Source organism: Pseudomonas sp. FDAARGOS_761, from assembly GCF_013343155.1.
GTDB classification, from domain to species: Bacteria; Pseudomonadota; Gammaproteobacteria; order Pseudomonadales; family Pseudomonadaceae; genus Pseudomonas; species Pseudomonas aeruginosa.
In genome coordinates this window covers 1380929-1492870 of the sequence record NZ_CP054572.1, presented here as the reverse complement: position 1 = coordinate 1492870, position 111942 = coordinate 1380929, and the positions used below count along the sequence as shown (strand labels likewise).

101 protein-coding genes, 3 pseudogenes and 1 riboswitch (2 of these 105 only partly in view) are annotated in these 111942 nt (G+C 68.9%); of the genes and pseudogenes, 54 read left to right on the top strand and 50 right to left on the bottom strand.

Annotated elements, in window-relative coordinates:
* A protein-coding gene (locus tag FOC67_RS07120; RefSeq protein WP_003086834.1) for a hypothetical protein crosses the window boundary here: on the bottom strand, positions 1–59 show its 5' portion. Its footprint begins 415 nt before the window's first position; 59 of the gene's 474 nt are visible here — the first part of the coding sequence; its start codon is at positions 57–59; the stop codon falls past the left edge of the window.
* A gap of 148 nt (positions 60–207) precedes the next feature.
* Here FOC67_RS07120 and FOC67_RS07115 point away from each other — a divergent pair, with 148 nt between their 5' ends.
* On the top strand, positions 208–2259 hold the full coding sequence (locus FOC67_RS07115; RefSeq protein WP_009314867.1) for a S9 family peptidase: 2052 nt from the start codon (positions 208–210) through the stop codon (positions 2257–2259).
* A gap of 75 nt (positions 2260–2334) precedes the next feature.
* On the top strand, positions 2335–2874 hold the full coding sequence (gene lepB / locus FOC67_RS07110; protein ID WP_003133458.1) for a signal peptidase I: 540 nt from the start codon (positions 2335–2337) through the stop codon (positions 2872–2874).
* A 6-nt stretch (positions 2875–2880) separates the two neighbouring features.
* On the opposite strand, the gene hxuC is transcribed toward lepB, so the two are convergent.
* The 5 genes from hxuC to FOC67_RS07085 form a co-directional block, all read right to left on the bottom strand.
* Positions 2881–5436 (bottom strand): heme receptor HxuC, encoded by a 2556-nt coding sequence (gene hxuC / locus FOC67_RS07105; protein ID WP_003112363.1) that lies wholly within the window; start codon positions 5434–5436, stop codon positions 2881–2883.
* 128 nt (positions 5437–5564) lie between these two features.
* Entirely contained in the window at positions 5565–6548 is a 984-nt protein-coding gene (locus tag FOC67_RS07100) for a FecR family protein (protein WP_009314868.1), read from the bottom strand.
* The gene (locus FOC67_RS07095; RefSeq protein WP_003082669.1) at positions 6545–7072 is read right to left on the bottom strand and encodes an RNA polymerase sigma factor; all 528 of its coding nucleotides are present in this window, start codon (positions 7070–7072) and stop codon (positions 6545–6547) included. The genes FOC67_RS07100 and FOC67_RS07095 overlap by 4 nt, the downstream gene beginning before the upstream one ends.
* A gap of 149 nt (positions 7073–7221) precedes the next feature.
* Positions 7222–7671 (bottom strand): YcgN family cysteine cluster protein, encoded by a 450-nt coding sequence (locus FOC67_RS07090; protein WP_003082662.1) that lies wholly within the window; start codon positions 7669–7671, stop codon positions 7222–7224.
* A 76-nt stretch (positions 7672–7747) separates the two neighbouring features.
* Entirely contained in the window at positions 7748–8023 is a 276-nt protein-coding gene (locus tag FOC67_RS07085; RefSeq protein WP_003082658.1) for a metal/formaldehyde-sensitive transcriptional repressor, read from the bottom strand.
* Between the two features lie 67 nt (positions 8024–8090).
* Here FOC67_RS07085 and aitP point away from each other — a divergent pair, with 67 nt between their 5' ends.
* Positions 8091–9047 carry a CDF family iron/cobalt efflux transporter AitP gene (gene aitP / locus FOC67_RS07080; RefSeq protein ID WP_009314869.1) on the top strand — a complete coding sequence of 319 codons (957 nt, stop codon included), beginning with the start codon at positions 8091–8093 and terminating at the stop codon, positions 9045–9047.
* A gap of 11 nt (positions 9048–9058) precedes the next feature.
* Here the strand turns inward: aitP and FOC67_RS07075 are convergent, their stop codons facing one another.
* The 3 genes from FOC67_RS07075 to rnd all read right to left on the bottom strand — a co-directional run bounded on the left by FOC67_RS07075 (position 9059) and on the right by rnd (position 11660).
* On the bottom strand, positions 9059–9991 hold the full coding sequence (locus FOC67_RS07075; protein ID WP_003086815.1) for a D-2-hydroxyacid dehydrogenase: 933 nt from the start codon (positions 9989–9991) through the stop codon (positions 9059–9061).
* A 254-nt stretch (positions 9992–10245) separates the two neighbouring features.
* On the bottom strand, positions 10246–10539 hold the full coding sequence (locus FOC67_RS07070; RefSeq protein ID WP_003082651.1) for a YcgL domain-containing protein: 294 nt from the start codon (positions 10537–10539) through the stop codon (positions 10246–10248).
* Positions 10536–11660 (bottom strand): ribonuclease D, encoded by a 1125-nt coding sequence (gene rnd, locus FOC67_RS07065; RefSeq protein ID WP_003086813.1) that lies wholly within the window; start codon positions 11658–11660, stop codon positions 10536–10538. Before rnd ends, FOC67_RS07070 begins: the two co-directional genes overlap by 4 nt.
* 140 nt (positions 11661–11800) lie before the next feature.
* On the opposite strand from rnd, the gene FOC67_RS07060 reads away from it, so the two are divergent.
* The gene (locus tag FOC67_RS07060) at positions 11801–12862 is read left to right on the top strand and encodes an SMP-30/gluconolactonase/LRE family protein (protein WP_003082649.1); all 1062 of its coding nucleotides are present in this window, start codon (positions 11801–11803) and stop codon (positions 12860–12862) included.
* 300 nt (positions 12863–13162) lie between these two features.
* Entirely contained in the window at positions 13163–14017 is an 855-nt protein-coding gene (locus FOC67_RS07055) for a sulfurtransferase (RefSeq protein ID WP_003109274.1), read from the top strand.
* Positions 14018–14038: 21 nt separating this feature from the next.
* Here FOC67_RS07055 and FOC67_RS07050 read toward each other — a convergent pair whose 3' ends face one another.
* Positions 14039–14878, bottom strand: a complete 840-nt coding sequence (locus tag FOC67_RS07050; protein WP_003116035.1) for an alpha/beta fold hydrolase — start codon at positions 14876–14878, stop codon at positions 14039–14041.
* A gap of 111 nt (positions 14879–14989) precedes the next feature.
* Between FOC67_RS07050 and FOC67_RS07045 the strand changes: the two genes are divergently transcribed.
* The 3 genes from FOC67_RS07045 to FOC67_RS07035 all read left to right on the top strand — a co-directional run bounded on the left by FOC67_RS07045 (position 14990) and on the right by FOC67_RS07035 (position 17764).
* A complete protein-coding gene (locus tag FOC67_RS07045) occupies positions 14990–15583 on the top strand; it encodes a TetR family transcriptional regulator (RefSeq protein WP_009314870.1) in 594 nt (197 codons plus the stop codon).
* A 221-nt stretch (positions 15584–15804) separates the two neighbouring features.
* Positions 15805–16284, top strand: coding sequence for a hypothetical protein (locus FOC67_RS07040; protein ID WP_009314871.1), 480 nt, complete (start codon positions 15805–15807; stop codon positions 16282–16284).
* A 205-nt stretch (positions 16285–16489) separates the two neighbouring features.
* On the top strand, positions 16490–17764 hold the full coding sequence (locus tag FOC67_RS07035; protein WP_003133490.1) for an outer membrane protein transport protein: 1275 nt from the start codon (positions 16490–16492) through the stop codon (positions 17762–17764).
* A gap of 54 nt (positions 17765–17818) precedes the next feature.
* Here FOC67_RS07035 and FOC67_RS07030 read toward each other — a convergent pair whose 3' ends face one another.
* From FOC67_RS07030 to FOC67_RS07020, 3 genes are all read right to left on the bottom strand, one after another.
* Entirely contained in the window at positions 17819–18373 is a 555-nt protein-coding gene (locus tag FOC67_RS07030) for a glutathione peroxidase (protein WP_003086801.1), read from the bottom strand.
* A gap of 164 nt (positions 18374–18537) precedes the next feature.
* Complete coding sequence (locus FOC67_RS07025) at positions 18538–19737, bottom strand: MFS transporter (RefSeq protein ID WP_174707714.1); 1200 nt, start codon at positions 19735–19737, stop codon at positions 18538–18540.
* A gap of 73 nt (positions 19738–19810) precedes the next feature.
* On the bottom strand, positions 19811–20260 hold the full coding sequence (locus FOC67_RS07020) for a MarR family winged helix-turn-helix transcriptional regulator (RefSeq protein WP_079993416.1): 450 nt from the start codon (positions 20258–20260) through the stop codon (positions 19811–19813).
* A gap of 130 nt (positions 20261–20390) precedes the next feature.
* Between FOC67_RS07020 and FOC67_RS07015 the strand changes: the two genes are divergently transcribed.
* Positions 20391–22211 carry an acyl-CoA dehydrogenase C-terminal domain-containing protein gene (locus FOC67_RS07015; RefSeq protein ID WP_009314874.1) on the top strand — a complete coding sequence of 607 codons (1821 nt, stop codon included), beginning with the start codon at positions 20391–20393 and terminating at the stop codon, positions 22209–22211.
* A gap of 30 nt (positions 22212–22241) precedes the next feature.
* Here FOC67_RS07015 and FOC67_RS07010 read toward each other — a convergent pair whose 3' ends face one another.
* Positions 22242–22802: a TetR/AcrR family transcriptional regulator gene (locus FOC67_RS07010; protein ID WP_009314875.1), complete on the bottom strand. Its 561-nt coding sequence runs from the start codon at positions 22800–22802 to the stop codon at positions 22242–22244.
* Between the two features lie 118 nt (positions 22803–22920).
* On the opposite strand from FOC67_RS07010, the gene FOC67_RS07005 reads away from it, so the two are divergent.
* A complete protein-coding gene (locus tag FOC67_RS07005) occupies positions 22921–24426 on the top strand; it encodes an MFS transporter (protein ID WP_174707713.1) in 1506 nt (501 codons plus the stop codon).
* Here FOC67_RS07005 and FOC67_RS07000 read toward each other — a convergent pair.
* From FOC67_RS07000 to FOC67_RS06945, 12 genes are all read right to left on the bottom strand, one after another.
* The gene (locus FOC67_RS07000; protein WP_004348782.1) at positions 24389–25126 is read right to left on the bottom strand and encodes an adenosylcobinamide-GDP ribazoletransferase; all 738 of its coding nucleotides are present in this window, start codon (positions 25124–25126) and stop codon (positions 24389–24391) included. The two genes, FOC67_RS07005 and FOC67_RS07000, sit on opposite strands and share 38 nt — an antisense overlap.
* Positions 25127–25128: 2 nt before the next feature.
* Positions 25129–25713, bottom strand: coding sequence for an alpha-ribazole phosphatase family protein (cobC, locus tag FOC67_RS06995; protein ID WP_009314878.1), 585 nt, complete (start codon positions 25711–25713; stop codon positions 25129–25131).
* On the bottom strand, positions 25710–26765 hold the full coding sequence (gene cobT, locus FOC67_RS06990) for a nicotinate-nucleotide--dimethylbenzimidazole phosphoribosyltransferase (protein WP_009314879.1): 1056 nt from the start codon (positions 26763–26765) through the stop codon (positions 25710–25712). Before cobT ends, cobC begins: the two co-directional genes overlap by 4 nt.
* Complete coding sequence (cobU, locus tag FOC67_RS06985; RefSeq protein WP_003162533.1) at positions 26762–27283, bottom strand: bifunctional adenosylcobinamide kinase/adenosylcobinamide-phosphate guanylyltransferase; 522 nt, start codon at positions 27281–27283, stop codon at positions 26762–26764. The genes cobT and cobU overlap by 4 nt, the downstream gene beginning before the upstream one ends.
* The gene (locus FOC67_RS06980; RefSeq protein ID WP_033941070.1) at positions 27276–28748 is read right to left on the bottom strand and encodes a cobyric acid synthase; all 1473 of its coding nucleotides are present in this window, start codon (positions 28746–28748) and stop codon (positions 27276–27278) included. Before FOC67_RS06980 ends, cobU begins: the two co-directional genes overlap by 8 nt.
* Complete coding sequence (gene cobD / locus FOC67_RS06975; protein WP_003158252.1) at positions 28741–29736, bottom strand: threonine-phosphate decarboxylase CobD; 996 nt, start codon at positions 29734–29736, stop codon at positions 28741–28743. Before cobD ends, FOC67_RS06980 begins: the two co-directional genes overlap by 8 nt.
* Positions 29729–30667: an adenosylcobinamide-phosphate synthase CbiB gene (gene cbiB / locus FOC67_RS06970; protein WP_003111871.1), complete on the bottom strand. Its 939-nt coding sequence runs from the start codon at positions 30665–30667 to the stop codon at positions 29729–29731. Before cbiB ends, cobD begins: the two co-directional genes overlap by 8 nt.
* On the bottom strand, positions 30664–31320 hold the full coding sequence (gene bluB, locus FOC67_RS06965) for a 5,6-dimethylbenzimidazole synthase (RefSeq protein ID WP_003086774.1): 657 nt from the start codon (positions 31318–31320) through the stop codon (positions 30664–30666). The genes cbiB and bluB overlap by 4 nt, the downstream gene beginning before the upstream one ends.
* Position 31321: 1 nt before the next feature.
* Positions 31322–32629 (bottom strand): cobyrinate a,c-diamide synthase, encoded by a 1308-nt coding sequence (locus tag FOC67_RS06960; RefSeq protein WP_003086772.1) that lies wholly within the window; start codon positions 32627–32629, stop codon positions 31322–31324.
* A 31-nt stretch (positions 32630–32660) separates the two neighbouring features.
* On the bottom strand, positions 32661–33272 hold the full coding sequence (gene cobO / locus FOC67_RS06955; protein WP_003086769.1) for a cob(I)yrinic acid a,c-diamide adenosyltransferase: 612 nt from the start codon (positions 33270–33272) through the stop codon (positions 32661–32663).
* A 63-nt stretch (positions 33273–33335) separates the two neighbouring features.
* A complete protein-coding gene (gene btuB / locus FOC67_RS06950) occupies positions 33336–35186 on the bottom strand; it encodes a TonB-dependent vitamin B12 receptor (protein ID WP_003111869.1) in 1851 nt (616 codons plus the stop codon).
* 95 nt (positions 35187–35281) lie between these two features.
* Positions 35282–35490, bottom strand: a riboswitch (cobalamin riboswitch).
* 47 nt (positions 35491–35537) lie between these two features.
* Positions 35538–37577 (bottom strand): FUSC family protein, encoded by a 2040-nt coding sequence (locus FOC67_RS06945; protein WP_134293586.1) that lies wholly within the window; start codon positions 37575–37577, stop codon positions 35538–35540.
* 244 nt (positions 37578–37821) lie between these two features.
* Between FOC67_RS06945 and FOC67_RS06940 the strand changes: the two genes are divergently transcribed.
* From FOC67_RS06940 to FOC67_RS06920, 5 genes are all read left to right on the top strand, one after another.
* The gene (locus tag FOC67_RS06940) at positions 37822–38490 is read left to right on the top strand and encodes a GntR family transcriptional regulator (RefSeq protein ID WP_003086767.1); all 669 of its coding nucleotides are present in this window, start codon (positions 37822–37824) and stop codon (positions 38488–38490) included.
* 116 nt (positions 38491–38606) lie between these two features.
* A complete protein-coding gene (locus tag FOC67_RS06935; protein WP_003117444.1) occupies positions 38607–39551 on the top strand; it encodes a 4-hydroxyproline epimerase in 945 nt (314 codons plus the stop codon).
* Positions 39548–40663, top strand: a complete 1116-nt coding sequence (gene lhpB / locus FOC67_RS06930; protein WP_009314884.1) for a D-hydroxyproline dehydrogenase subunit beta LhpB — start codon at positions 39548–39550, stop codon at positions 40661–40663. Before FOC67_RS06935 ends, lhpB begins: the two co-directional genes overlap by 4 nt.
* A complete protein-coding gene (locus FOC67_RS06925) occupies positions 40660–40896 on the top strand; it encodes a (2Fe-2S)-binding protein (RefSeq protein ID WP_023095917.1) in 237 nt (78 codons plus the stop codon). Before lhpB ends, FOC67_RS06925 begins: the two co-directional genes overlap by 4 nt.
* A complete protein-coding gene (locus FOC67_RS06920; RefSeq protein WP_033954469.1) occupies positions 40893–42146 on the top strand; it encodes an FAD/NAD(P)-binding oxidoreductase in 1254 nt (417 codons plus the stop codon). Before FOC67_RS06925 ends, FOC67_RS06920 begins: the two co-directional genes overlap by 4 nt.
* Here FOC67_RS06920 and FOC67_RS06915 read toward each other — a convergent pair.
* Positions 42143–43045: a DMT family transporter gene (locus FOC67_RS06915; RefSeq protein WP_009314887.1), complete on the bottom strand. Its 903-nt coding sequence runs from the start codon at positions 43043–43045 to the stop codon at positions 42143–42145. The genes FOC67_RS06920 and FOC67_RS06915 overlap by 4 nt on opposite strands.
* 99 nt (positions 43046–43144) lie before the next feature.
* Between FOC67_RS06915 and FOC67_RS06910 the strand changes: the two genes are divergently transcribed.
* A complete protein-coding gene (locus FOC67_RS06910; RefSeq protein WP_003082572.1) occupies positions 43145–44011 on the top strand; it encodes a LysR family transcriptional regulator in 867 nt (288 codons plus the stop codon).
* A 296-nt stretch (positions 44012–44307) separates the two neighbouring features.
* Here the strand turns inward: FOC67_RS06910 and FOC67_RS06900 are convergent, their stop codons facing one another.
* On the bottom strand, positions 44308–45252 hold the full coding sequence (locus tag FOC67_RS06900) for a helix-turn-helix transcriptional regulator (protein ID WP_073665459.1): 945 nt from the start codon (positions 45250–45252) through the stop codon (positions 44308–44310).
* 38 nt (positions 45253–45290) lie between these two features.
* On the opposite strand from FOC67_RS06900, the gene FOC67_RS06895 reads away from it, so the two are divergent.
* The 10 genes from FOC67_RS06895 to FOC67_RS06850 all read left to right on the top strand — a co-directional run bounded on the left by FOC67_RS06895 (position 45291) and on the right by FOC67_RS06850 (position 56292).
* Positions 45291–46733, top strand: a complete 1443-nt coding sequence (locus FOC67_RS06895; RefSeq protein ID WP_009314889.1) for an MFS transporter — start codon at positions 45291–45293, stop codon at positions 46731–46733.
* A 41-nt stretch (positions 46734–46774) separates the two neighbouring features.
* Entirely contained in the window at positions 46775–47572 is a 798-nt protein-coding gene (locus tag FOC67_RS06890; RefSeq protein WP_003110834.1) for an AraC family transcriptional regulator, read from the top strand.
* A gap of 257 nt (positions 47573–47829) precedes the next feature.
* A complete protein-coding gene (locus FOC67_RS06885) occupies positions 47830–48651 on the top strand; it encodes a transporter substrate-binding domain-containing protein (protein ID WP_003082561.1) in 822 nt (273 codons plus the stop codon).
* 58 nt (positions 48652–48709) lie between these two features.
* On the top strand, positions 48710–50452 hold the full coding sequence (locus tag FOC67_RS06880) for an aconitase family protein (protein ID WP_009314890.1): 1743 nt from the start codon (positions 48710–48712) through the stop codon (positions 50450–50452).
* Positions 50452–51117 (top strand): amino acid ABC transporter permease, encoded by a 666-nt coding sequence (locus tag FOC67_RS06875; RefSeq protein ID WP_003082559.1) that lies wholly within the window; start codon positions 50452–50454, stop codon positions 51115–51117. Before FOC67_RS06880 ends, FOC67_RS06875 begins: the two co-directional genes overlap by 1 nt.
* A gap of 10 nt (positions 51118–51127) precedes the next feature.
* Positions 51128–51772, top strand: coding sequence for an amino acid ABC transporter permease (locus tag FOC67_RS06870; RefSeq protein WP_009314891.1), 645 nt, complete (start codon positions 51128–51130; stop codon positions 51770–51772).
* Positions 51769–52491 carry an amino acid ABC transporter ATP-binding protein gene (locus FOC67_RS06865; RefSeq protein WP_009314892.1) on the top strand — a complete coding sequence of 241 codons (723 nt, stop codon included), beginning with the start codon at positions 51769–51771 and terminating at the stop codon, positions 52489–52491. The genes FOC67_RS06870 and FOC67_RS06865 overlap by 4 nt, the downstream gene beginning before the upstream one ends.
* Before the next feature lie 25 nt (positions 52492–52516).
* Entirely contained in the window at positions 52517–53551 is a 1035-nt protein-coding gene (locus FOC67_RS06860; protein ID WP_003082552.1) for a proline racemase family protein, read from the top strand.
* 150 nt (positions 53552–53701) lie between these two features.
* Positions 53702–54619 carry a dihydrodipicolinate synthase family protein gene (locus FOC67_RS06855; protein ID WP_003105052.1) on the top strand — a complete coding sequence of 306 codons (918 nt, stop codon included), beginning with the start codon at positions 53702–53704 and terminating at the stop codon, positions 54617–54619.
* 92 nt (positions 54620–54711) lie between these two features.
* Positions 54712–56292 (top strand): aldehyde dehydrogenase (NADP(+)), encoded by a 1581-nt coding sequence (locus FOC67_RS06850; protein WP_009314893.1) that lies wholly within the window; start codon positions 54712–54714, stop codon positions 56290–56292.
* 103 nt (positions 56293–56395) lie between these two features.
* On the opposite strand, the gene lhpD is transcribed toward FOC67_RS06850, so the two are convergent.
* Positions 56396–57400, bottom strand: coding sequence for a bifunctional delta(1)-pyrroline-2-carboxylate/delta(1)-piperideine-2-carboxylate reductase (gene lhpD, locus FOC67_RS06845; RefSeq protein WP_003082545.1), 1005 nt, complete (start codon positions 57398–57400; stop codon positions 56396–56398).
* Between the two features lie 239 nt (positions 57401–57639).
* Between lhpD and FOC67_RS06840 the strand changes: the two genes are divergently transcribed.
* Entirely contained in the window at positions 57640–59265 is a 1626-nt protein-coding gene (locus tag FOC67_RS06840; RefSeq protein WP_009314894.1) for a methyl-accepting chemotaxis protein, read from the top strand.
* A gap of 12 nt (positions 59266–59277) precedes the next feature.
* Here FOC67_RS06840 and aprI read toward each other — a convergent pair whose 3' ends face one another.
* The 6 genes from aprI to aprX form a co-directional block, all read right to left on the bottom strand.
* Positions 59278–59673 (bottom strand): alkaline proteinase inhibitor AprI, encoded by a 396-nt coding sequence (aprI, locus tag FOC67_RS06835; protein WP_003082543.1) that lies wholly within the window; start codon positions 59671–59673, stop codon positions 59278–59280.
* Between the two features lie 246 nt (positions 59674–59919).
* A complete protein-coding gene (gene aprA / locus FOC67_RS06830) occupies positions 59920–61359 on the bottom strand; it encodes a serralysin family metalloprotease AprA (RefSeq protein WP_003086731.1) in 1440 nt (479 codons plus the stop codon).
* A 359-nt stretch (positions 61360–61718) separates the two neighbouring features.
* On the bottom strand, positions 61719–63164 hold the full coding sequence (gene aprF, locus FOC67_RS06825) for an alkaline protease secretion protein AprF (RefSeq protein ID WP_065278275.1): 1446 nt from the start codon (positions 63162–63164) through the stop codon (positions 61719–61721).
* Between the two features lie 3 nt (positions 63165–63167).
* Positions 63168–64466, bottom strand: coding sequence for an alkaline protease secretion protein AprE (gene aprE, locus FOC67_RS06820; protein WP_003082540.1), 1299 nt, complete (start codon positions 64464–64466; stop codon positions 63168–63170).
* A complete protein-coding gene (aprD, locus tag FOC67_RS06815) occupies positions 64463–66244 on the bottom strand; it encodes an alkaline protease secretion ATP-binding protein AprD (RefSeq protein ID WP_034036094.1) in 1782 nt (593 codons plus the stop codon). Before aprD ends, aprE begins: the two co-directional genes overlap by 4 nt.
* A gap of 86 nt (positions 66245–66330) precedes the next feature.
* Positions 66331–67575, bottom strand: a complete 1245-nt coding sequence (aprX, locus tag FOC67_RS06810) for a type I secretion system-dependent protein AprX (RefSeq protein ID WP_003082538.1) — start codon at positions 67573–67575, stop codon at positions 66331–66333.
* A gap of 1042 nt (positions 67576–68617) precedes the next feature.
* Between aprX and FOC67_RS06805 the strand changes: the two genes are divergently transcribed.
* Both FOC67_RS06805 and FOC67_RS06800 read left to right on the top strand, forming a co-directional pair.
* Positions 68618–68932 (top strand): LasR-specific antiactivator QslA, encoded by a 315-nt coding sequence (locus tag FOC67_RS06805; protein ID WP_003086723.1) that lies wholly within the window; start codon positions 68618–68620, stop codon positions 68930–68932.
* 235 nt (positions 68933–69167) lie between these two features.
* A complete protein-coding gene (locus FOC67_RS06800) occupies positions 69168–71744 on the top strand; it encodes a PAS domain-containing protein (protein ID WP_009315518.1) in 2577 nt (858 codons plus the stop codon).
* A 22-nt stretch (positions 71745–71766) separates the two neighbouring features.
* On the opposite strand, the gene FOC67_RS06795 is transcribed toward FOC67_RS06800, so the two are convergent.
* Positions 71767–73539, bottom strand: a complete 1773-nt coding sequence (locus tag FOC67_RS06795; protein WP_003111686.1) for a S8/S53 family peptidase — start codon at positions 73537–73539, stop codon at positions 71767–71769.
* A 79-nt stretch (positions 73540–73618) separates the two neighbouring features.
* Positions 73619–74179 (bottom strand): TetR/AcrR family transcriptional regulator, encoded by a 561-nt coding sequence (locus tag FOC67_RS06790; protein ID WP_003086720.1) that lies wholly within the window; start codon positions 74177–74179, stop codon positions 73619–73621.
* A gap of 164 nt (positions 74180–74343) precedes the next feature.
* Here FOC67_RS06790 and FOC67_RS06785 point away from each other — a divergent pair, with 164 nt between their 5' ends.
* From FOC67_RS06785 to FOC67_RS06765, 5 genes are all read left to right on the top strand, one after another.
* Positions 74344–75141 carry a crotonase/enoyl-CoA hydratase family protein gene (locus FOC67_RS06785; RefSeq protein ID WP_003086719.1) on the top strand — a complete coding sequence of 266 codons (798 nt, stop codon included), beginning with the start codon at positions 74344–74346 and terminating at the stop codon, positions 75139–75141.
* A 56-nt stretch (positions 75142–75197) separates the two neighbouring features.
* A complete protein-coding gene (locus tag FOC67_RS06780) occupies positions 75198–76082 on the top strand; it encodes an alpha/beta fold hydrolase (protein WP_003086717.1) in 885 nt (294 codons plus the stop codon).
* Between the two features lie 382 nt (positions 76083–76464).
* On the top strand, positions 76465–77913 hold the full coding sequence (locus FOC67_RS06775) for an efflux transporter outer membrane subunit (RefSeq protein ID WP_034027533.1): 1449 nt from the start codon (positions 76465–76467) through the stop codon (positions 77911–77913).
* Positions 77910–79061 carry an HlyD family secretion protein gene (locus tag FOC67_RS06770; protein ID WP_009315512.1) on the top strand — a complete coding sequence of 384 codons (1152 nt, stop codon included), beginning with the start codon at positions 77910–77912 and terminating at the stop codon, positions 79059–79061. Before FOC67_RS06775 ends, FOC67_RS06770 begins: the two co-directional genes overlap by 4 nt.
* Complete coding sequence (locus tag FOC67_RS06765) at positions 79051–80562, top strand: MDR family MFS transporter (RefSeq protein ID WP_003082523.1); 1512 nt, start codon at positions 79051–79053, stop codon at positions 80560–80562. The genes FOC67_RS06770 and FOC67_RS06765 overlap by 11 nt, the downstream gene beginning before the upstream one ends.
* Positions 80563–80564: 2 nt before the next feature.
* Here the strand turns inward: FOC67_RS06765 and FOC67_RS06760 are convergent, their stop codons facing one another.
* The gene (locus FOC67_RS06760) at positions 80565–81347 is read right to left on the bottom strand and encodes a helix-turn-helix transcriptional regulator (protein WP_003086711.1); all 783 of its coding nucleotides are present in this window, start codon (positions 81345–81347) and stop codon (positions 80565–80567) included.
* Between the two features lie 191 nt (positions 81348–81538).
* On the opposite strand from FOC67_RS06760, the gene FOC67_RS06755 reads away from it, so the two are divergent.
* Entirely contained in the window at positions 81539–82042 is a 504-nt protein-coding gene (locus FOC67_RS06755) for a thioredoxin family protein (RefSeq protein ID WP_003086710.1), read from the top strand.
* Between the two features lie 21 nt (positions 82043–82063).
* Here FOC67_RS06755 and FOC67_RS06750 read toward each other — a convergent pair whose 3' ends face one another.
* Genes FOC67_RS06750 through FOC67_RS06735 form a run of 4 tightly spaced genes read right to left on the bottom strand, consistent with a single transcriptional unit; the run spans position 82064 to position 85493 of the window.
* Positions 82064–82339 (bottom strand): DUF2790 domain-containing protein, encoded by a 276-nt coding sequence (locus FOC67_RS06750; protein ID WP_009315508.1) that lies wholly within the window; start codon positions 82337–82339, stop codon positions 82064–82066.
* Positions 82336–84375, bottom strand: coding sequence for an FUSC family protein (locus FOC67_RS06745; RefSeq protein ID WP_174707712.1), 2040 nt, complete (start codon positions 84373–84375; stop codon positions 82336–82338). The genes FOC67_RS06750 and FOC67_RS06745 overlap by 4 nt, the downstream gene beginning before the upstream one ends.
* Positions 84375–85283 carry an HlyD family secretion protein gene (locus FOC67_RS06740; RefSeq protein WP_003112442.1) on the bottom strand — a complete coding sequence of 303 codons (909 nt, stop codon included), beginning with the start codon at positions 85281–85283 and terminating at the stop codon, positions 84375–84377. The genes FOC67_RS06745 and FOC67_RS06740 overlap by 1 nt, the downstream gene beginning before the upstream one ends.
* Positions 85284–85295: 12 nt before the next feature.
* Positions 85296–85493: a DUF1656 domain-containing protein gene (locus FOC67_RS06735; RefSeq protein WP_003082517.1), complete on the bottom strand. Its 198-nt coding sequence runs from the start codon at positions 85491–85493 to the stop codon at positions 85296–85298.
* 133 nt (positions 85494–85626) lie between these two features.
* Here FOC67_RS06735 and FOC67_RS06730 point away from each other — a divergent pair, with 133 nt between their 5' ends.
* The gene (locus FOC67_RS06730) at positions 85627–86433 is read left to right on the top strand and encodes a helix-turn-helix domain-containing protein (RefSeq protein ID WP_003082516.1); all 807 of its coding nucleotides are present in this window, start codon (positions 85627–85629) and stop codon (positions 86431–86433) included.
* Positions 86434–86542: 109 nt separating this feature from the next.
* Positions 86543–86893 (top strand): hypothetical protein, encoded by a 351-nt coding sequence (locus tag FOC67_RS06725; RefSeq protein WP_003086702.1) that lies wholly within the window; start codon positions 86543–86545, stop codon positions 86891–86893.
* A 76-nt stretch (positions 86894–86969) separates the two neighbouring features.
* Here FOC67_RS06725 and FOC67_RS06720 read toward each other — a convergent pair whose 3' ends face one another.
* Both FOC67_RS06720 and FOC67_RS06715 read right to left on the bottom strand, forming a co-directional pair.
* The gene (locus FOC67_RS06720; RefSeq protein ID WP_079858797.1) at positions 86970–87818 is read right to left on the bottom strand and encodes an aminoglycoside phosphotransferase family protein; all 849 of its coding nucleotides are present in this window, start codon (positions 87816–87818) and stop codon (positions 86970–86972) included.
* 38 nt (positions 87819–87856) lie between these two features.
* Entirely contained in the window at positions 87857–88465 is a 609-nt protein-coding gene (locus FOC67_RS06715; protein ID WP_003123120.1) for a TetR/AcrR family transcriptional regulator, read from the bottom strand.
* Between the two features lie 105 nt (positions 88466–88570).
* On the opposite strand from FOC67_RS06715, the gene FOC67_RS06710 reads away from it, so the two are divergent.
* Positions 88571–89176 carry an NAD(P)H-dependent oxidoreductase gene (locus FOC67_RS06710; protein WP_009315505.1) on the top strand — a complete coding sequence of 202 codons (606 nt, stop codon included), beginning with the start codon at positions 88571–88573 and terminating at the stop codon, positions 89174–89176.
* A gap of 16 nt (positions 89177–89192) precedes the next feature.
* On the opposite strand, the gene FOC67_RS06705 is transcribed toward FOC67_RS06710, so the two are convergent.
* From FOC67_RS06705 to FOC67_RS06690, 4 genes and pseudogenes are all read right to left on the bottom strand, one after another.
* Positions 89193–90314 (bottom strand): agmatine/peptidylarginine deiminase, encoded by a 1122-nt coding sequence (locus tag FOC67_RS06705; RefSeq protein ID WP_009315504.1) that lies wholly within the window; start codon positions 90312–90314, stop codon positions 89193–89195.
* The gene (locus tag FOC67_RS06700) at positions 90311–91423 is read right to left on the bottom strand and encodes an extracellular solute-binding protein (protein WP_031686060.1); all 1113 of its coding nucleotides are present in this window, start codon (positions 91421–91423) and stop codon (positions 90311–90313) included. The genes FOC67_RS06705 and FOC67_RS06700 overlap by 4 nt, the downstream gene beginning before the upstream one ends.
* Positions 91420–92330 (bottom strand): annotated as a pseudogene (gene aguB, locus FOC67_RS06695) (N-carbamoylputrescine amidase). The gene FOC67_RS06700 and the pseudogene aguB overlap by 4 nt, the downstream one beginning before the upstream one ends.
* 3 nt (positions 92331–92333) lie before the next feature.
* Positions 92334–93374: an agmatine deiminase family protein gene (locus FOC67_RS06690; protein ID WP_009315500.1), complete on the bottom strand. Its 1041-nt coding sequence runs from the start codon at positions 93372–93374 to the stop codon at positions 92334–92336.
* A gap of 131 nt (positions 93375–93505) precedes the next feature.
* Here FOC67_RS06690 and FOC67_RS06685 point away from each other — a divergent pair, with 131 nt between their 5' ends.
* Positions 93506–94393, top strand: a complete 888-nt coding sequence (locus FOC67_RS06685; protein WP_003133659.1) for a LysR substrate-binding domain-containing protein — start codon at positions 93506–93508, stop codon at positions 94391–94393.
* A gap of 3 nt (positions 94394–94396) precedes the next feature.
* On the opposite strand, the pseudogene FOC67_RS29700 reads toward FOC67_RS06685, so the two are convergent.
* Positions 94397–94545, bottom strand: a pseudogene (locus tag FOC67_RS29700) (hypothetical protein); the annotation flags it as partial.
* On the opposite strand from FOC67_RS29700, the pseudogene FOC67_RS06680 reads away from it, so the two are divergent.
* From FOC67_RS06680 to FOC67_RS06610, 15 genes and pseudogenes are all read left to right on the top strand, one after another.
* Positions 94528–94713: pseudogene (locus tag FOC67_RS06680) on the top strand (LysR family transcriptional regulator); the annotation flags it as partial. The pseudogenes FOC67_RS29700 and FOC67_RS06680 overlap by 18 nt on opposite strands.
* Before the next feature lie 86 nt (positions 94714–94799).
* On the top strand, positions 94800–95957 hold the full coding sequence (locus tag FOC67_RS06675; protein WP_003082509.1) for a murein transglycosylase A: 1158 nt from the start codon (positions 94800–94802) through the stop codon (positions 95955–95957).
* Between the two features lie 718 nt (positions 95958–96675).
* Positions 96676–98496, top strand: coding sequence for a non-ribosomal peptide synthetase (locus FOC67_RS06670; RefSeq protein WP_171941933.1), 1821 nt, complete (start codon positions 96676–96678; stop codon positions 98494–98496).
* Complete coding sequence (locus tag FOC67_RS06665) at positions 98493–99755, top strand: hypothetical protein (RefSeq protein ID WP_009315498.1); 1263 nt, start codon at positions 98493–98495, stop codon at positions 99753–99755. Before FOC67_RS06670 ends, FOC67_RS06665 begins: the two co-directional genes overlap by 4 nt.
* The gene (locus FOC67_RS06660) at positions 99749–100363 is read left to right on the top strand and encodes an alpha/beta fold hydrolase (RefSeq protein WP_003109228.1); all 615 of its coding nucleotides are present in this window, start codon (positions 99749–99751) and stop codon (positions 100361–100363) included. The genes FOC67_RS06665 and FOC67_RS06660 overlap by 7 nt, the downstream gene beginning before the upstream one ends.
* On the top strand, positions 100360–101238 hold the full coding sequence (locus FOC67_RS06655; protein WP_003116358.1) for a phytanoyl-CoA dioxygenase family protein: 879 nt from the start codon (positions 100360–100362) through the stop codon (positions 101236–101238). The genes FOC67_RS06660 and FOC67_RS06655 overlap by 4 nt, the downstream gene beginning before the upstream one ends.
* Complete coding sequence (locus FOC67_RS06650) at positions 101235–102602, top strand: 2-isopropylmalate synthase (RefSeq protein ID WP_009315497.1); 1368 nt, start codon at positions 101235–101237, stop codon at positions 102600–102602. Before FOC67_RS06655 ends, FOC67_RS06650 begins: the two co-directional genes overlap by 4 nt.
* Positions 102599–103345, top strand: coding sequence for a trans-aconitate 2-methyltransferase (locus FOC67_RS06645; protein WP_003112447.1), 747 nt, complete (start codon positions 102599–102601; stop codon positions 103343–103345). The genes FOC67_RS06650 and FOC67_RS06645 overlap by 4 nt, the downstream gene beginning before the upstream one ends.
* 9 nt (positions 103346–103354) lie before the next feature.
* Positions 103355–104833 (top strand): class I adenylate-forming enzyme family protein, encoded by a 1479-nt coding sequence (locus tag FOC67_RS06640; RefSeq protein WP_009315496.1) that lies wholly within the window; start codon positions 103355–103357, stop codon positions 104831–104833.
* The gene (locus FOC67_RS06635; protein ID WP_009315495.1) at positions 104833–106431 is read left to right on the top strand and encodes an asparagine synthetase B; all 1599 of its coding nucleotides are present in this window, start codon (positions 104833–104835) and stop codon (positions 106429–106431) included. Before FOC67_RS06640 ends, FOC67_RS06635 begins: the two co-directional genes overlap by 1 nt.
* The gene (locus tag FOC67_RS06630) at positions 106428–107387 is read left to right on the top strand and encodes a clavaminate synthase family protein (RefSeq protein ID WP_003082503.1); all 960 of its coding nucleotides are present in this window, start codon (positions 106428–106430) and stop codon (positions 107385–107387) included. The genes FOC67_RS06635 and FOC67_RS06630 overlap by 4 nt, the downstream gene beginning before the upstream one ends.
* Entirely contained in the window at positions 107384–108613 is a 1230-nt protein-coding gene (locus FOC67_RS06625; RefSeq protein WP_003082502.1) for an MFS transporter, read from the top strand. The genes FOC67_RS06630 and FOC67_RS06625 overlap by 4 nt, the downstream gene beginning before the upstream one ends.
* Positions 108610–109245, top strand: a complete 636-nt coding sequence (locus tag FOC67_RS06620) for an alpha/beta fold hydrolase (protein WP_009315494.1) — start codon at positions 108610–108612, stop codon at positions 109243–109245. The genes FOC67_RS06625 and FOC67_RS06620 overlap by 4 nt, the downstream gene beginning before the upstream one ends.
* Before the next feature lie 117 nt (positions 109246–109362).
* Complete coding sequence (locus FOC67_RS06615) at positions 109363–110061, top strand: pirin family protein (protein ID WP_003086661.1); 699 nt, start codon at positions 109363–109365, stop codon at positions 110059–110061.
* Positions 110062–110240: 179 nt separating this feature from the next.
* Complete coding sequence (locus tag FOC67_RS06610) at positions 110241–111176, top strand: DedA family protein/thiosulfate sulfurtransferase GlpE (RefSeq protein WP_009315493.1); 936 nt, start codon at positions 110241–110243, stop codon at positions 111174–111176.
* Positions 111177–111192: 16 nt separating this feature from the next.
* Here FOC67_RS06610 and FOC67_RS06605 read toward each other — a convergent pair whose 3' ends face one another.
* Positions 111193–111942, bottom strand: the final stretch of a protein-coding gene (locus FOC67_RS06605; protein WP_003086655.1) for an NAD(P)/FAD-dependent oxidoreductase. 750 nt of this gene lie beyond the right edge of the window; 750 of the gene's 1500 nt are visible here — the last part of the coding sequence; the start codon falls outside the window, past its right edge; it ends in the stop codon at positions 111193–111195.

The window sequence follows — 111942 nt, the reverse complement described above, 5'->3', positions numbered from 1 at the left end:
AGGCCGAGTCCGGCGATGGCGTAGGCGCCCCAGGCGATCAGATAGTCTTGTTCATTCATGCGGCGTGCGTGGCGATAGCGGTGATGGGGGGCTTATGATAGCCGCTTTTGCATGCCGACGCGCCTACCCACCGATGACGGGCGCCGCGCCGCCAGTTTTATTCAGATTTCCCGGCCTCGCGCATGGCCGGACCGACGAGGATTCCCGATGCCCCATCCGCAGCCCCCCATCGCCCGCCGCGACGCCGGACGCGACCCCTACGCCTGGCTGGAGGAGCGCGACGCCCCGGAGGTGCTCGACTACCTGAAGGCCGAGAACGCCTACCTGGATAGCGAACTGGCCGACCAGGCCGGGTTGCGCGAGACCCTGTTCGAGGAGATCAGGGGACGCATCCGCGAGACCGACCTGTCGTTGCCCAGTCCCTGGGGTCCGTGGCTGTACTACCAGCGCACCACCGCCGGCGATGAATACCCGCGCCACTACCGCTGCCCACGTCCGGCGGACGGCAGCCTGGCGGTCGACGAAGGCGCCGAGCAACTGTTGCTCGATCCCAACCAGTTGGCCGACGGCGGCTTCCTCTCCCTCGGCGCCTTCAGCATCAGCCCCGACCAGAGCCTGCTGGCCTACAGCCTGGACACCAGCGGCGACGAGATCTACCGCCTGTTCGTCAAGGACCTCGCCAGCGGCTCGGTGCAGGCCCTGCCCTTCGACGACTGCGACGGCAGCCTGACCTGGGCCAACGACAACCGCACACTGTTCTTCGGCGAACTGGACGACACCCACCGCCCGCACAAGCTCTATCGCCACCGCCTGGGCGAGGCCGGCGCCGAGCTGGTGTTCGAGGAAGGCGACGGGCGCTTCTTCCTGCACTGCTACCGCTCCAGCTCGGAACGCCAGTTGATCCTCCTGCTCAACAGCAAGACCACCAGCGAGGCCTGGGTGCTCGACGCCGACCAGCCGCAGGGAACGTTCCGTTGCCTGGCGCCGCGCGAGGAAGGCCACGAGTACTACCCCGACCACGGTCGCCTCGACGGCCGGGGCCTGTGGTTGATCCGCAGCAACCAGGCGGGGATCAACTTCGCCCTCTACCAGGCCGAGGAGTCGCGGCCGACTCGCGAGCACTGGCAACTGCGCGTGGCCCACGACCCGCAGCGGACCCTGGAAGATGTCAGCCTGAACGCCGAGGCGGTGATCCTCGGCCTGCGCGACGGCGGCCTGCCGGTGATCGAGGTGCAACCGCAGGGCCTGCCGGCCTACCGCGTGCAGTTGCCGGACGCCGCCTACAGCCTCTACGTGCAGGACAGCCTGGAATTCGACAGCCCCTGCGTGCGACTGCGCTACGAGGCCCTGAACCGTCCGGCGCAGGTCCGCCAGCTGAACCTCGCCGATGGCACGCAGACCGTCCTCAAGCAGACCCCGGTGGAAGGCCCCTTCGACGCCGACGTCTACGCCAGTCGGCGCATCTGGGCCAGCAGCGGCGACGGCACGCAGGTGCCGGTCAGCCTGGTGGCGCGCAAGGAAGTCCTCGACGGCATCGCCGCCGGGCGCCCCGCGCCGCTCTATCTCTATGGCTACGGCGCCTACGGGCATAGCCTCGATCCCTGGTTCTCCCACGCCCGCCTGAGCCTGCTCGAACGCGGCTTCGTCTTCGCCATCGCCCATGTCCGTGGCGGCGGCGAACTGGGCGAAGCCTGGTACCGGGCCGGCAAGCTGGAACACAAGCAGAACAGCTTCGACGACTTCATCGCCTGCGCCGAGCACCTGCTCGCCGAGGGCTACTGCCGTCCCGAGGGACTCGCCATCAGCGGCGGCAGCGCCGGCGGGCTGTTGATCGGCGCGGTGCTCAACCAGCGCCCGCAACTGTTCGGCGCGGCGATCGCCGAGGTGCCGTTCGTCGACGTGCTGAACAGCATGCTCAATCCGGACCTGCCGCTGACCGTCACCGAATACGATGAGTGGGGCAACCCGCAGGAGCCCGAGGTGCATGCGCGGATCGCCGCCTACGCGCCCTACGAGAACGTCAGGGCCCAGGACTACCCGCACCTGCTGGTGGTCGCCGGCTACAACGACAGCCGCGTGCAGTACTGGGAAGCCGCCAAGTGGGTGGCGAAACTGCGGGCGACCAGGACCGACGCCAACCTGCTGCTGCTCAAGACCGACCTCGGCGCCGGCCACGGCGGCATGAGCGGCCGCTACCAGGGGCTGAAGGACGTGGCGCTGGAATACGCCTTCCTGCTCAAGGTCCTCGGCCTGGTATGACGACCGCGGGGCCGGCGACGCCGGCCTTCCGCCACGAAAAAGGGAACCTTCGTGAAACGACGCTTCTGGCCCGCCATGGGCCTGCTCGCCGCGATCATGCTGGCCGTCTACCTGGCGAATCCGTTCGGCACCGCCAGTCTCGACCCGCGCGCGCGGCTCCTCGGCGTGGCGCTGTACAAGATCCCTTCGCGCTCGATGGAACCGACCTTGCAACAGGGCGACTTCATCCTCGCCAACGCCGCGCGCTACGCCTTCGCCGACCCGCAGGTCGGCGACCTGGTGGTGTTCCGCTTCCCGCCGCAGCGCAGCATCGCCTATGTGAAGCGCATCGCCGGGATACCCGGCGATCGCGTGCGGATCGATGGCGGCCGGCTCTACGTCAATGACCACCAGGTGACCGAGCCCTACCTGGCGCAGCAGGCGCTGCGCCAGCCGGACTCCCTGCGCATGGCCGAGCGGACCGTCCCCGCCGGCCACTACTTCATGCTCGGCGACAACCGCGACAACTCCAACGACAGCCGCTACTGGGGCTACGTACCGCGCGCCGACCTGGTCGGCCGGGTGTTCGTCGTCTGGTATGCCGAGGACACCCGGCGCATCGGTTCGGTGCGCTGACGCCCCTCAGAAGAACTGGGTGACGCTGATCTTGGCGTTGCGTCCCTGGCTGTAGACCAGGTCGCCGCCCAGCGGCTGGCGATAGGAGCGGTTGAACAGGTTGTCCACGGTGAAGTCGATGCGGGTGTCCTTCAGGCCCAGCTTGGCCGGGACCCACTCGGCGAACAGCCGATGGGTGTCGTAGCTGTCGTTGGCCGCGTGATCCCAGTAGATATCGCCGGAACCGGTACCCATCCCGCCGCTGTAGCGATCGCTGGGCAGGCGGTCGGTCTTGCGCACGAACTCGCCCTGCCAGCCGAGCTTGGCGTCCCATTCCGGAACCTTCAGGCCGAGCATGGCCACCCACTTCGGCGGCGGGATGTCGCGCGCCCACACGTTCGGTCCCCAGGGATTGCTGTAGGCACCATCGTGCTTGCCGGTCATCCACGAGTAGGACAGGCTGCCGAACAGCCGCTGGCTGTCGTAGAAGCTCTCGATCTCGAAGCCCTTGATGGTCAGGCCCGGCAGGTTGCGGTAGTTGCTCAGCGGCAGCATGTCGCCGCAGCTACCGCCGATACTGCCGTTGTCGATCGACTGCTGGCGGCAGCCGACGCTGCGGGTGCGGAATATCTCGTCCTTGATGCGGTTCTGGAACAACGTGGTGCGGATCTGCAGGCTGTCGCCGGCGACCAGCAGGTCCGGCAGGTTGATCACGCTGCCGCCACGGATCGCATGGATGCGCTCGGCGTCCAGGTCGCGGCTGCTGCCGCCGATGGTCGAACTGTTCTGCACTTCGTACTGTTCGTCGATCACCGGCGCTCGCCAGGTCTCGGTGTAGTCGGCGAAGAACGCCAGGTTCGGCGTCGCGGTCCAGAACACCGACAGCCGCGGCGACCAGCCGGAGTAGGTCTGGGCGCGATAGTCATGGCCGAGCTTGGGATTGTCGTAGATCGGCGCCAGGTTGGCCTGGCCGTCGTTGCGCACGCTGTCGAAGCGCATCGATGGAGTGACGGTCAGGCTGCCGTAGGTGATCGCGTCCTGGATGTAGAAGCTCTGCGTGTCCTGCTTGCCGGCCGGCATGAATGCCGGTTGCAGCCAGCCGTAGTTGTAGCGCGGGGTCTCATAGGTCTTGCCCGGCATGTGCATGAGGATGTCGCGCTTGTGCTTGTGCAGCGCCGCGCCCAGGGTCAGCTCGTGCTGTAGCGCTCCGGTATCGAAACGGCTGGTGTTGCGCAGTTCCAGGACCTTGTCCTGGTACTCGGTACGCATCCGCTTGCCGCCGGTGGCGAGCTGGTAGAAGGCGGTGTCCTCGCGACGGTCGAGCTGCTCGGTGCGGGCGTCGGAATAGCTCAGTTGCAGGTCGATCCAGGGATTGTCCAGCGGATGGTAGTTGTACTTGCCGGTCCAAGTGGTGTCGGTGGTATCGCGGTGGGCCAGCAGGCGGGTCAGGCCCAGCTCGTAGCCGTAGCGGTCGATGGTCCACTGGCTCGGCGGGGTCGGGTAGCTGCTGGCGGAGAACGGCGTCCAGCGCGAGCTTTTCGAGCGCAGGTAGGTGAAACCCAGGTCGTGCTCCTCGGTGGGGTGCAGGTTGAGCTTGAACAGGCCGGTCTTCTCGTCCTGGGCGCTGTTGGGCAGGCGCTTGGGGTTGATCGGATAGTCGGTGGGCGACAGCGGCAGGTTGTCGGCCAGCTTCATGTCGCGGCCGTCGCGGCCGTTGAGGTAGAGCAGGGCATCGACGCGGCGGTCTTCGCTGCGGCCGAACACGGCGCCGGAGTAGATCTTCTGCTGGTCGTTGGAGTGATAGCCGTACTTGAGCATGGCGCCGACGTCGCGGCCTTCGCGCAGCAGGTCCGGGGCGTCCTTGGTCTCCATGTGCACGGTGCCGCCGAAGCCGCCATTGCCGGTGAACACCGAGTGCGGCCCCTTCTCCACCTCGATGCGCTTGATCATTTCCGGTTCGATGAACACGGTGCCCTGCTGGTAGCGCTCGAAGCCGCTCTTCTGCGCGCCGTCCAGGGTATAGGGCACGTCCTCGGCGTCGCCCAGGCCCCAGATGTTGGTGGTCTGTCCGCCCGGCTTGGGCGAGCCGCCCATGGTCACTCCGGGCAGGGTCTGCAGCAGGCTGGGGATGTTGTCCGCCTGCTGGCGTTCGATATCCCGCCGGGTCAGGGTCGAACGGCCGACGTTGCTGGCGTCCACTTCGCGACCGTTGCCGACGATGGTCTGCGCGTCCAGTTGCAGCGCGTTGTCGCTGTAGGCGTCGACCTGGCGCCGGCGCACCACGTAGCCGCCGCCCGCCTCCACCAGCTCCAGCTCGGAACCGACCAGCAACCGCTCCAGCGCCTCGCGCACCCCGTAGCTGCCGCTCAGCGCCGGAGCGCGCAGGCCCCGCAGGAGCGACTCGTCGAACAGCACCTGGACCTGCGCCTGCTGCGCCAGGCGCGACAGCGAGGCGGCCAGCGGCTGCGCCGGCAGGTCGAAGCGTCGTTCGGCAGCGCTGGCGCCGGCGGCCCACAACGCGGCGCCGAGCACGGCGGCGGAACACAGCGGGCGCCAGGCGGCGCGGGTGAAAGGCAAGGTCATGCTGGAACTCTCCCCAAGTGACTGCTGGATGTCGCCGGCAGCGGCGACGGACAGCAGAGAAGACGCAGCAGGGAGAAAAACCCACATATGCGAATGAAAAATATTTTCATTAATGCTGCCGACGCGCCTCAGCGCGCCAGGATCAGCACCTCACCGCCAGCCTGCGGCTGTACCCGCACCGGCAATAGCGCCGGCAGAGCGAGGAGAAAATCGTCGGGGCGGGCGATCCGCACCGTACCGGAGACCCGCTTGCCGGCAAGCCGGGGATCTCCCAGGCGGATCGGCGCGGCACGATAGCGCGACAGTTCCTCCACCAGTTCGCCCAGCGGCTTGTCGCGGAACACCAGTTGCCCATCGCGCCAACTGGCGACCTGCTCCGGCGCCACATGGCCGAGTTCCAGGCGCTGGTCGGCGAGGTCCAGGCGCGCGCTGTCGCCAGCCAGCAGCACATGTTCGGCATCCTTCTCCAGGGACGGCTGCAACGCCACGCGCCCCTGTTTCACCGCCACGGCGAGGGCCTGCGCGTTGCGCCGGACGCTGAACTGGGTACCGAGTACGGTGACCCGGCTGTCGCCGCTGCCGACCCGGAACGGCCGGGCCGGATCGTGGCTGACCACGAAGAACACCTCGCCTTTCTTCAACAGCACGTCGCGGGTGCGCTCGGCGTAACGCACCTGCACCTGGGTATCGACGTCGAGGAACAGCTTCGAGCCGTCCGCCAGGACCACCTCGCGCTGCTCGCCAGGCGCCGTGCCGTAGGCGAGGTTCGGCCCGAGCGACTGGTCGCGCCAGAACAGGGTGGCGACGAGCAGCGCGCAGAACACGAAGAACGCCGCCGCCAGCGCCCGGGGCAGGCGCCAGGCCGGCACCGGTTCGGGAATATCGTCCAGCGCCGGGCGCGGCAGGCCGTCGAATTCGCGCCAGAGCCGCTCCATGCCCTCGAGCGCTTCGCGATGGCGCGGATCGGCGCATAGCCACTCCTCCAGCTCGGCCCGGCAGGCAGCGCTGAAATGCCCGGAACGACGCCGGCTGAACCAGTAGGCGGCGCGGTGATCGATGTCCTCTTCGGTTTCGTCGGCGAACAGCGGTTCCAGTCGTTCCAGCGGCTTCATCCTTCGCCTCCCTGGCCAAGCCGCCGCTTGCAGTGCAGCAAGGCGCTGGCGATGTGCTTTTCCACCATGCTCAGGGAGATTCCCATGCGCTCGGCCACTTCGACCTGGGACAGGCCGTCGAACTTGTGCAGGACGAACGCTTCGCGCCGCCGCGGCGGCAGCTCGGCCAGCGCGGCCGCCAGGTGGCTGAGGCGCTGCTGCTGTTCGAAACGCTCGCCCGGCCCGGCCGCCTCGCCTTCCAGCGCGGCGGGTTCGTCGTTCGCCGCCGGCCGGTCGAGATCCTGGCCGCGGCTCTGCTGCCGGCGCCAATGGTCGCGCAACAGGTTGCGGGCGATCTGAAAAAGAAATGCGCGCGGCTGCTCGACCGATTGCCGGCCCGGCCATTTCAGCCACTGGGCGAAAGTATCCTGGGCGAGGTCGGCGGCGTCCGCCGAACTGCCCAGGTGCTTGCGCAGGAAGCGCAGCAACTCGCCATGGAACGCCTGATAGGCATGCGAGACAGAACCACGGAAGCGCTCATCCATCCGTGCATCCTCCGGCGGCGCCCCCCGCGCCGTTGACCCGCTGCAACACCTCGCCTCCCCGCTTCCGTCGGATACGGAAGTCCCTTCGCAAATATGCGAATGATAATACATATCATTTCACAAGGTAAGGAAGTGCGACGGACGCGAGCTCAGCCGGCGCGGAAGATCAGGTAGTCCTCCCAGTCGTCCTCGGCCACCTGGGTCTCGCTGAGCATGCGCCCGGACTGGGAAATGCGTTCCTTGTGGACCCGCTCCGGGTCGCCGCAGACCAGGTGGTGCCAGAGCGGCAGGTCCTTGCCTTCGGCAACCAGGCGATAGCCGCAGGTCGGCGGCAACCACTGGAACTCGTCGGCCTGCGCCGGGGTGAGCTGGATGCAGTCGGGGACGAAACGGATGCGCTCGGCGTAGTTGGTGCAGCGGCAGCTTTGCAGGTCGAGCAGCTTGCAGGCGATACGCGTGTAGTAGACGCTGCCGTCGTCCTCGTCCTCGAGCTTCTGCAGGCAGCACAAGCCGCAACCGTCGCACAGCGACTCCCACTCGTCCTGGTCGAGTTGGGCGAGGGTCTTGCGTTTCCAGAAGGGTTCGACTTTGGCGGCCATGGCATCGGGGGCTGGTGAAAAGGCGCGATAGTCTAGTCCCCCGCCCCTTCCAGGCCAAGCACCGGCCGGCACATGGCTACTTCAGGTAGGAGCGCAGCGCGGTCACCACCAGCTCCAGGTCTTCGCGACGCTGCTCCGCGCTCGCCTGCTCGGCGCCGAGGTGTTCGCGGATGTGCCCCTCCAGCACTTCGTTCATCAGGCCGTTCACCGCACCGCGGATCGCCGCGATCTGCTGCAGCACCGCCGCGCATTCGCTGCCCTCTTCCAGCGCCTGCTCCAGCGCCCGGGTCTGCCCGGCGATGCGGCGCACCCGCGCCAGGAGCTTCTTCTTCCCATGGATGGTATGGGCCACCGCTCTCTCCTCCAGGTAATATACTGGGGTATAGTATATTTTCGACGTCTCGACAGGACAGTAGCAAATGCCCGGCACCCCGACTACCCAGCCCCTGCGCCATTCCCATCGGTTCGACCAGGGCAACCCGCTGGCCGAGCGCAACACGCGCTGGGCGGTATTGCTCACCGCCTGCATGATGGTCGCGGAAATCGCCGGCGGCTGGCTGTTCAACTCCATGGCCCTGCTCGCCGACGGCTGGCACATGAGCTCCCATGCCCTGGCCCTGGGTCTTGCGGTACTCGCCTACGGCGCCGCGCGGCGCTATGCCAACGACCCGCGCTTCAGCTTCGGTACCTGGAAGATCGAGGTGCTCGGCAGCTACACCAGCGCCCTGCTGCTTCTGCTGGTAGCCGGGCTGATGCTCTACCAATCGGTCGAACGCCTGCTCGACCCCAGCCCGATCCACTACCAGCAGGCGATGCTGGTCGCCGCGCTCGGCCTGCTGGTCAATCTCGCCTGCGCCTGGCTGCTGCGCGACGGCCATGCCCACCACGGGCACGACCACTCGCACCATCACCACGACCACGACCATCATGCCCACCGGCACGATCTGAATCTGCGCGCCGCCTACCTGCACGTGCTGGCGGATGCCGCCACCTCGCTGCTGGCGATCGTCGCGCTGGCCGGCGGCCTGCTGTGGAACGCGGCCTGGCTGGACCCGCTGATGGGTATCGTCGGCGCGGTACTGGTCAGTGTCTGGGCATGCGGCCTGATCCGGCAGAGCAGTCGGGTATTGCTGGATGCGCAGATGGACGCGCCGGTGGCTGCGGAAATCCGCGCAGCGATCGCCAGCAGCCCGCTGCCGGCGGAACTGCTCGACCTGCACCTGTGGCAGGTCGGCCAGGGCAAGTACGCCTGCCTACTGAGTCTGCTGACCACCGAGGAAGGCAGCGCCGACTATTTCAAGCGCCGCCTGGCCGAGCATGAGGAACTGGTGCACATCACCGTCGAGGTGAATCCGCTGCTCCCGCTCGCTGCCTGAGGGAACGCGGCTCAGTAGCCGCGAGCGAAGTCCACCTCGCCACGCATGGCGGTGCCCGCCCAGAAGCGCGCGAGGTTGTCGCGGAACAGTTCGACCATCGCCCCCGGCAGGGTCGGCGCGGCGGTGTGGCCGGTCAGCAAGAGGCGCGGGGTATGCCAGAACAGGTGGTTGGCCGGCAGCGGCTCTTCGCGGCAGACGTCGATCACCGCGCCGGCCAACTGGTTGTTCTCCAGCGCCGCCACCAGGTCGGCGTCCACCACCGCGACGCCACGCCCGGCGTTGATGAACAGCGCCGTGGATTTGAGCCGGGCGAACAGCGCACGGTCGTAGATGTCGTGGGTATCGGGGGTGTCGGGCAGCAGGTTGATCAGGTAGTCGGCCGTCTCCACCAGGCGGCCGAGGTCGTCGAGCGAGCCCATGCGGTTGAACGGCACCAGCGAACGCGGATTCTTCGCCACCCCGGTCAGGTCCATGCCGAAGCCGGACAGGGTATGCGCCACCGCCTGGCCGATCTCCCCGGTACCCACGATCACCGCCTGCCGGCCACGCAACCCGCCAGGCGTGCGGCTATCCCATTGCGAACCGACCTGGCTGGCCAGGCGACCGAGGAACTGGCGCTCGTGGGCGAGCATGTAGGTCAGCAGGTATTCGCTCATCACCTGGCCGAAGATGCCTACCGCGCGTGTCAGGCTGTAGTCCTTCGGCAGGTCGGCGGCCAGCAGCGGCGTGATGCCCGCCCAGGTCGACTGCACCCAGACCGGATGCACGCCCTGGCGCAGCATCTGCGCCACCAGGTCGGGCTGGCCGAGCCAGATCGAGCACTCGCTGGCGGCGTCGATGAGTTGCAGGGGGTCGTCCCCCGCCACCACCTTCAGGCTGGGGTCGGCCGCCATCAGCAGCGCGGCATAGAGAGCGTGGTCACGTTCGAGAATCAGCAAGCGCATGGGTCACACTGCCAAGCCGGACAAGGGCTGGCGATCAGGCCGGAGAATATTGTTCTTTCATGCATCACGGCTCCTGGAGGGAAGCCCTCGAGAGCAGCAGGATTGGCGCTGGTAGACCACGGTCGCTGCCAGGGGTTCCGCTATCGTGCGACATCTTGCGGACATCATGCACCGAAGGCGCAGCCTTGCACAGAGCGGGTTTCACGTCGTTAAAGTGGCGCCGGGAAGCCGGCGCCAGCGGGGTACGGCTCGCGTCAGAGCGGGTCGTTCATGCGCAGCAACTCTTCCGGGAGATGCTCGATGTACTCTTCTTCGCCCGGCGGCATCTGCAGGTGGAAGCCCTGCTTCTCGATGTTCTCCAGGACCTTGGCGACATCCTCACGGGCCAGTTGGCGCTCGGGGGTGAGCAGCAGGTCGAAGACATGTTGCGGCGCGCCGAACGGCACCAGCAGGGCCTCGGGCACGCGGCTCAACGCCTCGCGCTTGTCGACGTAGAGGTACATCTCGTTCTTGCGCGGGCTCTTGTAGACGGAACAGATTCGTTTCATGCGCTCTCCAGGGCGTCCAGCAGGGCCTGGCCCATGCGTTCGCGGCGCCAGCCGCGGAGGGAATCGGGCAGTTCGTAGGGACCGTCGGGATAGCCGCTCTTGAGCAGTGCCTCGAGGATCTTCTTGCGCAGCATCAGCTCGGGCGCCATGCCCAGGGTCTCCGCTTCGCGCTGGCCGATGGCGCGCAGGCTCTTGAGCAGCGGGGTGACCTCCGGCGGCAGCGGCTCGGGCAGCGCCTCGGGCCATTCGCTCTGCGGCAGGCGCGCAGCCTGGGCGATCAGTTCGATGAGGAAGTCGCCGTCCTGGCGTACGGTGCGCGGATGCATGTCCTCGATCGCCGCCAGGTCGGTCTTGTTCTTCGGCAGCAGGCGCGCCAGCGGCCACAGGGTGCGTTCGCGCAGCACGTGGTTGCGCGGCCGGTTGCGCAGGCGTGCCTGCTCCTCGCGCCAGGCGCAGAGTTCGCGGAGCACCGCCAGTTGCTGCGGACGCAGCCGCCACCCCAGCTTGACCTCGCGGTAGGCCTCGCGCGGATCGCTCTCGCGGCAGAGGTTGGCGACCAGTTCGGCGCCGTCCTCCAGCAGCCAGGCGCGTTTCTCCTCGCTCAGCCGCGCATCCAGGGCCAGGTAGACCTGGGCGAGGTGCTGGACGTCGTCGGCGGCGTAGCGCATCTGCATCTCGGTGAGCGGCCGTTGCAACCAGTCGGAACGGGTCTCGTCCTTGGGCAGGTCGATGTCCAGCACCTCCTTCACCAGCTTCGAATAGCCCATCGAATGGGCCATGCCGAGATAGGCGGCGGCCAACTGCGTATCGAACAGCGGCACCGGCAGGCTGCCGGTGAGGCGCAGGAACACCTCGAGGTCTTCGCTACAGGCGTGCAGCACCTTCACCACCCGCTCGTCTTCGAGCAGTTCGGCGAAGGGACTCCAGTCCTGGATCAGCAGCGGATCGATCAGCCACTCCTGCCGGCCATCGCCCACCTGCACCAGACCGGCCGCGGGATAGAAGGTATCGACGCGCATGAACTCGGTATCGAGCGCGAGGTACGGCTGTGTGCGCCATTCCCGGCATTGCTGCGCCAGGCTGGCATCATCGCGGATCCACTGGATTTCGGGCGCGGTCACGAACATCTCCTTGGTCAAGTGCGGCGCATTATATAGAGCCTCGCGCCCTGCGAGCATTCCGCTCGGCACCGCGCTTGCCGATGAACGTAGCGAATGTCCATACTCCGCCCCTTGTCCGACAATCCGAACAAGGGAACTGCATGAAGAAGCTCAGCGGAATAATCGTCCTCCTGCTGGCTGGCGCGGCTCTTTACCTGGCCCTGAAGACCAGCCCGATCGACCCGCTCGCCTGGGATGCCCCGGCCGCTCCGCAGATGACCGGGGTCCTCGAACCCAACGACACCCTGATGAAGGCCGAGCTGCTTGGCCAGGGCCAACTGCACGGCCCCGAGGACACCGCCGTGGACAGCCAGGGCCGCGTCTATGCCGGTCTCGCCGACGGCCGCGTGGTACGCCTGGACGCCAGCGGCAAGGTCGAGACCTTCGTCGACACCGGCGGCCGCCCGCTGGGCATGGACTTCGATGCCGCCGGCAACCTGATCCTCGCCGACGCCTGGAAAGGCCTGCTTCGCATCGATCCGCAGGGCAAGGTGGAAACCCTCGCCACCGAGGCCGACGGCGTCCCCTTCGCCTTCACCGACGACCTCGACATCGCCAGCGACGGCCGCATCTACTTCAGCGACGCTTCCAGCAAGTTCCACCAGCCCGACTACATCCTCGACCTGCTCGAGGCCCGACCGCACGGCCGCCTGCTGCGCTACGACCCGTCCACCGGCAAGACCGAGGTGCTGCTCAAGGACCTGTACTTCGCCAATGGCGTGGCACTCTCGGCAAACGAGGACTTCGTACTGGTCAACGAGACCTACCGCTATCGCATCACCCGCTACTGGCTGAAAGGCGAGAAGGCTGGCCAGCACGAGGTGTTCATCGACAACCTGCCGGGCTTGCCGGACAACCTCCAGGGCGACCGCAAGGGTACCTTCTGGGTGGCCCTGCCGACCCCGCGCAAGGCCGACGCCGACTTCCTCCACCGACATCCCTGGCTGAAGGCGCAGCTGGCCAAGCTGCCGCGCATGTTCCTGCCGAAGCCCACTGCCTACGGGCTGGTCATCGCCATCGACGAACAGGGCAGGATCGTCCGCAGCCTGCACGACACCAGCGGCCACCACCTGCGCATGATCACCTCGGCGAAGCCGGTGGGCGACCAGCTCTACTTCGGCAGCCTGGAAAACGACCGGATCGGCCGCCTGGCGATCCCCTGAGAGAAACGAGACGAAAAAAAGCCCGGCGCAAGCGCCGGGCCAAGCCAATCGGACAAGCGTTCCGAGGGATAGAACACAGGAGCGGATACCTCGGAACGTGCCGATTCTGCATGTCTGGACAAATACCTCGCTGCCGGGCGAGGCTGATGACCGAGTAAGAATCTTCCCCGCCTGGAGCCGGCCCTTTCCTTTCGCCATTTCTCCGCCTCGCCGCGCGACGCCGGGATGACGCGACGCGGTCCAAGGGGCATGATCCACCCATCCGCCACCGGCTTTGCTTCCCGACCCAAGGAGTCCGCGATGTCGTCCGCCCAACTGCTGACCGCGCAACAACTGGCCGCCCGCCTCAGCGAACCCGACCTGCTGGTCCTCGACTGCCGTTTCGCCCTCGAAGACCCGTCCTACGGTGCCCGCGTCTATCAGGAGAACCACATTCCCGGCGCGCATTTCGCCGACCTCGAACGGGATCTTTCCGCTCCCGTGCGCAAGGGCGTGACCGGTCGCCATCCGCTGCCGGATCCCGCCGAGCTAGCGCTCAAGCTACAAGCCTGGGGCCTGCGCCAGGATAGCCAGGTGGTGCTCTACGACGACGGCCCCGGCGCATTCGCCGCCCGCGCCTGGTGGCTGTTGCATTGGCTGGGCAAGCGCGATGGGGTCTACCTCCTCGATGGCGGCCTGGCGGCCTGGAAGGCTGCGGGGCTGGCACTGACCAATGGCGAAAGCAGTCTTCGACCCGGCGATTTCCAGGGCCAGCCCGATGCCTCGCTGTTGATCGACGCCGCCACCCTCCAGGCCCAACTGGGCCAACCCGGACTGGCGCTGCTCGATGCTCGCGCGCAGCCGCGCTTCCGTGGCGAAGTCGAGCCCATAGATCCGGTCGCCGGACACATTCCCGGTGCCCAGTGCGCCGCCTTCACCGACAACCTTGGCAGCGACGGCCGCTTCCTTCCGCCGGAACAATTGCACCAGCGGTTCTCCGCCCTGTTGCGCGGTCGCCCGGTGGACGAGCTGGTCGCCTACTGCGGCTCCGGCGTCACCGCCTGCCACAACCTGTTCGCCCTGAGCCTCGCCGGCTTCCCGCTTCCGCGCCTCTACGCCGGCTCGTGGAGTGAGTGGATCACCGACCCGCGCCGCCCGGTCGCCACCGGCGACTGACGCCATACGCTCGGACGCGGCTTACGCCGCGTCGGGCAGCTTCCTGAAGTAGTCGAGCAACTCCTTCTGCAACGCCTCGTTGCGGAACAGCCCGAAATGCCCGACCGCCCCCTCGGCCCGTCCCTTGCGACGCAACTCCAGGTGCGCCGCGGCATAGACCTGGTGAAGCTTTTCCGCCGCAGCCCACGGCACGTAGTCGTCGTCCTCGAACAGGAAGCTGGCGACGGGGATGTCCAGCGCCTCGTAACCCTGCCGCTGCAATCCGAAGCGCGGTGCCAGGAGGTAGTCCGGCTGCCGCACCCAGCGCGCCCAGTCGCGCATGAAATGACTCGGCATATCCAGGCTGCCGAGGCCGAAGAAACGACTGGGAAAGCGTCGGAGCAGTCCGGTCAGTAGCGGCACCGCCACGCAGAACAGGCCGAACATCTGCCAGCGTTGCCTGCCTCGCCAGCGCCTCCAGTACGGAAACGAACCGGCGACGAACGCGGCGCCGCTCAATCCGCTGGCCTGACCAGCCAGACCGAGCAACTGCGCGCCGATGCTGTGGCCGACGAAATAGCGCGGTAGCTCCGGCGCGCGCGCTCGGCACCAGGCCAGCGCCGCATCGATGTCCTCGCGTCCCCAGTCGGCCAGGCGATAGCTAGCCACGGCAGGGTCGTCGCCTTCGCTGCCGCGGTAGCTGAACAACAGCACCTCGTAGCCGGAAGCCGCGGCCAGGACGGCGAAGCGCTGGTAGAAGGCGCGCCTGACGCCGAGCGCGCAGGCCACCACGATGCTCCCCTGCGCATCGCCGACGGCCGGGAAGTGGTCGCCGGCCAGGCGCACACCGTCACGGCAGGCGATCTCCACTGCGGTACTCATTCGCGCTCTCCTTTTCCGTGCGGGTTCGAGCAGCCGGGACGGACGCAATGCTCGACGGATCGCCAGGCGTGCTAGCATGAACATACCGACGGTATGTAAGAAGGCAACAGTATGAATGTCAAGAGCAGGCAGCAGGAAAATGCCGAGGCGACCCGCGAGGCACTGCTGGAAAGCGCCCTCTCCGCCTTCATCGAACATGGCTATGGCGGCGTCTCCATCGACGCCATCGCGCGCGAGGCGCGCGTGACCAAGGGCGCGTTCTACCACCACTTCGACAGCAAGCAGGAACTGCTCGCCGAATGCTACGAACGCCAGGTACGGACGATCGCCGAGGACCTGGACAGGGTGCCGGCGCAGGTCGACAAGTGGGCGGAGGCCGCCGCGCTGGCCGAGGCCTTCATCGACAGCGTGATGGCGCGCGGCAAGCGGCAACTGTCGCTGCAGGAGGTGATCACGGTCGTCGGCTGGGAGCGATGGAAACGCATCGACTCGCGCCATACGCTGCGCTACGTCGGGCGCCTGGTGGACGAACTGGCGGCCAGTGGCGAACTCAAGGACTACCGCCGGGAAACCCTGGTCGGCCAGCTCTACGGCTTCCTTACCCAGGCCGCGATGAGTCTTCGCGATGCACGCAACAAGCGGCAAGCGGCCAATGAAGTGAAAGCCATCATCCGCGACTTCCTCTACAGCCTGCGCAGGGGCTGAGAATGCCGCCCAGCACAAGCGAAGCAAGGACGCGCCGGTTTAATTTCCAGCGGGCATATCAGCCGTTCTCTAAAGCTGGAAACAATTTAAAAACAGTCCTTTACAGCTGACTTGTTTCACTACACTTCAAATCAAGCGGCTAAGTCCGCTATCGGCGGGGCCATCGGAATAGAAGCTGCCAAACTGCCCGGCCCCGCCGATCCACCTTGCGCGAGGCCGTCATGGGTATTTCCGCCAACGATCTTTGCCAGCACGTGATACGCCCGACCCTGGACTACCTGTCCTGCCACAGCCCCGCCGCCGAAGCGCTGCTGCTGGGCGCGGCGGCCTGCCAGTCGGCGCTGGGGAGCGCCCTCGACGACCGCCGTGGCCACGGCCTGTACCGGATCGCCAGCGAACGCCACCAGCAGCTCTGGGACCAGTACCTGGCGCTGGACCCGGAGCGCGCCAGCCGGGTCCGCGGCCTGGCCAGCCAGCATGCCTTCCTCGCCGCGCCGCACCTGGAACTGACGGTGAACCTGCGCTACAGCACGGCCATCGCCTGGTCGCTGGTGGAAGCCGCGCGACTGCCGCTGCCCGACCAGCACGACCACCTCGCCCAGGCTCGCGTGTGGCGCCAGGTATTCCAGCCGCACGGTCGCCTGCGCGAGTTCATCGACGCCTGGCAACGCTGCATCGGCAGCCTCAGCCAGGTCGCCTGACGGCGAATGGAAAAATCCCGCGTCCGAAACAGACCAACCGGTCAGAAAATTTTTTACATACAGACACGAACGGTTGCGCTACCTTCGCTTCACTGGCACCGGAGCCAACCGCTCTGTTCCGCACCCTGCGGAACTTCGGAACACTGGCGCCGGTCTGGGAATCTTGGTAGTTTGCGCGCCGTTATACACAGGAGTTGCTCCAACAATGAAAACAATATGGTTTAAAACCTCTCTCGCACTGACCATTAGCGCTGTCTCCACCTACACCCTCGCCAACGGCATCGCCATCAACGAACAGAGCGCCAGCGGCGCCGGCACCGCGTACGCCGGCCGCGCCTCGTCCGCGCTCGATGCCAGCACCATCTACGGCAACCCGGCCGGCCTGTCCAAGCTGAAACGCACCGAAGTCAGCGGCGGTCTGGCCATCGTCAAGGCCAAGGACGACATCAGCCAGGCCCACAGCACCGCCCAGGGCAGCAACAAGGGCGACTCGGTACCGCTGGCCGCCGTACCGTTCGGCTACTTCTCCACGCCGATCAACGAAGATTTCACTTTCGGCCTGGGCATCTACGTGCCCTACGGCATCATCAACGATTACGAAAACGGCTTCATGGGCAGCTCCCACGGCTCCTATAGCAAGGTGCAGGTGATCACCGTGCAGCCGACCATCGCCTGGAAGATCAACGACAAGGTTTCCGTCGGCTTCGGTCCGACCTTCAACCGCATCGACGGCCAGTTGAAGAACACCCTGGCCACCAATGGCCTGCTCGGCAGCAACGGCGATACCAAGATCAACATCAAGGGCGACGACACCGCCATCGGCTACAACGTCGGCGTGATGGTCGACCTGACCGACGACACCACCTGGGGCCTGACCTACCACTCCAAGGTCAAGTACCACCTGGGCGGCAACACCGAAGTGAAGAACGCTCCGGGTGCCCTGGGCCTGAACGGCAAGTACGACGCCAAGCTGGACATCACCCTGCCGGAATCGGTGGATACCTCCATCACCCACAAGTTCGACGACAAGTGGACGGGCTACCTGGGCGCCGTCTGGACCCGCTGGAGCCGCCTGGAGAAGATCGAAGTGCGCAACAGCGGCGTACCGGCGCTCGGCCAGGCCCTGGGCTTCAACACCATCGGCGAAGACCTGAACTGGCGCGACACCTGGTCCTTCTCGGTAGGTACCTCCTACCAGGCCACCCCGGAGTGGGTGCTGCGCACCGGCTTTGCCTACGAGCCCTCGCCGACCACCAACGAGGACCGCAACGTGCGCATCCCGGTGGGCGACCGCAAGGTCTTCACCGTCGGTGCCGGCTGGTCGCCGAACCAGGACCTGACCGTCGACGTGGCCTACGCCTACCTGTGGGAAACCACTGCCGGCGTCAACCAGGAAGGCAGCGCCCTGCAGCCGGCCTACAGCGCCAAGTACGACAACAGCGCGCATGGCCTGACCGCCCAGGTCACCTATCGCTTCTGATCGCACGCGCCAACGAAGAAGCCGGGCATTGCCCGGCTTTTTCATGCCTGCTCCTCAGGGCTGGCTGGCGATGGCTTTCTCGATGGCGGCCTGGAGCTGCGGATCGTCCGGGGTGGTCTTGCTGGAGAACTGCGCGACCACCCTGCCCTGGCGATCCACCACGTACTTGTAGAAATTCCAGCGCGGCGCCTGGCCGCTCTGCTCGGCCAACTGGCGGAACAGCGGGATCGCCTCGTCGCCGCGCACGTGCTGCGGCTGGGTCATGGCGAAGGTCACGCCGTAGTTGCCATAGCAGATCTTCGCGGTCTCGGCGGTATCCGCGGCTTCCTGCTTGAAGTCGTCGGAGGGTACCCCGAGCACTTCCAGGCCCTGCCCCTTGTAGCGCTGGTAGAGCGCCTCGAGCCCCTTGAACTGCGGGGTGAAGCCACAGTGGCTGGCAGTGTTGACCACCACCAGCGGCTTGCCGGCGTAACGCTGGCAAAGATCGATGCTTTCCTTGGAACGCAGCTTGGTCAACTGGCCCTGCAACAGTTCCGGGCAATCGGCGGCCCAGCCGCTCAGCGGCAGCCCGGCGAGCGCCAGGGCGGACAACAGCACGCGAGGTTTCATGGAATGGCTCCTTGGCGACGAATGTCCCAGCTTACCCTTCCCCGCGCCTATCGCCACCTATCAGCATGCGCCCATGCCCAGTTCCAGCAGCGCCAGTCCGCCACGCTGCCAGCCCCACCAGGCGAGTCCCAGCAGCGCCCCGGCGGCGAGCAGCCAGGCCAGCTTCACGCCGCGCCTCCGGCCACCTGCAGGCGCGCCACCGGACGCTCGCGCACCGGCCAGTTGAGCAGCGCCGCGAGCAGGCTTAGCAGGATCGACAACTGCCAGACCAGGTCGTAGCTGCCGGTGCGGTCGTAGACCACCCCGCCCAACCAGCCGCCGAGGAAGGCGCCCAACTGGTGGAAGAGGAACACGATGCCGCCGAGCATCGACAGGTTGCGCACGCCGAACAGGGTCGCCACGGTGCCGTTGGTCAGGGGCACCGTGGACAGCCACAGCAGCCCCATGGCCACGCCGAAGGCGTAGGCGCTGTAGACGCTCAGCGGCAGCCAGAGAAACAGCACGATCACTACCCCGCGCACCAGGTACAGCGCGGTCAGCAGGCGCGGCTTCGACCAGCGCCCGCCGAGCCAGCCGGCGATGTAGGTGCCGAACACGTTGAACAGCCCGACCAGCGCCAGCACCGTGGTGCCGACCTGCGCCGGCAGGTGCTGGTCGACCAGGTAGGCCGGCAGGTGTACGCCGATGAACACCACCTGGAAGCCGCAGACGAAGAAGCCCAGCGCCAGCAGCCAGAACCCGGAATGCGCGCAGGCCTCGCGCAGCGCTTCGCCGAGGCTCTGTTCGTGGCCCTGCGGCGGCAACGGGCGATCCTTCATCAGCCCGGCCAGCGGCACGATCAGCGCCACCAGCAGGCCCAGGGCGAGCAGGGCCGAGGACCAGCCCAGCCAGCCGATCAGGCCGAGGGTACCGGGCAGCATGGCGAACTGGCCGAAGGAGCCGGCCGCGCTGGAGATACCCATCGCCATGCTGCGCTGCTCCGCCGGCACTGCGCGGCCGACGGCGCCGAGGATCACCGAGAACGAGGTGCCGGAAAGGCCCAGGCCGATCAGCAGGCCGGCGCTCAGCGACAGCCCACTGGCCGACTGCGAGAGTCCCATCAGGACCAGGCCGAGGGCGTACAGCAGGCCCCCCACCAGCACCGCCCGCGCCGCGCCGTAGCGGTCGGCGAGCGCCCCGGTGAACGGCTGGGCCAGGCCCCAGACCAGGTTCTGCAAGGCGATGGCGAAGGCGAAGACTTCGCGGCCCCAGCCGAAGTCGGCGCTCATCGGCGCGAGGAACAGGCCGAAGCCATGTCGCACGCCGAGGGACAGGGCGAGGATCATGGCTCCGGACAGCAGGATCCAGAAGGCGGCACGCGGCATGGGTCGCTCCATCTACGGGTATATACCCGCTTTGTCGTGAACGAAGCGCCTCGGCGAGAGGCTTCGTCGGTTGTCAGTCCAGTCGCTCCAGCTCCACCAGCAACGCCGCCAAGGCGCCGCTGCGCTCCTCGCCAAGGCGCCCGGCGAGACGCCGCTGCGCGTCTTCCCAGGCCGGCGTTCCGCGTTCCAGGGCATCCAGCCCGGCAGGCGTCAGCTCGACCAGGCGGTTGCGCTGGTCCTCGCCGCCGGTCAGGCGCAGCAGGCCGTCGCCTTCCAGCACCCGCAGGTTGCGACCGAGGGTGCTGCGGTCGAGTCCCATGGCTTCGGCGAGTTCGGAAATGCTCGGCCGGTCCAGGCGCTGCAGGTGCCGCAGCAGGGAAAACTGCGCCACCTTGAGGCCGGTATCGGCCAGCGCCTCGTCGTAGAAGCGGGAAACGCTGCGGGCGGCGCGACGCAGTTTGGTACAGAGGCATTGGGTCGGTAGCATGGATGCGTGTATATACCCGTACCTCTCGTCGGTCAAGCGGATTGTCCGAACTGCCAACGCCGTCTGTTGCCCCTGCCAAGGCCGGACGCCGGGCGCTGGCCTATAACTCGCGCTGTCAGCGGCGACCGGGAGCACCCGGCGCCCTCCATCCATCGCCGAGGTAGCCATGCCCGTTTACAAAGCCCCGCTGCGCGACACGCGCTTCCTGCTCAACGAAGTCTTCGATTTCCCCGAGCATTACCGCAACCTGGTCAACGGAGCCGAAGCCACGCCGGACATGGTCGATGCGATCCTCGGCGAATGCGCGAAGCTCTGCGAGGAAGTGATCGCCCCGCTCTACCACAGCGGCGACGAGGAAGGCTGCCACCTGGAGAACGGCGAAGTACGGACGCCGAAGGGCTACAAGGAAGCCTACGAGGCCTACGTCGCCGGCGGCTGGCAGGGCCTCTCGCACCCGGTGGAGTACGGTGGCCAGGGCCTGCCGATGAGCCTCGGCGCGCTCAAGCAGGAGATGATGGGCACCGCCAACTGGCCGTTCTCCATGTATCCCGGCCTCTCCCTCGGCGCGATGAACACCCTGATGCAGCACGGCACCGAGGCACAGAAGCAGACCTACCTGGTTCCGCTCACCGAGGGCCGCTGGGGCGGCACCATGTGCCTCACCGAGCCGCAGTGCGGCACCGATCTCGGCCAGGTGAAGACCCGCGCCGAGGCCAACCCCGACGGTAGCTACGCCATCAGCGGGACGAAGATATTCATCTCTTCCGGCGAACACGACCTCACCGAGAACATCGTCCACATCGTCCTCGCCCGCCTGCCGGACGCACCGAAGGGCACCCGCGGCATTTCCCTGTTCATCGTGCCCAAGTTCCTTCCCGGCGAAGGCGGCGCGCTCGGCCCGCGCAACGGCGTGAGTTGCGGCGCGCTGGAGAAGAAGATGGGGATCAAGGCCTCGGCCACCTGCGTGATGAACTTCGACGGCGCCACCGGCTTCCTCATCGGACCGCCGAACAAGGGCCTGGAATGCATGTTCACCTTCATGAACAGCGCCCGCATCGGCACCGCCATCCAGGGCGTGGCCACCGCCGAGCTGGCCTACCAGGGCGCCCTCGCCTACGCCCGCGAACGCCGCTCCATGCGCGCGCTCTCCGGGACCAAGGAACCCGACCAGGTCGCCGACAGCCTGATGCACCACGGTGACGTGCGGCGCATGCTGCTGACCCAGAAAGCCATCGCCGAAGGCGGCCGGGCGCTGGTCTACCTGGCCACCCAGTACGCCGACCGGATGATCCAGGGCATCCTCAGCAACGACGACGCCGAATACGAACGCTGGGACGACAAGCTCGGCTTCCTCACGCCGATCCTCAAGGGCTGCCTGACCGAACTCGGCCTGGAAAGCGCCAACCTCGGCATGCAGGTGTTCGGCGGCCACGGCTATATCCGCGAACACGGCATGGAGCAGATCGTCCGCGATGCGCGGATCGCCACCCTCTACGAAGGCACCACCGGCATCCAGGCCCTCGACCTGCTCGGCCGCAAGGTCCTGCTGATGACCCAGGGCAAGGCCGTGCGCGACTTCACCAGGGGCGTGGCCCGGTTCGCCGTCGACCTGCTGAAGAACGAGCCGCGCATGCGCGGCCGCGCCCTGGTGCTGCTCAAGCTCTGCGCCCAATGGAACCTGCTGACCCTGCGCATCGCCCTCACCGCGCGCAAGCAACGCGATCTGGTGAGCACCGCCAGCCACGACTACCTGATGTTCTCCGGCTACGCCACGCTGGCCTATTCCTGGGCCCTCCAGGAAGCCGCTGCGCGCCGGCGGCTGCGCCAGGGCGGCAGCGAGTCGGCGGACTTCTACAAGGCCAAGATCGCCACCAGCGAGTTCTACTTCGCCCGCCTGCTTCCGCGCGCCAAGGGCCACGCGGCGGCGATGGCGAAGCCGACCGGTTCGATCATGGACCTGAAGAGCGAGCACTTCGCCTTCGACTGAGGCGACCACCCGCAGCGCGCCAGCGGAGCCTCAGTCTCCGCTGGCGCCAGCCGCCGTCAGCAACAACGCACGGACGTCGTCGAGCATCGAGTCCCACTCGTCCTGGCCAATGTCCATCAGGCGGAAGTAGCGCAACATGAAGGCGCCCTCCACCGCCAGGAACGCCAGGCGCGCACGGCGCCCCTCGGGTGCGGACAGGTCCAGGCCTTCCAACCGGCTGCGATACCACTGGTTGCTGCCCTCCAGGTGCTCGGGCGTCTGGATCAGCGCCGCCATCAGCGCCGCCGCCTTGCTGCTGGACAACTCGTCCGAACGCTGGGTCGCCTCGGCATGCGCGCGAACCCGCGTCAGCGGCGTCGGCTGCTTCCCCGCCACCGCTTCGAACAGGCTGTCGTAGGCCTTGCCCCAGCGCTCGAAGATCGCGTCGATCAGCGCGTCCTTGGTACCGAAGCAGTACTGCACGCCGCCCTTGGTGATGCCCATTTCCTTCGCCACCGCATCGATGGTCAGGCCGGCCGCGCCCTCGCGGGCGATCACCGCCTCGGCGGCATCGAGCAACTGGTTGCGGTCGATCGTTCGTCGGCGTCCCATGGCTACCTCTTGAGTTTAAATCCATACGTATGTATTTATATTTTCACGCGTCCGCCCGTGGCGCGCAATTCCCGTTATCCACGGCGAGCGAAGAACCGTTCGCCACAGAGGTTATCCCATGTTCCGGCAGAACCGCTGGCTGGTCCTGGCCATCGTCTCCAGCGCCCTGTTCCTCATCATCATCGACATGACCGTGCTCTACACGGCCCTGCCGCGCCTGACCCACGACCTCGGTGCGACGGCCGCGGAGAAGCTCTGGATCGTCAACGCCTATCCGCTGGTGGTCGCCGGCCTGCTGCCCGGCGCCGGCTTGCTCAGCGACCGCCTTGGCCACAAGCGGCTGTTCCTCGCCGGCCTGCCGCTGTTCGGCCTGGCCTCGCTGTGCGCCGCCTTCGCCCCCAGCGCCGCGGCGCTGATCGCCGCCCGCGCCGGGTTGGCGGTGGGCGCGGCGCTGATGATGCCGGCGACCCTGTCGATCGTCCGCCATGTCTTCCAGGACGAACGCGAACGCGCTCTGGCCATCGGCATCTGGGCCTCCGTCGCCTCTGCCGGCGCGGCGCTGGGGCCGGTGGTCGGTGGCGTGCTGCTGGAGTTCTTCTGGTGGGGCTCGGTGTTCCTCATCAACGTCCCGGTGGTGGCCATCGCCCTGTTGCTGGCGCTGCCGGCCATCCCCGCCTGCGGCGGCCAGTCACGGCGACCATGGGACGCCCTCGGCTCGCTGCAGGTGATGTTCGGCCTGGTCGGGGTGGTCTATGCGATCAAGGAACTCAGCGCGCGCGCCCCGGACTTCCGACTGGCCGTCCTCGCCGCGCTCGGCGGCATGCTCTGCCTGTACCTGTTCGTCCGCCGCCAGCGCCGCGCCCGCGAGCCGATGATCGACTTCGCGCTGTTCCGCAACCGGCGCTTCGCCCGCGGCGTCGCGGTGGCCCTGGTGGCGACCATGGCGCTGGTCGGCATGGAGCTGGTGTTCAGCCAGCACCTGCAACTGGTGCAGGGCCTGACGCCGCTGAAGGCCGGCCTGTTCGTCCTGCCGATCCCGCTGGCCTCGCTGGTGGTCGGGCCGCTGGCCGGCTGGCTGGTGCCGCGCTGGGGCGAGAACCGGGTGATGTGCGCCTCCCTGCTGCTCGGCAGCGCCGGATTGCTCGGCCTGGCCCTGTCCTACCAGGCCACCACCGGAGCGCAACTGGCCAGCCTGGTGCTGCTCGGCGTCGGCTTCGGCGGCGCGATGACCGCCGCCTCCACCGCGGTGATGCTCAACGTGGACGAACAGAGTTCCGGAATGGCGGCCGCCATCGAGGACGTATCCTACGAACTGGGCGGGGTGATCGGCGTGACCCTGCTCGGCAGCCTGATGAGTTTCGTCTACGGGATGTCGCTGAGGCTGCCCTCGGTCGAGCTTCCGGCGCGGGTCCGCGACAGCCTCGACGACGCCCTGTTGGTCGCCGAGGGCCTGGCGCCGGAGGTCGCGTCGCGACTCGTCGAGCTTGCCCGGCAGGCTTTCGACCAGGCCTTCGTCGCCGTGCTACTGGCCGCCGCCGCGCTGCTCTTCCTCAGCGCCATGGCGGTCCTGCGCCAGCCGCGTCCGGCTACAGAGCCAGGGCTACCAGCACCGCGCACTCGGTAAGTTCGACCAGCGCGCCGGCGGTGTCCCCGGTGGTGCCGCCGAGGCGCGCGAGGAAACGGCTGCGCAGCCAGGCGAAGAGCATCAGCGTCACCAGCAACGCCAGCAGGCCGGCCAGGCCGAACGCCAGGGCCAGGCCGAAACTCACCCCCAGCACCCACGGCAGGCTGCGCGCCGGCAGGTGCTCGGCGATGGCCTGGCCGAGGCCGCCGGGGCGCGCGTAGGGCGTGGTCAGGAACAGCAGCGGCAGGCTGCTGCGCGCCAGCCACGGGGCCAGCGGCAACAGCCCGGCCTCGCCCTGGCCGAGCAGCGCCGCCAGGGCGGAGAACTTCAACAACAGGATCAGTACCAGGACCACCACCGCCACCGGGCCGCTGCGCGGGTCCTTCATGATCGCCAAGGTCCGCTCGCGGTCGCCCAACCCGCCGACCCAGGCGTCCGCCATGTCGGCCAGGCCGTCCAGGTGCAGCGCGCCGCTCAGCGCTACCCACAGGCTCAGCAGCAAGGCTGCCTGCAACAGCGGCGGCGTACCGTCGAGCGACCGCGCCGCGGCGTACAGCACGACGCCGATCAGCACGCCGACCAGTGGATAGCAGAGCACCGCGCGGCCGAACTGTTCCGGCGTCGGCATCGCCGACAGGCGCACCGGCAGGCGGGTGAGGAACTGCAAGGCGACCAGCAGTGAGCGCAAGGCTTCGCGCATGGCTATTCCCCTTCCCGGCATTCGTGCCAGCGATCGTCGCCCTCTCCGGCGCGCAGGCCGAACAGTGCGCCATGACCGACGTCCACCTGCAGCAAGCGCTCGCGCGGCAAGCCACGGGCGCGAGCGAGCAACAGGCGCATGACGCCGCCATGGGTCACCAGCAGCACACGACGGCCGGCGTGACGCTGGCGCAGGCGTCGCTGGGCGGCCAGCACCCGCGCCTCGAACTCGGACAGCGGCTCGCCGCCCGGCGGGGTAAAGGCGTAGGGATCGGCCCAGAAGCGGCCGAGCGCCTCGCTGTGGCCGTCCATCAGGGCGGCCGCCGAGCGCCCCTCCCAAGCGCCGAAATGCAGTTCGCGCAGATCGTTTTCCAGTTCCAGCTCGATCCCCTGGCGCTGCGCCAGTTCCTCGGCGAAGGCGCGGCAACGTTGCAATGGCGAGCTGACCAGCAGGTCCCAGCGTCCGCCTTCCACCGCCGTGCGCATCTGCGCCCAGCCACGCGCGGTCAAGGCGTCGTCGAGGCTGCCGCGGAAACCGCCGCCGGACTCGGTTTCGCCATGCCGCAGGAGGTCCAGGCGCAGGCTCATGCCGGGCGGTCCGAGACCGCCGCTTCGGCGAAGGTCGCCATCCCCGCGTGCAGTGCGCAGGCCTGGCGCAGCAGCGGCACCGCCAGCGCCGCGCCGCTGCCCTCGCCCAGGCGCAGGCCGAGGTCGAGCAGCGGTTGCGCCGCCAGGGCTTCGAGCACATGCCGATGGCCCGGCTCGGCACCACTGTGGGCGAACAGCAGCCAGTCGCGGCAGGCCGGGTTCAGGCGCACCGCGCAGAGCGCCGCGACGCTGCAGATGTAGCCGTCGACCAGGGCGACCATGCCTTTCTGCGCGCAGGCCAGGTAGGCGCCGGCCAGCGCGGCGATCTCCAGCCCACCGAGACGGCGGAGGGTTTCGAAGGGGTCGGCGCGATGGGCGCCGTGCAGGGCCAGGGCGCGCTCGATCACCGCGGTCTTGTGCGCCACGCCGCTGGCGTCCAGCCCGGTTCCCGGCCCGACCAGCGCGCTCGCCGGCGCATCCAGCAGCGCGCAGGCCATGGCCGCCGCCGCGGTGGTATTGCCGATGCCCATCTCGCCGCCGATGAACAGCTGGCTGCCGGCCTGCTCGGCGCGGCGCACGCTTTCGCGCCCGGCCTCGAGCGCCAGCAGGCACTGTTCGGCGCCCATCGCCGGGGCCTCGACGAAGTTCGCGGTGCCCGCCGCCAGGCGCAGGTGGCGCACGCCGGGCAAGGCTTCCAGGGGGACGGCGGTGCCCAGGTCGACCACCTCCAGGCCGGCGCCGAGTTCGCGCGCCAGCACGCTGATCGCCGCGCCGCCGCGGACGAAGTTGCGCAGCATCTCGCCGGTGACCGCCTGCGGATAGGCCGAGACGCCCTCGGCGACCACCCCGTGGTCGCCGGCGAAGACCGTCACCCAGAGCCTCTCCAGGCTCGGTCGTTCGCGCCCCTGCAACGCCGCCAGGTCGATCGCCACCTGCTCCAGGCGGCCCAGCGAGCCGCGCGGCTTGGTCAACAGGTCCTGGCGTTCGGCCGCGCGCCGGCGCATCTGCGGATCCGCCTCGCGGCAGGTGTCGCGCCACCATTGCAGACTCATAGCGGTTCTCCTTTCAACGGCATGGGCAGGCCGGCGACGGTGAAGGTCACCCGCTCGCAGCGTTCGGCGATGGCCTGGTGCAGCCAGCCGGCCTCGTCGACGTAGCGCCGGCTGAGTTCGCCCAGCGGCACCACGCCGAGCCCGGTTTCGTTGCTGACCAGGATGATCCGTCCCGGCAGCGCGCCGAGACATTCCAGCAGCGCCTCGCGCTCGCCGTCGAGACGCTGGGGATCGTCGCAGAGCAGCAGGTTGGTCAGCCACAGGGTCAGGCAGTCGACCAACAGACAGCGCCCGGCCTCGGCCTCGCTGCGCAGCGTCGCCGCCAGCGCCAGGGGCTCTTCCAGGGTTCGCCAGTGGGCCGGGCGGCGCGCGCGGTGCTCGGCGATGCGCCGGCCCATTTCGCCGTCGCCGGCCTGGGCGGTGGCGATGTAGCTCACCGCCAGCCCGCTCTCGGCGGCCAGGCGCTCGGCCAGGCGGCTCTTGCCGGAACGGGCGCCGCCAAGGATCAGGTCACGCATGGGGTTCTCCGCAGAGGGCGAGCAATCGCCCGGTATCCAGGTGGCGCTCGACCAGGTCGGCGAGCCGCTCGATGTCGCGTTCGCGCAAGGCCTGGTAGTCCACCGCCTGGACCTCGCGCAGGCCGGCCCAGCGCAGCAACGCCGAACAGGCCGCGGTGGATTCGAACAGGCCATGCAGGTAGGTGCCCATGACGTTCCCGTCGACGCTGCGGGCACCATCCGCGCGGCCATCGTCGAGCACCACCGCCGGCCGCGCCAGGGCTTCGCCACGGGTGACTCCGGCATGGATCTCGTAGCCCGACAGCGGCGCGTCCTCCAGGCTCAGGCGGCCCTGTACGTTGCGCAATTGCTTGTCCGCCTCCAGGGTCGTTTCCAACGCCAGCAGGCCGAGGCCAGCGCTGCTGCCGGCCGCGCCTTCCAGGCCGAGCGGATCGTGCAGGCGCTCGCCGAGCATCTGCAGGCCGCCGCAGATCCCCAGCAGGCGACCGCCGTAGCGCAGGTGACGGAGGATCGCCTCGTCCCAGCCACGCTCGCGCAGCGCCGCGAGGTCGGCGCGCACGCTCTTCGAGCCGGGCAGGACGATCAGGTCCGCCGACGGCAGCGCCTGGCCGGGGCCGACGAAGCTCAACTCGACCTGGGGGTGCAGGCGCAGCGGATCGAAATCGGTGTGGTTGCTGATCCTCGGCAGCACCGGCACCACCACCTTCAGGCGCGGCCCGACCTTGGCCGCCTGGCGCGTGTCGATGGCGTCCTCCGCCTCCAGGTGCAGGTCGCTGACATAGGGCAGCACGCCGAGCACCGGCTTGCCGGTGCGCGCCTCCAGCCAGTCGAGGCCGGGTTGCAGCAGGGCGATGTCGCCGCGGAAGCGATTGATGACGAAGCCCTTGACCCGCTCCCGCTCCGAGTCGGAGAGCAGTTCCAGGGTGCCGACCAGGTGGGCGAAGACCCCGCCGCGGTCGATATCGGCGACCAGGATCACCGGGCAATCCACCGCTTCGGCGAAGCCCATGTTGGCGATGTCGTTGGCGCGCAGGTTGATCTCCGCCGGCGAGCCGGCGCCCTCCACCATCACCACCCGGTAGGCGGCGGCGAGCCGCCCATGGGAAGCCAGCACCGCTTCCATCGCCACGCGCTTGTAGTCGTGGTAGGCGGCGGCGTCCATGCTGGTCACCGCGCGGCCATGGATGATCACCTGGGCGCCGATGTCGGTGTTCGGCTTGAGCAGCACCGGGTTCATGTCGGTGTGCGGCGCCAGCCGACAGGCCTGGGCCTGGACCGCCTGGGCGCGGCCGATCTCGCCGCCGTCGGCGGTGACCGCGCTGTTCAGCGCCATGTTCTGCGGCTTGAACGGCACCACCGCGACGCCGCGCCGGGCCAGCCAGCGGCACAGCGCGGTCACCAGGGTGCTCTTGCCGGCGTCCGAGGTGGTGCCCTGGACCATCAGGGTCCGCCCGCGATCACGCATGAGCAGGCTCCTTGAAGCCGAGCAGCGCGGCATCGAGCCGGGCCCAGGCGGCCTCGTCGGCGGGCAGGCCGAGGCGCAGGCTGGCCGGCTGCTCGAACTGGCGGGTGAGGATGCCGCGCCGTGCCAGGTAGTCGTGCAACGCCGCGCAGCGTGGATCGACCAGGCGCTGGAACAGCGCGCTGCCGCCCGCCGGCGGCCAGCCGTGGCGGCGCAGCAGTTCCTCCAGGCGCTGGCTGGCGGCCAGCAGGCGCTCGCGCTGCTGGCGCTGTTGCTGGCGGTCGCGCAAGGCGCTCTGGGCCACATGGCGCACCGGGCCATTGACCGTCCACGGACCGAGCTGCTCGGCTAGCGCCTGCAACAGCGGCCGTTCGCCGAGGGCGAAGCCGAGCCGCGCACCGGCCAGGCCGAAGAACTTGCCGAACGAGCGCAGCACGATCAATCCGGGCCGGTTGCTACAGGCCGCCAGGCTCGACTGCGGGGTACAGTCCATGAACGCCTCGTCGACCAGCAGCCAGCCGCCGCGACGTTGCAGGCGGGCATGCCAGGCCAGCAGCTCGGCGGGCTCGAAGACCCGCCCGGTGGGGTTGTTCGGGTTGACCACCAGCAGCACGTCGAGGCTGTCGAGATAGGGCTCGACCTCGGCCTCGCCGATCTCCCGCACCAGGTGCCCGGCCTGGCGCCAGGCGTGGGCGTGCTCGGCATAGCACGGCGACAGGACGCCGACCCGCCCGCCCCGCCGCAACCTTGGCAGGGCCTGGATCGCCGCCTGGCTGCCGGCCAGCGGCAATACCCGTTCGGCGCCGTAGTAGAGGCAGGCGGCGGCTTCCAGGCCGTCGTCGCTCTCCGGCAGGCGGGTCCAGGCCTGCTCGGGGATCGCCGGCAGCGGAAACGGCCAGGGCGCGATGCCGGTGGACAGGTCCAGCCAGTCCGCCAGCGGAATGTCGTAGCGGCGCGCCGCCTCGCGCAACCGCCCTCCGTGTTCAAGCATGCAGCCACCCCATGGCCCAGAGTCCGGCCAGCACCAGCAGCCAGAGCAGCACGCCCTGGCGTACCAGCGCCAGGGCCCGATAGATGTCGCGGCCCTGCGGCTGCGGGCCGCTGCCGAGGAGCGGCCGCTGGTGCAGCTCGCCGTGGTAGATCGCCGCGCCGCCCAGGGAAACCCCCAGCGCACCGGCGCCGGCGGCCATCACCGGGCCGGCGTTGGGGCTGTCCCATTGCGGCGCCTGCTCGCGCCAGCAGCGCAGGGCCTGGCGGGTGCCGCCGAGCAGCGCGTAGGTCAGCGCCACCAGCCGCGCCGGCAGGTAGTTGAGGATGTCGTCGATCTTCGCCGCGGCCCAGCCGAAGCGCTCGAAGCGCGCGTTGCGGTAGCCCCACATCGCGTCCAGGGTATTGCTCAGGCGATACAGCACCACCCCCGGCGCGCCGGCCACGGCGAACCAGAACAGCGCGGCGTAAACCGCGTCGCTGCCGTTCTCCAGTACCGATTCGGTGGCCGCGCGGGCGACCCCGGCCTGGTCCAGTTCGCGGGTATCGCGGCTGACCAGGTAGCCGACACGTCGCCGCGCCTCGTCCAGGTCGCCGGCGCGCAAGGCCAGCGCCACCGGTTCGGCGTGCTCGCCGAGGCTGCGCAGGCCGAGCGCGGCGTACAGCGCCAGGGCCTGGACCAGCCAGCCGAGGTAGGGAAGTTCAGCGAGCGCCCAGGCCAGCAGGGTCAGCGGCAGTACCGCGAGGACCCAGGCGGTCACCCCGTGGCTGCGCCAGCCGACCCCGGGATCGCCCTCGCCGGCCAGGCGCGAGCGGTTGAAACGGCGCTCCAGGCGGTCGGCCAGGCGGCCGAAGGCGACCAGCGGGTGCCAGCCCTGCGGCTCGCCGAAGCGCGCATCCAGCGCCACGCCGAGGATACCCAGCAGTGCGCTCATGCTCGCTCGCCCCAACGGTTCTGGTAGACCAGCTCGGCCAGCGGACGCGGTTCGCTCCAACCCTCCAGCGCCAGCATCGGCGCCGGGTAGAACTCCGCCACCGGGCCCAGGCAGAGCACCGCCACCGCCTCGCTGCCGGGCGGCAGGCCGAGCAACTCGCCCAGCGCGGCCGGATCGAACAACGATACCCAGCCCATCCCCAGGCCCTCGGCGCGACTGGCCAGCCAGAGGTTCTGGATCGCGCAGGCGAGCGACGCCAGGTCCATCTGCGGCAGGGTCCGGCGACCGAACACATGGCGCTCGCGGTCGTCCATCAGGGCGGCGACCAGCAGTTCGGCGCAATCCAGCACGCCCTCTACCTTGAGCCGCATGAACTCGTCGGAGCGCTCGCCGAGGGCTTCGGCGGTGCGTCCGCGTTCGTCCTCGACCAGCCCGTGGATGGCCCGGCGTAACGCCGGCTCGGTGATACGGATGAAGCGCCAGGGTTGCATCAGGCCGACGCTGGGCGCCTGGTGCGCGGCCTCCAGCAGCCGCGCGAGCAGCTCCGGCGCCACGCTGCCGCCGCTGAAGTGGCGCATGTCGCGGCGCTCGGCGATGGCCCGGTAGACGGCGGCGCGTTCCGTGGCGCTGAAGGCGTGGGAAGAATCGGACATGTCAGTCGGCGTCTCGCGCGGGCGCCAGCAACGCGGCGGCGGCCTGCGGGTTGGAAGGCAGGTAGAAATGGATATAGGAAGCCGTCAGCCGGCCAAGACGGAACACCGCCTCCGCCGTGTTCCGGCCGTTCGGGCAGACACCACGGGCCAGAGGCTCGACGGCGCAGTCGAGGGTCGAGTGATGGAAGGTATGCCCGCGCAGCCGCCCTTCCGGCAGCTCGACCTCCTGCAAGGCCAGGGCGGTCAAGCGCTTCTGCAGGCGCGCCCGGCCCGGCAGCAGGCCGAGCAGTTCGCCGCGCTCGCCGTCGGCGTCTTCCAGGCAGTCGAGCAGGTAGAGCATGCCGCCGCACTCGGCCAGCAGCGGCTTGCCGGCGGCATGGTGGGCTCGGATCGCCTCGGCCATGGCGCGATTGCCCTGCAGGCGCCCCAGGTGCAGTTCGGGATAGCCGCCCGGCAGGTACAGGCTGTCCACGGCGGGCAACGCCTGGTCCTGCAGCGGCGAGAAGAACGCCAGTTCGGCGCCGAGTTCGCGCAGCAGGTCGAGATTGGCCTGGTAGAGGAAGGCGAACGAGGCATCGCGAGCCACGCCGATGCGCACGCCTTCCAGGCTGCGTTGCAGCGGCGCCGGAGCGGGCACCTCGAAGGTCACCGGCTCCGGCAGGTCGGTCTCGGCGCTGGCCCGCAAGGCGTCGGCGGCGGCGTCCAGGCGCACATCGAGATCGGCCAGTTCCTCGGCCTGGACCAGGCCCAGGTGGCGGCTCGGCAGTTCGAACTCGGCCGAGCGCGGCAGGCCGCCGAACCAGCGCATGCCAGGCGGCAGGCAATCGCGCAGGATGTCGCTGTGGCGTTGGCTGCCGACGCGGTTGCCGAGCACTCCGGAAAACGGCAGGTCCGGCTGGAAATGCGCCAGGCCGTAGGCCAGGGCGCCGAAGGTCTGGGCCATCGCCGCGCCGTTGATCACCCCCAGCACCGGCACGCCGAAACGCCGCGCCAGGTCTGCCGCCGAGGGGTTGCCATCGAACAGGCCCATCACCCCTTCGATGAGGATCAGGTCGGCCTCGCCGGCGGCCCGCGCCAGCAGGCGTCGCGCTTCGGCCTCGCCGACCATCCACAGGTCGAGCTGGTAGACCGGCGCGCCGGAGGCGCGGGCGAGAATCATCGGGTCGAGGAAGTCCGGCCCGCACTTGAACACCCGCACCCGTCGCCCCTGGCGCGCATGCAGGCGGGCCAGGGCGGCGGTGACGGTGGTCTTGCCCTGGCCGGAGGCCGGGGCGGCGATCAGCAGGGCCGGACAGCGTGCCTGGGTCATGGGCGAAGCGTCTCCGCGCATGGCGCCGGCATCAGAACTCCACTCCTTTCTGCGCCTTGATCCCGGCCTTGAACGCGTGCTTGACCAGGCTCATCTCGGTCACCGTGTCGGCGGCCTCGATCATCCCCGGCTGCGCGCCGCGACCGGTCACCACCACATGCTGCATGGCCGGGCGCGCCTGGATGTCGGCGAGGACCCTGTCCAGTTCCAGGTAGCCGTGCTTGAGGGCGATGTTCAGTTCGTCCAGCACCACCAGGCCAACGTCCGGGTCGGCCAGCAATTGCGCGGCGACCTTCCAGGCCGCCTCGGCCTTGGCGATGTCGCGCTGGCGGTCCTGGGTCTCCCAGGTGAAGCCCTCGCCCATCACGTGATAGCTGACTTCCTCGGGGAAGCGCCGGAAGAAGGCTTCCTCGCCGGTGCTGGCGGCGCCCTTGATGAACTGCACGACACCGACCTTCATGCCATGGCCCAGGGCCCGCGCGACCATGCCGAAGGCCGAGCTGCTCTTGCCCTTGCCGTTGCCGCTATGCACCAGGAGCACGCCGCGTTCGTCGCGGGCCTGGGCGATCTTCTCGTCGACCACGGCCTTCTTGCGCTCCATCCGCTCGCGGTGGCGCTGGTCCTTCTCGGGGGATTCGTTCATCGTCGATCACTCCTTGCGGCGACGCGGCCGCGCCGTCGCCTCGTTCATTCGAAATACCCGGCCTCACAGGGCCTGGTAGCGCACGCTGAGGTAGACCGCCTGGCCAGGCTGGTTGTAGCCATACGCGGTTTCGTAGTCGGCACCGAACAGGTTGGCGATCCGGCCCTGCAGGCGCCATTCGTCGTTCAGCCGGTACTCGCTGCGCAGGTCGAGGGTGGCGTAGCCGCCCAGGCGCACCTTGTTGGCCGGGTCATCATAGCGTCGGCCTTCGGCGTGCACGCTGGCGCCCAGCGAAAGACGCTCGAAGCGCCGGTCCAGTTCCAGGTTGAACATCCGCCGCGCCCGGCGCGGCAGCTCGTTGCCGTCGTTGACGCCGCCGGAACGGTTTTGCGGGTCGAGGAAGGTTGCGTTGGCGTTCCAGTCCCAGCCCAGCCACTGGCTGCCGAGGACCAGTTCGACGCCACGGATGCGCGCTTCGTCGATGTTGTTCGGCTGCCCCCAGGGGCGCCCCGGCGCCGGACGCGGATCGTTGCCGATCAGGTCGTCGACGTTGGTACGGAAGGCATTCACCGCCCAGTGCCCCCAGCCATGCGTACCGCTCAGCCCGACTTCCAGGCTGCGCGAAGTCTCGGCGTCCAGGTCGGGATTGCCGTAGTCGGGGTAGTAGAGTTCGTTGAAGGTCGGCGCCTTGAACGCCGTGCCGTAGCTGACGGTGAAGCGCAGCGCGTCGCTCAGCGCGTAGCCCCAGGCGGCGCTGCCGGTATCGTGCACGCCGAACTGCTGGTTGTCGTCGCGGCGCAGGCTCAGTTGCCAATCCTGGCGACCGTACCGGCCGAGGTACTGGGCGAACCAGCCTTTGTTCAGCCGCGAGTCGACGCTGAAGGCTTCGCTGCTGCTGATCTCGTCCTTCTGCCAGTCGTAGCCGAGGGTCAGCACATGGCCTTCGGCCAGGGTCAGGTCGTTCTGCCAGGACAGGCTGTCGCGACGGGTATCGAAGCGCGAGTAGAAACGGCCATCCTGATAGGCATCGGCCTTGTCCTCGCTGCGCCCGGCCTGGAGGGTCACCAGCCAGGGATCGAACGGAGTGAAGCGGGCACGGCCGCCGACCAGGTTCTGCTCGCCGTCGGCGTTGGCATTGAAACCGGAGTTGCCGAAGACCTGGTCATAGTCATTGTGCGACTTGGCCCTGAGCAGGGTGCCGTCGAGTTCCAGGCCATTGTCGAAGCGATAGCCGCCGCGCAGGTTGCCGGACAGGTTGCGGTAGCCGTCTCGGTCTGGCTCATAGCCCGCAGTACCGGCGCGCTTGGTGTTGATCCCCGCCGTATCGAAACTGCTCACCCCGAGGCTGTACCAGCCGTTGCCAGCGCCGCCGCTGACCCCGGCGCTGCCCTCCAGGGTCTGATGGGTGCCGTAACCGGCGGAGAAGAACGGCTTGGCGCCCTGGCCGTCGCCGCGCCGGGTGAAGATCTGGATCACCCCGCCGATGGCCTCCGAGCCGTACAGGCTGGAACGCGGCCCGCGGACCACCTCGATGCGCTCGATCAGCTCCACCGGCAAGTCCTGGAACGCGGTGAGGCCGGCGCTGGCCGAGCCGACCTTGATGCCGTCGATCAGCACCAGCACATGGTCGGACTCGGTGCCGCGCAGGAACAGCGTGGTGTTCTTGCCGAAACCGCCGTTGTTCGCCAGCGACACGCCGGGTACCTGGCGCAACAGCTCCGGCACGCTGCGCGCCTGGCTGCGCTCGATATCCTCGCGGTCGATGACGCTCACCGCCGCCAGGCTCTGGGAAGCGGTCTGGGCGGTACGGGTGGCGGTCACCACCTGGTCGGCAAGGCTGACCGGTTCGGCCAGGCTCAGGGAAGACGCGCCGCACAGCGCCACGGCTGCCGGGGTCAGGAAAACTCTGTTCATGCTCTGCGCTGCTCCGTCGCTCTCACCCGCGCGACCTGGGTTGAGGCAGACGGAGGACGAAGCGACGGCAGGAGACGTCCGACAGCGCCCTCCGCGATGCCGTGGGTGCGTCAGGCCGGTCTCCGGGCTCGCGAGCGAAGCGCTGGACGCTTCCAGCCGCGCCTTCCCATGCCGGAGCACAGTGGTCATCGAGCGGCTGTCTGATTCGCCTACCGTTGCGGGGGCAGCGCTGGCCTGGTTCCGACGGAACGCACCAGCTTCCCTGTTTCACCCCTTGCGGGGCACCTGTCGCAAGGCGCGCAGCTTAGTGGTTCGGGGCTTGCGCGGTCAATGTGGCCGGCCACCGCAGAACTAGCGCCCGGCTCCGGGGAGCGGGTCCGCGCGCAGCGCCGTCCCGGCCGGAGCATGGCTGCGGCACCACTGCCGCCAGGTGGCCTGCAACTGCACCAGCGCGGCGCCGGCCAGCTCGCCGCGTTCGCTGCCGGCCAGCGGGCTGGCGGCCAGGGCCTTGAGCAGGCGCGCGGTCGGCGGGTCGAGGGCGTGTTCACGCTCGGCCCGCGGGCCATCGCCCAGCAGCGCCAGGCGCAGGCGCCGCAGGTAGCGGTCGCGGGCCTGCGCCAGGGACGCCGGGACCTCCTCCAGGCACTGCCGCAGGTAGAGCAGCTCGTCGCCGAAGTCGAGTCCCATCAGGCCGTCCGACCAGGGCTGGCGGCGCCCCTCCGGTAAACGGTCGTAGCGCTGCGCCAGGCGGATCAGGCGATCCGCGGTGCGCCCGCCGAACCAGGCCTCGGCCTGCGCCGGCGAGCGCAGGGTGAGCCGCGCCAGGTCGCCGAGGGTGGCCTGCAGCATGCGCCGGTAATGGCGTTCGCCCGGCCGCAGGCTGACCAGGTTGAACACCAGCACGGCGAAGGCCACCCCAAGCACCGTCGACAGGGCGTTGTTGAGGAAGTGCGCGAGGTCGTAGCTCATGCTGTTGCTCGGCGCGACGTTCTTCACGAAGAAGATGCAGAACGGCGAGGCGATCCCGGCCAGGCTCGCCCGGTTCACGCACAGCGCGGCGAAGAACAGCGGTACGCCCAGGCCCAGGCAGAGCAGCGGGAAGCCGTCCACGCCGGGCAGGTAGAACAGTGCGACGAAGCCGGCCAGCGGGATCGACAGGAGGATCCCGCGAAGGAAGTTCAGGCCGGCCTGGGCCGGGTTGTCGCGGCTGGCGAAGAGACTCAGCACCACGCCGGTGATCGACACCGCGCCCAACCCACTCGGCCAGGCGCTGGCCAGCCAGAACGCGGCCACGCAGAGGAACGCCAGGGCGCTGCGCAGGCCGAACAGCACGCCGCGCTCGATGTCCCGGTGCCAGGCGACGGCGCCCGGCGCCTGGCGGGTGGGCGCGCCATAGACCAGCGCCTCGACGCTGCGCCCGGCCGCCCTCGCCTCGCCGAGCAGGCGTTCGAGGCAGACCAGGCACAGGTGCAACTGTCCGTGCGCCGCGTCCAGCGCCAGGCGCAAGCGCTGCCGGCAGGCCTCGAACTCGGCCTGGCGGCCCTCGCGCAACAGTGCCTCGAGTTCTTCCAGCCAGGGCTGCAAGGCGTGCGCGCTGGCCGGATCGAGCAGCCTCCGCTCGCGAGCCACCTTGCGCGCCGCGCGCAGCAGGCCGAGCAGGTCGAGGCCTAGCACGCGCAAGGCCTGGGAGCGGGCGCGGCCGAGCGCACCCTCGAACCAGGCGTGGTCGCGCTGGGCGTCCGCCGCGGCGATCCGCCCCAGCGCCGCGAGCAGCTCGCCGCGTTCGTCGGCGCCGCGCAGCTCCGCCGCGGCCGCCTGCAAGCCGGCCTCCCAGGCCGCCTTGCCCTGGTTCGCCAACTGGCGTTCCAGGCGCCGCGGCCAGAGCAGTACATTCACCAGCGCCGCGCAGAGGATGCCCAGGCCGATCTCCGAGCAGCGGGCCACCGCCTGGTCGAACACCGTCGCCGGATCGGCGCTGGCCGGCAGGGCGACGATCGCCGCGGTGTAGCCGGCCAGGACGAAACCGTAGGACGCATGGTTGTGCAGCAGCGACGCGCCGGCGGTGCAGAACGCCAGCCAGAGCGCCATCAGCAGGAGGAAGGGCAGCGATGCCTGGCCATAGAGCGCGACCATGCCGATGGACACCAGCGCACCGGCGCAGGTGCCGATCAGGCGGAACATGCCCTTGGCCAGGACCATGCCGCTATAGGGCTGGCTGACCACGAACACCGTCATCAATGCCCATTGCGGCTGCTCCAGCTCCAGGCTGAAGGCCAGGTACAGGGCCAACCCGCCGGCCAGCAGGGCCTTCACCGCGAACTGCAGTTCGTGCAGGCGCGGGCACAGCAGCACCTGCACCAGGTCGGAGGAAAAGAAGGAAGGCTTGGCCATCGCGGACGCCCCGAAATACATGAGCGAGCGAATTATTAGCAAGCTAATTTTCTATTGTCCAGCCTCTCCCCGAACTTTCCGGAAGAGCGTTTCGCCCTGCGAAACATGCGCCACGGAGGCCCACTGAAGCCGACCAACACGCCTGCGCAGAAGGCGCCAACCGGCAGCGGCAGCCGCCGAACGTTCGTATACAATATCCCGCACGTTCCCAACGCCACGCAGGTTGCCCCGCTTGCCTCTCTCCATGCTCAACGCCCCTAACCTGGGCATCGCCCCTTCGGCCTCCGAGATCATCGCCAAGCACCTGCGCGAAGCGATCATCGCCGGGCATTTCGCCGAGGACGAACCGATCCGCCAGGACGACATCGCGCAACTCTTCAATGTCAGCAAGATTCCCGTCCGCGAGGCCCTCAAGCGCCTGGAAGCGGAAGGCCTGGTGCTGTTCCAGCGCAACAAGGGCGCGGTGGTGACGCGTATTTCCGAACCGGAACTGGCGCAGATGTTCGAAGTGCGGGTGCTGCTCGAGGCGCAGGCGATCCGCCTGGCGGTGCCGAACATGGACGAGACCACCTTCGCCCGCGCCGAGGCGATCTGCGCCGACTTCGTCGGCGAAGACAACGTCGGACGCTGGGCCGAACTCAACTGGCAACTGCACGCCTGTCTCTACGAACCGGCACAGCGGCCGTTCCTGGTCAACCTGATCCGCTCCATCCACGACAAGCTGGAACGTTACCTGCGCATGCAGATGAGCCTGTCCGAAGGCAAGCAGCGCGCCGACCAGGAACACCGCGAGATCGTCGCCGCCTGTCGCGCCGGCGATGCTGAACGGGCCGCGGCACTGATCGAGGCACATATCGTCGGGGTCTGCCGGACCCTCTACGAACACCTGCCGAACCGCCCGGCCAGCACCTGAGCCGGGCCATCCCGGCTATGCCGCTTTCGTCACTCGCCTGAGCGAAAACCCTCAAGCGCCCCGCCCCGCCGAAACGCCACCCTGTGGCGCATACCCCGGCACAGGCGAGGGCCACCATGCAACGCATCCGCATCATCGATTCGCATACCGGCGGCGAGCCCACCCGCCTGGTCATCGGCGGCTTTCCCGATCTCGGCCACGGCGACATGGCCGAGCGCCGGCGCCTGCTCGGCGAGCGCCACGACGCCTGGCGCGCCGCCTGCATCCTCGAGCCGCGCGGCAGCGACGTACTGGTCGGCGCCCTGCTCTGCGCACCGGTCGATCCCGAAGCCTGTGCCGGAGTGATCTTCTTCAACAACAGTGGCTACCTCGGCATGTGCGGCCACGGCACCATCGGCCTGGTCGCCTCGCTGGCACACCTCGGGCGGATCGGTCCCGGCGTGCACCGCATCGAGACGCCGGTCGGCGAGGTCGAGGCGACCCTCCACGAGGACGGCTCGGTCAGCGTGCGCAACGTGCCGGCCTACCGCTACCGTCGCCAGGTCAGCGTCGAAGTGCCCGGCATCGGCCGGGTCAGCGGCGACATCGCCTGGGGCGGCAACTGGTTCTTCCTGGTCGCCGGACACGGCCAGCGCCTCGCCGGCGACAACCTCGACGCCCTCACCGCCTACACCGTCGCCGTCCAGCAGGCGCTGGACGACCAGGACATCCGCGGCGAGGACGGCGGCGCCATCGATCACATCGAACTGTTCGCCGACGACCCCCACGCCGACAGCCGCAACTTCGTGCTCTGCCCCGGCAAGGCCTACGACCGCTCGCCCTGCGGCACCGGCACCAGTGCCAAGCTGGCCTGCCTGGCCGCCGACGGCAAGCTGCTGCCCGGCCAGCCCTGGCGCCAGGCGAGCGTGATCGGCAGCCAGTTCGAGGGGCGTTACGAATGGCTCGACGGCCAGCCCGGCGGGCGTATCGTGCCGACCATCCGCGGCCGCGCCCACGTCAGCGCGGAAGCCACCCTGCTGCTGGCGGACGACGATCCGTTCGCCTGGGGCATCCGCCGGTGAACGCCGAGGTCATCGTGGTCGGCGCCGGCATCGTCGGCAGCGCCTGCGCCCATGAACTGGCGCGTCGCGGCCTCGACGTACTGGTGCTGGACAGCCGCCGCGGCGGTGCCACCGCGGTGGGCATGGGGCACCTGGTGGCGATGGACGACAACCCGGCCGAACTGGCCCTCAGCGACTACTCGATCCAGGCCTGGCGCACCTGGGCGGCGGATCTGCCGGAAGACTGCGCGTACCGCAATTGCGGTACCCTCTGGCTGGCCGCCGACGCCGCCGAACTCGCCGAAGCCGAGCGCAAGCGCCAGGCCCTGCTGGCCGCCGGCGTCGCCTGCGAGATGCTCGACGCCGCGCGCCTGCGTGACCTGGAACCGGTCTTGCGGCCAGGCCTCGCCGGCGCCCTGAAGGTGCCGGGCGACGGCATCCTCTACGCGCCCAACGCGGCGCGCTGGCTGCTCGAACGAGCCGGCCCGCGCCTGCGTCGATTGCACGCCGAAGTCAGCGAAGTGGACGGCAGCCGCCTGCGCCTGGCCGACGGCCGCTGGCTGAGCGCCGAGGCGCTGGTGCTGGCCAACGGCATCCATGCCGGCGAGCTGTGCGCGGAGCTGCCGATCCGCCCGAAGAAAGGCCACCTGCTGATCACCGACCGCTATCCCGGCACCCTCCGCCATCAACTGGTGGAACTCGGCTATGTCAGCAGCGCCCACGCCAGCAGCGGTACCTCGGTAGCCTTCAACGCCCAGCCGCGCCCCACCGGGCAGGTCTTCCTCGGCTCCTCGCGGCAGTTCGACACGCTCGACCCGCAGGTGGAAGGCCCGGTGCTGGCGCGCATGCTGCGGCGTGCCCTGGACTACCTGCCGGGGCTCGCCGGCCTCAATGCGATCCGTGCCTGGACCGGCTTCCGCGCCGCCACTCCGGACGGCCTGCCGCTGCTCGGCGAGCACCCGGCGCAGCCGGGCCTGTGGCTGGCGGTCGGCCACGAGGGCCTGGGTGTGACCACCGCGCCGGGCAGCGCGCGCCTGCTCGCCGCCCAGTTGTTCGGCGAAACGCCGCCGCTGGATCCCACGCCTTATCTGCCGCGACGCTTCCTCTTCAGCTCCGGGAGTGCCCGGCCATGATCGAACTGTTCATCGACCGGCGTCCGCTGCGGGTCGCCGTCGGTACCAGCGTGGCGGCCGCCCTCGCCCTCGGCGGCGACGGCTGCTCCCGCAGCGCGGTCGGCGGCGGGCGGCGCGCGCCGTTCTGCGGCATGGGCGCGTGCCAGGAATGCCGGGTATTGATCGACGGTCGGCGACGCCTGGCCTGCCAGACCGTCTGCCAAGCCGGCATGCGCGTGGAGACCCAGGCATGAGCGCCGACTACGACCTGCTGATCGTCGGCGCCGGCCCCGCCGGCCTGGCCGCAGCGCTGGCCGCCGCGCCGAGCGGCGCGCGCATCGCCCTGGTCGACGACAACCCGGCCGCCGGCGGACAGATCTGGCGCGACGGCCCGCATGCCAACCTGCCGCCGCGTGCCCATCAGATGCGTCAACGCCTGGCCGGGCACGCCAATGTCGAGCACTTCCCGGCGACCCGGGTGGTCGCCTGCGGTCCCGGCAGGCGCCTGTTGCTGGAAGACCCGCAACGTGGCTGGCAGGTCGGCTACCGACGCCTGGTCCTCTGCACCGGCGCCCGCGAACTGCTGCTGCCGTTTCCCGGCTGGACCCTCCCCGGCGTCACCGGCGCCGGCGGCCTGCAGGCGTTGGCCAAGGGCGGCCTGCCACTGGCCGGCCAGCGCCTGGTGGTGGCTGGCTCCGGCCCGCTGCTGCTGGCCAGCGCCGCCAGCGCCAGCCAGTGCGGGGCGCGCCTGCTGCGCGTCGCCGAACAGGCGCCGGCGAGAACCCTGGCCGCCTTCGCCGTACGCCTCCCGCGCTGGCCCGGTAAGCTGTGGCAGGCCGCCGGCCTGTTCGCCCGTAGCTACCGCGCCGACAGCTACGTGCTCGCCGCCCTCGGCGAGGAGCGCCTGGAAGCCGTGCGCCTGCGCGAAGGCGGTCGGGTCCGCGAGATCGCCTGCGAACGCCTGGCCTGCGGCTTCGGCCTGGTGCCCAACGTGCAACTCGGCCAGGCCCTCGGCTATCGCCTCGACGGCCAGGCGCTCGCCGTCGACGAATGGCAGGCCGGCAGCCTGCCCGACCACTACGCCGCCGGCGAATGCACCGGCTTCGGCGGCAGCGAACTGGCCCTGGTGGAAGGCGCCATCGCCGGCCATGCCGCCGTCGACGAGCGCGACGCGGCTCGCCGCCTGTGGCCACGACGGCGACGCTGGCAGGGCTTCGCCGACACCCTGGCGCGACACTTCGCCCTGCGTGCCGAACTGCGTGAACTGGCGGAGGCGGATACCCTGGTCTGCCGTTGCGAAGACGTCCCCTTGGCCGCGCTGGCCGGGCATGCCGGCTGGACCGAGGCCAAGCTGCACAGCCGTTGCGGCATGGGCGCCTGCCAGGGGCGGATATGCGGCAGCGCCGCGCAATTCCTGTTCGGCTGGACGCCTCCGGCGCCGCGTCCGCCGTTCAGCCCGGCGCGCCTGGAGACCCTGGCCCGCTGGCAGGGCGACGCCGGCTAGCGACGCTCGGCGCGATACAGCCAGCCGAGGCCGGCCAGCGACAGCAGCAGACCACCCAGCAGCATGGGTGTCAGCGGCTCGGCGAACATCCAGTGCGCCCATAGCAGGGTCAGCGCCGGGCTCAGGTACAGCGCCGCGCTGCCGCCCTGTGCGGAAAGATGGCGCAGGCCCAGCCAGTACAGGCCGTAGCCGCCGAAGGTGGGCAGCAGCACCAGCCAGGCGAGCCCGAACAGGAATCCGCCGGACAGCGGCGGCCGCAGGCTACCCTCCGCCACCGCCAGGCCGGCGAACGCCGGCAGCGCGGCGCCGATCTGCACGAACAGCACCACGGCCAGCGATCCCGGCGCGTCGTCCCAGCGCTTCTGCAACAGGGTGGCCAGGGCCAGCGCCAGCATGCCCAGCAGCGGCAGGCCGTAGGCCCAGCCCGGCGCCCACCCCAGCGCCAGCGCCGCATGCCCGGCCCAGAGCACCCCGGCGACGCCCAGGGCGATCCCCGGCCACTGCCCCGGCCGCGTTCGCTGCCCCGGCAGGACCAGCGCCAGCAAGGCCACCAGCAGCGGCAACAGGTCGGCCATCAGCGCCGCCACGCCCGGCGAGACGCCGAGTTCGATGGCCTTGGCGATCGGCGCGATGTAGCCCGCGTAGGCCAACGCCCCGATCAGCGCCTGGCGCCGCCACTGGCGCGCCGACAACCGGCGCAGCCCGGCCCAGGCGAAGGGCAGCAGCAGCGCCAGGCAGACGGCGAAGCGCCAGAAGCTGGTGAGGAACACCGGCGCCTGTTCCATGGCATAGCGGTAGCCGACGAAGCCGGAACTCCAGGCCAGTACCATGCCCAGTTGCACGGCCAGCAGGCGGGTCGCCCCGGGCATCGCTCGCGGGGTGCAGGTGGTCGCGCGCATCGCTCGCCTCCGTCGGTCAGGTTCGAGTCGAGGCTAGGCGGCCTCCGCCGCTACTATCAAACGAAACTATCTGCACCAGTCATGCAGGAAATCGGAACCATGAGCGCCAACCTGGATATCGAGCTGCTGCGTACCTTCCATGCCATCCTGCGCTTCGGCCGCTTTCTCGCCGCGGCCAGCCACCTCAACCGCAGCCCCTCGGCGGTGAGCACCCACGTCCGGCGCCTGGAGGAACTGGCCGGCGGCCGGCTGTTCGAGCGCGACAACCAGTCGGTGCGGCTGACCCCGCTGGGGCAGCGGTTCCAGCGCCAGACCGCCGAGCTGCTGGAGACCCACGACCGCGTGCTCGCCGGGTTGCGCAGACGGGAAGAGCCGCTGCGGGTGCGCTTCGGCATTTCCGAGGAATACGCCGGCAAGCTGCTCGGCCGCCTCCTGCCACGCCTCGGCGCGGAACTGCCGGCGCTGGAGCTGGAGGTGCTCACCGACGCCAGCGGCAGGCTGGCCGGACGCCTGCGGCGCGGCCAGCTGGACCTCGCCCTGCTGGTGCAAGCGCAAGACGAAACCCCGTACGACGGGCACTCCCGCGAGATCGGCGGCACCCAGCCGGTGTGGGTCGCCGGCCACGGCCTGCGGATCGATCCGCAACGCCCGCTGCCGCTGGCCCTGCACGGCCAGGGTTGTCCCTATCGGCAGGCGCTGCTGGAAGCCCTCGGCGCGACGGGCCGGCGCTGGCGCACGGTGGTCAGCAGTCCCGGCGCGGCGGCGCTGGAAGCGGCCATCGAAGGCGGCCTGGCGATCGGCGTGATCGACCGTGCGCGGGTCGGCCCGACGATGCGCGTGCTGGGGCCGGCGGAGGGCTTCGCCGAACTGCCCGCCCACCGCATTCGCCTGGCCTTCGCCCCGGGAGAGCGGCCGCCGGCGCTGGAGCGCCTCGGCGAACTGATCGCCGAGGAGTTCCGGCTCTGAGCCGCTACAGCGCCGGGCGCTAGACCCGCAGGCGGTGGCCGTCTGTCAGTTTCCGGCAGCAGTCGCTCACTGCGCGGCGATGCTTTCCCGTTCACGCCACTCGCGCAGCAACGCCTGGCGCCGGCGCCGCCCTCGATGTGCGCGCCCTGCTGTCGCAGGGTGGCGATATCGCGGTAGAGCGTGCGCAGGCTGATCCCCAGTTCGCCGGCAAGCACATGCCCGGCCACCGGGTAACGATGCCGGCGCAGAATCTGCAGCAGGTCGAGCAGGCGCTGGCTACGGGACAGGGCGCCGACTCACAGTTGCTCCAGGCAGTCGCGAGCGTGGTCGTCGAGGGGGACGAAGACCAGCAGGCGATCGCCGTTCTTCGGCGCCGACCACCAGTTGGTCTGCTGCAGTTCGAATTCGCCGCAGCGCGCATGACGGAAGCGCTTGAGCTGGTTTTCGATACCCATCACCTCATTGCGCCGCCAGATCTCGCGGAACTCCGCCGAAACCTCCAGGCAGCGCTGCAACTGCCGCTCCCACAGCGGATCGCCCATGCGCTCGACCATTGCCGCGCGGAAGAAGCCGACCATCCGCGGCAACGCCTCCTCGCGGTTGGCCATGCAGTAGCGCCAGCGCTCGTGGGTCAGCGCCAGGTAGATGCAGTTGCGGTCTTCCTCGGGGATCTCCGCCAGGTCGATGCCCACCAGCCGGCAATAGGCGCGGTTGTAGCCGCGGATGTCGAAACGGGCGTTCTGCACCATGGCCGGCAACGGGTCGAGGGCATCGAGGATGGCCTGGGTGGCGGCCGAGGGCTTCTCGCAGACCGCCCGCCGCGCCGAGGTCGGCGCGGCCAGCCCGGCGAGGTTGAACAGGTGGTGGGTTTCCGTCTCGTTGCACAGCAGGGCCCGGGCGATGGCTCCGATCACCTGCTCCGAGGCGCGTACCGCGCGGCCCTGCTCCAGCCAGGTGTACCAGGTCACGCCGACCCCGGCGAGCTGCGCCACCTCCTCGCGACGCAGGCCCGGCGTGCGTCGGCGGCCGAGGCGGGAAATGCCGACCCGCTGCGGCTCGATGCTTTCCCGCCGGCGGCGCAGGAAGGCCCCCAGCTGTTCGGCGCGGGACGGCTGCGCGGGGCTTTCCGCAGAGTGGCTGGCAGGGGCGTCGAGGGGCATGGCGAAGTCCTCCGGAGGGCAGACGGGTAGCGCCAATACCAGGATAAGCAAGAACTGGTACCGGGTTAGCCAGAAGCGCATGCTGCCAGCCCACTCCCTTCCGCACAAGGACTCCGCCCATGCCCAGCGCCGTCTCGTCGTCGCGGCTCGGCCTCGCCGGGCTCTGCATCCTGCTGGCGGGGCAACTGTTGCCGATGATCGATTTCTCCATCGTCAACGTCGCCCTCGACGCCCTCGCCCATTCCCTCGGCGCCAGCGAAACCGAACTGGAACTGATCGTCGCCGTCTACGGCGTGGCCTTCGCCGTGTGCCTGGCGATGGGCGGCCGGCTTGGCGACAACTACGGCCGTCGCCGCCTGTTCGATCTCGGCGTCGCCCTGTTCGCCGTCGCCTCGTTGCTTTGCGGGCTGGCCGGTTCGGTCTGGCTGCTGTTGGTGGCGCGCGCCCTACAGGGCGTCGGCGCGGCGCTGGTCGTGCCGCAGATCCTCGCCACCCTGCATGTCAGCCTCAGCGGCCACGCGCATTCCCGCGCGCTGGCCGCCTACGGCGCCATCGGCGGCCTGGCCTTCGTCGTCGGCCAGGTGCTCGGCGGCTTCCTGGTCTCCGCCGACATCGGCGGCCTCGGCTGGCGCAGCGTGTTCCTGATCAACCTGCCGATCTGCCTCGGCATTCTCCTTTGCAGCCGCCGCTGGGTACCGGAGACCCGCGCCGAGCATGCCGCCCGCGTCGACGCGCCGGGCACCCTGCTGCTCGCCGCGCTGATCCTCTGCCTGCTGCTGCCGTTGGCTCTCGGCCCATCGCTGCACTGGTCCTGGCCCTGCGCCCTGCTGCTGGCGGCGGCGGTGCCGCTGCTGGCCTGGCTGTGGCGCACCGAGCTGCGCCAGGAACGCCGCCAGGCCTGGCCGTTGCTGCCGCCGTCGCTGCTGCGCCTGCCGAGCATCCGCTTCGGCCTGTTGCTGGCGATCCTGTTCTTCGCCTGCTGGAGCGGCTTCATGTTCGCCCTTGCCCTGGCCCTGCAGGCCGGCGCCGGTCTCTCGCCGGTGCAGGCCGGCAATGCCTTCATCGCCCTCGGCGCTTCCTACTTCGTCTCGGCGCTGCTCACCGCCCGGGTGGCGGCGCGGATCGGCCCGGTACGCCTGCTGCTGCTCGGCTGCGTCATCCAGATGTGCGGCCTGCTCGGCCTGATGCTGACCCTGCAACGGGTCTGGCCGCAGCCGGGCATCCTCAACCTGGCGCCGGCGACCCTGGTGATCGGCTTCGGCCAGGCGTTCATCGTCAGCAGCTTCTTCCGCATCGGCCTCTCGGAGGTGCCGACCGCCCAGGCCGGCGCCGGCAGCGCCATGCTCGCCACCGTCCAGCAGGCCTCCCTCGGCCTCGGCTCGGCGCTGCTCGGCGCGGTGTTCGCGCACAGGCTGGAGCGCCATGGCGACTACCTGGAAGCGACGCAGACGACCCTGGCCGTCGAGTTCGTCCTGATGACGCTGCTGCTCGGCGCCACCTGCCTCTTCTACCTGCGCCGCGTGCGCACGGTGCCATTGCGCTGCGACTCGCCGGGCAACTGAGGCGCGCGGCCGGGCCCTGTTCCCGGCCGCCGGCGCCCCGTATGCTGGCGCGGTCCCCCAGCCAGGCCTTCGCCCCGATGCACGACCTGCTCGCCGCCCCGCCCCCCGCCGACCTCGCCAGCCTGCTGGCCAGCCTGCGCCAGGTCGAGGCGCTGCTCGACGCCATGCCCGGCGTGGTGTTCTTCGTCAAGGACGAGCGCGCCCGCTACGTCCTGGTCAACCGCACCCTGGCACGCCGCTGCGGCGTGAAGGACAAGGCCGAACTGCTCGGCCGCAGCGCCGACGAGGTCTTCCCTTCCAGCCTAGGTCCGCTCTATGCCGAGCAGGATCGGCGCGTGCTGCGCGGCGGCGCGACGCTGGAGAACCAGTTGGAGCTGCACCTCTATCCCGGTCGCCAGCCGGGCTGGTGCCTGACCCACAAGCAGGCGCTGCGCGATGCCGACGGGGCGATCATCGGCATGGCCGGCATCTCCCACGACCTGCCGGCGGCGCAGTCGGCGCACCCGGCCTACGGCCGGCTGGCGGCGGTGGACGCGCATATCCGCGAGCACTACGACCAGCCGCTCAGCCTCGCCGATCTCACCGCCATCGCCGGGCTCTCGGTGGCGCAACTGGAGCGTCACTGCAAGCGCATCTTCCAGCTCACCCCACGGCAGATGATCCACAAGGCGCGGCTCGGCGCCGCCTCGCAACTGCTCGCCGGCGACGCGCCGATCACCGAGATCGCCCTGCGCTGCGGCTACACCGACCACAGCGCCTTCAGCCGCCAGTTCAAGGCGCTCACCGGACTCTCGCCGAGCCAATACCGCGAGACCCATCGCCAGCCCCGAAAAGCGTAACGCCTCGCCCCGCCAGGGGGCGGCGGTAGCAATCCTGCTCCCTTTTGTAACACCGCCGGCCGCGTCCGAGCGGGGCGCAGTCCGGCGCGGCATGGCACAGCGACGCGCCAGCCAAAGCGGTCGCGCTCCAGCGAAAGATTTTTTATCGGCGTCGGACGAGGTTCTGGCACAGCCATTGCTCGCTTAAAATATCGTATACGAAATCACAAATACGAGATGTGCCGCCCTTCCGCTCAACCGCATCGCCAGAGGCCCCCATGAATACCAAGAAGACCCTTGCCCTAGCCCTCACCGCTGCCCTGGGCTGTTCCCTCGCCGGTCTCGCCCAGGCCGACAAGCTCGACGACATCATCGAGTCCGGCAAGCTGCGCTGCGCCGTCACCCTGGACTTTCCGCCGATGGGCTCGCGCGATGCGCAGAACAACCCGGTGGGCTTCGACGTCGATTACTGCAACGACCTGGCGAAGGCCCTGGACGTCAAGGCGGAGATCGTCGAGACGCCCTTTCCCGACCGCATCCCGGCACTGGTATCGGGTCGCGCCGACGTGATCGTCGCGTCCACCTCGGACACCCTGGAGCGGGCCAAGACCATCGGCATGAGCATCCCCTACTTCGCCTTCGTCAAGGTGGTACTGACCCGCGAGGACACCGGCATCGCCAGCTACGAGGACCTCAAGGGCCGCCCGGTCGGCGGCACCGCCGGCACCTTCGAGGCGCTGGCCCTGGAGAAGGACAGCAAGGCCTGGGGCGACGCCAAGGGCAGCTTCCGCGCCTACCAGTCCGAGGCCGACACCGCCCTGGCGATCAGCCAGGGGCATATCGACGCCACGGTCGTCTCTTCCACCGTCGCCGCCTCGTGGATCAAGTCGGGCAAGTACAAGGGCCTGAAGATCGCCGGTGACGCGCCCTATGACATCGACTACGTGGCCCTCGGCGCCAAGCGCAACGAATACGGCCTGCTCAACTACCTGAACCTGTTCATCAACCAGCAGGTGCGCACCGGCCGCTACGCCGAGCTGGCGCAGAAATGGGTCGGCGGCACGGCGCCGGAGCTGACCACCAGCGCGGTCTACCGCTGAAGCCGAGGGCGCGGTCCGCCGCCGGGCCGCGCCGTTTCCCCCCGTCCTGGATGCGCCGATGAAGCACGCACACCTCATCGTTCCCCGTACCCTGGTCGCCGGCAGCGCGTCCGGCGAACTGCTGTACGCACCGACCGGCCTGAGCTTCTGGGGCGGCGTCGACCCGCGCAGCGCGGAAGTGATCGACCGTCACCACCCGCTCAGCGGCCGCCATCTGCACGGCAGGCTGCTGGCGATTCCCGGTGGGCGCGGCTCCTGCACCGGCAGCAGCGTACTGCTGGAACTGATCCTCGGCGGACGTGCGCCGGCGGCGATCCTCCTGCGCGAACCGGACGAAATCCTCGCCCTCGGCGCGATCGTCGCCGAGGAACTGTTCGGCCGCTCGCTACCCATCGCCTGTCTCGGCGAGCGCTTCGACGAACTCGCCGCCTATCCCTGGGCGCGCCTGGCCGACGGTCGCCTGGAACTCCACCGCGATGCCCCGCCGCCGCTGGAGGCCCGGCCCGCCGAAGCGCTGGCGACCGATGCCGGCCCGCGACTGGACGCCTTCGACCAGGCCCTGCTCGCCGGCGAACACGGCGAAGCCGCGCGCCTGGCGATGCGCATCGTCCTGCGCATGGCGGCGTTGCAGGGCGCGCAACGGCTGGTCGAGATCCAGCGCGCGCACATCGACGCTTGCATCTACACCGGCCCGGCCGGCCTGCGCTTCGCCGAGACCCTGCGCGACCTCGGTGCCCGGGTGCGGGTACCGACCACCCTCAACGCCATCTCCGTGGACCAGCGCCGCTGGCGCGAACAGGGCGTACCCGCCGCCCTCGGCGAGCCAGCCGCGGCCCTGGCCCAGGCCTATCTCGACATGGGCGCGCAGCCCAGCTTCACCTGCGCGCCCTACCTGCTCGACGACAGCGCGCGTGCCGGCGAACAGATCGTCTGGGCCGAGTCCAACGCGGTGCTCTTCGCCAACAGCGTGCTCGGCGCACGCACCAACAAGTACGCCGACTTCATGGATATCTGCTGCGCCCTCACCGGTCGCGCGCCGCTGGCCGGCTGCCACCTCGACGAGCAGCGCCAGGCGCGGGTACTGATCGAAGTGGAAGACCTCGGCAGCGTCGACGATGCCTTCTACCCTACCCTCGGCTACCTCTGCGGCCTGCTCTGCGACGGACAGATCCCGGCGATCGACGGCCTGCGGCAGCGGCAGCCGGACCGCGACGCGCTCAAGGCCTTCGGCGCGGCGCTGGGCACCAGTTCCTCGGTGCCGATGTTCCACGTCATCGGCGTCACCCCGGAAGCCCCTGACCTGGCCAGCGCCTTCGGCGGCCGCGCGCCGCGGCGGACCCTGCGGGTCGGTCGCGAGCGCCTGCGCGACGCCTGGCGCGAGCTGGACAGCGCCGACGAGACGCGGATCGACCTGGTGGCGCTGGGCAACCCGCACTTCTCCGCCAGCGAATTCGCCCAGCTCGCCGCGCTCTGCCACGGCCGCCGCAGACACCCGGAGGTAGCGCTGGTGATCACCAGCAGCCGGCAGGTCGTCGCCCAGGCCGAAGCGGCCGGGCACCTGGCGACGCTGCGGGCGTTCGGCGCGCGGCTGGTCACCGACACCTGCTGGTGCATGCTCGACGAACCGCTGGTGCCGCCGGGCGCGCGCACCCTGATGACCAACTCCGCCAAGTATGCCCACTACGCCCCCGGACTGGTCGGCCGCCAGGTGCGCTTCGCCGGCCTCGCCGGCTGCGTCGAGGCCGCCGTCGGCGGACGGGCCCCCGCCGGGCTGCCCGCCTGGCTGAGCGAGGACTGCTGATGTTCGACTACACCTTCCACTGGCGCTCGGCGTTCAACGCCCTGCCGGAGATGCTCGCCGGCAGCCTGGTGACGCTCCAGGTCACCGCGCTGTCGATGCTCTTCGGCATCCTCATCGCCCTGCTCCTGGCCTTCGCCCGGCTCGGCGGCAACCGCCCGCTGCGCGCCGCCGCCGGGGCCTGGATCTCCATCGCGCGGAATACCCCGGCGCTGTTCCAGATCTACATCCTCTACTTCGGCCTGGGCTCCTTCGGCCTGCACGTCAGTTCCTGGTTCGCCCTGCTCGCCGGGGTCACCTTCAACAACGCCGGCTACCTCGCCGAGACCTTCCGCGGCGGCCTCCAGGCGGTGCCCGAGACCCAGTTGCGGGCGGCCCGCTCGCTGGGCATGAGCGCGCCGCAGGCCTATCGCCTGGTGGTGATCCCGCAGCTGCTGCGGGTGGTGTTCTACCCGCTGACCAACCAGTTGGTCTGGGCCATGCTGATGACCTCCCTCGGCGTGGTGGTGGGCCTGACCGACGACCTCACCGGCGTCACCCAGGCGCTCAACGTCAAGACCTTCCGCACCTTCGAATACTTCGCCCTGGCCGCCGTCCTCTACTTCGCCATGGCCAAGTTGCTGGTGCTGGCCGCCCGCCTGCTGGGCTGGCGCCTGTTCCGTTACTGAGGGGAATGCCGTGTTCACCACCAGCCTCACCGCCAACGACCTGCTGTTCCTCCTGCAAGGCGCCTGGACCACCCTCGCCATCACCGCCATGGCGATGCTGATCGGCACCCTGCTGGGCGTCGTCTTCGGCCTGCTCCGCGCCCTGCTGCCACGCGCCAGCCTGCCGCTGGCGGCGCTGCTCGACGTATTCCGCAGCGTGCCGCTGCTGATCCAGTTCGTCCTGCTCAATTCCTTCAAGAGCATCCTCGGCCTCGACTGGAGCGCCTTCGCCGTGGCCTGCCTGGTGCTCGGCGTGTACGCCGCCGCCTACTGCACCGAGGTGGTCCGCGGCGGCGTCCTCTCGGTACCGCCGAGCGTGCGCCGGGCCGCGCGTTCGCTGGGCCTGAGCTATCGCCAGGACCTGTTCCACATCGTCCTGCCGACGGCCGCCCGGGTGGCCTTCCCCGGTTGGGTCAACCTGACCCTGTCGGTGATGAAGGACACCTCGCTGGTGCTCTGGATCGGCATCGTCGAACTGCTGCGCGCCTCGCAGACCATCGTCACGCGCATCCAGGAACCGCTCTTCGTGCTCTGCATCGCGGGGCTCGTCTATTACCTCATGAGCTGGGTGGTCGCGCGACTCGGCGCCCGGCTGGAACGGAGATGGCAGCAATGATCGAGATCAGCGGCGTGCACAAGGCCTACGGCCAGTTCGAGGTGGTCAAGGGCGTCGACCTGAGGGTGGACAAGGGCGAGGTGCTGTCGATCATCGGCGGCTCCGGTTCCGGCAAGTCGACCCTGCTGATGTGCATCAACGGCCTGGAGCCGATCCAGCGCGGCAGCATCCGCGTCGACGGCATCGACGTGCATGCCCGCGGCACCGACCTCAACCGCCTGCGGCGGAAGATCGGCATCGTCTTCCAGCAGTGGAACGCCTTCCCCCACCTGACCGTGCTGGAAAACGTCATGCTCGCGCCGCGCAAGGTGCTCGGCAAGAGCCGCGCCGAAGCCGAGGCGATGGCGCTGAAGCAACTTACCCACGTCGGTCTCGGCGACAAGCTCAAGGTCTTCCCCCAGCGCCTTTCCGGCGGCCAGCAACAGCGCATGGCGATCGCCCGGGCGCTGGCGATGTCGCCGGACTACATGCTGTTCGACGAAGCCACCTCGGCGCTCGACCCGCAGTTGGTCGGCGAGGTGCTGGACACCATGCGCCTGCTCGCCGAAGAAGGCATGACCATGGTCCTGGTCACCCACGAGATCCGCTTCGCCCGCGACGTGTCCGACCGGGTGGCGTTCTTCCGCAATGGCCTGGTCCACGAGATCGGCACCCCCGACCAGGTGATCGGCGACCCGCAGCGGCCGGAGACGGTGGAATTCCTCCGCTCGGTGCTCTGAGCCCGCCCCCGCACAGGAGATAGCCATGCGTTCGCAGCGGATCGTCCACATCGTCAGTTGCCATGCCGAAGGCGAGGTCGGCGACGTGATCGTCGGCGGCGTCGCCGCGCCGCCCGGCGCCACCCTCTGGGAACAGTCGCGCTGGATCGCCAGAGACCAGGACCTGCGCAACTTCGTCCTCAACGAACCGCGCGGCGGAGTGTTCCGCCACGCCAATCTGCTGGTGCCGGCCAAGGACCCGCGCGCGCAGATGGGCTGGATCATCATGGAGCCGGCCGACACCCCGCCGATGTCCGGTTCCAATTCGCTGTGCGTGGCCACCGTGCTGCTCGACAGCGGCATCCTGCCGATGCGCGAACCGCTGACCCGGCTGCTGCTGGAAGCGCCGGGCGGGCTGATCGAGGCCCGCGCGGAATGCCGCGACGGCAAGGCCGAGCGGGTGGAAATCCGCAACGTGCCGTCGTTCGCCGACCGCCTCGACGCCTGGATCGAAGTCGAGGGCCTCGGCTCGCTACAGGTCGACACCGCCTACGGCGGCGACAGCTTCGTCATCGCCGACGCCCGGCGCCTGGGCTTCGCCCTGCGCGCCGACGAGGCCGCCGAGCTGGTCGCCACCGGCTTGAAGATCACCCACGCGGCCAACGAACAACTGGGCTTCCGCCACCCGACCAACCCGGACTGGGACCATCTGTCCTTCTGCCAGCTGGCCGCGCCGCCGGAGCGCCGCGACGGTGTCCTCGGCGCGAGCAACGCGGTGGTCATCCGCCCCGGCAAGATCGACCGCTCGCCCTGCGGCACCGGCTGCTCGGCGCGGATGGCGGTGCTCCAGGCGAAAGGCCAGCTGCGGGTCGGCGAACGCTTCGTCGGGCGCTCCATCATCGGTTCGGAATTCCACTGCCACATCGAGTCGCTGACCGAACTCGGCGGCCGTCCGGCGATCCTCCCGTGCCTGTCCGGGCGGGCCTGGATCACCGGCATCCACCAGTACCTGCTCGACCCGGACGATCCCTGGCCGCAAGGCTATCGGCTGTCCGACACCTGGCCCGGCGGCCACTGCTGACCACCCCGCCCGACCGCAGACAGCGGCCGGGCGGAAACCGATCCGGCGCGTACCGGATCGCCCACGACGGCGAACGCTGCCGTCGCCCTGTGACTCGGACCGCAGCGGTCCGACTGAATTCGTATACGAAATACGAAAAAAGGAGAAACCATGAGCAAGCACGTCAACTGGAGCGGCGTATTCCCCGCGGTCACCACCCAATTCAACGCCGATTTCTCGGTGAACCTGGAGGAAACCCACACGGTCATTTCCAACCTGGTGCGCGACGGCGTGTCCGGGCTGGTGGTATGCGGCAGCGTCGGCGAGAACACCTCGCTGACCATCGAGGAGAAGATGGCCGTCACCGAGGTCGCCAAGGATGCCTCCGGCGGCCGCGTGCCGGTGATCTGCGGGATCGCCGAGTTCACCAGCGCCGGCGCGGCGAAGGTGGCCAAGGCGGTGGAGCGGGTCGGCGTCGACGGCATCATGGTGATGCCGGCACTGGTCTATTCCTCCAAGCCGCACGAGACCGCCGAGCATTTCCGCAGCGTGGCCAGCGGCACCGACCTGCCGGTGATGGTCTACAACAACCCGCCGATCTACCGGAACGACGTCACCCCGGACATCCTGGTTTCCCTGGCCGACTGCGAGAACATCGTCTGCTTCAAGGACAGCTCCGGCGACACCCGCCGCTTCATCGACGTACGCAACCAGGTGGGCGAGCGCTTCATCCTCTTCGCCGGCCTCGACGACGTGGTCCTGGAAAGCGTGGCGGTGGGCGCCCAGGGCTGGATCTCGGGAATGTCCAACGTGTTCCCGAAGGAAGGCGAGACCATCTTCCGCCTGGCCAGGGCCGGGCGCTTCGCCGAGGCGATGCCGATCTACGAGTGGCTGATGCCGATCCTCCATCTCGACGCCCGTCCCGACCTGGTGCAGTGCATCAAGCTCTGCGAGCAACTCGCCGGTCGCGGCAGCGCCCTCACCCGTCCACCGCGCCTGGCCCTGCGCGGCGCCGATCGCGAGCACGTCGAGCGGATCATGGCCAAGGCCCTGGCCAGCCGGCCGGCGCTGCCGGACGTCGGCTTGTAGCCGGCGCCGCGCCCTCGCCGCCTCGCTCCCCAGGGAGCGGCCGGCGAGAGCCAGCGGCAGAGCATTCCGTCCACCGTCCCCAGGGAGGCCCCATGCCCAGTATCCTCGGTCACAACTACGTCGGCGGCGCTCGCAGCGCCGCCGGCAACCTCATCCTGCGCAGCCTCGACGCCGACAGCGGCGAAGCGCTGCCCTACGCCTTCGTCCAGGCCACCGAGGCGGAGGTCGACGCCGCCGCCCGCGCCGCCGAACGCGCCTATCCACACTACCGGCAACTGTCCGCCACGCGCCGCGCCGGATTCCTCGAGGCGATCGCCTCGCGCCTCGACGCCCTGGGCGACGACTTCGTCGCCCTGGTCCGTCGCGAGACCGCGCTGCCCGCCGTACGCATCCAGGGCGAACGGACACGTACCGCCAACCAGTTGCGGCTGTTCGCCGAAGTCCTGCGGCGTGGCGACTTCCACGGCGCGCGCATCGATCGAGGACAACCCGGGCGTACCCCGCCGCGCCCCGACCTGCGCCAGTGGCGAATCGGTCTCGGCCCGGTGGCGGTGTTCGGTGCCAGCAACTTCCCGCTGGCCTTTTCCACCGCCGGCGGCGACAGCGCCGCCGCCCTGGCCGCCGGCTGCCCGGTGGTGGTCAAGGCCCACGGCGGACACATGGCCACCGCCGAATGCGTGGCCGACGCGATCCTCCAGGCGGCGGCCGACAGCGGCATGCCGGACGGGGTATTCAACATGGTCTACGGCAGCGGCGTCGGCGAGGCGCTGGTGCGCCATCCGGCCATCCGCGCGGTCGGCTTCACCGGTTCGCTCAAGGGCGGGCGCGCACTTTGCGACCTGGCAGCGGCGCGGCCGCAGCCGATCCCGGTGTTCGCCGAGATGAGCAGCATCAATCCGCTGGTGGTGCTCCCCGAAGCCCTGCGCCGGCGCGGCCGCCAGGTGGCGGAGGAGCTGGCCGCCTCGGTGACGCTCGGCTGCGGCCAGTTCTGCACCAAGCCGGGCCTGGTGCTTGGCCTGCGCTCCCCCGGCTTCGACGCCTTCGTCGCGGCCCTGGGCGAGGCACTGGCCGCCAGGCCGGCACAGAGCATGCTCAACGCCGGCACCTTGCGCAGCTATGTCGAAGGACTGCAACGCCTGGAGCGCCATCCCGGCATCCGGCGCCTGGCCGGCGCGCCACAGGAAGGACGGCAGGCCCATCCGCAGTTGTTCAAGGCCGACGTGGGCCTGTTGCTGGAAGGCGACGAACTGCTCCAGGAAGAGGTGTTCGGCCCGGCCACCGTGGTCGTCGAGGCGGCCGACGAGGAACAGCTTGCCCGCGCGCTGGACAACCTGCACGGCCAGTTGACGGCGACCCTGATCGGCGAAGCGGACGATCTCGCGGCGTTCGCCGGGCTGGTCCCGCAGCTCGAACGCAAGGCCGGGCGCCTGCTATTCAACGGCTATCCGACCGGCGTCGAGGTGTGCGACGCCATGGTCCACGGCGGCCCCTACCCGGCCACCTCCGACGCTCGCGGCACCTCGGTGGGAACTCTGGCCATCGAACGCTTCCTGCGCCCGCTGTGCTACCAGGACTACCCCGACAGCCTGCTCCCGGACGCCCTGAAGAACGCCAACCCGCTGGGCCTGCTGCGCCTGGTCGATGGCCGGAGCACGCGCGAGGCCCTGGATTGAGCACGCCTGGAAGCCTGGATGGCGGATAACGCCGTTGGCGCTATCCGCCCTACGCAGTCGTCCTCGTTGCGCCACGCTGTCCGGTCGGCCCCTCGCCTTGCGCTCACTCCAGCAACGCCAGTAGCTCCCGGTGCAACGCCTCGGGAATCGTCACGCCGTCCCTGGCGCTGCGTTCGCGCGCTTCGAAGCGTCGCTGCGAGGGCAAGCGCGCGCCCTGTTCGACGATGCCTTCGAACAGCGTCTCGGCGCGCGCCAGGTGCTCCTCCGCCGAGGCGCCGAGCATGCGCCGCGGATCGATGGCGATCAGCAGTTCGCCACCGTAGGGAGAAGAACGGCTGCCCTCGTCGTAGGCCAGCGACTCGGCACTGGTCAGGTCGCCGATCAGCGGACCGGCGAGCAGTTCGACCATCGCCGCCAGGGCCGAGCCCTTGTGCCCGCCGAAAGTAAGCATGGCGCCTCGCAACGCGGCGCTGGCATCGGTGGTCGGCTCGCCCTGCTCGTCCACCCCCCAGCCCAGCGGGATCGGCTTGCCGGCGCGTTCGTGCAACTGGATCTCGCCACGCGCCACGGCGCTGGTGGCGAAGTCGAAGACGAACGGCGGGCCGTCCGGACGCGGCCAGCCAAAGGCGATCGGGTTGGTGCCGAAGATCGGCTTGCGTCCGCCCGCCGGCGCCACCCAGGCATGACTCGGCGTGGTCGCCAGGGCCACCAGGCCCGCCTCGGTGAGTGCCTCGACCTCAACCCATAGCGCGGAGAAATGCACACAGCGGTTCACCGCCATCGCCGCGATACCCTGGCTGCGGGCCTTCTCCAGCAGATGCGGCAGCCCCAGCCGGAATGCGCACTGGGAGAACCCGCCATGGGCGTCGACCCGCAGCAGGCCGGGAGCGATGTCGTGCAGTTCCGGCTCGGCGTCGGCGGATACCTTGCCGGCCTTCAGGGTGGCGATGCAGCCGAGCAACCGCCAGATACCGTGGGACGCGCATTCGTCACGCTCCCCCGCCACCAGGGTATCGGCCACCGCCTGTACATGGGCTTCGCTGAAAGCGTGCCGGCGCAGGATGCGCACGGCCAGCTCGCGGACCTCGTCCAGCGTCATTCGGATCACGGGCTTCTCCTTGTTCGACCAATCCCTAGGGTGGCCTGCCGCGACAGCCTTCTCTTGACCTCAATCGACCCGGAGCATGCCGAAAACGGCACAACCGGCTCGAGCACATCGAAAACTTACAGAAAATTCCTAGCAATCATGTAGGGCAATTCCAAATAGCCCCGCAGCCCCTCAAGAAACCCCTCCGCGCCCCGCTACAGGGCCAAGCACCTTCCCACAGCCCGGTCGGAGACCACCCCATGCTTCTTCGTCGTATCGCCATCACCCCACGCGCCGTCATCGGCTTCGCCATCCTCGCCTCGCTGCTGGTGGCGCTCGGCCTCTTCGCGCACAACCGCATGGGTTCGCTGAACCGCGCCGCCAAGGATATCGGCGAGGTCTGGCTGCCCAGCGTCGAAGCCTCGGCCCAGCTCAGCGGCCTGATGAGCGAACTGCGCCTCGGCGAGATGAACCACGTGCTGCTGCACGACGCCACGCGCATGCGCCAGCAGGAACAACGGATGGACGAGGTCATCGCTACCCTCGCCAGGGTGGAAAGGGAATACCGCCCCTTGCTGGTCCTGGACGAGGAGCGCGCGTTGCTCGACCAGTTCGTCCAGCGCCAGCAGGAATACCTCGAAGGACACGCCGCCCTGCTCGCGCTGTCCCGTGACAACCGTACCGACGAAGCCAGCGTGCTGATGGGCGGGGCCCAGTTGCAGCGCTACGAGCAGGTGCAGCGGACCCTGAAGCAACTCATCGCCCTCGACCGCGAGGCCGCCCGCGCCTCCACCGCCGAAGCCGCCGATGTCTACTCCCGGGCCTCCACCGCGATCCTCGCGGTGCTGCTGGTGGCCCTGGCGGCCAGCGTGACGATCGCCTGGCTGCTGACCCGCAGCATCGTCGTGCCGATCCGCCAGGCGGTGTCCTGCGCCGACCGCATCGCGGCCCGCGACCTGACTGGCGAGATCGCCAGCGACGGCGACGACGAGCCGGCGCAACTGATGAAGGCCATGCGCAGCATGCAGGCCAGCCTGCACGACACCATCGAGCAGATCGGCGATTCCGCCGCGCTGCTGGCCGCCGCTGCCGAGCAACTGAACGCGGTGACCGAGGAAGGCAACCGGTCGCTGGCCCGGCAGAACGATGAGATCGAGATGGCCGCCACCGCGGTCAACGAAATGAGCGCGGCGGTCGAGGAGGTCGCGCGCAACGCCAGCTCCACCGCCGAGGCCTCCAGTCTCTCGGAACGGGCCGCCGGCAACGGCCGCGCACGGGTCGGACAGACCGTCCGCTCGATCCGCCAGTTGAACACCGAGATCGGCCAGACTGCGCGCCTGGTGGAGGGCCTGGCCAGCCAGGCGCAGGACATCGGCAAGGTGCTCGACGTGATCCGCGCCATCGCCGAGCAGACCAACCTCCTCGCCCTCAATGCCGCCATCGAGGCCGCCCGCGCCGGCGAGCAGGGCCGCGGATTCGCGGTGGTCGCCGACGAAGTGCGCGCCCTCGCCCACCGCACCCAGCAATCGACCCATGAGATCGAAGGCATGATCGCCAGCGTCCGCGAGGGCACCGACACCGCGGTGTCCGCGATGCGCGAGAACGACCAGCGCGCCCGGCAGATGCTCGACGAGGCCGAGGCCGCCGACCACGCTCTGGGCGAGATCGCCGAGCACGCCACGCGGATCAACGAGCGCACCCTGGTGATCGCCAGCGCTGCCGAGGAGCAGGCCCACGTCGCCCGCGAGGTCGATCGCAACCTGGTGAACATCCGCGACGTTGCCGTGCAGACCACCCAGGGCGCCGAGCAGACCCGCGGCGCCAGCCACGAGCTGTCGCGCCTGGCCAACGACCTCAAGGGCATGATCGGTCGCTTCGTGGTCTGACCCGCAGGCGAGCTAGGGCGTCGCGCGGCGCAGCACCAACTGCCCGCCGTCGCCCTTCTGCACCCGGTAGTCGCCCTCGCCCTGGCGACCGAGGAGCATCAGGGTCAGGCCGCCGCGTTCGAGCAGCGCGATCCCGGCCGGGGTAGGCCTCCAGGCGCGCGGCTCGCTGGGCAGCCAGCGCGTGAGGCAGGCGGTATCGCCGCCCAGGTCGTAGCCACTGGCTTCCGCCACTTCGCTGTCGCGCAGCTCCAGATGGCAGATCGCGGGCGCCTCGTCCTGCTGCAGGGTCCATTGCCCGGCGAGATCGGAAGCGCTGAGAAGAATCAGACTGCTGGCCATACTGATACCTGTGCTGAAAAAACCGCAGAGCAAGCAAACCATCCTGGAGAGCTTCGCGCTTGCCGACATCGAGAGATCTCCTTCAAGCCTGGAACATCGGATAACACGGCGAACGCCGCCCGCCATCCTCGCTTCGAACGCCAGCGCGCGCCAGGCGCCGCGGGCCTCCGTTCGTCCGCCGGGTCGCCGGCCCACGGGCGCACCACAGTTCACAACTTCGCTCCTGTGGAAGACACCTATCAATTCGAACAGTGCCCGGCCGGCCGAAGGGCCGCGGTTCGTACCGCCGCACCGAACCGCGCCCGTGTCAGCGCGTCAGACGACGATGTCGGCCTGGGTCGCCTGGCCGATCAGATTGATCGCGAAATCGGCATGGGCATCCCCGCTGAAGTCGATCGCCAGGCTGCCGGCCTTGCTCGCCGCGTCGTAGGACAGGATCGCCTGGCCGGCCTGGCCGGCGAAGGCGTCGACGTATTGCAGCACCAGCCCGCCGTTGACGAAGGCGTCCAGCCCGGACAGGTCGATCTTGTCCTGGCCGCTGACGAAGTCGCGCAGGGTATCCGGCGCCGCCGCGGAGGACTCGGCGATATCGCCGTAGACGAAGGTGTCGGCTCCCGCGCCACCCCACAGCTGGTCCGCGCCGAGGCCGCCGTAGAGGATGTCGTTGCCGGCGCCGCCCTTGAGCACGTTGGCCACGTCGTTGCCGATCAACAGGTCGCTACCCGAGCCGCCGATGGCGTTTTCCACGGTGACCCCGGCAGCGATCGACACATTGCCCTTCAACCCGCCGACATCGGACAGCGCCTTCTCGTTGAGGTTGATCTTCTGGTTCTGGCTGAAGCCGGAGAAGTCCAGGGTGTCGTTGCCGCCGGCGTCCCACACCGAGAACACCAGCTTGGAACTGGACGAGGTGGCGCTGTAGAAGTCGCGCTCGGTGTTGGAGTTGAAGCCGTACACCGTGTCGCCGGTGCGAGTGGTCAGGTTGGCCCCGTAGAGCTTCTGGATCGCCGCGATGTCGTCCAGCAGCGGTGCCGAGGAATAGGCGCCCTTGAAGTCCTGGCCGGTGTTCTGCTCTTCCCAGTAGCTCATCACCGAATAGGCGCGGGTGTCCTCGGCGTAGGTAGCGTCGGCGTAGGTGGGATCGCCCTCGCCGGCGTTGTAGTCGCCGGGGTGGCTCAGGCCCAGGGTATGGCCGATCTCGTGGGTCAGGGTCTGGCGTCCGTAGTTGCCGTTGGCCGGATTGACGTTGGCGCTGTAGCTGCTGTTGATCAGGTACCAGGATTGCCCCTTGAGCGCATCCGGTACATCCGGCAGGAAGGCGAACGCCGCACCGCCGACACTACTGCTGAAGTTGCCGAAGGTCAGGTCGCCCTGATCGCCCTGGCCGGCGTCGACGAAGTGGATATTGGTGACGTCTGCCCAGGATTGCAGCGACAACTTGGCCTGGGCCTGCTGCTGCGCGGAGAAGGCGCTGAACTTGCCCAGCGAGTAGATATCGCTGACATACTTCCACGGCGTATTGAAGAAGTCGTTCGGCTTGGTCAGGAACGAATAGGACAGGGTCAGCACCGAGTCGCCCGGTGCTTTCTGCCAAGACGCCTGTTCGCGGAGGATCTGCTCCGCCGCCTGGTCGACGGTATAGGACGGATGGCCATTGACCAATTCGTCCCCGCCCCGCGCATAGGCATGCAGGAAGTTGTCTACCTGGGTATACGCATCGCTACGACCTTTCAATGCAAGAGAATTGCTGGACATTGTCATATCCCTTTAAGTTGTAAAGGAAATAACTCGGATACAATTATCGGATGGATAATTGCAGTTATCGGCCAGATCAGGCCGAAGTCCAAACTGACACAGCTTATTTTCCAATGTCCACAGGTTTCACGAAAAAAATTAAGCTGCACTTAAAGCATATGCACGAACGAATTCCGCATATATGAAATCATGCAGGAAAGATAAAACCACCGAAGACACTGGAATATTATAAAAACCGTTTCATATAAATAGAGCCTTATTGGAAAAACAATTCCGTGCGTATTGTTCGACCTCTGTCGACCCGCCCGGGACATCGACTTCACGCCAGGCGAACAATTGCCCGCACGTCCTTCGCGGTCTCAATTGAGCGCGCTCCGGTTTTCCTCCGTATCGGTCTTCGACAGGGTGTGCAGCGGCGCCGGGCAATCCGTCGTCGCGCAGTCGCGGCGGCGCGCCGGCGTCTCGCCGGAAACGAAGTTCGCCGCCACCAGTTCCAGGTCGGCTTCGTCCAGCACCCCGGCGTAGAAACGCAGGCGTGCCCAGGCCGTGAGGTAGTCGTACTTGGCCTTGGACAGCTCGTTCATCGCGCTGTACAGCGCCTGCTCGGCGTTCAGCAGGTCGAGGTTGACCCGCACCCCGGCGGCGATGCTCTTGCGCGTGGCCATCACCAGCGTCCGCGCCGACTCCACGGTCATCTCGTAGGCGCGGATCTTCGCCGCGCTGCTGCTGCTCTGGTTGTACATCTTGCGCACCTGGTTGAGGGTCTCGCGGACCTTGTCGTCCAGGTCGTAATGGCTCTTCTCCATGCGATGCGTGGCCTGGCGCGTCGCCGCCAGGGTCTCGCCGCCGGAGAACAGCGGAACGCTCAACTGGATGCCGACGCTGTCGGTCTCGTAGCGCTGGTTGTAGGTGTTCTCCGAACCGGACTTGGACTTGCCGGTGCTGGCGTACAGGCCCAGGCGCGGCAGGAAGTCGGCGCGGTTCTGCTCGACCTCGTAGCGGGCCACGTCCACCGCGTGGCGCAGCGAGGCCAGCTCGGGATTCTCGGCCAGCGCCAGGTCGCGCCAGGCGGTGTAGCTGGCGGGGCTCAGCGGGCGCACCTGGAAGCGTTCGCCGAGCGGCGCCAGGTCGGCGATCTCCAGCGGCGCCCCGACCAGTCGCTCCAGCTCGCGCAGGGCGGCATCCTGGCTGTCCCGCGCCTCGATTTCCTGGGCCTGGGCCAGGTTGAAGCGGGCCTGGGTCTCCAGGGTGTCGGTGCGGGTGCCGTTGCCGCGCTCGAACTGGCGCTGGTTGAGCTGGAACTGCTCGCGGTAGGAGCGTTTCTGCGCCCGCGCCAGTTCGATCTGGTCCTGGGCCAGCAGCGCGCCGGTATAGGCTTCCAGGACCCGGACCAGCAGTTCCTGGCTCTGGCTGCGGAAGCGCTCGTCGGACAGCAGCGCCTGGGCCACGCCCTTGCGGTAGCGGCTGAAGGCCTCGTAGTCGAACAACGGCTGTTGCAGGCTGAGGGTGGAGACGTAGCTGTCGTAGTCGCGGTCTTCCTTGAAATCGCCGCGGGTGGTGGCCTGGGTCACATCGGACCAACTGCGCCCACGGTTGTAGCTGTACACCAGGCGCGGCAGCAGCGCCGCGCGGCCGAGCGCACGGTATTGCCTGCCGGCCTCGTGCTCCTGGATCGCGGCCTGGAACTGCGGGTCGTTCTCCAGGGCCAGGTGATAGCCGTCCAGCAGGCCGAGGGCGAAGGCATCCTCGCGCAGCAGCAACAGGAAGGCGCCGAACAGCCAGGTCATCAGGCGGCGCGTGGTCATCGGTCAGTTCTCCGCCAGCGCCACGTGGGCGCGGTCGAACAGGGGCTTGAACAGGTAGTTGAGCAGCGAGCGCTCGCCGGTGCGGACGAACACCTGCACCGCCATTCCCGGGCGGATCTGCAGGCCCTTCAGCTTGCCCATCGCGGCCGCGTCGACCTGGGCGCGCAGCGCGTAGTAGGGCTGCTTGTTCTGCTCGTCGAGCAGGCGGTCGGCGCTGACCATGGTCACCTCGCCGGTGACCCGCGGGGTCTTGCTCTGGTTGAAGGCGGTGAACAGCATCTCCACCGGCAACCCGCTGTGGATCCGGTCGACCAGGTTCACCGCGAGCTGGCCCTCCACTTCCAGGCTGTCGCTGTTGGGCACGATGTACATCAGCAATTCGCCGGGGCCGATCACCCCGCCATCGGTGAACACCTTCAAGCCGGCCACGTAGCCGCTGACCGGCGCGCGGATCTCGGCGTGCCGCAGTTCGTAGCGCGCCGAGGACAGCTCCTCCCAGAGTGTCCGCGCATTGACCTGGGTTTCCGCCAGTTGCCCGTTGACTTCCTTGCGGTACTCCTCCTCGCGTTGGGCGATGCGCATCTGCGCCTCGGCGATGCTCTGGCGGATCTGCCCGAAGCGACCGCTGCTCTCCGATAGCCGGGCGTTCACCTCGGCCAGTTGGCGCTCCTGTTCGAGCAACTGGTTGCGCGGCATGTAGCCTTCCTCGGCGAGGTCGCGCGCACCGCTCAACTGGCTGTTCAACAGGCGTTGTTGCAGGCGCTGGTTGCCCTCGGTCTGGCGCAACCCTTCGAGCTGGGCGCGCAGCCCCTCGATGTTCGCCCGCAATGCGGAGAGTTCGTTGGCCAGCGCGGTCTGGCGGCTGTGCAGCAACTGCCGTTGCAACTCCAGGCGCTCGCCGAGGGTCGGCAGCGGGGCCTGCTCGGCCAGCCCCGCGGGCATCTCCAGGGTCCGCCGGCCGTCGTATTCGGCCTGCAGGCGCGCCTGGTTGAGCCGCGCGTTGGCGTACCGGTTGAGCAGCGAATCGACGTTGGCCCGGGCCTGGGTCGGTTCCATGCGGATCAGCGGCTCGCCCGCCTCCACATGCTGGCCGTCGCGCACCAGGATGTGCTTGACCACCCCGCCCAGCGGATGCTGCACCGACTTGCGCTGGCCGGAGATGATCACCGTGGCCGGCACCGCCACGCCCTGGTCGAGCGGCGCGAAGGCGGCCCAGAGCAGCGCGCCGCCGAAGCCGAACAGGACCAGCAGCCAGCCCAGTCGCGCATAGGCGTTCTCGTCGCGTTTCACCGTGCGGGTCATTCCACACCTCCCTGGCGCGGCGCGGCCACCACCTGCGGCGCGCCGTAGCCGGCCACCCGGTAGTCCGCGCGCTGCCGCGACGCCGACGCGGCGCGCTGGTTGTTCAAGGCGGCGAGCACCTGGTCACGCTCGCCGTACAGGTGCAACTGGCCGGCGTTCAGCGCCAGCAGGCGGTCGGCGCAACCCAGCACGCCGGCCCGGTGGGTGATCAGCAGCACCGTGCAGCCACGCGCCTTGAGCGCCTGGATCGCCGCCAGCAGCGCCTGCTCGCCGCTGTCGTCGAGGTTCGAGTTGGGTTCGTCGAGCACCACCAGGGTCGGCGCGCCGTACAGCGCCCGGGCCAGGGCGATGCGCTGGCGCTGGCCGCCGGAAAGCCCGGCGCCGCCGACGCCGAGCACGGTGTCGTAGCCCTGCGGCAGGCGCAGGACCAGTTCATGGACCCCGGCCAGGCGCGCCGCCTCCACCACCTTGTCGGCCTGCACCTCGCCGAAGCGGGCAATGTTTTCCGCCACCGTGCCGGCGAACAGTTCGATGTCCTGCGGCAGGTAGCCGATGCGCGGGCCGAGGGTCTCGCGCTCGTACTGGCGGATCTCGGCGCCGTCCAGGCGCACGCTGCCGTGCAGGGTCGGCCAGATGCCCAGCACTACCCGCGCCAGGCTCGACTTGCCGGAGCCGGACGGACCGATCACGCCGACCACCGAGCCGGCCGGGATCGCCAGAGTCAGGCCACGCAGGGTGCGCGCCTCGCTGCCGGGCGGCGCCGCGTCCAGCGATTCCAGCAGCAGGTGGCCACGCGGCTCGGGCAATTCCATGCGCCGCTCGCGGGCGGGGAATTCGTCGAGCAGGCCGCTCAGCCGGCGATAGGCATCGCGCGCCGCGCCCCACTGCTTCCACACGCCGATCAGTTGGTCGATGGGCCCCAGCGCACGGCCCATCAGGATCGAGCCGGCGATCATCATCCCCGGGGTGATGCGTCCCTCCACCGCCAGCCAGGCGCCGAGGCCGAGCACCAGGGATTGCAGGGCGATGCGCAGGTACTTGCTCAGCGCGTTGATCCGCGCCGCGCGCTCGCTGGCCAGGCTCTGCTGATCGAGGAACGCCTGGTGCAGCCGTTCCCAGCGCCCGCGCATGCTACCGAGCATGCCCATCGCCTCGATCACCTCGGCGTTGCGCAGGTTGTTGCTGGCCAGTTGGCCGGACTTGATCGACAACTCGCCGGCCTTGGCCAGCGGCGCACGGGTGGCGCGTTCGTTGAACCAGGCGAGGGCCATCAGGGCCAGCGCGCCGACCAGCGAGAGCAGGCCGAGCCAGGGGTCGAAGAGGAAGATCACCAGCAGGTAGACCGGGAACCAGGGTGCGTCGAAGAAGGCGAACAGCGCCTGGCCGGTGAGGAACTGGCGCAGGGTGGTCAGGTCGTGCAGCGCCTGGCTGGCCTCCTGGCCGCCGGCGCGCAGGTTGCGTTCGAAGGCGGCGGCGTAGATCCGCCCGTGCAACTGGCCGTCGAAGCGTTCGCTGACCCGCACCAGGACGAAGCTGCGCAGCGCCTCCAGCGCGCCCATGAAGACGAACACGCCGAGCGCCATCAGGGTCAGCATCAACAGGGTGACTTCGTTGGCCGAGGACAGCACGCGGTCGTACACCTGCAGCATGTACAGCGAGGGCACCAGCATCAGCAGGTTGATCACCCCAGAGAACGCCGCCACGCTGCGCAACGCGCCGCGGCTGGCCGCCAGGGCCTGTTTGATTTCGTTGGTAACGCTGGAACCGAGCCTTGCCATCGAGCGCGCTCACTTCTGCCACGACTGCCGCTGGAATCCCGAATGAGCCCGGATGGCACCTCCCTGTGCCGGGCGTTCCCTCGCCGTCAGGCGGCCAGGGCCTGATGCTCCGGCGCCGGGTCGGCGCCGATCAGCTGGATTGTCGGCGGCGCCGCTTCGCCGCCGTGGCCGAGCAGCGCCGCGAGCACCTTGCCGGCACCGTCCAGGGCGCTGTGCGCGGTATCCCCGGCGATACCGGCGACGATCGACAGGTCATTGTCGAGGTCATGCACCAGCTCGATCTGGCCCTTCGGCCCGACCCCGGCGACATCGACACCGGCAATCGTTTGCGCATACAGCTTGCTGTCGAAGTGCAGGTCCAGCGTCGGCAGCGAGACACCGATGTCCTTGACCACCGGCACGTAGCCGAGGATGCCGCCGACGATGGGCAGGTCCTTGAGGGTCACCTCGTTCCAGCTCAGCAGCTTGACCTCGTTGTAGCTACCCAGCTCCAGGGTGCCGCCGAGATTGGCCACGCCGAGGTTGTAGCTGGGTCCGGCGATACCGTAGAACTTGGCGCTGAAGCCTTCCTTGTCGACCGAGCCGACCACTCCCAGGCCGCCGAGGTTGAGCGGCGCCAGCACCGGCACCAGCGGCGCGGTGATCGGATTCAGCGCCAGGGCTGCGGTGACCAGCGGAGTCAGCGGCGTCTCGCCGCCGAAGGTCAGGCCTTGCTCGGTGAAGGAGACGTTGATCGGCAGCGGGCCGAGGATGCCGCGGCTATCGGGAATCACGCCCTGGTCGTGATTGCCGCCGAGCAGCGAGCCGATCACATTGACCCCGAGCAGGCCGTCGCTATTGCCGAGGCTTAGCGAGCCACCCTGGTAGGCGGCGTGGTAGAGATCGTTGGCGGCCTTCAGGCTGTCGCTGCCGAATTCCCAGGCATGGCCGACGGTGGCACCGACGCCCTGCCCCAGGTCACCGACCAGCTTCAGGTAATCCTCCGGCTCGACGCGCCCGTGCAACAAGTCGTCGGCGATCGCCAGCGAGTTGCCGGCCAGCCCGCCCAGCGTGCCGACCGCGGAGCCTACGGTGTCGAGGGCGTCGCCGGCGATCTCGCCGAGCGTGCCGGCCACCGCGCCGACCGTACCCTCCAGCGCCTGCTCCACGCTGGCAACGGCGTCATGCACCGATGTCAGCGCTTCGTGCACCTGCTGCTCCACAGCGTCGACGGTGGAGCCCACCAATGTCCTGGCCACGTCCGCCACCGCCGTGACGGCGGTGGCGGCCACCTGCGTCGCGCGCTCGTAGACCTGGCCGAACAGGTTCGCGGCTGCATTGAATAATCCCATCTTCTGTTCCTCGATTGAGTTGTCTCGGTTATCGCGTTTCCGGCGCAGGTCGCTGTTTACCGACCGAACCGGTCACGCGGTTAAGCGCAGTCAGTGAGTTCCGCGAGAAAACGGAACGCGGGTACCTGAAAGTTCATCAGGCCTGGCGACAACTTGTTTTTATTGGAAGACAGGAGCCCCCCGAGGGCGAAACCCATTTAATCCCGAGCAGCCCGCAACAGAGCGCTCTCCACCGCTTCGCCTGTTAAGTAGGACTAACATGGGAAAGGCAAATTTGTACCACCACTTAAATCAGTTCAATACTTTGGTTGGGCATACCGACCTGTCAGTTCTGCCAGGTGGATTTCCAAGCCCCTGATTCCTAAACGGATTATTGACGCTTTTAATTAATATCGAATGACGGACGGTCGCCCCGGCACGAACTCTGACGAAAATCAGAAATGAAGAAAGGGTTATATCCTTATGCACCAAAGTGCCGAGCCGCCCTCGCGGCGTGCCCAACTAGCGTGCAACTTCGGCAGCGCCCTCTTCGAAGAAGCGAATGACACTTTTGCGTGGCTCATAAGGAATACTCTTATTGCGTGAAGCGCATCACAAAATATTGAATCGAACAGTCCAGGCGGATTGTTTTCTCCTGGTAAACGATGATTAACGGCGCGCTCCCAACGCCGGGTTATTTCCATGAATCGCTTCAGCCAACGCCTTGCCTGCCGATAGCCTCTGCCGTCACCCGTTCCCGCCCTTGCTCCCCGCCTTGCCTGCCCCTATCCTGCGCCCGTCACGGCCAAATCCGTGACCGGGTTTGACAGCCCGAAGAGACGGCGCGATGCGCCGAGCGGTGCATGCGAAAGCAGCGAATGCTTTTGCAGGCATCGGCTCGACCGCAGTTTTCCAACTGCGGGCCTTCATGGCGGATCGCGTGGGGAGACCCTCGTGGTCTGCCGGTTCCGTTTCCCGGTCTGTCAACCCTGCGCGATCCTGCCTCCATCGATTGACAGCGAAGGCGGCAGGTCATGTGACTCTCAGAAACGGAGCACCCAGCATGACGAAGGATGAAAAGGAAAAGACCCACGTCGACGCAATCATCGAACGCTACAAGGACCTGATGGTCGAGATTCCCCCCGCCGACCGGCAACCCGGTCTCTCCCTGCTCTGGCCGGTTCCCGCCCAGCCCGCCATCGACAAGGGCGTCCGCCAGGCCGAGAACTGGCTTGCCGACCAGATCGAAGGCCAGCTCTGGACCGCCTTCGCCTTCGGCCGCGACAGCCTGCCCACACCGATGCAGAAGACCGCCTTCGAAGTGGCCTTCCTGACGCGCCTGCAGCAGCGCCTGGTAGCCGCTCGACGTTCCGGTTGACCCGGCCATGGCGAATGACGCCGGTGGCGTCGTTCGCCCCTACGCCAAGTCTCCATCGCGGTCTCGGGCACCGCGTACGAAATCATCGCCAGACTCCGCCTGGCAACGCGCCGAGCGTCTGGAGCGCCCCGGTGCGCCATCCCGCCCAGCCGGATTGAACGCAAGCGCACCCACCGCCCTCCTATATTCCATACGACCCACCACCTCAACCGGAACCGAGCAAGACTCCGCAGACATGGCACAGCCTTTCACCATCGAACCGGACCCGAACCCCCTCGACCATCCACCGGCCTTCCTGGCCAACGGAGGAACGGTCGGGAAACTGTTGCTCAGCCTCGACGCGGCCAGTTCGCCCCTCGGCCCGCCGGACGCCTGGTCGGCGAGCCTGAAGACGACGATGGCCACGCTGCTGCCGGCCAAGGCGCAGATCGTGCTGTTCTGGGGCGCGGAATTCGTCGCCCTGTACAACGATGCCTACGCGCCGAGCATCGGCGACAAGCATCCGCGCGCCCTCGGTCGGCCGGCGATAGAGAACTGGCGGGAGCTGTGGGATGACCTCGAACCGCTGCTGCGCGGTGTGTACGAGACCGGCGAGACCTTCGCGGCAAAGGATCGGCCCTTCTACATCGAACGCCACGGGCGCGGCGAGACGGTCTATTTCGACGTGTCCTATTCGGCGGTGCGGGAAACCGACGGTTCCGTCGGCGGCGTGCTGTGCATCGTCACCGAGACCACCGAGCGGGTGCGTTTCGAACGCCGCCAGGCGTTCCTCCTGGAACTGGGCCAGACCCTGCCGTCCCTGGCCGATCCCCTGGAAATCGAAGCCACCGCCCTGCGCCGGCTCGGCGAGGAGCTGGGCGCGTCGCGGATATTCTTCGGCGAGGACAACGGCGACGGCATGACCTTCCAGGTCCATCGCGACTATCTCCACGACGGCCGCTCGGCGGTCGGTCGGCATCGCTACCTGGCGTTCGGCGCCACCCTGTCCGGCGAACTGCATGCCGGACGCAGCGTGGCGCGGGAAGACCTCGCCGGGGAGCGCGGCATGAGTCTCGACGAGGCGGCGAGCCGCGCGCGCCTGGGGCTGGGCGCCACGCTGCATGTCCCGGTGCTGCGCCACGGCCGGCTGGAGGCGCTGCTGGCGATCCACTTCGCCCATCCGCAGGCGCTCGGCGAAGATCCGCGCCGCCTGGCGGAGGAAGCCGCCAAGCTGGCCTGGACCTCGCTCACCCATGCCCGCGCGGAGCTGGCGCTGCGCACCAGTTCCGCGCAACTGGCGGCGATGTTCGACCAGGCCAGCGCGGGCATCGCGGTATGCGACCGGAACTGGCGCTTCACCCGGGTCAACGATCGCTACTGCGAGATCGCCGGCCGTTCGCGCGAGACCCTGCTCGGCCTGCGCATGCAGGACATCCTCGACCCCGCCGACTTCGCCCTCCCTGCGGCGCCAGGCGGAGCGACCGGCGCGGCGTTCGAGATGAGCGGCCGCTACGTTCGCCCCGACGGCGATACGGTGTGGGTGCAGAACCAGGTCACGCCGCTGGTGGACGAGCAGCATGCCGCCAGCGGCCTGCTCTGCGTGTGCATGGACATCAGCGCGCGGGTACGCGCCGAGAACGAGCTGCGCGAACTCAACGAAAGCCTGGAAGAACGTGTCGCGACCATGCTCGCCCAGCGCGAAAGCGCCCTGGCGCAGCTTCACGAGGCGCGCAAGATGGAGATGGTCGGCCAGTTGACCGGCGGCATCGCCCATGACTTCAACAACCTGCTGACGCCGATCATGGCCTCGCTGGAACTGATCCGCCGGCGGCTCGACGACGCCCGCTCCACCGACCTCATCGACGGCGCGCTACAGTCCGCCGAACGGGCGCGGAACCTCGTCGGTCGCCTGCTCACCTTCGCCCGCCGGCAAACCCTCAAGCCGCAGGCGGTGGCCCTGCGCGAGCTGGTCGAAGGCATGCACGACCTGATCGAGCGCTCGCTCGGCCCGACCATCGAGGTCCGCATCGAGATCCCGGAACGCCTGCCTGCGGTGGTGGTGGATCCGCACCAGTTCGAACTGGCCATCCTCAACCTCGCGGTGAACGCCCGCGACGCCATGGGCGAAGGCGGCCGCCTGGAAATAGGCGCGCGGACCGACCTGGTGATCGACGGCGCGGTGGACGGTCTCGGCGCCGGCCGCTACGTGTGCCTGGAAGTCGCCGACAACGGCGGAGGCATGCCCGCCGAGGTGCTGGCCCGCTGCATGGAGCCGTTCTTTTCCACCAAGGGCGTGGGCAAGGGCACCGGCCTCGGCCTGTCGATGGTCCAGGGCCTGGTCGCCCAGTCCGGCGGCGGCCTGGGGATCCACTCGGAGATCGGCAAGGGGACCCGGGTGAGCATCTGGCTGCCGATCACCGCGGAGCAGACGCAATCCACCGCAGAAAGCTGCCCGGACGCACCGGAAGCGTTGCGGCCGACCCACGTGCTGCTGGTCGACGACGACAGGATGGTGCGCTACACCACCGCGCTGCTGCTCGGCGATCTCGGCTACCAGGTCAGCGAGGCGGCGTCGGCGGAGGAAGCCCTGGGCGAGGTCGAGCGCGGCCTGGCGCCCGACCTGCTGGTCACCGACCATCTCATGGCCGACAAGACCGGCGTGCAGCTTGCCGAGGAACTGCGCCAGCGCTTCCCGCAATTGCCGGTGCTGGTCATCACCGGCTACGCCAACCTCACGCCCGAGCAACTCAACGGCTTCGAGGTGTTGACCAAGCCGTTCCGCCACAACGAACTCGCCGAACGCCTCGCCCGGCTGCTGGAAGCCTCGCCGTGAGGCCCAGGGCCGGCGGAACGCCTCAGCGCACGCGCTCGCGGCTCTTCACCGCCAGGTCCAGGGCTTTCTGCATGTCCAGCCGCGCCGAGCGGCCGACGTCACGGTGGTCCAGGCGGTAGCCGCGCTCCGAGGGCAGGATCGGTGCGGTGAGGTCCTCGGCATCGGCCGGCTCGAAATCGTAGTCGCCGCCGATGGTCATGGCGCTGCGCCGGAGCAGCATGCGGATCTCCTCGGGTCGCAGCCGCGGGTTGAGGGAAAGCATGGCGGCGACCGTGCCGGCGACCATCGGCGTGGCATAGGAGGTGCCGCAGTGCACCTCGCCCCACGCGTCCCGCTCCAGGGTCGAGGCATGGGTACAGGCGGCGGCGGTGACATCCACCCGCATGTCGACGTTCGAGGTGCTGCGCTTGACCGCGTAGGCCGGGTCGTCCACCGCCAGGCCTTGGCGCTCGCTGCGCTGGTGGCCGCCCACCACCAGCAACTGCTCGGTGACGAAGGAGGACGGCAGGCGGTATTCGTCGGTACCGGAGTAGGACGAGCCGTTACCGGCGGAGTTGACCACCAGCACGTCCGGATGCTCCTTGCGCAGCCAGAGGAAGAACTCCTCGAGCAACTCCTCGTAGCCGCTCATGGCGATCCCCGAGCGCACCAGCGAATCCACCTCGTCGCCGTCGACGTCGCGAGCGCCGACGCGGTGGATGCCCCAGCTCCAGTTGAGCACCCGCACGCCATCCTCCACCAGGTTCACCGAAGCGGCGACGTTGGCCGTGATGCCAGCGTCGGAATTGCGCTCGACGATCACTTCGAAACCCTGGCTGGCGCGGTCCAGCCCACGCAGGAAGCCACTGTTGCCGCCCTGGTCCCAGCGCGCGGCGAGGATGCCGGCGACCGTCGAACCGTGGTTGTCGGGACGTTCGGCATCGCGCGCGTAGAGGCAGGTACGCGGCGCGGGCGCCTTGCAGGGGCCGAGGTAGTCGGCGAAGTCGGGGGCGTCGAAGTCGACGTCGCGCTCGATCACCCCGATGCGCACCGGGCGGGTCTCCAGCGGGGCCTGGCGGGCGCGGACCCGACGCTGGTAATAGTTCACCGCGTCCATGAAACGATTGGCCGCCCACTCGTCGGAGTCGCTGTCCGGCTTGTCCACGGGCCGGCGCGCCGCCTCGGTTTCCTCGCCCTTCTCCGGCGCGGACTCCTCCACCACCACGGCGTCCACGCTGGTCTCGCTGCCGATGCGGAGGACCAGCGCGTCGCGCTGGACGAGGTCGCGCGCCGGCAGGCGCAACTGGTAGAGGTTCAACGGCGGGATCGCGCCGACCACCCGCGCGCCATATTTATCGGCCAGGCGTTCGGCCTCCCGGCGACCGTCGTGGTTCTCCTCGATCAACAGGCTGACCAGGTCGACGTAGGTGGTCAGGCCATCCATGTTCTTCGCCACCTCGTCGGGACCGGCGGCGAGCACATGGCTGCCGTTCAGGGTCAGCCATACCGGATTGCTGCTGCGCCCGCCCTGCTCCAGCCAAAGCGGACCGCTGGCGTGGCCACGGCGGTCCAGGCGGAGCCGCAGGCCGTCGCCCTCGCGCCGCAGGGCGGTGGCCGGCAGTTCGCGGCCGTCCAGCAACAGGCGCGGCAGGCCGGCACCCAGGCCGCGCACGCGCAGGCACCACTCCTGCCGCTCGCTGGCCAGGAGATCGCCGCAGCGCTCCAGGCGCTCCAGGCGCAGGGGTGTTTCGGCGGCGACCAAAGGACTGCCCAGGGACGCGAAAAGGATGGCGAAAACGGCACGGCGCAGCGGCATGGACTCAGCTTCCGGAACGGGGACCTGTTGTTCCGACCGCCTGGCGAAACGCTTCGTTCAGGTTGAAGGCGGGCGCAGGCTAGCCCGCCAGTTGCTCCAGCGCTCGCCGGGTGACGCCATCGATATAGCCCGGCTCGCCATAGATGCGCGCCAGCAGGATGGCGCCTTCGAAATCGGCCACCAGTTGCCGGCCGCGCTCCAGCGCCTGCGCCTCGTCGAAGGCCGGGCGGTAGAGCTGGGCGAAGGCTTGCGCCCAGTCGTCGAGGAAACTGCGGATCGGCGCCATCAGCTCGCTGCGACCATAGCTGGCGTCGACCGCGACCACGCCCATCAGGCAGCCGATGCTGTCGTCCTGGAACAACCGGGCGGCCTTGCGGCCGAGTTTTTCCAGGCGCTCGCGGGGCGTCAGCAGCGGGTCGTAGGCGATGCTGAAGAGCGTCTCGGCGAGCCGCTGGTGGGTCCATTCGAGAACGTCGCGGAGCAAGGCTTCCTTGTTCGGGTAGTGGTGGTAGAACGAGGCCTTGGTCAAGCCGCAGGCGCTGGACAGCATTTCCATGGTGGTGCCGTGGTAGCCGTAGCGACGGAAGGTGCCGGCGCAGCGCTGGAGAAGCTCGTCGCGGGAGATTTTCAACGGACGCACGGAAGGTTCCTGCTCTCGATCAAAGGCGTTGATTCTATGCCATAAGCCTTGGCGCCTCAATTTGACGGTTACCGAATGTTTGTTTAGTTTTTACAAACCGAATGTTCGGTAGGTAACTAGAAGAAGTTTCCGCTCCACCAACCCAAGCACAGGAGAGAGGCATCATGAGCGAAGCCAACAGCGGCCCGGGCCGCGTCACCCGAGAGCAGCGCGGTCATCTGTTTCTCATCGGCCTGGACCGCGCGGGCAAGCGCAACGCCTTCGACAGCGCAATGCTGGCGGACCTGGCGCTGGCCATGGGTGAATACGAGCGCAGCGAGGAATCCCGCTGTGCCGTGCTCTTCGCCCATGGCGAGCACTTCACCGCCGGGCTCGACCTGATGGAACTGGCACCGAAGCTCGCCGCCAGCGGTTTCCGCTATCCGGACGGCGGCGTCGATCCCTGGGGCGTGGTCCAGCCGCGTCGGAGCAAGCCGCTGGTAGTCGCGGTGCAAGGCACCTGCTGGACCGCCGGGATAGAGCTAATGCTCAATGCCGACATCGCGGTGGCCGCGCGCGGCACGCGCTTCGCCCATCTGGAGGTGCTACGCGGCATCCCGCCGCTGGGCGGATCCACCGTGCGCTTCCCGCGTGCGGCGGGCTGGACCGACGCCATGCGCTACATCCTCACCGGCGATGAGTTCGATGCCGACGAAGCCCTGCGCATGCGCCTGCTCACCGAGGTTGTGGAACCCGGCGAGGAACTGGCACGGGCCCTCGAATACGCCGAGCGGATCGCCCGGGCCGCGCCGCTGGCGGTGCGCGCCGCGCTGCAATCGGCGTTCCAGGGGCGCGACGAGGGGGACGATGCGGCGCTGTCGCGGGTCAACGAGTCGCTGGCCGCGTTGATCGGCAGCGAGGACGTCCGCGAGGGCGTGCTGGCGATGGTGCAAAAGCGCGCGCCGGCGTTCAAAGGCCGCTAGCTCCCCTGCGGGTCGACCCCCGGTCGCTCCGCTCCATCTCTCCTGCGGAAACCGACATGACTTCGTTGACTCAACATTCCGCAGCGCCGGTGCGGATGGAACGCCTGGCCCTGCCCGCGACCGACGGCTATCCGCTGTCCGCCTACCGCTACCACGCGCCGGGCCACGCCCATGGCAACCTGCTGGTGGCCGGCGCGACGGGCGTCGCCCAGCGCTTCTACCGGCGTTTCGCCGAACACGCCGCGCGCCAGGGCTTCGACGTACTCACTCTGGACTATCGCGGCATCGGCGAATCCGCGCCGGCAAGCCTAAAGGGCTTCGCCATGTCCTACCTGGACTGGGCCTACCGGGACCTCGCCGCCGCCGTCGAGCTGCTCGGCCGGGAGGAGCGGCCGCTGTACTGGATCGGCCACTCCTTCGGCGGCCACGCCATCGGCCTGCTGCCCGACCATGGGCGGCTCGCCGCCTGCTACAGCTTCGGCAGCGGCGCCGGCTGGAGCGGCTGGATGTCGCGCCGCGAAGCGCTCAAGGTGCGCCTGCTGTGGACCCTGGTGCTGCCGCCGCTGGTGGCCTGGAAAGGCTACATGGCCTGGAGCCTGCTGGGCATGGGCGACGACCTGCCGCTGGGGGTCTACCGCGACTGGAAGCGCTGGTGCCGCCATCCCCGCTACTATTTCGACGACCCGGCGATGCGCCACCTCCACCAGCGCTACGCCGCAGTGCGCACGCCCTGTCTGTTCGCCACCGCCCTGGACGATCCCTGGGCACCGCCGCGCTCGCGGGACGCCTTCGTCGAGGCCTACCGCAACGCACCGCTGGAAACCCTCGACCTGCGACCCGACGGTGGACCGCTCGGACACATGGGCTACTTCCGCGCCGGTGCAGAGGCGCTGTGGGACGACGCCCTGCGCTGGCTGAGACGGCATCCGGAGAACGCCTGAAAGACCAGCGAGAGCGCGCCATGCACCCGTTGCCGTTGTCCCTTCGCCTGTTCGCCGTCGCATTCTGGCTGGGCGTGGTCGCCGTGGAGTTCCTTCTCGAACGCAGCCGCGCCGAAAGCCGCGACCGGGGTTTCGCCGGGAGACCGCCACCAAGGCCGACAGCTTTGCCGGGATGAACCGCTGCTCCCGGCAGATCCACCGCATCTCCCTGCTGGCCATCCCGGCCGGGCTGCTGGCCCTGGGCTGCGGCCCGTACCTGATGCGACAACGCTGAAAAATCCGCCGACTGTCCATTTCGCGACGATGACTGGCGCTTTTGCCGGCGCAGGCCGCCCGCGCCTGCCTTACCGTTCCCCGCTCTTTCAGACACGGGAGCAGGGCAATGCCGCTTGCCAGTCATCTGCGTTGCGTGGCGCTGGCGCTGGGGATCTCCACCGCGCTGGGCTGCGCGAACCGCAACCAACCCGCGCCACGCGCGGAAAGCCTCGACCCTGGCCTGTCGAGGGTGGCGGGAACCCGCGGCGACGCGCTGCCCGCCCAGTGGTGGACGCTCTACCAGGACCCTGGGCTGAACCACCTGGTGGCCGCCGCGCTGCGCCACAACCGCGACCTGGCCGCAGCCGATGCCCATGCCCGCGCGCTCCTCGGCCATCTGCGCGGCGCACAGGGCGAACGCTGGCCACGGACCGAGGTCGGCTATGGCTACCAGTATGGGCGCGACGGCGACGACCAGACCCTCGCCGAAGCCACCGACGAGGAGCTGCGCAGCCAGTGGAAACACACCGCCCGCCTCGACCTGTCCTACCAGTTGGACCTGTGGGGCGAAGTCCGCGCCCGCATCGCCGCGGCGAAGGCGGATGCCGAAGCGGCGCAAGCGGCGCGCGACCTGCTCAGGGTCAGCGTGGCCAGCCAGACCACCCTCGCCTACGTCCGCGCCTGCGCCCTGGCGCGACGGGCAGAGGTACAACGCCGATCGGTCGGCCTGCTCGACGCGAGCCTGGCGCTGAGCGAACGCCAGCTCGCCGCCGGCCTTTCCAGCGAGCTGCAGCGACGCCGGCTGCTGGCCTTGCGCGAGCGGACCCGCGCCGCGCTGCCGATGCTCGAGGCGCGGCGGCGCGCGGCACTCTACGAACTGGCGCTGCTCAGCGGGCGCTCGCCGCGCCAGTTGGACGCTCCTGCCGCGACCTGCGCCGGCATACCGCAACTGCGCCGTGCCCTGCCCACCGGCGACGGCTGGAGCCTGCTGGCGCGCCGCCCGGACGTCCGCGCGGCCGAGCGCCGGCTCGCCGCCGCCGACGCCCGGCGCGCGCTGGCCGAAGCCGAGCTGTACCCGCGCATCAGCTTCGCCGTCGGCGCCGAAACCTCCGCAGCGACCCTCGCCGGCCTCGGCGGCAGCGGCGCGCTAGCCTACGCGGCCGGTCCTCTGCTGAGCTGGCGCTTCCCCAACCGGGAAAGCGCGCGAGGCCGCCTGGACAGCGCAGCGGCAGAGCGCGACGCCGCTCTGGCGCGCTTCGACGGAGCGGTGCTCGGCGCCCTGCGCGAGGTCGAGCGTGCCTTGGCGCTGTATGCCGGCGAGCGCCAGCGGCGTGCCGACCTCCAGCGTGCCCTCGACGAGCAGCGCCACGCCTACCGGTTGGCGCGCAGCAACTATCGCGCCGGCGCCCTCGATGCCCTCGAGCTGCTCGACAGTCAACGCAGCCTGGTCGCCGACCGGGCGCGCCTGGTCGACGCCGAGATGCGCGTCGCCGAGCGCCAGGTCGAACTGTTCCGGGCTCTCGGCGGCGGCTGGCAAGCCGCTCCCAGCCCCTCCCACCAGGATAACGGACAATGAACCAGGCAATCAGGGAACCCATCGAACACACCACTGGCGAAACCATGCCAGCAGCCACGCACCGGCGCCGAACCTGGCTGCTGGGCGGCCTCGCCGGCGCCATCGCGCTCGCCGCCCTGCTGGCCTGGTGGTGGAGCAGCGGACGCTTCCTGGAGGGCACCGACGATGCCTATGTACGCGCCGACTGGGTGGCGGTCAGCGCGCAGGTCTCCGGCTACGTCGCCGAGGTGCTGGTGGCCGACGACGCCGACGTCCAGGCCGGCGACCTGCTGCTGCGCCTGGACCCGCGCGACTTCCGCCAGCGCCTACGCGCCGCCGAGGCCCGCGAAGCGGCGGCGCAGGCGGCGCTGGAAGCCCAGCGCGCGAAGCTGGAGACCCTCGATCGGCAACTGCTGGAGCAGGTGCAGACGATCAGCCGCGCCCGCGCCGATGGCGAAGCGGCGCGAGCCGAATGGCGCCGCGCCGAGACCGACTGGCGACGCTACCGGCAATTGGCCGACGAGCATGCCACCAGTCGCCAGCGCCTGGAGAATGCCGACGCGGCGCACCAGCGAGCGCGGGCGGCGGCGCGGCGGGCAAGCGCCGAGGAAGGCCGCCAGCGCGCCGCCAGGGACGTACTGAAGAGCCGGCGACGCGAGGCGGAGGCGGCGCTCGCCCAGCGCCAGGCGGAGCTGCAGGAAGCCGCGGCGGCGCGCGAACTGGCGCGCCACGCCCTGGACGATACCGAAATCCGCGCCCCATTCGCCGGCCGCGTCGGCCAGCGCAAGGTGCGCCTGCGCCAGTACGTCACGCCGGGGCTGCCGCTGCTGGCGGTGGTGCCGCTGGAGCAGGCCTACGTGGTGGCCAACTACAAGGAGACCCAGCTCGAACGCATCCGCCCCGGGCAACCGGTAGAGCTGGAGGTGGACACGTTCGGCCGCCGCTGGCGCGGCCGCGTCGACAGCGTGGCGCCGGCCTCCGGCGCGGTATTCGCGCTGCTGCCGCCGGACAACGCCACCGGCAACTTCACCAAGATCGTCCAGCGCTTCCCGGTGCGTATCCGCCTGGACGCCGACGCCGCCGAGCGGGGCCGGCTGCTGCCGGGGATGTCGGTGATCGCCACCGTGGACACTCGCGAACCGGACGGAGCCTCCGCCGATGAGCGCTGACGACAAGGTATCGCTGCGTGCCTGGGTCGCCGTCACCGGCGGCCTGTTCGGCTGCTTCATGGCCGGCATGAACGTGCACGTCACCAGCGCGGCGCTGCCGGAGATAGAAGGCGCGCTGGGAGCCACCTTCGAGGAGGGCTCGTGGATCTCCACCGCCTATCTGGTCGCGGAAATCAGCATGATCCCGCTTACCGCCTGGCTGGTGGAAGTGTTCTCCTTGCGCCGGGTGATGCTCCTCGGCTCGCTGGTGTTCCTGCTCAGTTCGCTGAGCTGCGCGCTGGCGCCGAACCTGTCGACGCTGATCCTGATCCGGGTGATCCAGGGGGCTTCGGGGGCGGTGCTGATCCCGCTGTCGATGCAACTGATCCTCACCGAGCTGCCGTCCAGCCGGATACCCCTCGGCATGGCGCTGTTCAGCCTTTCCAACAGCGTGGCCCAGGCCGCCGGCCCGTCGATCGGCGGCTGGCTGGCGGATGCCTATTCCTGGCGCTGGATCTTTCTCCTGCAACTGTTGCCGGGGATCGCCCTGCTGGCCGCGGTGGCCTGGTCGATCCGCCCCCGCGACGGCGACCGCGAACGCCTGCGCCAGGCCGACTGGCTCGGCATCGGCGCGATGGTCGCCGGCCTCGGCGCGTTGCAGATCGTGCTGGAGGAAGGTGGCCGCCGCGACTGGTTCGAGTCCGGCTTCATCCGCACCTTCGCCGTCCTCGCCGTGCTCGCCCTGCTGCTCTTCGTACAGCGCCAACTGTGGGGCGCGCGGCCGTTCATCAACCTGCGCCTGCTGGGCAGCTACAACTTCGGCGTGTCCAGCCTGGCGATGGCGGTGTTCGGCGCGGCGACCTTCGGCCTGGTGTTCCTGGTGCCCAACTACCTGTCCCAGTTGCAGGGTTTCAACGCCCGGCAGATCGGCGACAGCCTGATCCTCTACGGCCTCGTGCAACTGCTCCTGGCGCCGCTGCTGCCGCGCCTGATGCGCTGGCTGAACCCCAAGCTGCTGGTGGCCGGCGGCTTCGCGATCATGGCCCTGGGCTGCTGGATGGGCGCGCACCTGAACGCCGACGCGGGACGCAACGTGATCATCCCCTCCATCGTCGTGCGCGGCATCGGCCAGCCGCTGATCATGGTCGCGCTCTCGGTACTGGCGGTGAAGGGCCTGGACAAGGCCCAGGCCGGCTCGGCCTCGGCGCTGATCTCGATGCTGCGCAACCTCGGCGGCGCGATCGGCACCGCGCTGCTGACGCAACTGGTCTCGCTGCGCGAGCGCTTCCACTCCGAGCGGATCGGCGAGACCCTGACGATCTTCGACGGCGCCCTGCAACAGCGCCTGGGCGGTGGCCAGGTGCGGATACAACTGCCGGAGCAGCAGCAGGCGCTGGCCCTGCTCGACCACGGGGTGCGCCAGCAGGCCTACCTGATGGCCTACTCCGACGCCTTCTACCTTTCCTGCGTGGCGCTCCTGGCCTGCGCCCTGGCCTCGCTGATGCTGCGCCAGAAGGACTGAACTCAGTCGCCCTCGGCCACCCCGTAGGCGGCGCCGCGGCCGAAATAGAGGCTCGGCGAAACGCCCAGGGTCCGGCGAAACATGGCGCTGAAGGCGCTCTGGCTGTCGTAGCCGAGGTCCAGTGCGACCTCGAGGATCGAATGCCCTGCCGCCAGCGCATCGAGGCTGGCGAGCAGGCGCATGCGCCGCAGCCACTGGACGAAGCTGAGACCGGTTTCGCGCTGGAAGGCGCGGGTCAGGGTCCGCGGGCTGACGCCCAGGCGACGCGCAGCATCGCCCAGGCTCCAGTCGGCGGCCGGCTCGGCGCGCAGGCTGCGGCACAGCGCCGCCAGTCGCGGATCGACCGGCTGTGGCACGTGCAGGGCGAGGATCGGCAGCACCCGCAGTTCATCGAGGATCAGCTCCATCACCCGCTCGTCGCGGCCACCCGGCGGGTAGTCCGGGGCGATCCGCATCGCCGCGACGATCAATTGCCGCAGCAACGGCGGCACGTCCACCACCCGGCAGTCCTGCGGTAGGTCGTGGCGCGCTTGCGGGGCGATGAACAAGGTGCGCATGCGCACCTGGCCGGCGAAACGCAGGGCATGCTCGATACCGGCCGGCAACCAGACACCGCGTCCCGGCGGCACCACCCAGGTGCCCTCGGCGGTGCCGACCGTGACCACCCCGCTGAGCGCATGGATCAATTGCGCGCGCGAATGCCGGTGCAGCTCGACGCGCTCGCCGTGGAGATAATCCTGGGCATAGGCGAAGACCGGACGGGTGGAAGGCAGGTCGATCAGCATCGGGCGGGCCTTGGCGGGCAGTGGTGGCGCTGTCTTTTTACCAGCCGCGCCATGCTAACGACCAGACCCGGCGGAGCACGCCGGCGCTCGCCGCGACGCGGCGAGCGCGCTACCCTGGCCGCCCCGGCGTGGCGCGACTGCCTGGCATATCCGCCGCGCCATCCCTCCCCAAGCACAGGAGCGAAACCAGCATGGCCTCTTACGCGGAACTGTTCGATATCGGAGAAGACTTCGCCGCCTTCGTCGGCCATGGCCTGGCCACGGAACAGGGCGCGGTCGCGCGGTTCCGGCAGAAGCTGGAAAGCAACGGGCTGCCGAGCGCGCTGACGGAACGCCTGCAACGCATCGAACGGCGCTATCGCCTGCTGGTCGCCGGGGAAATGTGGTGCCCGGACTGCCAGATCAACCTGGCCGCGCTGGACTTCGCGCAGCGCCTGCAACCGAATATCGAGCTGGCAATCATTTCCAAGGGCCGCGCCGAGGACGACCTGCGCCAGCGCCTGGCGCTGGAGCGAATCCCGATTCCGCTGGTACTGGTGCTGGACGAGGAGTTCAACCTGCTCGGACGCTTCGTCGAACGGCCGCAGGCGGTGCTCGACGGCGGTCCGCAGGCGCTTGCGGCGTACAAGGCGGGCGACTACCTGGAGCACGCCATCGGCGACGTCCTGGCGATCATCGAAGGCGCGGCGCGCTGAGACAGCGCCTGCGCCCGCTTCTCAGTGCCGCGAACAGCCCGCGCCAAGGCCTCGGTACTGCAAGCGATGTAGGCGTCCGGCGCTGTCGCGGTAGAGCATCACCAGCGGCACCACGCCACAGGTGGCCGGCACCGGCGTGACGGAAAGCACCCGCTCGATGTCCAGCGGCATGCCGTAGTCGTAGCGCTCGATCGGCGGCAACTCTTTCCCGTCGTCGTCCGCCGCCTGGACCTGGGACCAGCAGGACAGCAGCAAGGCCAGCAAGGCCAGCAAGGCCAGCAAGAACGAGGTTTTCATGAGGTCTTTTCTCCATGCTGCGCCCCGTCGGACGAGACGCTTTGCGAATAGGCCCGGAGCAACCAGGCGAGGTCGGTGAGGATCGCGGCCAGGCGCCATTCGCCGGCGGCCGCCAGGCGGGCGCCGGCACGGCGTGCGTGCCGCGCGGCGAGCGGCGGATCGCGATGGCGGACGGCGATGGCTCGCAGTGCGCGCTCGATCCACCGCGCCTCCGCGGCGGCCGGGTCGAGCCCGGCCAGGGCGCGCCACAGGCGCCGCGACTCGCGGCCGAGTTGCAGGGATACGAAGCCCAGGCGCAGGGCCAGCGCGCTGCGCGGATGTTCCATGCCATGCAACGCGCCCAGCTGGGCGATGCGATGCTGCTGGCGGGCCTGCCAGGCATGCGCGTCGAAACCGGCGCGACGACGCAGCAAGGCGAGGGTCTCGCGGCGCAGATGGTCGAGCAGCGACGCCGAATGCCGTTCCATGTCCTTCGGCAGCAGGCGGTAGACCAGCAGGCTGATGCAGAGCGCCAGCACCCAGGCGCAGGACTGGTTGGCGAAGTCGCCGAAATCGAAGCGGGCGAGATTGCCGGTGGCGACCAGGGTGTTGAAGGCGATCAGGTAGGCGATTCCCTGCAACGCCCGCCTGGGCACTGTGGTGGCCTGGATACCGAACGACCAGAAGAAGGCGAGGCACAGCAGCAGCAATGGAAAGCCGTTGATCAGCGGTAGCAGAAGGAATTTGCAGAGCAATGCGGCAGGTATCGCGCAGAGCGTGCCGCGAATGAAATTGCGCGTGCCCTCGGCGGGAAAGGGCGAGGCTGCCAGCAGCGTGCAGTAGGGGCCGAGCACCGCCAGCAGGGTCGGCCCCTGGTCCCACCCGCTGAGGAACCACAGGGCGCCGCCGACCAGCATCGCCAGCCAGGCTCGCGCGCCGTTGCGCAAGGCCTCGCGGTAAGGTCGATGGAAGGCCGCTGGGCGGACGTCGGCGCGGGCCCGGCCGTCGAGCCGGGCGAACCCCCGCAGGGCGGCCTGCAGGTCATCCAGTTGCTCGTCGAGACGCTCCATGAACAGCCCTTCGCGACAGGCATCCGCTTGGTCTGTCGGAAGTCCGCGCCGAATCGCCGCCAGGCGACCACGCAAGCTCGCGAGCCGTCGCGCGGCGCCGGCGAAGTCGAGCTCGCCGCGCTCCAGTTGGCCGCCCAGCAGGCACAGGTCGTCGGCCATCGGCAGCGCCAGTCCACGCTCCGCCAAGCGCCGGGCCCAATGCGTCTCGCCGGCGAAGCGGAACTCCATCAGCGTGGAAAACAGCGCCGCCAGGCCACCGCGGATCGCCGGGAGCGCAGCGCTCAGCGCCCGCGACTCGGCGCGACCGACGCCCAGCAGGTCGTCTACCGCGTAGACCTCGCCGGCCAGCGTCCGGCGACGGCGCTCCAGTTCCCCGTCAGCCGCACCGGCATGCCGCGCAGCGACCAGCGCCAGCGTCGCCGCGCAGAGCGAGACGAGACGCTGGCGCACCCGCCCGGACACGGTCCTGCGGCTGAAGAGCACGGTCACCAAGCTCAGGCAGCAGACCCCGACGATTACCGCCGAGGCGCGGGTGACGATGTGCTCGAAGGCCGCCTCGGGCTCGACCATGGCCGGTCCCAGCGCCAGGCACACGGTGTAGCCGGCGACCACCGCGGCAGTGGCGTAGAAGTGCCGGACCAGGCTCATGACGCCGACGCAGAGACCCAGCCAGAAACCCAGGGCGACGACGAACAGCAGCATCTTCTGGGCGAACAGCGCGGTCAGGACGAAGGCAGCGAGCGTGCCGACCAGGGTACCCACGGCGCGCCACCAGCCCTTGCCGACCACCGCTCCCTGCACCGGATTGATCAGCAACAGCACAGTGGACGCCGCGGAAAACGGCGAATCCAGTTGCAGGTAGAGCCCCAGGCCGAGCGCCAGAGCGGCAGCGCCGATGCTGCGCAGCACGTAGCCCAGGCTGTCGGTCCGCCAGGGCAACGGCAACGCCGCGTACCAATCGCGCCCGCCGGACGCCGACGCCGCCATCAAAGGTACTCCTGCAACCAGCGGGTCAGCCGCCAGTGCCGCGCGGTCCCCGCCTGCAGCACCTCGACACTGCCGGTCATGCCGGCGGCAAGCACCACGCCCGCCGGTACCCGGTCGAGTTCGATGCGCACCGGCACGCGCTGCGCCAGGCGTATCCAGCTGAAGTTCGGGCTGACCTGCGGCAGGCCGCTGTCGGCACGGCTTTCGTTGAGGTCGGCGACACCGCGACCGATGCTCGCGACATGGCCGTCGAGCAGCGGATCGAACCCCATCAGCTTGATCGTCGCCGGCGCGCCGACCTGTACATTGCGCAGCTTGGTTTCCTCGAAATAGCCGGTGACCCAGAAGCTTCGCCGATCGACGATGAAGATGTTGGTCCGGCCCGCCGCCGCGTAATCGCCGGGCTGCACGCGCAACTGCGTCACATAGCCGTCCACCGGCGAGCGCAACTCGCTGCGCCGCAGGTCCAGCCGCGCCTGGTCGAGCGCCGCCCCAGCGGCCTCGGCGCGGGCGCGGGCGATACGCAGGGCGCGACCGGCGTTGGCGACCTCCTCGCGCGAAACCGCGCCGGCCAACTGCATGCGTCGGCGCCATTGCTCGTCACGTTGGCGCAGGGTTTCCCGCGCCTGCTCCAGCTCCGCCTCGCGCTGGCGCACGGCCAGGCGATAGCTGCGCGGATCGATGCGGTACAGCGGATCGCCGCGGGCCACCCGCTGGTTATCTGCGACGAACACCGCCTCGACGCTGCCGGAAACTTCCGGCGCGATGCGAATCACCTGCGCGCTGACCCGCCCGTCGCGGGTCCAGGGCGCCAGCACGTAGGCTTGCCACAACTGCAACGCCAGGCACAGGGCGAGCAGGCCGCAGGCGAAGGTCGCAGCCACCTTGGAAAGACGAACGATGGACATGGGGACCTCGGCTCAGAACTTCAGCACCAGCACGGACAGCACGATGAACGACAGGAAGAAACGCAGCAGGCCGGGATGCCAGGCGCATTCCAGCCAGCGCCAGGCGAGGCGCTCCAGCAGCAGGTAGAGCGGCATCGCCAGGCACAGGTAGAGGAACAATGGCGGCACGTAGAGGCCGGAAACGGAGACTTCGCTCAGCATGCAGGGCACCAGGGTATCGAGGGCGCGGAGCGGTCGGCCGCTCCTGTCGGGTTGAGGAGCACAGGCTACGGGTCGTGGCGATTTGCAAATATCGACTACTCAGCCAGAAAATAATCGAATTCGGACAACCAAAGGACCTGCCGTGAGCCGTGAACCGCAGACCTACCTCGCCCAACGCTTCGATCCCGACGCGCTCGGCCAGCCGGCCCTGGCCCTGCAGCTGGAGGCCCGGCACAACGACACCGAAGTGCCGGTGCACCGGCATCGCAAGGGCCAGCTGGTGGTGGCCTGCCGCGGCGGCATCACCTGCACGGTGCCCGATGGCCTGTGGATGGTGCCGGCCGGGTTCGGTGTGTGGATTCCCGGCGGCATCGCCCATAGCAACCGGGTCACCGCCAACGGCAAGGTCTGCTTCCTCTTCGTCGAGCCGGGGGCGGCACGCCTGCCGAGCGACTGCTGCACCCTGGCCCTGTCGCCGCTGGTCCTCGAACTGATCCTGCACCTGAGCGCGCAACCGCAGGACTATCCGCACGACGGCCCGCTCGCACGTCTGGCCGGGGTGCTGCTGGAACTCCTGGAACAGGCGCCGACCGAACAGCTCTACCTGCCGCTGCCGGACAACCGCGGCCTGCGCCGCATCGCCGACGAACTGACCCGCGCCCCCGGCGACCGCGCCAGCATGGCCGAATGGGCCAGGCGAGTGGCGATGAGCGAGCGGTCCCTGGCGCGGATGGTGCGCCGGGAGACCGGCATGACCTTCGGCCAGTGGCGCCAGCAATTGCAGATCATCATCGCCCTGCAGCAACTGTCCGCCGGCGTTTCGGTGCAACGCACCGCCGAGATCCTCGGCTACGAGTCGGTCAGCTCGTTCATCGGCATGTTCCGCAAGGCGCTCGGCAGCCCCCCGGCCCGCTACGTGCGCGACAGCATGCGGCGGCCAGCCGACTGAACGGAGGTCGACGGAACGGCCTTGCAGTTCGTCAGCTGTTCTCCCCCGAGACTGGCACTCGAAGGCACTTCTGGGAATAATGCCGCCCTTTTTTCTCCAGGAGGATCAGATGGTTACGCACTTCTTGAGCGAATCCGGCCAGGCAGCCTGCGGGCGCGGCGACAGCAACGTGAACGGCTCGAGCGATGTCGGCCAGGTCAGTTGCAAGACCTGCCGGCGCACCAACGCCTTCGCCCAGGCCCAGGAAAACGCCGCTCCGGCCAGTGCCCCTGTCACCCCCACCGCCGCTGCGCCAGTGACCGACAAGGCCGCGCCGCGGCCGAAAGCCGAGGCCAGGCCCGCCGCCGCGCAGCGCCAGGACCGCGATGCCGCCCGCAAGGCCTGGCAGGCGCGTCTCAACGAATTGTCCGGGAAGAACCGCATGCCGCGCTCGCGGCGCCGCGCGCAAGCCTATCTCTGAGCGGTAGCGGTACTTCGCGGCGAATGTCCGCACGCGGTCATATCCGTCCTGCCCAGCACGACCGCGCGTCCCCTCATCAGGCCAGGCCCTGCGCCTCCGCCAGGGCCAGGCCGTCGAGAGCGCCGGCGAGCATGTCCGGCAGATGGCGCGGCTCGTCGGCCAGCTCGGCCAGCTCCGACAACCGATGCGCCGCCGTCAGCAAGGCGATCCGCCGACGCTCCAGGCGCCGACCGCTGAAGCGCTCGTAGGCGGCGACGATGCGCTCGGTGAGGTCGGCATCGATGAACGCGGAATAGATGAATTCCTGGTGCAGCGGACCGATGCCCGCGTCGGCGAAGTCGTACACACCGTTCAGCCGCCCGGCCTCGCTATCGAATGCCATGTTCCAGCCATGGCCGTCGAAGAAGCCGAAGATCGAACCCAGCGGATCGGCAGGCAGCTTGGCGTATTCCCGCACCAAGCGTTCCGCGCGTTCGCGCCAGGCCGCAGGCAGCAGCGGCAAGGCGCGCCTGCGCATCGCCGTGGGCGACTCCCAGGGACGCACCGGCAAGGCTCCAACCGCCCGCATGCGCGCCGGTGGCAGTCGATGCAGCTCGGCGTAGAAGCGCCCCAACGCATCGCCGACCGCCTGCCGTGCGGGTTCGTCCAGGCGCCGGTAGTCCTCGCCCAGGAGGTAACCGCCAGGCAGTTTCTCGTGGCGGGAAAACAGCGGCGGTCCCGCAAACACCTGCGGCGCCGGCACCGCCAGGCTCACCGCCGGACGCACCAGGCGTAGCACGGCGGCCTCGCGCAGCAGCGCCGCCTCGGCCTCCGCGCCGCGCGGAAACTTGAACACCCAGCGCCCTCCGACCTCCACCGCCGTGGAATGCCAGCCCGAGGCCAGGATGGCGAACGTGGCGTCCGCCAGTTCCGGACAGGCCGCCACTATCGCCCGGCGATATTCCTCCAGGGCACGCGGTTCCTTCACCGACGACTCCGCGCGACCATCGCCACGATCGCCTCGTACAGTTCCCGCCGCGCCTCTTCCGGGGCGATCTCTTCGGTGGCGGCCGCGTGCGACAGCGCTTCGGCGGCACCGATCATTGCGCGCAGAGCGGCGACGGTCAGCCGTCCGCCGCCGGCGAAGGGCTCCAGCACGGCGCGGCACTTGTCCATGAAGAGAACCTCGTAGTCGCGCTTGATCCGCTCCAGCTCCGGCGAGCTGGCGAGGGCCGCGACCACCCCGGGAATCTCCCGTCCTTGTTGCATCACGCAGTCGACATAGGCGCGGGCGATGACGTCAGCGCGCCCCTCCAGGGTCGCCTCGCTCGCTTCCAGGGCAGCCTCCATCAGCGCCGTCTGGCGCAGGTCGTAATCCTGGTAGAGCGCCGCCAGCAGGCCGGCGCGGGTGCCGAAGTGGTCATAGACCACCGGCTTGGTCACCCCGGCCTGCTCGGCCAGGCGACCGAGGGTCAGCGCCTCGGTGCCTTCTTCGCGGACCAGCCGCCAGGCCACCTCGAGCAACTGGCGCTGGCGCTCGTCGCGGGACAGGCGGCGGCGTGGCGACGGGTCGTCTGGGGAGTGCGTTGACATAGATAACCTACTAAAAGTAACTTACTAAAGGTAACCTACAAAAGGTAGGTTTTACCCAGACTATCGACTTGCCCCCCTTCCCGCAATTCCCGGAGGAATTCGCCCATGCATGCCCTGATCGTCGTAGCCCATCACCATCCTCGTTCTCTCACACATGCCCTCGCCGCCCACATCGCCGAAGGCGTAGTCCGCGCCGGCCATTCCGCGGAAACCGCCGATCTGGCTTCGGAAGGCTTCGAGCCGCGCTTCAGCCTGGCCGACCACGCCGTGCATCGCGGCCAGGCGTCGCCTCCCGCCGACGTCCTCGCCGAGCAGGCGCGCATCGATCGCGCCGATACCCTGGTGCTGGTCTACCCGATCTACTGGTGGTCGATGCCGGCCCTGCTCAAGGGCTGGATCGATCGCGTGTTCTCCAATGGCTGGGCCTTCGACTACAGCATCGGCGGCGACCTGCGGAAAAAGCTGCAGCGCCTGCGCGTGGTGCTGGTTGGTGTCGGCGGCGCCGATGCCGGCACCTTCGAGCGGCACGGCTACGCCGGGGCGATGCGCACCCAGATCGACCATGGCATCTTCGATTACTGCGGCGCACGGGTGGTCCGTTCCGAACTGTTGCTGGAGTCGGAGAGCGCCGATCCAGCCGCGCACCTGGAGCAGGCTCGGCGAATCGGCGCCGAGCTGTTCGCCAGCGCCCGGCGGCCGACGCCGGCCTGAGCCCGCCGCAGGCGACTCAGGCACGTGACATGTGCTTGGTCACGCAATGGATGCCGCCGCCTCCGGCGGCGATGGGATCGATGTTCAGCTGGACGATGTCCCGCCCCGGATACAGGCGGCCCAGCAATTCCCCGCAGTGGCGATCGGCGCTGGCGTCGCCGAACTGCGGGGCAATCACCGCACCGTTGATCGGCAGGTAGTTGATGTAGCCGGCGGCGAAGTCCGGGTTGTTTCGCGAGTAGTCGCGGCGCGGCTTCAGGGGCGGCGACAGGGTATGCACCTGCAGAGCGCGACCGTCGGCGTCGGTGGCTGTGCGCAGGATCTCCAGGTGTTCGCGGGTCACGGCGTAGTCGTAGGAGTCCGGGTCGTTGTCGAGATTGGCGATGACCACGCCCGGCCTGACGAAGCGCGCATAGAAGTCGACATGCGCATCGGTGATGTCCCTGCCGCGGATACCCGGCAGCCAGACGATCTTGCGCAGGCCGAGCAGGGCTTTCAATTCGGCCTCGACCTGGCCCTTGTCCATGCCGGGGTTGCGATTGTCGTTGAGCCAGCAACTTTCGGTGAGGATCGCCGTGCCACGCCCGTCCACTTCGATGCCGCCGCCCTCGCCGGTCAGTTGGCTGGCGATGTAGCGGACCTCCAGTCGCTCGCTTAGCACGCCGGCGACGCGGCTATCGTTGCCGGCCTGCTGCTTGCCGCCCCAGCCATTGAAGTTGAAATCCACCAGGCCCGCTTCGCCCTCCCCGTTCAGCACGAAGCAACCGCCGTAGTCGCGGACCCAGATATCGTCCAGCGGCAACGCCAGGTAGTCGATGTTGGCGCCGCCGCATGCGCGGCGCGCCGCGGCCTCCTGCGCGGGCCGGCAGAGCAGCGTGACCGGCTGGTAGCGGGCGATGGTCCTGGCCAGCAGGGCGACGCTGCGGTTCACGTCCTCGGCCAGGTCCTTCCAGATCGACGGGGACGCGGCATAGGCAAGGAACACCCGTTCCTGCGGCAGGTGCTCGTCGGGCATGTGCCAGTGATCGGCTGCCGCCGCCTGTCCACGCGGCGAGCCGAACTCCAGGCCGAGCGTGAGGGCGGCACCGAGGCCGGCGCTGGCGCCGAGTCGCTGGAGGAAATGTCTGCGGGTCATCATTTCGGGTCCTCGGGAACGGGATCGGAACGGGTGGTCTTGAAGGTAGTCCAGGCGCGCATCCGCGCCCGCATGTCGCGCTGCGGGATGTCCTGGCCGGGAAACAGCCGGGCGTAGGTCGCCGCGTCCGGATAGATGTCCGGGTTGTCGCGCATGTCGGCGGATACCAGGGCCCGCGCCCCGGCGCTGGAGGTCGGGTAGCCGGTAGCGCTGCTGATCGCGGCCATGTTCTGCGGGCGCATGATGAAGTTGATCAACGCATAGGCATATTCCGGGTGCTGCGCGTCGACCGGAATCGCCATGCTGTCCATCCACAGAGACGTGCCTTCGCGCGGCACCCGGTAGACGAAGCGCAGTGCCTTGCCGGCTTCGTCGGCGGCGCGCTGGGCCTGGATCGCATCGCCGCTGTAGCCCAGCGACAGGCAGATCTCCTCGTTCACCAGTTGCGCCACCGGCTGCGACTGGAACTTGCGAATGTAGGGCTTGATGCGCTGCAGCAAGGCCAGCGCGGCGGCCAGGTCCTGCGGCTTGCCGCTGCGCGGATCGCGCCCCAGGTAATGCAGGGCCAGCGCCAGCACTTCGTCCGGCGAGTCGATCAGGGAAATCCCGCAGTCGGCGAATCTCGCCGCCAATTCCGGCTTGAACAGCAGGTCGAGGCTGTCCAGCGGAGCGTCGGCCAGGCGCCGTTCGATCTGCTCGCGGTTGAAGGTCAGGCCGATGGTGCCCCAGGTGTAGGGCACGGCGGCGTCGCGCGAACGCGCGTAGCGGGCTTGCAGTTCGCGCAGGCCCGGCTCGATCTCGTCGAGATGCTCCAGGCGCCGGGGGTCGAGCTTCTGCAGGGCGCCGGCGCGCATCAGCCGCTCGGCCACGGTATCGCCGGGAAAGATAAGGTCGTAGCCGCTGTTCCCCGACATCAACTTGGCCTCGAGGGTCTCGCTGCTGTCCATCACGTCATAGACCACGCGGATGCCGGTTTCCCGGGTGAACGCGGCGAGGGTATCGGGCGCGAAGTAGTCGGCCCAGTTATACAGACGCAGCACTTTCTCTTCCGCCTGGGCCACGCCCAGGCTAAGGAGCAGCGCGGCGAGCAGCGGTCGCGCGGAACGTTTCATGGGGACACCTCCCAGGCGTGTCGGCTGGCCGGGTCACGCCCGTCCAGGCTCATCAGCGGGCCATACAGCTCTGGCCGCCGGTCACGATAGACACCCCAGGCCAGGCGTTCTTCGCCTATCGCCTCGAGGTCGAGGCCACAGACCAGCACCGCCTCCTCGTCGCGGCCGGCCGCGGCGAGCAAGGCACCCTTGTGGTCGGCGATGAAGGACGAACCGTAGAACCGCATGGCCAGCGCCGGGTCGCCGCAAGCGACCTCGCGGCCGATCCGGTTGGCAGCCACCAGCGGTACCAGGTTGGCGGCGGCCTGGCCGCGCTGGGCGATCTGCCAGTGATCGCGGGAATCCAGCTGCGCGGCGCCAGGCTCGGAGCCGATGGCGGTAGGAAACAGCAGCACCTCGGCGCCCAGCAGCGCCAGGCAGCGCGCGGTCTCGGGAAACCACTGGTCCCAGCAGATGCCGACGCCGATACGGCCGACCGCGGTGTCCCAGACGCGAAAGCCGCTATCCCCCGGACTGAAATATTCCTTTTCCTGGTAGCCGATGGCGTTGGGGACGTGGGCTTGCGGTAGACGCCGAGCAACCGGCCATCGGCGTCGGCCACCGCCAGCGAGTTGAAGCGCGCGTTGCCGGCGCGCTCGTACCAGCTGAGCGGCAGGACTACGCCAAGCTCCCGCGCCAGGCTGGAAAAGCGCGCCAGCACCCGGCTGCCACGGAAGGTTTCGGCGAGGCGCAGATGGCGATGGTCCTGCTCGATGCAGAAGTACGGGGTGGCGAACAGCTCCTGCAACAGGACCAGTTGCGCGCCCCGGGCAGCCGCTTCGCGGACCAGGCGCTCGGCGCGGTCGAGATTGTCGTCGAGATTCCAGCTACAGGCGAACTGGGTAGTGGCCAGGGTCAGGTGGCGCATCGCTCACCTCCGCGCCGGCCAGGCCGGCTGCTGCTGGGTGATGCAATGCACGCCGCCGCCGCCGTGGGCCAGGTGGTCGATGCGCACCGGCACCACCTCGCGAGCGGGGAAGGCCCGGGCCAGGGTCGCGGCGGCCGCGTCGTCGGCGGCGACACCGTAGGCCGGCATGATGATCGCGCCATTGGCGATATAGAAATTGGTGTAGGAGGCACAGAACACCCCCTCCTCCGGAGCCACTTCTCCGGCATCGAACAGTTCGATCAGCTCGAAACGCCGACCGCGGGCGTCGAGCGCCAGCTCCAGGGCGCGACGGTTCTCTCGCACCACCTCGGCGTAGGCGGAGGTGGTGTCGCTGGTGGCGTCCAGCAACAACGCGCCGGGCCGGGCGAAGGCACAGACGCCGTCGACATGGCCATCGGTCATGTCGCCTGTGACCCGGTCGGGATCGCCGGGCAGCCAGATGGTCCTGGTCACGCCGAGCAGGCGGGCGAACAATGCCTCGATCTCGGCCTTGCTCAGGCCAGGGTTGCGATTGGCATTGAGCAGCACGGACTCGGTGGTGATCAGCGTGCCCTCGCCGTCCACGTGGATGGCCCCGCCCTCGTTGGCCAGCGGCACACCGAAACACTCCAGGCCGAGGCCATCGAGAATCCGCCGCGCCAGGCTGGCGTCCTGCGCGTAGGCGGACTTTCCACCCCAGGCGTTGAAACGCCAGCTGACACCGGCCAACCCGAGTTGCGGATGGCAGACGAAACTCGGTCCGGAATCGCGGCACCAACTGTCATCGATGGCCAGCTCGATGAGTTCGACATTGCCCGCGCACAGCTCCCCGGCCCTGTCCAGCGCGGCGGGGTCGACCACCAGTTTCACCGGTTCGAAACGCGCGATGGCGTTGGCCACTGCGGCGAAGTCCTGTTGTACGTCCGCCAGGCTCACGCCCCATTCGGACTCCCAGAGCATCCGATTGTGCGGAAAAGCCATCCAGGTGGCGGCATGGGGAGTCCATTCGGCGGGCATGCGCCAGCCTGTGTCGAGCGTATTCATGGGTCGGCTTCCAGTAAGTATTTTTTATCTGGCGGAATAGGCGTGGATTGCCTGAAGAGATGCTATGGCTAGGCATCAGGCTCAACAAACGATAAATTCTGCGCAAACCTAATTAGCCTGGCTTATCAGCAATGCTCAAACACTGGCCCCCACTGAATGCCCTTCGTGGCTTCGAAGCCGCCGCCCGCCTCGGCAGCTTCCACAAGGCCGCCGAGGAGCTGCACCTCACCCAGTCGGCGATCAGCCAGCAGATCCGCAGCCTGGAAGGCTATCTCGAGCAACCGCTGTTCTTTCGCAACGGACGCAAGGTGAGCCTGACCGACGCTGGCTTCGATCTGCTCAGCACCACCCAGTCCCTGCTCCAGCAACTGGCCGCGGGGGTCCGTCGCCTCGACCAGTACCGCAAGCCCAACCAACTGGTGGTCAATACCACCCCGGCCTTCGCCCGCCACTGGCTGGTGCCGCACCTGGGCGATTTCCATCGCCGTCACCCACAGGTGGACCTCTGGCTATTGACCACCGACGAGGTACCCGAGATGGCCAGCCAGACCATCGACGTAGCCATCCGCGACGACCTTTGCGCCCAGGCCGAATGCAGCTTTCGCTCGCTCCTCGAAGACCGCCTCTACCCCGCCTGCCATCCCGACCTGCTGGCGCTGCCGGCGGAACGGCGCGGCACCCTGCACGGCGAGCGCGAAATGGACTGGAGCCACTGGCAGGTACAGGGCGGCGCGGACGTTGGCCAACGCAGTGCCGGCCTGAACTTCTCCGACCCCGGACTGCTGCTGGAGGCCGCCACCCAGGGCCTCGGCATCGCGCTGGTCAGCCAGTTGCTGGCCGCACCCGCGCGAGCCGCCGGACAGTTGGTCGCGCTCTGCGAACAGAATGTCCGCGGGCCCGAATGGGCCTGGCTGGTGCACCGCGACAGCGAACGCAACAGCCTGACCCGGGCATTCTGCCAATGGCTGGAAGAAACCATTGGCGGAGCATCGCGCACAGCCCCCGGACGGCGCGGATAACGCTCACTCCAGGTGCATGGCGAAACCGACCCGCTGCGGGGTGAGTTCGTCGCGCAGGTCAGCGCCGGGATCAGGTGGTCGCCGCCGTTCTGCCGGCGGAACGGGATCGGCGCGCAGCGCTGCAGGTCATCGAGGCGCCGGCCGCGCCGTTCGATCCGACGCAGTCGCGGCATACCTGGCGCGTCGCCGCCACCGACTACGCCGAGTCGGCGATCCTCCTGCCGATCCTCGCCAGTCTTCGCCGCCAGGCGCCGGGCAGTCGCCTGGCGGTGCTGGACCTGGCGCCGGCGCGAATCGTCAGGCAGGCGGAACGCGGCGATACGCTTCGGTCGTCGCCGCGGTTTGACGCACCGTCGCGCTTTGCCCAAGCTAGCGGGCTTCGATCCACCATCAGGAAGTCCTTGGCGTGAAGTTTCCGTTCCATCCCTGGCGCCGCCTGCTGCTCTGCGCGCTCCCTTTCGCCGCCCTGCTGACCGCATGCGACGACGGCAAGAAAGAGCCCCCGCCCAAACCCGCCGAAGTCACCACCTACAACAGCGTGCCCTGGGACGCCCTGCCGGCCACCAGCGACGCCGACCTGCTCGCCGGCTTCAATGCCTGGCGCTCGGCCTGCGCGCGGCTGGCCAAGGACCCGGTATGGGGCGAGCCCTGTGCGAGCGCCACGACGGTCGCCGCCGATCCGACGGCGGTGCGCGCGTTCCTCCAGGAGCGGATGCAGGTCTATAGCCTGCGTTCCTCCAGCAACGGCGACCAGGGCCTGATCACCGGCTACTACGAACCGGTCTACCACGGCAGCCTGAGCCAGGGCGAAAAAACCCCGGTGCCGGTCTACGGCGTACCGGACGACCTGGTGGTCGTCGCGCTGGAAAGCGTCTACCCGGAACTCAAGGGCAAGCGCCTGCGCGGACGCCTGGAAGGCCGGGTGCTGAAACCCTACGACGACGCCGCGACGATCCGCGACAACGGCTCCAGCGCGCCGGTGCTCGCCTGGCTGGGCGACCCGATGGACCTGCAGTTCCTGCAGATCCAGGGTTCCGGGCGCATCCAGCTGGAAGACGGCCGGCAACTGCGCATCGGCTACGGCGACCAGAATGGCCACCCGTACAAGCCGGTCGGCCGCTGGCTGGTCGAGCAGGGCCTGGTGCCGAAGGAAGAGATCAGCATGAAGCGCATCCGCGACTGGGCCGAGGCCAATCCGCAGCGGGTCTCCGAACTGCTGGCGAGCAATCCCAGCTTCGTGTTCTTCAGCCTGCGCCCGGACAGCGACGAAGGTCCGCGCGGCTCGCTGAACGTACCGCTGACCGACGGCTACAGCGTAGCCATCGACCGCAAGGTGATTCCGCTGGGCAGCCTGATGTGGCTGTCCACCACCCGCCCTGACGACGGCAGCGCGGTGGTCCGTCCGGTGGCGGCCCAGGATACCGGCGGGGCCATCGTCGGCGAGGTCCGCGCCGATCTGTTCTGGGGCACCGGCGACGCCGCCGGCGAACTCGCCGGACACATGAAGCAGCCGGGCCGGCTCTGGCTGCTATGGCCCAAGGGTGCGCCGCTGCCCGCCTCCTGAAAACCTCCGGCCGGTGCCTACGCACCCGGCCGGGACGGCTGGCCAACGCAACGCCAGCGAGCGCCCGACACCGCCGACCAGCATCGACGGCGCCGGGCGCGCTTGCGGCAGCAACCATTCAAACGATGAATGACGCCGCAGAATCTTCTGTGATGATCGCCGCGCCAGCCGGACCTCCGCGCCTCGCCGCAGCGGCCAGGCCCCCCGACACCACTTGTCCGTGCTACCCCCGGCAGGCGTAGCCGCGGCAGCCTGCCTCGGCAAAAAGCCATCAGCCGGCGCGCTTCGACACCCCTCATACCGCCCTTTCGCCAACTACCAATTCTCATAGTTGTGAGGGGAAATTTGTATCTTATTTTAAATACCCACGAAACATATAAAAACACACACAGCGAAACACTTCGGAAACCCAACGCAAGGTGGAAGTGCAATGCGTGACCGTGAATCCATTCTCATCGCTTTTCTCTCTTTCCTGACGATAAGTCTGCATGGCAGCAGTTGACTGCCCTTGAGTCGACGGCACTCCGTATTTCCATAACGTTTTTCCGGGCAAGGCGCCTCGACGCTTGCCGCTCGCGTGAGCGAGCCGGTGGGCGGCGGACGACTGGCAGTTCCCGGGAAGACTCGGCCGCCGTCCTCACGAAAAACCAAAAACCCTTCATTTAGCCGAAGAAGCCGGCAGATGGACTCATTTTTTCGAAAAAAGGCGATCGCCAGAATGTCCCAGAACTCCCTGCTCGACCTGTACGCGCACCCAACGGTGGTGGCCCGCTTCAGCGAAATGGCAGCGCTTCATCCCCATCGCGAAGCCATCAGGGACCGTTTCGGAAGTGTCGACTATCGGCAACTCCTGCATAGCGCCGAACAACTTTCAGACTATCTTCTCGAGCATTATCCGCAGCCGGGAGTTTGTCTTGGAGTGTACGGCGAATATTCTCGGGAAAGCATTGTCTGCCTGCTCGCCATACTATTATCCGGCCATCACTACTTATATATAGACCTGAAACAACCGGCGGCCTGGAATGCAGAGTTGTGCCGGCAGGTCGACTGCCGCCTGATCCTCGACTGCTCGACCACGCCGACGCCCGCCAACGGTCTTCCCTGCGTCCCGGTCAGGCACCTGCCTGCCGCTCCAGCCTCGGTCGCCCGGCCATGCTTCGCGGCGGACCAGATCGCCTACATCAACTTCTCCTCGGGCACCACCGGCCGCCCGAAAGCCATCGCCTGCATCCACGCCGGCATTACCCGTCTGTGCCTGGGCCAGTCGTTCCTCGCGTTCGCTCCGCAGATGCGCTTCCTGGTGAACTCGCCGCTGTCCTTCGATGCGGCGACCCTGGAGATCTGGGGCGCGCTGCTCAACGGCGGCTGCTGCGTGCTGAACGACCTCGGCCCCCTCGACCCGGGCGTGCTGCGCCGGCTGATCGACGAGCGCGGAGCCGACAGCGCCTGGCTCACCGCCTCGCTGTTCAACACCCTGGTGGACCTCGACCCGGACTGCCTCGGCGGCCTTCGCCAGTTGCTCACCGGCGGCGACATCCTCTCGGTGCCGCACGTGCGCCGGGCGCTGCTGCGGCATCCGCGACTGCACCTGGTGAATGGCTACGGACCGACGGAGAACACCACCTTCACCTGCTGCCATGTCGTCACCAACGACGACCTCGAGGAAGACGACATCCCCATCGGCAAGGCCATCGCCGGCACCGCGGTGCTCCTACTCGACGAGCACGGACAGGAGATCGCCGAGCCCGACCGGGCCGGGGAGATCGTCGCCTTCGGCGCCGGCCTGGCGCAGGGTTATCGGAACGATGCGACGCGCACCCGCGCCAGCTTCGTCGAGTTGCCCTATCGCGGCCGCCTGCTGCGTGCCTACCGTACCGGCGACCGCGCTCGCTACGACGAGCAGGGTCGGCTGCGCTTCATCGGCCGCGGCGATGGCCAGGTCAAGCTGAACGGCTATCGCCTCGACCTCCCCGCCCTGGAACAGCGCTTCCGCCGCCAGCCGGGCATCCTCGACTGCGCCCTGCTGGTCCGCGAGCGCAACGGCGTCAAGCAACTGCTCTGCGCCTGGACGGGAAAAGCCGACGCCAGCCCACAGGCCCTGCTCCGCCAACTGCCCACCTGGCAGCGCCCGCATGCCTGCGTCCGGGTCGAGGCCTTGCCCTTGACGGCGCACGGCAAGCTGGACCGCGCCGCCCTGCTGCGCCGCCTGGAAGAACCGCTGGAGCGCTGCGCCAGCGCGCTCGATCCCGACCAACGCGGCTGCGCGCAGCTGTGGAGCGAATTGCTGGGTTGCGAGGTCGGCGCCGCCGACCAGGATTTCTTCCTCTGCGGCGGCAACTCGTTGCTCGCCCTGCAACTGGTCGCCCTCTGTCAATCGGCGGGTGCGGGAGCAAACCTGGGACTCGCCGACTTGCAGGCAAACTCGCGCCTCGACCAGTTCAGCCGTCTCCTGCGCAGCCACGGCCTGGCGCCGGAGCGTCTGCTGGAACGGGCGGCGACGCCGGAGCAGCCGCTGGTGCTGTCGAGGAGCGCGGCATGAACGTCGGTCTCTCCGCGGAGGTGCGCTACCACTGGTTCCGCGAGCACCTGGTGGTGGTCGGCGATTGGCACCGCCTGTCCCCCTCCGAGCGCGACCGCCTGCGGCACCAACCGATGCCGGATGAGGCCGCGCAGTCCTTGCGCGTCGACCTGTCGCCCTGGTCCTGCGGGATGGTCTTCAGCGAGCTGCTCGGCGCCGACCTGACCCGCTTCGGCCTCTGCTACCTGGCTCCGGCCGAGGTGCCGGCATCCGACCTGACGCGCCTGGGTCGGCGCCTGCGCGAAGAGTTCCCGTTGCTCGACAGCCAGGTGGACAGCGGCGCGGAAGGTTTCGAACTGGTCGTCCACGGGCGGCCCGAGGAGAGCCCGGCGCTGGAAGTCGGCCCCTTCGCCGACGAAGACGCGCTCATCGCAGCGCTGCTGCAACGCCCGCATTCCCTGTTCGAGCGCGGCCTGCTGCGGTTGTTCCACGGGCGCTGCGGAGGACGTGCGCGCTGGGGCGTCTGGCTGCATCACCTGGTCGCCGACGCCGACTTCGCCAGCGTGCTGCTGGCCCGCCTGGCCGTGCTCAACGCCGACCCCACGACCGAAGCGGCGGCCCCCGAGTTCGGCTTCCTCCAGCAGCAATGGCGCCTGGAGCGCCAGCTGCGCGAGCGCAGGACCAGGCTGGAAGACTACTGGAGCGAGCGCGGCGAGGCGTTCCGTGAACTGGCGAGCCTGCCATGGGCGGAGCGCGCCAGCCATTGCGAGGATTTCCGCTTGGCCGCCACGCCAGGAGACGGCGAAGCCGCCCTGCTGACCCGGCTCGCCTGCGCCCTGGCTCTCGCCCTGGCCAGCCAGGGCGCCACCGGCAAGGTCCTGGCGCTGACCCCGGTCAGCCTGCGCAGTCGCCGAGGCACGGCGGTTTCCGGTTGCTGGCTGAACCTGGTGCCGCTGCTGCTGGACGCCGCGACCGCCGAGGACACCTTCGAACGACACAGGCTCGAGGCCTTCGAGCACAGCCTGCTGCCGGCAGAGGCCATCGCCGAACGGGCCGGGCTGCGCTATGCCGACGCCCAGGTGATGATCAATGTCATCGACCAGCCATTCCGCAGCGCCGGGTTCATCCACCGGCCGACACTGAAGAGCCGCCTGCCGCTGACCCTGACCCTGGTCCGGCGCGACGACGGCGGCTGGGACGCCAGCCTGGCCAGCCGCTTCGGCCGCGAACGGACCCTGTCGCTGGCGGCGGCCATGGCCGAGGCGCTACGCCCATGCTGATCCTGCTGCCTGACTTCATCGGCCACCCGAGCTGCTTCCGCGGGCTGCTGGCACGCCTCGGCGCAACGGACTGCCGGCTGGTCGACTACCACCGGCTGGATGCCTACGCCAGCATCGAAGCCCTCGCCAGCCAGGTACTCGACGGCCTGGCGGAAGAACCGGACTGGCTGATCGGCTATTCCTTCGGCGGCCTGGTCGGCTACGAGATGGCCCGCCAGTTGCCGGCCAGCCGCCTGCTGATGATCGACAGCCACCTGCCCTGGCCGGCCCTGCGGCGAATGCCGCCAAGCGAGCAATACCAGCGCTGGCTGAGCGCCGAGATGCGCGAGTGGATCGCCCTGATGAGCGAGCTTGGCGAACTGCGCGAAGAGGTCCTGCTGCGCAATGTCGAGCTGTTCGGCCGCTGGCAGCCCCGCCATCGCCTCGCCCGCGCCAGCTGGGTGCGCTGCCGGGACGACGCCGGCCGCGACCCGGCCGCCGAACGCTGGTGCGACCTGATCGAGCGGCTCGACACCTTCCCCTGCGAGCGTCCGCACCACCTGGCCCTGCAGGACCCGGCGGTGATCGATTTCATCGTCCACACCGTCAGCAAGGAGTCCGTCCAATGAAACACTATCGGCAGGTGGTATCCCCGCAATTGCGCCAACAGGCGCTGGACTGGATCCTCGCCGCGGCGCAGCGGCCGGACCCGGCGCTGGAACCGGAATTCGACATCGCCGACGACGAGCGCCGCGAGGCGAAGAAGGTGCGCAACCTGCACCGCCACGACCCGCTCTTCTGGGACGACTGGTTCGCCCGCTCCGGGCTCGACGCGCTGGTCCGCGACCATCTGCGCAAGCCGCGCCTGCTGCGCCACGCGGCGTTCATCAAGCGCCACGCCGACGAGTCCTACATCCCGCTGCACCAGGACATCGCGCTGTGGGAGAAGCGCTACGAAAGCGCGCAGACCTTCTGGGTCGCCCTGACCCCGTCGCGGAACGACAACGGTGGGATGTTCTATTACCCCGACGACCGCACGATCTTCCCTCACGAATTCGACCTCGCCTACCCGATGTTCAAGTGCATCGACCTCCAGGCCAACGGCATTTCCCGCGAGCAACTGGTGGATGCCGAGCTGGACGCCGGCGACGTCCTGGTCTGGCCCGCCCGCACCGCACATGGCAGCCACAACAACCGCAGCGGCCAGCTGCGCATCGGCATGCCGATCGTCTTCGTCGACGACGACGAATTCCACCAACTGAATCGAGAGGACAGCATGAAAACCTGGATCGCTTCCAACCTGAAAAGCGTGTTCCCGGACGAGGCAATCACCGAGGACAACCTCGACCACTATCTTCCGCAGCTGTGCGACTACTCGCTGAAGATGGTCACCTTCCTCGCCCGTTTCTCCCGCCAGTTCGGCCATGCGCCGAAGATCCACGACTTCATCAGGGAGCCGCGGCTGGCGACGCTGTCGGCCTCGGACGCGGGAGCGAGACGATGATCCGGGTCATCGACTGCACCCTGCGCGAGGGGTGCCAGGCCCGCCAGTGCAGCTTCGACAGCGCGCGGTCGGTCCAGCTGGCGAGGGAAATCGCGGCGCTGGGGGTGGATATGATCGAGTGCGGCCACCCGCGGATTTCCGCGGACGAACGCGAGCGGGTACGCGCCGTGGTGGCGGCGGTTTCCACGCCGGTGCTGGCCCACGCCCGGGCGCGCCGGGAGGATATCGACGCGGTGCTGGAAACCGGTGCCCAGTGGGTCGGGCTGTTCGCCTCGATCAACGCGATCTCGCTGGAAACCAAGTTCAAGGGCATGAACCGCGAGGAGGTGCTCGAACTGTTCCACGACGCGATCCGCTACGCCCGCGAACGCGGCCTGCGGGTCCGGGCCACGGTGGAAGACGCCGCGCGCACCTCGGTCAGCGACCTGGTCAGCATGATCGCCACCGCGCGCGACGCCGGCGCCGATCGCATCTGCTTCGCCGACAGCGTGGGCATCCTGCTGCCGGACGAGACCTTCGACGTGCTCTCTCTGCTGCGCCACGAGTTCCCCGACGTGGTCTTCGAGTACCACGTGCACAACGACCGCGGCCTGGCCCTGGGCAACACCCTGGCGGCGATCCAGGCCGGGGTCCAGTGGCACTCGGCGAGCTGCAACGGGATCGGCGAACGCGCCGGGATCACCGATACCTTCCAGTTGCTGACCCTGCTGCACACCAAGTTCGCCGCCGACCGCTTCAACCTGAAGAACGTCCTCGCGGTCTCCGAACTGGTCGAGGCGCACAGCCGGATCAAGCGTTCGCCGATGCACCCGGTGGTCGGCGAGAACGCCTTCGTCCATGTCGCCCGCCTGCACCAGCTGGCCATGCAGGAAAACCAGGACGCCTACAGCGCCTTCGATCCGGAACTGATCAACGGCCGCGTCTCGCTGCAACGCTACACGCCGATGCACCGCCAATCCCTGTTCCTCACGCCTTTCGAGAAATCCGCCAGCGAACTGAAGTACCACCGCCACGGCCCCGGCAAGCGCTTCGTCATGCTCGACCGGCGCCTGCTCGACGGCTCGCCGTTCTACTTCATCGCCCGCCAGTTCCACGACGTCGGCGACGGCGGGCCGGGCCACGTCGACAGCCACGTGCACAACTGCGACTCGGTGTTCCTGTTCCTCGGCAGCGACGAGGACTACCGCGGCCTGGAGGTGGAAGTCCTGCTAGGCGGCCAACTGCGCCGTTTGCAGAGCCCGGCCAGCGTGTTCATCCCCGCCGGCGTCGAGCACAGCTACCGCTACCTCGGCGGCAGCGGCACCTACATCAATTTCGTCCACAAGGGCGATTACCACGAGAGCCTACTGGAGATTACCCAATGAAGCAGTTCGACAAGCACGCAGACGCCTACAACGTGGTCCGCGGCAAGATCGCCTATCCGGATTCGCTCTACCGCAACCTCGCCGAACGCGCCCCGGCACGCGAAGCGGCGCTGGACATCGGCTGCGGTAACGGCGTCTCGACCGTCCGCCTGCAACCCTGGTTCCGCTACGTGGAAGGCAGCGACCTGGGCGAGGCGCTGATCGCCAAGGCCCGCGAGAACTACCCGGAGATCCGCTTCAGCGTGTCGCCGGCGGAAACCTTCGCGCCGCAACGCCGCTTCGACCTGGTCACCAGCGCCACCTCCTTCTACTGGATGGACCGCAAGCAGGTGCTGACGCGCATGGCCGACTGGCTGACCCCCGGCGGGCTGTTCTGCGCCTACAAGTACGACTTCCCGATCGCCTACGGGCCGCTGCGCGACTTCATCGAGCACGAACTGGTGAACAAGTGGGCCAAACACCGCGACCCGCGCCTGACCCGCTATGACGACACCCTGGAGATCATGGGCAGTTGCCCGCACCTGCGCGACTGCCGCCGCGAAGTGTTCGCCAACATCATCTTCCTCAGCCCGGAGGAGGTCGCGCTGTTCTTCCTCTCCACCAGCTACGTGACCCGCTACATCGAGCAGGAAGGCGGCGAAGACTACGCCGACCGCTTCATCGCCGCGGTGCGCGAGATCGAGAGCGCGCCGCAGGTGGCGGTGAACTTCGACATCCACGCCTTCACCGCGCTGAATCGCTGAGGAGCCGGCATGAGCAGCCTCCCCGTACCCGTATCGCTCGACAGCACCCTCCGCCATCTCGGCAGCGCCGACCCGCGGCGGCCGTTCCTGATCGACGCCCGCGAGCCGGAGCGACCGCTGGAATACACCTGGGGCGACGCCGACCGCCAGGTCGACGCCCTCGCCGAGCAGATCGCCGCGCATGCCTGCCGCAGTGTCGGCGTGCTGCTGGACAACAGCTACCGCAACCTCTGCCTGATCTATGCGGTCATGCGCGCGGGCAAGCATCTGGTGCTGATCGATCCCGAGTGGGGGGAGGCCGCGAAGCAGGCCATCGTCGACGAGATGCGCCTGGACGCGCTGGTCAGCGAACATCCGCTCGAGGGCGCGCTGGCCGGGCTGCGCCTGGCGCTGGATTTCGAGCGCAGCGCGACGCGCCGGCTCGACCGCGCCGCGCACAGCCACATGATCCTGTTCACCTCGGGCACCACCGGCCAGCCGAAAGGCATCGAACTCAGCCAGCAGGCCATGCTCCATGCCTATCGCATCGGCCGCGACTGCCTGGGCATCGGCGAGCACACGCGCTCCGGTTGCTTCTACCGGATCAGCGGCCTGGGCATCCTCGGCATCAATTTCCTCTTCCCGCTGCTGTACGGCGGCAGCGCGGTGCTCCTGCCGCTGCACTGCTGGGCCGACAGCGAAGGCTTCTGGGAATACGTGGAACGCTTCGGCATCAGTTTCCTCTACCTGGTGCCGCCGGTGGTCAACCACATGGTCAAGGAAGGCTCCCCGCCGCCGCGCCGCTTGCCGTTGCAGCGCCTGCTCTGCGTCGCCGGCTCGGCGCGCCTGGACGCCGACCTGCAGGCGGCCTTCCAGCGCGACTACGCGGCGCTGGCGAACATCTACGGCCTCAGCGAGTGCGGCTTCGCCTTCCTCTTCGGCAAGCGTCGCGGCGACGCGTTCGACAACTCGGTGGGACCGGCCGTCGGCCTGGAACTCAAGCTGACCGACCCCGACGGCCGCCCGCTGGAGGGCAGCGGCGAACGCGGGCGCCTGTGGGTGCGCACGCCGAGCCTGTTCTCCGGCTACGTCAACCGCCCCGACCTGACCGCCCAGGTGCTCGAGGACGGCTGGCTGAACACCCAGGACCTCGCCTACTTCGACGAGGACCGCTGCGTGCACGTCCTCGGCCGTTGCGACGGCACCATCAACAAGGGCGGCAACCTGTTCCACCTGAATGAATGCGAACGGGCGCTCAACGGCCTGGACGAGGTGATCGACGTCTGCTGCCTGAAGGTCGACTGCCCGCTCTATGGCGAAGACTATGTCGCCGTGATCCACACCGCGCCGCAGGTCGAGTTCGCCTTCCTGCCCTGGCTCCAGCAGCAGCTCGGCACCCTCCGCGCGCCGCAGCGCGTGGTGCTGTCGCACCAGGCCCTGCCGCTGAACGGCGCCGGCAAGCACGACCGCCGTGCGCTCGCCGCCCTGCTGCAACGGGAAGCCTCGTGATGTGCGGCATCCTCGGTTACATCGGCACCGGTTTCAGTGTCTCGCGCTTCGCCGGAGCGCTACGCCTGCTGGCCCATCGGGGTCCGTTCGGCGAGGGCATCGCGGCCCTGCCGAACGGCGCCATCGGCATGACCCGCCTGCCGATGTCCGGCGCCGCGGCGGTGCCGCTGCCGCCGCAGGAGGGTCAGCGGCGGGTCGCCTACAACGGCGAGGTCTACCAGGCCGGCTGCGAAATCCATGGCGAGATCCGCCTGCTGCTCGACGGCTTGCAGCGCGGGGTACTGCCGGACGGCATGTACGCCCTCGCCAGCTGGGACCCGCAGACCCGGCAATTGACCCTGCTGCGCGACGAGTTCGGCATCAAGCCGCTGTACTACAGCTACCAGCCCGAGCGCGGCCTGCTGGCCTTCGCCTCCGAGCCGCGGGCGCTGCTGCACCTGCTCGGCGGCGCCCGTGCCGACGCCGAGGCGATCGCCCAGGTGGTCGCCGCCGGCGTGCCGCTGGAAGGCCAGACCCTGTTCCAGCAGGTCCGTCTGCTGCTGCCCGGCGAGGTGTTGCGCTTCGATCTCTCCCAGGAGCGTCCGCGCCTCTGCCAGCGCCAGCGGCTGGCCACCGCCCCGGCCAGCGAGGCGGACAGCCTCGACGAGCAGCTCGGCGAAACCCTCGAACGCTGCCGCCAGACCTTCCGCCCCTGCGCCCTGCTGGTCAGCGGCGGGGTCGATTCCAACCTGCTCGGCAGCTACCTGGACCCGCAGTTGCAACGCTTCCACCTGTGCCTGGAAGGCGACGAGGAAAGCCTGCTGCCACACCCTCGGCTGCAACGCTTCGAGCTGCGCCAGGAAGCCTTCATGCCGCTGCTGCGTCGCGCGGTCGGCAACTTCGGCGGGGCGACACGGATGTCCAGCCTGCTGATGTACCAGCGCCTGGCCGACGGTATCGGCGAGCAGGGCTATCACTGCGTGCTTCTCGGCGAAGGCGCCGACGAACTGTTCTGGGGCTACCCGCGCCATCTCGAACTCTGGCGCCGGCGCGACGCACCGGAACCGCGGCGCTTCGCCACCGCCTGGTTCGGCGAGTACCGGCGCAAGGCTACGCTGCTGGCGGAACCGGCGGGCCGACGGGTCGCCGAGCGGATCGAGGAACTCGCCCACGAGGCCCTCGGCCAGGGCCTCGAGGCGGCGATCGGCCAGTTCGACCTGCACTACTCGCTGGAGCCGCTGCTGCGACGCGCCGACCATCTGCTGATGTCGCGCACCATCGAAGCGCGCACCCCCTACCTGCATGGCGCCCTGGCGCAGCGCGCCGGGCGCCTCCAGCGGATCGTCGGCGACACCGCCAAGGCTCCGCTGGTGGCGCTCCTGGAGCAGCGCGAGAAACGCTGGCAGGCACAGCCGAAACGGCATTTCCGCCTGCCGTTCGAACGGTGGCCGCAGGCCCTCGGGGAAATGCGCCGGCACCTCGCCGAACGTCTGCCGGCGCTCCACGACCTCGGCCTGGAAGGCCTGGACGCACCGAGCGTCGCGGCGCTGCCCGGCGACCAGTTGTTCACCCTCACCACCCTGTCGCTCTGGCAGCAGGAATACGGAGCCTCGCTATGACAACCATCCATCGTCGCCCCGCGCCCTGGCGGGGCAACGCGGTGTTCTGCGCTTCGGCCGCTTTCGCCGCCGGCCTGGAAACGCTGTTCGCGCGCCTGCTGGAGCGGCGTCCCGCGGATAGCGCGGAGGCTCTCCTGCGCCAGCGCCTGCATCACGAACTGGAGCACGGCAGCGGCGTGCTGCTGCACGATTCCGCGCTGCTGCGCGGACTCGCCGAGGACGAATTCCAGCGGGTGTTCCGCGCATTCTGCCAATGGCTGGGACGCACCGTGGCGATCAACCGCAACGGCGAGTACCTCAAGGAAGTGCGCGACCTCGGTCTGCGCGACGCCCGCGACGCGCCGCAGCGCGGCCACCTGACCAGCCAGGAACTGGCCTTCCACTCCGATCGCGCCGACCTCACGGTGCTCGCCTGCTGGTCGCCGGCACGCCGGGGCGGCGCCTTCCGCATCCGCTCCTCGGCCGACGTCCTCGCCACCCTGGAAGCCGCCAATCCGGCCTGGCTGCCCCTGCTCGGCCAACCGATCCCCCACGACCTGCGCGACGAAGGTGACGCCGACTACGCGCTGGTGCCGCTGCTCACGGAAACCCCACGGACCTTCGTCTTGCGCTATATCCGCAAGTTCAACGAATCGGTGACGCGCCACGGGCTAAGCCTCGCCCCGCAGGTGCGAAGCATGCTCGACGGCCTGGACGAGGCGATCGAACGCGCCGACGGCTATGCCGAACTGGACTTCAGCAAGGGCATGCTGGTGCTGGTGAACAACCACACCACCCTGCACGCGCGCACCGAGTTCAGCGACGACGAGCGGCAGCGCCGCTGCCTGCTGCGCTGCTGGCTGAGCAGCGAATTCACCCGCGAACTGCCGGAAAGCTTCCTGCCGCTGTTCCACCAGGTAGCCGCCGGCAGCCTGCGCGGCGGCATCCGTCCCCTCGCCCAGGAGCCCCGCCCGTGAGCGACAACACCTTCAGCGTGCAACGCTTCCGCGCCCTGCCGACGGAAATCCACGTGATGCTCGTCGGTACGCTGCTGACCCGCGGCGCCTACTTCATGGTCTGGCCGTTCCTGGCATTGCTGCTGTGGCGCGAGTTCCGGCTGTCCGCCAGCGCCATCGGCCTGCTGCTGGCGCTGGCGACCGTCTGCGGCGCGCTCAGCGGCATCTACACCGGCTGGCTGTCGGATCGTTTCGGGCGCAAGCGCCTGATCTTCTTCGGCACCAGCCTCAGCGGGCTTTCCTTCGTGTTGCTGGGCTTCAGCGGCCAGCCGCTGTCCTACGGACTGGCGATCTCCGGGGTGAGCATCGGCTGCGCCCTGCTCGAATCGAGCTGCAAGGCGCTGATCGGCGACCGCGTCGAGGATCGCCGCTCGCGGGAACTGGCGCTCTACTGCCGGTACTTCCTGATCAACCTGGGCGCCGCCCTCGGCCCGCTGATCGGCCTGACCCTCGGCGTCGCCGCCCAGGCCGGCACCTTCCTGGTCACCGCGCTGGTCTACTTCTGCTACGGCCTGCTGCTCTGGCGCCTGCTGCACCACCTCGAACTTAAGCGGCGCAGCCTTGCCCCGCGATCCTCGACGGGGTTCCTCGAAGCCTGCCTGAGCATGGCCCGGCATCGCGCCTTCACCCTGCTGTTGCTGTGCAACATGCTGGCCGCGCTGATCTACGCCACCTTCGATTCGACCCTCGTGCAGTACCTCACCCGCAGCGGTCTGCCCGACGTGGTCAACAGCATCGCCCTGCTGGTGACCATCAACGCGCTGACCATAGTGGTCGCCCAGTTTCCCCTCCTCCGCCTGCTGGAAAACACCGGCACCGGCGGCCGCCTGATGCTCGGCATGCTGCTCATGCTCCTGGCCCAGCTAGGCTTCGCCTGGACCCCGGTGACCCTGTTCGCCGGCCTGGCGCTGGCCACGGTGGTGCTCAGCCTCGGCGAACTGATCGTGTTCCCGACCTTCAGCGTGGAGGTCGACCAACTGACCCCCGACGACTTGCGCGGCAGCTATTTCGGCGCGGCCAATCTCTACAGCCTCGGCACCGCGCTGGCACCGCTGTACGGCGGGATCATGCTCGACCATGCCGGCAGCCAGGCGCTGTACCTCGGCCTGGCCGCGCTGTGCGGGGTGATCATGCTGCTGCAGGTCGGCGCGGTCGGCCTGCGCCAGGCCGAGCGGGCCGGCGGATGAGCGGCGTGCTGCTGGTCTCGGGATTTTTCCTGCGCCGCTCCGCCTGGTCCGTGGAAGGCGCCGGCTGGCGAAGCTGCGACCATCTGCGCGACGCGCCCGGATGCGACCTGGCGCATTGGCTGGACCAGGCCGCCGCCACGCTGGCCGGCGAGGAGCGGGTGATACTCTGCGGCCACAGCTTCGGCGGCTACCTGGCGCAATGCCTGGCGGCCCGCCTGGGCGAGCGCGCCGCGCACCTGTACCTGTTCAGCGCGCTGGTCAGCGAGGGCGGCGGCGCGCTGGAAAGCTACCAGGACAGCGGCCAGGACAATCTCCTCGGGCTATGCCGCCTCGACCCGCTCGGAGGGCGGGTCCGCCTGGAAGACCGCGCCGGCTTCCTCGAACTGCTCGGCGCCGAGGTGCCGACCAGCGCCAGCGAACCCGCGCAATTGCTGATCGACTCGCCACGGCAGACTCGTCCAGCCTGCCCGGTCACCTACGTGGTGGCGGCCGCCGACCGGCTCAGCCCGCCGTCGCTGCAACGTTCCTTCGCCCGTCGCCTGGACGCTCGGGTGCGGGAATACCCGGGCGGGCACCTCGCCGCACTGGCGGACCCGCGCTTCCTTCGCGCCCTGATCGAATCTAATAATTAGATAGATAAAGCCGAAAATACGCGCTTTTTTATCGCAATGATCTGACGGATGATGACCCCATCAACCGCCCGCACCCTCGCGCAAACGAGCGGCGACGGGCCCAATGGAGATCCGATCATGATCGAACGTCGTCCCTTCGACCGTCTGGGCCATGCCAACCACGGCTGGCTGAACGCGCGTCATCATTTTTCCTTCGCCGACTACTATGACCCGGAGCGCGAGGACTGGGGCCGCCTGCGGGTCTGGAACGATGACGAGATCGCCGCCGGCAGCGGCTTCCCGCCGCACCCGCACCGCGACATGGAGATCATCACCTATGTCCGCGAAGGCGCGATCACCCACCAGGACAGCCTGGGCAACAAGGGCCGCACCGAGGCCGGCGACGTGCAGGTGATGAGCGCCGGCACCGGCATCGTCCATTCGGAGTACAACCTGGAAGCCGAGACCACCCGGATCTTCCAGATCTGGATCATCCCGGACCGCCGCGGCGACCAACCGCGCTGGGGCTCCAAACCGTTCCCGAAGGCCGAGCGCGACGGTCGTTTCGTCACTCTCGCCAGCGGCGACGAGCAGGACAGCGAAGCGCTGCACATCCGCGCCGACGCCGAGGTCGCCGCGGTGACCCTGAAGGCCGGCCAGAGCGCCGAGTACGCCCTGGAAAACGGTCGCCGCGCCTACCTGGTGCCGGCCACCGGCAGCATCGAGGTCAACGGCGTGCGCGCCGAGGCCCGCGATGGCCTGGCGGTACGCGACGAACCGACCCTGAAGGTCACGGCCCTGGAAGACAGCGAAGTGCTGCTGGTGGAAGTGGCCTGACCCGACAGCCCCTCGCCCCCACGGGCGAGGAGCTGCTTTCGTTTCGCCCCAGCCCAGGGCCGCCTCTCTCGACGCAGCGGCGTTATCCGCCGCAACGCCTCCGGCCCTGCCGACTTGGTTCTTCCCAGCTTCACGCTTCGCGCTCACACTACCCGCAGAAGCATTCGAGAGGCTCCGCCATGCGTGAACTGCAACCCCTGCTGGAGAACCACGGGCTGCTCCTGCTGTTCCTCAACGTGCTCTGCGAACAGGCCGGGCTGCCGATCCCCGCCTACCCGGCGCTGATCGTCGCCGGCGCGCTGGCCATGCAGGGCGTCGGCGCGCCGCTGGGCGTGGTCCTGCTGGTGGTGGTGCTCGCCTGCCTGCTGGCGGACGTCGCCTGGTACCTGGCCGGGCGCCGCTACGGCGGCTTCCTCCTGCGCAGCATCTGCAAGGTCTCGCTGTCCCAGGACAGTTGCATCCGCCAGAGCCAGAACATGTACCTGCGAGTCGGTCCGAGGGCGCTGCTGATGTCGAAGTTCCTGCCCGGCGCCAGTGCGTTGTCCACCACCCTGGCCGGCATGACCCGCACCCGCCTGCGCCGCTTCCTCGCCTACGACGCCGCCGGCTCGGCACTCTGGGCCGGTTCCGCGCTGCTGCTGGGGGTGATCTTCAGCGATGCGGTGGACCACCTGCTGGCCCTGCTCAGCGACTACGCGGCCATCGGCGCGCTGCTGATCGCCGGCGCCTTCGCCGCCTTCATCGCCTGGAAGCTCTGGCAGCGCCAGCGCCTGCTGTCGCGCAGCCGGCGGATTCCGCGAATCAGCGTGGAGGAACTGGAAAGCCTTCGCGAACAGGGGCAATTGCCGGTGATCCTCGATGTCCGCGCCCATCACGAAGACGAGCCGAGCGGCATTCCGGGAGCCATCCCGGTGGAACTGAACGTGTCGCTGAAGGACCTGCCCGGCGACCTCAGGGACGCCAGCATCGTCATCTATTGCGCCTGTCCCCACGAACTTTCCGCCGCGATGCTCGCCCAGCGCCTCAACGCCTCCGGCTTCACCCGCACCTGGGCGCTGGCCGGCGGCCTGGACGCCTGGCGCAAGGCCTACGGGCAGGTCGCGGCGAACGCCTGAGCGGTGCCCGCCGGGTTCAGCCCAGGGCCTGCACCGCTGCGCCGCCGGCTTGCCGCTGCGACGCCGGCGAGGAGAACACCAGGTAGCCGTCCTCGACCTTGCCGTAGCGCAGCAGCGCCAGATCGAGGACGTAGTTCTGGTAAAGCTTCCAGGGCATCCGGTCGCCCTGCTTGGGCATGCGCTCGGCGGCGCGCTGGATGTAGCCGGAGTCGAGGTTGAGGAAGGGCTCCTCGCGCACGTCGCCGGTGCTGTCGCGGGCGGTCACCTGGCGCATGCCGGTGGCGTCCATGTGATTGATCAGGCGGCAGAAGTATTCGCTGGAGAGGTCCGCCTTGAGCGTCCAACTGGCGTTGGTATAGCCGACCACCGCCGCCAGGTTCGGCAGGTCGCGCAGCATGATGCCGCGATAGCCCATGCTCTGGTTGACCTGGAACGGCTTGCCGTCGACCGCCAGCTCGGCGCCGCCGAACATCACCAGGTCGAGGCCGGTGGCGGTGACGATGATGTCCGCCTCCAGCACCTCGCCGGTCTTCAGGCGAATGCCCCGCTCGACGAAGCGGTCGATGTGCTCGGTGACCACCGACGCCTTGCCCTTGCGCAGCACCTTGAACAGGTCGCCGTCCGGCACCGCGCAGACCCGCTCGTCCCACGGCTTGTAGCGCGGGCTGAAGTGACGCATGTCGAAGCGTTTGCCCAGTTGCAGGCTGGCCAGCTTGAGCAGGACCTTGCGGACCAGGCCGGGGAAGGTCCTGGCGAGCATGAAGAA

Excerpts from the sequence above, each read along its gene's own strand:
- FOC67_RS07115 (WP_009314867.1), top strand. The coding sequence starts at position 208 with ATGCCCCATCCGCAGCCCCCCATCGCCCGCCGCGACGCCGGACGCGAC.
- lepB (WP_003133458.1), top strand. The coding sequence starts at position 2,335 with ATGGGCCTGCTCGCCGCGATCATGCTGGCCGTCTACCTGGCGAATCCG.
- hxuC (WP_003112363.1), bottom strand. The coding sequence starts at position 5,436 with ATGACCTTGCCTTTCACCCGCGCCGCCTGGCGCCCGCTGTGTTCCGCC.
- FOC67_RS07100 (WP_009314868.1), bottom strand. The coding sequence starts at position 6,548 with ATGAAGCCGCTGGAACGACTGGAACCGCTGTTCGCCGACGAAACCGAA.
- FOC67_RS07095 (WP_003082669.1), bottom strand. The coding sequence starts at position 7,072 with ATGGATGAGCGCTTCCGTGGTTCTGTCTCGCATGCCTATCAGGCGTTC.
- FOC67_RS07090 (WP_003082662.1), bottom strand. The coding sequence starts at position 7,671 with ATGGCCGCCAAAGTCGAACCCTTCTGGAAACGCAAGACCCTCGCCCAA.
- aitP (WP_009314869.1), top strand. The coding sequence starts at position 8,091 with ATGCCCGGCACCCCGACTACCCAGCCCCTGCGCCATTCCCATCGGTTC.
- FOC67_RS07075 (WP_003086815.1), bottom strand. The coding sequence starts at position 9,991 with ATGCGCTTGCTGATTCTCGAACGTGACCACGCTCTCTATGCCGCGCTG.
- FOC67_RS07070 (WP_003082651.1), bottom strand. The coding sequence starts at position 10,539 with ATGAAACGAATCTGTTCCGTCTACAAGAGCCCGCGCAAGAACGAGATG.
- FOC67_RS07060 (WP_003082649.1), top strand. The coding sequence starts at position 11,801 with ATGAAGAAGCTCAGCGGAATAATCGTCCTCCTGCTGGCTGGCGCGGCT.
- FOC67_RS07055 (WP_003109274.1), top strand. The coding sequence starts at position 13,163 with ATGTCGTCCGCCCAACTGCTGACCGCGCAACAACTGGCCGCCCGCCTC.
- FOC67_RS07050 (WP_003116035.1), bottom strand. The coding sequence starts at position 14,878 with ATGAGTACCGCAGTGGAGATCGCCTGCCGTGACGGTGTGCGCCTGGCC.
- FOC67_RS07045 (WP_009314870.1), top strand. The coding sequence starts at position 14,990 with ATGAATGTCAAGAGCAGGCAGCAGGAAAATGCCGAGGCGACCCGCGAG.
- FOC67_RS07040 (WP_009314871.1), top strand. The coding sequence starts at position 15,805 with ATGGGTATTTCCGCCAACGATCTTTGCCAGCACGTGATACGCCCGACC.
- FOC67_RS07035 (WP_003133490.1), top strand. The coding sequence starts at position 16,490 with ATGAAAACAATATGGTTTAAAACCTCTCTCGCACTGACCATTAGCGCT.
- FOC67_RS07030 (WP_003086801.1), bottom strand. The coding sequence starts at position 18,373 with ATGAAACCTCGCGTGCTGTTGTCCGCCCTGGCGCTCGCCGGGCTGCCG.
- FOC67_RS07025 (WP_174707714.1), bottom strand. The coding sequence starts at position 19,737 with ATGCCGCGTGCCGCCTTCTGGATCCTGCTGTCCGGAGCCATGATCCTC.
- FOC67_RS07015 (WP_009314874.1), top strand. The coding sequence starts at position 20,391 with ATGCCCGTTTACAAAGCCCCGCTGCGCGACACGCGCTTCCTGCTCAAC.
- FOC67_RS07010 (WP_009314875.1), bottom strand. The coding sequence starts at position 22,802 with ATGGGACGCCGACGAACGATCGACCGCAACCAGTTGCTCGATGCCGCC.
- FOC67_RS07005 (WP_174707713.1), top strand. The coding sequence starts at position 22,921 with ATGTTCCGGCAGAACCGCTGGCTGGTCCTGGCCATCGTCTCCAGCGCC.
- FOC67_RS07000 (WP_004348782.1), bottom strand. The coding sequence starts at position 25,126 with ATGCGCGAAGCCTTGCGCTCACTGCTGGTCGCCTTGCAGTTCCTCACC.
- cobC (WP_009314878.1), bottom strand. The coding sequence starts at position 25,713 with ATGAGCCTGCGCCTGGACCTCCTGCGGCATGGCGAAACCGAGTCCGGC.
- cobT (WP_009314879.1), bottom strand. The coding sequence starts at position 26,765 with ATGAGTCTGCAATGGTGGCGCGACACCTGCCGCGAGGCGGATCCGCAG.
- cobU (WP_003162533.1), bottom strand. The coding sequence starts at position 27,283 with ATGCGTGACCTGATCCTTGGCGGCGCCCGTTCCGGCAAGAGCCGCCTG.
- FOC67_RS06980 (WP_033941070.1), bottom strand. The coding sequence starts at position 28,748 with ATGCGTGATCGCGGGCGGACCCTGATGGTCCAGGGCACCACCTCGGAC.
- cobD (WP_003158252.1), bottom strand. The coding sequence starts at position 29,736 with ATGCTTGAACACGGAGGGCGGTTGCGCGAGGCGGCGCGCCGCTACGAC.
- cbiB (WP_003111871.1), bottom strand. The coding sequence starts at position 30,667 with ATGAGCGCACTGCTGGGTATCCTCGGCGTGGCGCTGGATGCGCGCTTC.
- bluB (WP_003086774.1), bottom strand. The coding sequence starts at position 31,320 with ATGTCCGATTCTTCCCACGCCTTCAGCGCCACGGAACGCGCCGCCGTC.
- FOC67_RS06960 (WP_003086772.1), bottom strand. The coding sequence starts at position 32,629 with ATGACCCAGGCACGCTGTCCGGCCCTGCTGATCGCCGCCCCGGCCTCC.
- cobO (WP_003086769.1), bottom strand. The coding sequence starts at position 33,272 with ATGAACGAATCCCCCGAGAAGGACCAGCGCCACCGCGAGCGGATGGAG.
- btuB (WP_003111869.1), bottom strand. The coding sequence starts at position 35,186 with ATGAACAGAGTTTTCCTGACCCCGGCAGCCGTGGCGCTGTGCGGCGCG.
- FOC67_RS06945 (WP_134293586.1), bottom strand. The coding sequence starts at position 37,577 with ATGGCCAAGCCTTCCTTCTTTTCCTCCGACCTGGTGCAGGTGCTGCTG.
- FOC67_RS06940 (WP_003086767.1), top strand. The coding sequence starts at position 37,822 with ATGCTCAACGCCCCTAACCTGGGCATCGCCCCTTCGGCCTCCGAGATC.
- FOC67_RS06935 (WP_003117444.1), top strand. The coding sequence starts at position 38,607 with ATGCAACGCATCCGCATCATCGATTCGCATACCGGCGGCGAGCCCACC.
- FOC67_RS06925 (WP_023095917.1), top strand. The coding sequence starts at position 40,660 with ATGATCGAACTGTTCATCGACCGGCGTCCGCTGCGGGTCGCCGTCGGT.
- FOC67_RS06920 (WP_033954469.1), top strand. The coding sequence starts at position 40,893 with ATGAGCGCCGACTACGACCTGCTGATCGTCGGCGCCGGCCCCGCCGGC.
- FOC67_RS06915 (WP_009314887.1), bottom strand. The coding sequence starts at position 43,045 with ATGCGCGCGACCACCTGCACCCCGCGAGCGATGCCCGGGGCGACCCGC.
- FOC67_RS06910 (WP_003082572.1), top strand. The coding sequence starts at position 43,145 with ATGAGCGCCAACCTGGATATCGAGCTGCTGCGTACCTTCCATGCCATC.
- FOC67_RS06900 (WP_073665459.1), bottom strand. The coding sequence starts at position 45,252 with ATGCGCTTCTGGCTAACCCGGTACCAGTTCTTGCTTATCCTGGTATTG.
- FOC67_RS06895 (WP_009314889.1), top strand. The coding sequence starts at position 45,291 with ATGCCCAGCGCCGTCTCGTCGTCGCGGCTCGGCCTCGCCGGGCTCTGC.
- FOC67_RS06890 (WP_003110834.1), top strand. The coding sequence starts at position 46,775 with ATGCTGGCGCGGTCCCCCAGCCAGGCCTTCGCCCCGATGCACGACCTG.
- FOC67_RS06885 (WP_003082561.1), top strand. The coding sequence starts at position 47,830 with ATGAATACCAAGAAGACCCTTGCCCTAGCCCTCACCGCTGCCCTGGGC.
- FOC67_RS06880 (WP_009314890.1), top strand. The coding sequence starts at position 48,710 with ATGAAGCACGCACACCTCATCGTTCCCCGTACCCTGGTCGCCGGCAGC.
- FOC67_RS06875 (WP_003082559.1), top strand. The coding sequence starts at position 50,452 with ATGTTCGACTACACCTTCCACTGGCGCTCGGCGTTCAACGCCCTGCCG.
- FOC67_RS06865 (WP_009314892.1), top strand. The coding sequence starts at position 51,769 with ATGATCGAGATCAGCGGCGTGCACAAGGCCTACGGCCAGTTCGAGGTG.
- FOC67_RS06860 (WP_003082552.1), top strand. The coding sequence starts at position 52,517 with ATGCGTTCGCAGCGGATCGTCCACATCGTCAGTTGCCATGCCGAAGGC.
- FOC67_RS06855 (WP_003105052.1), top strand. The coding sequence starts at position 53,702 with ATGAGCAAGCACGTCAACTGGAGCGGCGTATTCCCCGCGGTCACCACC.
- FOC67_RS06850 (WP_009314893.1), top strand. The coding sequence starts at position 54,712 with ATGCCCAGTATCCTCGGTCACAACTACGTCGGCGGCGCTCGCAGCGCC.
- FOC67_RS06840 (WP_009314894.1), top strand. The coding sequence starts at position 57,640 with ATGCTTCTTCGTCGTATCGCCATCACCCCACGCGCCGTCATCGGCTTC.
- aprI (WP_003082543.1), bottom strand. The coding sequence starts at position 59,673 with ATGTCGGCAAGCGCGAAGCTCTCCAGGATGGTTTGCTTGCTCTGCGGT.
- aprA (WP_003086731.1), bottom strand. The coding sequence starts at position 61,359 with ATGTCCAGCAATTCTCTTGCATTGAAAGGTCGTAGCGATGCGTATACC.
- aprF (WP_065278275.1), bottom strand. The coding sequence starts at position 63,164 with ATGACCACGCGCCGCCTGATGACCTGGCTGTTCGGCGCCTTCCTGTTG.
- aprE (WP_003082540.1), bottom strand. The coding sequence starts at position 64,466 with ATGACCCGCACGGTGAAACGCGACGAGAACGCCTATGCGCGACTGGGC.
- aprD (WP_034036094.1), bottom strand. The coding sequence starts at position 66,244 with ATGGCAAGGCTCGGTTCCAGCGTTACCAACGAAATCAAACAGGCCCTG.
- aprX (WP_003082538.1), bottom strand. The coding sequence starts at position 67,575 with ATGGGATTATTCAATGCAGCCGCGAACCTGTTCGGCCAGGTCTACGAG.
- FOC67_RS06805 (WP_003086723.1), top strand. The coding sequence starts at position 68,618 with ATGACGAAGGATGAAAAGGAAAAGACCCACGTCGACGCAATCATCGAA.
- FOC67_RS06800 (WP_009315518.1), top strand. The coding sequence starts at position 69,168 with ATGGCACAGCCTTTCACCATCGAACCGGACCCGAACCCCCTCGACCAT.
- FOC67_RS06795 (WP_003111686.1), bottom strand. The coding sequence starts at position 73,539 with ATGCCGCTGCGCCGTGCCGTTTTCGCCATCCTTTTCGCGTCCCTGGGC.
- FOC67_RS06785 (WP_003086719.1), top strand. The coding sequence starts at position 74,344 with ATGAGCGAAGCCAACAGCGGCCCGGGCCGCGTCACCCGAGAGCAGCGC.
- FOC67_RS06780 (WP_003086717.1), top strand. The coding sequence starts at position 75,198 with ATGACTTCGTTGACTCAACATTCCGCAGCGCCGGTGCGGATGGAACGC.
- FOC67_RS06775 (WP_034027533.1), top strand. The coding sequence starts at position 76,465 with ATGCCGCTTGCCAGTCATCTGCGTTGCGTGGCGCTGGCGCTGGGGATC.
- FOC67_RS06770 (WP_009315512.1), top strand. The coding sequence starts at position 77,910 with ATGAACCAGGCAATCAGGGAACCCATCGAACACACCACTGGCGAAACC.
- FOC67_RS06765 (WP_003082523.1), top strand. The coding sequence starts at position 79,051 with ATGAGCGCTGACGACAAGGTATCGCTGCGTGCCTGGGTCGCCGTCACC.
- FOC67_RS06760 (WP_003086711.1), bottom strand. The coding sequence starts at position 81,347 with ATGCTGATCGACCTGCCTTCCACCCGTCCGGTCTTCGCCTATGCCCAG.
- FOC67_RS06755 (WP_003086710.1), top strand. The coding sequence starts at position 81,539 with ATGGCCTCTTACGCGGAACTGTTCGATATCGGAGAAGACTTCGCCGCC.
- FOC67_RS06750 (WP_009315508.1), bottom strand. The coding sequence starts at position 82,339 with ATGAAAACCTCGTTCTTGCTGGCCTTGCTGGCCTTGCTGGCCTTGCTG.
- FOC67_RS06745 (WP_174707712.1), bottom strand. The coding sequence starts at position 84,375 with ATGGCGGCGTCGGCGTCCGGCGGGCGCGATTGGTACGCGGCGTTGCCG.
- FOC67_RS06740 (WP_003112442.1), bottom strand. The coding sequence starts at position 85,283 with ATGTCCATCGTTCGTCTTTCCAAGGTGGCTGCGACCTTCGCCTGCGGC.
- FOC67_RS06725 (WP_003086702.1), top strand. The coding sequence starts at position 86,543 with ATGGTTACGCACTTCTTGAGCGAATCCGGCCAGGCAGCCTGCGGGCGC.
- FOC67_RS06715 (WP_003123120.1), bottom strand. The coding sequence starts at position 88,465 with ATGTCAACGCACTCCCCAGACGACCCGTCGCCACGCCGCCGCCTGTCC.
- FOC67_RS06710 (WP_009315505.1), top strand. The coding sequence starts at position 88,571 with ATGCATGCCCTGATCGTCGTAGCCCATCACCATCCTCGTTCTCTCACA.
- FOC67_RS06705 (WP_009315504.1), bottom strand. The coding sequence starts at position 90,314 with ATGATGACCCGCAGACATTTCCTCCAGCGACTCGGCGCCAGCGCCGGC.
- FOC67_RS06700 (WP_031686060.1), bottom strand. The coding sequence starts at position 91,423 with ATGAAACGTTCCGCGCGACCGCTGCTCGCCGCGCTGCTCCTTAGCCTG.
- FOC67_RS06690 (WP_009315500.1), bottom strand. The coding sequence starts at position 93,374 with ATGAATACGCTCGACACAGGCTGGCGCATGCCCGCCGAATGGACTCCC.
- FOC67_RS06685 (WP_003133659.1), top strand. The coding sequence starts at position 93,506 with ATGCTCAAACACTGGCCCCCACTGAATGCCCTTCGTGGCTTCGAAGCC.
- FOC67_RS06670 (WP_171941933.1), top strand. The coding sequence starts at position 96,676 with ATGTCCCAGAACTCCCTGCTCGACCTGTACGCGCACCCAACGGTGGTG.
- FOC67_RS06665 (WP_009315498.1), top strand. The coding sequence starts at position 98,493 with ATGAACGTCGGTCTCTCCGCGGAGGTGCGCTACCACTGGTTCCGCGAG.
- FOC67_RS06660 (WP_003109228.1), top strand. The coding sequence starts at position 99,749 with ATGCTGATCCTGCTGCCTGACTTCATCGGCCACCCGAGCTGCTTCCGC.
- FOC67_RS06655 (WP_003116358.1), top strand. The coding sequence starts at position 100,360 with ATGAAACACTATCGGCAGGTGGTATCCCCGCAATTGCGCCAACAGGCG.
- FOC67_RS06650 (WP_009315497.1), top strand. The coding sequence starts at position 101,235 with ATGATCCGGGTCATCGACTGCACCCTGCGCGAGGGGTGCCAGGCCCGC.
- FOC67_RS06645 (WP_003112447.1), top strand. The coding sequence starts at position 102,599 with ATGAAGCAGTTCGACAAGCACGCAGACGCCTACAACGTGGTCCGCGGC.
- FOC67_RS06640 (WP_009315496.1), top strand. The coding sequence starts at position 103,355 with ATGAGCAGCCTCCCCGTACCCGTATCGCTCGACAGCACCCTCCGCCAT.
- FOC67_RS06635 (WP_009315495.1), top strand. The coding sequence starts at position 104,833 with ATGTGCGGCATCCTCGGTTACATCGGCACCGGTTTCAGTGTCTCGCGC.
- FOC67_RS06630 (WP_003082503.1), top strand. The coding sequence starts at position 106,428 with ATGACAACCATCCATCGTCGCCCCGCGCCCTGGCGGGGCAACGCGGTG.
- FOC67_RS06620 (WP_009315494.1), top strand. The coding sequence starts at position 108,610 with ATGAGCGGCGTGCTGCTGGTCTCGGGATTTTTCCTGCGCCGCTCCGCC.
- FOC67_RS06615 (WP_003086661.1), top strand. The coding sequence starts at position 109,363 with ATGATCGAACGTCGTCCCTTCGACCGTCTGGGCCATGCCAACCACGGC.
- FOC67_RS06610 (WP_009315493.1), top strand. The coding sequence starts at position 110,241 with ATGCGTGAACTGCAACCCCTGCTGGAGAACCACGGGCTGCTCCTGCTG.